At 39.0% G+C, this 105,936-nt stretch carries 109 protein-coding genes and 6 pseudogenes; 32 read left to right on the top strand and 83 right to left on the bottom strand.

What is annotated here, in order from left to right; genetic code table 11:
• Nucleotides 1–36: 36 nt before the first annotated feature.
• The 3 genes from EAL49_RS04480 to EAL49_RS08425 all read left to right on the top strand — a co-directional run bounded on the left by EAL49_RS04480 (nt 37) and on the right by EAL49_RS08425 (nt 2,857).
• The gene (locus EAL49_RS04480) at nt 37–1,413 is read left to right on the top strand and encodes a phosphomannomutase/phosphoglucomutase (protein WP_120829203.1); all 1,377 of its coding nucleotides are present in this window, start codon (nt 37–39) and stop codon (nt 1,411–1,413) included.
• Nucleotides 1,414–1,541: 128 nt separating this feature from the next.
• Nucleotides 1,542–1,988, top strand: a complete 447-nt coding sequence (locus tag EAL49_RS04475) for a Panacea domain-containing protein (RefSeq protein ID WP_000645305.1) — start codon at nt 1,542–1,544, stop codon at nt 1,986–1,988.
• Nucleotides 1,985–2,857, top strand: coding sequence for a hypothetical protein (locus EAL49_RS08425; RefSeq protein ID WP_240461646.1), 873 nt, complete (start codon nt 1,985–1,987; stop codon nt 2,855–2,857). The genes EAL49_RS04475 and EAL49_RS08425 overlap by 4 nt, the downstream gene beginning before the upstream one ends.
• 10 nt (nt 2,858–2,867) lie before the next feature.
• On the opposite strand, the pseudogene EAL49_RS04460 reads toward EAL49_RS08425, so the two are convergent.
• From EAL49_RS04460 to EAL49_RS04420, 9 genes and pseudogenes are all read right to left on the bottom strand, one after another.
• Nucleotides 2,868–3,107, bottom strand: a pseudogene (locus tag EAL49_RS04460) (hypothetical protein); the annotation flags it as partial.
• A gap of 278 nt (nt 3,108–3,385) precedes the next feature.
• Nucleotides 3,386–4,174, bottom strand: coding sequence for a tryptophan synthase subunit alpha (gene trpA / locus EAL49_RS04455; protein ID WP_120829199.1), 789 nt, complete (start codon nt 4,172–4,174; stop codon nt 3,386–3,388).
• On the bottom strand, nt 4,171–5,352 hold the full coding sequence (gene trpB, locus EAL49_RS04450; RefSeq protein ID WP_120829197.1) for a tryptophan synthase subunit beta: 1,182 nt from the start codon (nt 5,350–5,352) through the stop codon (nt 4,171–4,173). Before trpB ends, trpA begins: the two co-directional genes overlap by 4 nt.
• A gap of 1 nt (nt 5,353) precedes the next feature.
• On the bottom strand, nt 5,354–6,712 hold the full coding sequence (trpCF, locus tag EAL49_RS04445; RefSeq protein ID WP_120829195.1) for a bifunctional indole-3-glycerol-phosphate synthase TrpC/phosphoribosylanthranilate isomerase TrpF: 1,359 nt from the start codon (nt 6,710–6,712) through the stop codon (nt 5,354–5,356).
• Entirely contained in the window at nt 6,705–7,712 is a 1,008-nt protein-coding gene (gene trpD, locus EAL49_RS04440; RefSeq protein ID WP_120829193.1) for an anthranilate phosphoribosyltransferase, read from the bottom strand. Before trpD ends, trpCF begins: the two co-directional genes overlap by 8 nt.
• Nucleotides 7,709–8,296: an aminodeoxychorismate/anthranilate synthase component II gene (locus EAL49_RS04435; protein WP_120829191.1), complete on the bottom strand. Its 588-nt coding sequence runs from the start codon at nt 8,294–8,296 to the stop codon at nt 7,709–7,711. Before EAL49_RS04435 ends, trpD begins: the two co-directional genes overlap by 4 nt.
• On the bottom strand, nt 8,293–9,795 hold the full coding sequence (trpE, locus tag EAL49_RS04430; protein ID WP_120829190.1) for an anthranilate synthase component I: 1,503 nt from the start codon (nt 9,793–9,795) through the stop codon (nt 8,293–8,295). The genes EAL49_RS04435 and trpE overlap by 4 nt, the downstream gene beginning before the upstream one ends.
• A gap of 244 nt (nt 9,796–10,039) precedes the next feature.
• Nucleotides 10,040–11,098 (bottom strand): glycosyltransferase family 9 protein, encoded by a 1,059-nt coding sequence (locus EAL49_RS04425; protein ID WP_120829188.1) that lies wholly within the window; start codon nt 11,096–11,098, stop codon nt 10,040–10,042.
• Nucleotides 11,099–11,165: 67 nt separating this feature from the next.
• Nucleotides 11,166–11,903, bottom strand: a complete 738-nt coding sequence (locus EAL49_RS04420; RefSeq protein ID WP_078243422.1) for a 5'-nucleotidase, lipoprotein e(P4) family — start codon at nt 11,901–11,903, stop codon at nt 11,166–11,168.
• A gap of 124 nt (nt 11,904–12,027) precedes the next feature.
• Here EAL49_RS04420 and EAL49_RS04415 point away from each other — a divergent pair, with 124 nt between their 5' ends.
• On the top strand, nt 12,028–12,576 hold the full coding sequence (locus tag EAL49_RS04415; protein WP_120829186.1) for a YceI family protein: 549 nt from the start codon (nt 12,028–12,030) through the stop codon (nt 12,574–12,576).
• 63 nt (nt 12,577–12,639) lie between these two features.
• On the opposite strand, the gene tenA is transcribed toward EAL49_RS04415, so the two are convergent.
• Nucleotides 12,640–13,293, bottom strand: a complete 654-nt coding sequence (tenA, locus tag EAL49_RS04410; RefSeq protein ID WP_120829184.1) for a thiaminase II — start codon at nt 13,291–13,293, stop codon at nt 12,640–12,642.
• A gap of 729 nt (nt 13,294–14,022) precedes the next feature.
• Between tenA and EAL49_RS04405 the strand changes: the two are divergent.
• The 4 genes and pseudogenes from EAL49_RS04405 (at nt 14,023) to EAL49_RS04390 (ending at nt 16,301) form a co-directional block, all read left to right on the top strand.
• Nucleotides 14,023–14,362: pseudogene (locus tag EAL49_RS04405) on the top strand (pantothenate kinase).
• Between the two features lie 23 nt (nt 14,363–14,385).
• Nucleotides 14,386–14,850, top strand: coding sequence for a hypothetical protein (locus EAL49_RS04400; protein ID WP_120829181.1), 465 nt, complete (start codon nt 14,386–14,388; stop codon nt 14,848–14,850).
• 186 nt (nt 14,851–15,036) lie between these two features.
• Nucleotides 15,037–15,699, top strand: a complete 663-nt coding sequence (gene pnuC / locus EAL49_RS04395; protein ID WP_120829179.1) for a nicotinamide riboside transporter PnuC — start codon at nt 15,037–15,039, stop codon at nt 15,697–15,699.
• Nucleotides 15,687–16,301, top strand: coding sequence for a thiamine diphosphokinase (locus EAL49_RS04390; protein WP_120829177.1), 615 nt, complete (start codon nt 15,687–15,689; stop codon nt 16,299–16,301). The genes pnuC and EAL49_RS04390 overlap by 13 nt, the downstream gene beginning before the upstream one ends.
• A gap of 870 nt (nt 16,302–17,171) precedes the next feature.
• Here EAL49_RS04390 and rplQ read toward each other — a convergent pair.
• The 29 genes from rplQ to rpsJ form a co-directional block, all read right to left on the bottom strand.
• Nucleotides 17,172–17,522 (bottom strand): 50S ribosomal protein L17, encoded by a 351-nt coding sequence (rplQ, locus tag EAL49_RS04385; protein WP_001216119.1) that lies wholly within the window; start codon nt 17,520–17,522, stop codon nt 17,172–17,174.
• Nucleotides 17,522–18,556, bottom strand: coding sequence for a DNA-directed RNA polymerase subunit alpha (locus tag EAL49_RS04380; RefSeq protein WP_120829175.1), 1,035 nt, complete (start codon nt 18,554–18,556; stop codon nt 17,522–17,524). The genes rplQ and EAL49_RS04380 overlap by 1 nt, the downstream gene beginning before the upstream one ends.
• 11 nt (nt 18,557–18,567) lie before the next feature.
• Nucleotides 18,568–19,194, bottom strand: a complete 627-nt coding sequence (gene rpsD, locus EAL49_RS04375) for a 30S ribosomal protein S4 (protein WP_000135247.1) — start codon at nt 19,192–19,194, stop codon at nt 18,568–18,570.
• Between the two features lie 9 nt (nt 19,195–19,203).
• Entirely contained in the window at nt 19,204–19,599 is a 396-nt protein-coding gene (rpsK, locus tag EAL49_RS04370) for a 30S ribosomal protein S11 (protein ID WP_020972900.1), read from the bottom strand.
• A 22-nt stretch (nt 19,600–19,621) separates the two neighbouring features.
• Complete coding sequence (gene rpsM / locus EAL49_RS04365; protein ID WP_000090809.1) at nt 19,622–19,984, bottom strand: 30S ribosomal protein S13; 363 nt, start codon at nt 19,982–19,984, stop codon at nt 19,622–19,624.
• 3 nt (nt 19,985–19,987) lie between these two features.
• Nucleotides 19,988–20,101, bottom strand: a complete 114-nt coding sequence (rpmJ, locus tag EAL49_RS04360) for a 50S ribosomal protein L36 (RefSeq protein WP_000868340.1) — start codon at nt 20,099–20,101, stop codon at nt 19,988–19,990.
• 78 nt (nt 20,102–20,179) lie between these two features.
• Entirely contained in the window at nt 20,180–20,398 is a 219-nt protein-coding gene (infA, locus tag EAL49_RS04355) for a translation initiation factor IF-1 (RefSeq protein ID WP_000090248.1), read from the bottom strand.
• Complete coding sequence (map, locus tag EAL49_RS04350; RefSeq protein WP_120829173.1) at nt 20,398–21,159, bottom strand: type I methionyl aminopeptidase; 762 nt, start codon at nt 21,157–21,159, stop codon at nt 20,398–20,400. The genes infA and map overlap by 1 nt, the downstream gene beginning before the upstream one ends.
• Entirely contained in the window at nt 21,159–22,421 is a 1,263-nt protein-coding gene (gene secY, locus EAL49_RS04345) for a preprotein translocase subunit SecY (RefSeq protein WP_001030187.1), read from the bottom strand. Before secY ends, map begins: the two co-directional genes overlap by 1 nt.
• Nucleotides 22,422–22,463: 42 nt before the next feature.
• On the bottom strand, nt 22,464–22,865 hold the full coding sequence (rplO, locus tag EAL49_RS04340) for a 50S ribosomal protein L15 (RefSeq protein ID WP_000522167.1): 402 nt from the start codon (nt 22,863–22,865) through the stop codon (nt 22,464–22,466).
• Between the two features lie 19 nt (nt 22,866–22,884).
• Nucleotides 22,885–23,328 (bottom strand): 30S ribosomal protein S5, encoded by a 444-nt coding sequence (gene rpsE, locus EAL49_RS04335; protein WP_001860543.1) that lies wholly within the window; start codon nt 23,326–23,328, stop codon nt 22,885–22,887.
• 14 nt (nt 23,329–23,342) lie between these two features.
• The gene (gene rplR, locus EAL49_RS04330) at nt 23,343–23,699 is read right to left on the bottom strand and encodes a 50S ribosomal protein L18 (protein WP_000991865.1); all 357 of its coding nucleotides are present in this window, start codon (nt 23,697–23,699) and stop codon (nt 23,343–23,345) included.
• 13 nt (nt 23,700–23,712) lie between these two features.
• Nucleotides 23,713–24,249, bottom strand: coding sequence for a 50S ribosomal protein L6 (rplF, locus tag EAL49_RS04325; RefSeq protein WP_120829171.1), 537 nt, complete (start codon nt 24,247–24,249; stop codon nt 23,713–23,715).
• Between the two features lie 10 nt (nt 24,250–24,259).
• On the bottom strand, nt 24,260–24,655 hold the full coding sequence (gene rpsH, locus EAL49_RS04320; RefSeq protein ID WP_000245805.1) for a 30S ribosomal protein S8: 396 nt from the start codon (nt 24,653–24,655) through the stop codon (nt 24,260–24,262).
• Between the two features lie 9 nt (nt 24,656–24,664).
• Nucleotides 24,665–24,850: a type Z 30S ribosomal protein S14 gene (locus EAL49_RS04315; protein WP_001085694.1), complete on the bottom strand. Its 186-nt coding sequence runs from the start codon at nt 24,848–24,850 to the stop codon at nt 24,665–24,667.
• Nucleotides 24,851–24,859: 9 nt separating this feature from the next.
• The gene (gene rplE, locus EAL49_RS04310; protein ID WP_000467371.1) at nt 24,860–25,405 is read right to left on the bottom strand and encodes a 50S ribosomal protein L5; all 546 of its coding nucleotides are present in this window, start codon (nt 25,403–25,405) and stop codon (nt 24,860–24,862) included.
• A gap of 12 nt (nt 25,406–25,417) precedes the next feature.
• A complete protein-coding gene (gene rplX, locus EAL49_RS04305; RefSeq protein WP_029650502.1) occupies nt 25,418–25,639 on the bottom strand; it encodes a 50S ribosomal protein L24 in 222 nt (73 codons plus the stop codon).
• Nucleotides 25,639–26,007 carry a 50S ribosomal protein L14 gene (gene rplN, locus EAL49_RS04300; protein WP_000616110.1) on the bottom strand — a complete coding sequence of 123 codons (369 nt, stop codon included), beginning with the start codon at nt 26,005–26,007 and terminating at the stop codon, nt 25,639–25,641. The genes rplX and rplN overlap by 1 nt, the downstream gene beginning before the upstream one ends.
• A gap of 2 nt (nt 26,008–26,009) precedes the next feature.
• Nucleotides 26,010–26,270, bottom strand: coding sequence for a 30S ribosomal protein S17 (gene rpsQ, locus EAL49_RS04295; protein ID WP_001092746.1), 261 nt, complete (start codon nt 26,268–26,270; stop codon nt 26,010–26,012).
• A gap of 13 nt (nt 26,271–26,283) precedes the next feature.
• Complete coding sequence (rpmC, locus tag EAL49_RS04290; RefSeq protein ID WP_000877895.1) at nt 26,284–26,484, bottom strand: 50S ribosomal protein L29; 201 nt, start codon at nt 26,482–26,484, stop codon at nt 26,284–26,286.
• On the bottom strand, nt 26,471–26,896 hold the full coding sequence (rplP, locus tag EAL49_RS04285) for a 50S ribosomal protein L16 (RefSeq protein ID WP_000928961.1): 426 nt from the start codon (nt 26,894–26,896) through the stop codon (nt 26,471–26,473). The genes rpmC and rplP overlap by 14 nt, the downstream gene beginning before the upstream one ends.
• Before the next feature lie 2 nt (nt 26,897–26,898).
• Nucleotides 26,899–27,603 (bottom strand): 30S ribosomal protein S3, encoded by a 705-nt coding sequence (gene rpsC, locus EAL49_RS04280; protein ID WP_120829169.1) that lies wholly within the window; start codon nt 27,601–27,603, stop codon nt 26,899–26,901.
• A 3-nt stretch (nt 27,604–27,606) separates the two neighbouring features.
• A complete protein-coding gene (gene rplV, locus EAL49_RS04275; RefSeq protein WP_000030349.1) occupies nt 27,607–27,975 on the bottom strand; it encodes a 50S ribosomal protein L22 in 369 nt (122 codons plus the stop codon).
• A gap of 9 nt (nt 27,976–27,984) precedes the next feature.
• Nucleotides 27,985–28,266 carry a 30S ribosomal protein S19 gene (gene rpsS / locus EAL49_RS04270; RefSeq protein ID WP_033620656.1) on the bottom strand — a complete coding sequence of 94 codons (282 nt, stop codon included), beginning with the start codon at nt 28,264–28,266 and terminating at the stop codon, nt 27,985–27,987.
• Nucleotides 28,267–28,277: 11 nt separating this feature from the next.
• Nucleotides 28,278–29,108: a 50S ribosomal protein L2 gene (gene rplB, locus EAL49_RS04265; RefSeq protein ID WP_000985821.1), complete on the bottom strand. Its 831-nt coding sequence runs from the start codon at nt 29,106–29,108 to the stop codon at nt 28,278–28,280.
• A 15-nt stretch (nt 29,109–29,123) separates the two neighbouring features.
• On the bottom strand, nt 29,124–29,405 hold the full coding sequence (locus EAL49_RS04260; RefSeq protein WP_000763613.1) for a 50S ribosomal protein L23: 282 nt from the start codon (nt 29,403–29,405) through the stop codon (nt 29,124–29,126).
• Nucleotides 29,406–29,408: 3 nt separating this feature from the next.
• Nucleotides 29,409–30,056: a 50S ribosomal protein L4 gene (rplD, locus tag EAL49_RS04255; protein ID WP_120829167.1), complete on the bottom strand. Its 648-nt coding sequence runs from the start codon at nt 30,054–30,056 to the stop codon at nt 29,409–29,411.
• Nucleotides 30,057–30,090: 34 nt separating this feature from the next.
• Complete coding sequence (rplC, locus tag EAL49_RS04250; RefSeq protein ID WP_000395323.1) at nt 30,091–30,666, bottom strand: 50S ribosomal protein L3; 576 nt, start codon at nt 30,664–30,666, stop codon at nt 30,091–30,093.
• Nucleotides 30,667–30,702: 36 nt separating this feature from the next.
• Complete coding sequence (gene rpsJ / locus EAL49_RS04245) at nt 30,703–31,017, bottom strand: 30S ribosomal protein S10 (RefSeq protein ID WP_000411561.1); 315 nt, start codon at nt 31,015–31,017, stop codon at nt 30,703–30,705.
• A 208-nt stretch (nt 31,018–31,225) separates the two neighbouring features.
• Here rpsJ and EAL49_RS04240 point away from each other — a divergent pair, with 208 nt between their 5' ends.
• Entirely contained in the window at nt 31,226–32,314 is a 1,089-nt protein-coding gene (locus EAL49_RS04240) for an ATP-binding protein (protein WP_120829165.1), read from the top strand.
• Nucleotides 32,315–32,504: 190 nt separating this feature from the next.
• Complete coding sequence (locus tag EAL49_RS04235; protein ID WP_120829163.1) at nt 32,505–33,086, top strand: hypothetical protein; 582 nt, start codon at nt 32,505–32,507, stop codon at nt 33,084–33,086.
• On the opposite strand, the gene EAL49_RS04230 is transcribed toward EAL49_RS04235, so the two are convergent.
• Both EAL49_RS04230 and fumC read right to left on the bottom strand, forming a co-directional pair.
• Nucleotides 33,072–33,671: a ribonuclease HII gene (locus EAL49_RS04230; RefSeq protein ID WP_120829160.1), complete on the bottom strand. Its 600-nt coding sequence runs from the start codon at nt 33,669–33,671 to the stop codon at nt 33,072–33,074. The genes EAL49_RS04235 and EAL49_RS04230 overlap by 15 nt on opposite strands.
• A gap of 56 nt (nt 33,672–33,727) precedes the next feature.
• Nucleotides 33,728–35,119, bottom strand: a complete 1,392-nt coding sequence (fumC, locus tag EAL49_RS04225) for a class II fumarate hydratase (RefSeq protein ID WP_120829158.1) — start codon at nt 35,117–35,119, stop codon at nt 33,728–33,730.
• Between the two features lie 174 nt (nt 35,120–35,293).
• Here fumC and crdA point away from each other — a divergent pair, with 174 nt between their 5' ends.
• From crdA to EAL49_RS04200, 4 genes are read left to right on the top strand one after another with little or no spacing between them, the layout of a single operon-like run.
• Nucleotides 35,294–35,671 (top strand): copper resistance determinant CrdA, encoded by a 378-nt coding sequence (crdA, locus tag EAL49_RS04215; protein ID WP_000731575.1) that lies wholly within the window; start codon nt 35,294–35,296, stop codon nt 35,669–35,671.
• A 4-nt stretch (nt 35,672–35,675) separates the two neighbouring features.
• The gene (gene crdB, locus EAL49_RS04210) at nt 35,676–36,914 is read left to right on the top strand and encodes a copper resistance outer membrane protein CrdB (RefSeq protein WP_120829156.1); all 1,239 of its coding nucleotides are present in this window, start codon (nt 35,676–35,678) and stop codon (nt 36,912–36,914) included.
• Nucleotides 36,911–37,936, top strand: coding sequence for an efflux RND transporter periplasmic adaptor subunit (locus EAL49_RS04205; protein ID WP_120829154.1), 1,026 nt, complete (start codon nt 36,911–36,913; stop codon nt 37,934–37,936). The genes crdB and EAL49_RS04205 overlap by 4 nt, the downstream gene beginning before the upstream one ends.
• Nucleotides 37,937–41,050: an efflux RND transporter permease subunit gene (locus EAL49_RS04200; protein WP_120829152.1), complete on the top strand. Its 3,114-nt coding sequence runs from the start codon at nt 37,937–37,939 to the stop codon at nt 41,048–41,050.
• A 2-nt stretch (nt 41,051–41,052) separates the two neighbouring features.
• On the opposite strand, the gene EAL49_RS04195 is transcribed toward EAL49_RS04200, so the two are convergent.
• Genes EAL49_RS04195 through dnaJ form a run of 3 tightly spaced genes read right to left on the bottom strand, consistent with a single transcriptional unit; the run spans nt 41,053 to nt 43,200 of the window.
• Nucleotides 41,053–41,400, bottom strand: a complete 348-nt coding sequence (locus tag EAL49_RS04195) for a branched-chain amino acid transporter permease (protein ID WP_120829150.1) — start codon at nt 41,398–41,400, stop codon at nt 41,053–41,055.
• On the bottom strand, nt 41,394–42,080 hold the full coding sequence (gene azlC / locus EAL49_RS04190; protein WP_120829147.1) for an azaleucine resistance protein AzlC: 687 nt from the start codon (nt 42,078–42,080) through the stop codon (nt 41,394–41,396). The genes EAL49_RS04195 and azlC overlap by 7 nt, the downstream gene beginning before the upstream one ends.
• A gap of 10 nt (nt 42,081–42,090) precedes the next feature.
• Nucleotides 42,091–43,200 carry a molecular chaperone DnaJ gene (gene dnaJ, locus EAL49_RS04185; protein ID WP_120829145.1) on the bottom strand — a complete coding sequence of 370 codons (1,110 nt, stop codon included), beginning with the start codon at nt 43,198–43,200 and terminating at the stop codon, nt 42,091–42,093.
• Between the two features lie 124 nt (nt 43,201–43,324).
• Here dnaJ and EAL49_RS04180 point away from each other — a divergent pair, with 124 nt between their 5' ends.
• Nucleotides 43,325–44,461, top strand: a complete 1,137-nt coding sequence (locus EAL49_RS04180) for a hypothetical protein (RefSeq protein ID WP_120829144.1) — start codon at nt 43,325–43,327, stop codon at nt 44,459–44,461.
• 40 nt (nt 44,462–44,501) lie between these two features.
• Here the strand turns inward: EAL49_RS04180 and mnmA are convergent, their stop codons facing one another.
• A complete protein-coding gene (mnmA, locus tag EAL49_RS04175; protein ID WP_120829143.1) occupies nt 44,502–45,530 on the bottom strand; it encodes a tRNA 2-thiouridine(34) synthase MnmA in 1,029 nt (342 codons plus the stop codon).
• A 139-nt stretch (nt 45,531–45,669) separates the two neighbouring features.
• On the opposite strand from mnmA, the gene EAL49_RS04170 reads away from it, so the two are divergent.
• On the top strand, nt 45,670–46,431 hold the full coding sequence (locus EAL49_RS04170; protein WP_120829141.1) for a J domain-containing protein: 762 nt from the start codon (nt 45,670–45,672) through the stop codon (nt 46,429–46,431).
• Here EAL49_RS04170 and nadD read toward each other — a convergent pair.
• Nucleotides 46,428–46,943, bottom strand: coding sequence for a nicotinate (nicotinamide) nucleotide adenylyltransferase (gene nadD, locus EAL49_RS04165; protein WP_162973105.1), 516 nt, complete (start codon nt 46,941–46,943; stop codon nt 46,428–46,430). The two genes, EAL49_RS04170 and nadD, sit on opposite strands and share 4 nt — an antisense overlap.
• Entirely contained in the window at nt 46,936–47,382 is a 447-nt protein-coding gene (nikR, locus tag EAL49_RS04160; RefSeq protein ID WP_120829138.1) for a nickel-responsive transcriptional regulator NikR, read from the bottom strand. Before nikR ends, nadD begins: the two co-directional genes overlap by 8 nt.
• A 322-nt stretch (nt 47,383–47,704) precedes the next feature.
• Between nikR and exbB the strand changes: the two genes are divergently transcribed.
• From exbB to sabA, 4 genes are all read left to right on the top strand, one after another.
• The gene (gene exbB, locus EAL49_RS04155) at nt 47,705–48,142 is read left to right on the top strand and encodes a TonB-system energizer ExbB (RefSeq protein ID WP_000508548.1); all 438 of its coding nucleotides are present in this window, start codon (nt 47,705–47,707) and stop codon (nt 48,140–48,142) included.
• Nucleotides 48,139–48,528: a TonB system transport protein ExbD gene (exbD, locus tag EAL49_RS04150; protein WP_000836356.1), complete on the top strand. Its 390-nt coding sequence runs from the start codon at nt 48,139–48,141 to the stop codon at nt 48,526–48,528. Before exbB ends, exbD begins: the two co-directional genes overlap by 4 nt.
• Nucleotides 48,494–49,342, top strand: a complete 849-nt coding sequence (locus EAL49_RS04145) for an energy transducer TonB family protein (protein WP_120829134.1) — start codon at nt 48,494–48,496, stop codon at nt 49,340–49,342. The genes exbD and EAL49_RS04145 overlap by 35 nt, the downstream gene beginning before the upstream one ends.
• A gap of 172 nt (nt 49,343–49,514) precedes the next feature.
• The gene (gene sabA / locus EAL49_RS04135; RefSeq protein ID WP_205586094.1) at nt 49,515–51,602 is read left to right on the top strand and encodes a Hop family adhesin SabA/HopD; all 2,088 of its coding nucleotides are present in this window, start codon (nt 49,515–49,517) and stop codon (nt 51,600–51,602) included.
• Nucleotides 51,603–51,738: 136 nt separating this feature from the next.
• Here sabA and EAL49_RS04130 read toward each other — a convergent pair whose 3' ends face one another.
• The 9 genes from EAL49_RS04130 to EAL49_RS08250 form a co-directional block, all read right to left on the bottom strand.
• Nucleotides 51,739–52,467, bottom strand: coding sequence for a TerC family protein (locus EAL49_RS04130; protein ID WP_120829131.1), 729 nt, complete (start codon nt 52,465–52,467; stop codon nt 51,739–51,741).
• A 6-nt stretch (nt 52,468–52,473) separates the two neighbouring features.
• The gene (gene corA / locus EAL49_RS04125) at nt 52,474–53,430 is read right to left on the bottom strand and encodes a magnesium/cobalt transporter CorA (protein ID WP_000248511.1); all 957 of its coding nucleotides are present in this window, start codon (nt 53,428–53,430) and stop codon (nt 52,474–52,476) included.
• Between the two features lie 15 nt (nt 53,431–53,445).
• Nucleotides 53,446–54,654, bottom strand: a complete 1,209-nt coding sequence (locus tag EAL49_RS04120) for a phosphoglycerate kinase (RefSeq protein WP_120829129.1) — start codon at nt 54,652–54,654, stop codon at nt 53,446–53,448.
• Between the two features lie 15 nt (nt 54,655–54,669).
• Nucleotides 54,670–55,662 (bottom strand): type I glyceraldehyde-3-phosphate dehydrogenase, encoded by a 993-nt coding sequence (gene gap / locus EAL49_RS04115; RefSeq protein WP_120829127.1) that lies wholly within the window; start codon nt 55,660–55,662, stop codon nt 54,670–54,672.
• An 81-nt stretch (nt 55,663–55,743) separates the two neighbouring features.
• Nucleotides 55,744–56,445 (bottom strand): uracil-DNA glycosylase, encoded by a 702-nt coding sequence (gene ung / locus EAL49_RS04110; protein ID WP_120829125.1) that lies wholly within the window; start codon nt 56,443–56,445, stop codon nt 55,744–55,746.
• Entirely contained in the window at nt 56,442–57,155 is a 714-nt protein-coding gene (locus tag EAL49_RS04105; RefSeq protein WP_000841278.1) for a 1-acyl-sn-glycerol-3-phosphate acyltransferase, read from the bottom strand. Before EAL49_RS04105 ends, ung begins: the two co-directional genes overlap by 4 nt.
• Nucleotides 57,142–58,314, bottom strand: coding sequence for an SH3 domain-containing protein (locus tag EAL49_RS04100; protein ID WP_120829123.1), 1,173 nt, complete (start codon nt 58,312–58,314; stop codon nt 57,142–57,144). The genes EAL49_RS04105 and EAL49_RS04100 overlap by 14 nt, the downstream gene beginning before the upstream one ends.
• Before the next feature lie 6 nt (nt 58,315–58,320).
• Nucleotides 58,321–59,685 (bottom strand): S41 family peptidase, encoded by a 1,365-nt coding sequence (locus EAL49_RS04095; RefSeq protein ID WP_162973104.1) that lies wholly within the window; start codon nt 59,683–59,685, stop codon nt 58,321–58,323.
• Between the two features lie 110 nt (nt 59,686–59,795).
• Nucleotides 59,796–60,020, bottom strand: a complete 225-nt coding sequence (locus tag EAL49_RS08250) for a DNA methyltransferase (protein ID WP_162973103.1) — start codon at nt 60,018–60,020, stop codon at nt 59,796–59,798.
• Between the two features lie 63 nt (nt 60,021–60,083).
• Between EAL49_RS08250 and EAL49_RS04085 the strand changes: the two are divergent.
• Nucleotides 60,084–60,232, top strand: a pseudogene (locus EAL49_RS04085) (DNA methyltransferase); the annotation flags it as partial.
• A gap of 112 nt (nt 60,233–60,344) precedes the next feature.
• Nucleotides 60,345–60,587, top strand: coding sequence for a type II restriction endonuclease (locus tag EAL49_RS04080; RefSeq protein ID WP_000446581.1), 243 nt, complete (start codon nt 60,345–60,347; stop codon nt 60,585–60,587).
• 305 nt (nt 60,588–60,892) lie between these two features.
• Here EAL49_RS04080 and EAL49_RS04075 read toward each other — a convergent pair whose 3' ends face one another.
• Nucleotides 60,893–62,155: a glycosyltransferase family 9 protein gene (locus EAL49_RS04075; protein WP_120829207.1), complete on the bottom strand. Its 1,263-nt coding sequence runs from the start codon at nt 62,153–62,155 to the stop codon at nt 60,893–60,895.
• 156 nt (nt 62,156–62,311) lie between these two features.
• On the opposite strand from EAL49_RS04075, the pseudogene EAL49_RS04070 reads away from it, so the two are divergent.
• Together EAL49_RS04070 and EAL49_RS04065 are read left to right on the top strand one after the other, a co-directional pair.
• Nucleotides 62,312–62,644: pseudogene (locus tag EAL49_RS04070) on the top strand (glycosyltransferase family 9 protein); the annotation flags it as partial.
• A gap of 97 nt (nt 62,645–62,741) precedes the next feature.
• Complete coding sequence (locus EAL49_RS04065; RefSeq protein WP_120829119.1) at nt 62,742–64,187, top strand: glycosyltransferase family 9 protein; 1,446 nt, start codon at nt 62,742–62,744, stop codon at nt 64,185–64,187.
• Between the two features lie 426 nt (nt 64,188–64,613).
• Here the strand turns inward: EAL49_RS04065 and EAL49_RS04060 are convergent, their stop codons facing one another.
• The 15 genes from EAL49_RS04060 to EAL49_RS03990 form a co-directional block, all read right to left on the bottom strand.
• Nucleotides 64,614–67,994, bottom strand: a complete 3,381-nt coding sequence (locus EAL49_RS04060) for a type ISP restriction/modification enzyme (protein WP_120829117.1) — start codon at nt 67,992–67,994, stop codon at nt 64,614–64,616.
• Between the two features lie 24 nt (nt 67,995–68,018).
• The gene (nadC, locus tag EAL49_RS04055; RefSeq protein WP_120829116.1) at nt 68,019–68,840 is read right to left on the bottom strand and encodes a carboxylating nicotinate-nucleotide diphosphorylase; all 822 of its coding nucleotides are present in this window, start codon (nt 68,838–68,840) and stop codon (nt 68,019–68,021) included.
• On the bottom strand, nt 68,840–69,850 hold the full coding sequence (gene nadA, locus EAL49_RS04050) for a quinolinate synthase NadA (RefSeq protein WP_120829114.1): 1,011 nt from the start codon (nt 69,848–69,850) through the stop codon (nt 68,840–68,842). Before nadA ends, nadC begins: the two co-directional genes overlap by 1 nt.
• On the bottom strand, nt 69,840–70,643 hold the full coding sequence (locus tag EAL49_RS04045) for a phosphatidylserine decarboxylase (RefSeq protein ID WP_120829112.1): 804 nt from the start codon (nt 70,641–70,643) through the stop codon (nt 69,840–69,842). Before EAL49_RS04045 ends, nadA begins: the two co-directional genes overlap by 11 nt.
• Nucleotides 70,637–71,143 (bottom strand): DUF6115 domain-containing protein, encoded by a 507-nt coding sequence (locus tag EAL49_RS04040; RefSeq protein WP_000953107.1) that lies wholly within the window; start codon nt 71,141–71,143, stop codon nt 70,637–70,639. The genes EAL49_RS04045 and EAL49_RS04040 overlap by 7 nt, the downstream gene beginning before the upstream one ends.
• Nucleotides 71,144–71,155: 12 nt before the next feature.
• Nucleotides 71,156–71,650 (bottom strand): hypothetical protein, encoded by a 495-nt coding sequence (locus EAL49_RS04035; RefSeq protein ID WP_121289081.1) that lies wholly within the window; start codon nt 71,648–71,650, stop codon nt 71,156–71,158.
• Nucleotides 71,643–72,527 (bottom strand): menaquinone biosynthesis prenyltransferase MqnP, encoded by an 885-nt coding sequence (mqnP, locus tag EAL49_RS04030; protein WP_120829107.1) that lies wholly within the window; start codon nt 72,525–72,527, stop codon nt 71,643–71,645. The genes EAL49_RS04035 and mqnP overlap by 8 nt, the downstream gene beginning before the upstream one ends.
• Nucleotides 72,528–72,553: 26 nt before the next feature.
• The gene (locus EAL49_RS04025) at nt 72,554–73,867 is read right to left on the bottom strand and encodes a ComEC/Rec2 family competence protein (protein WP_162973102.1); all 1,314 of its coding nucleotides are present in this window, start codon (nt 73,865–73,867) and stop codon (nt 72,554–72,556) included.
• Entirely contained in the window at nt 73,864–75,330 is a 1,467-nt protein-coding gene (locus EAL49_RS04020) for a replicative DNA helicase (protein WP_120829106.1), read from the bottom strand. Before EAL49_RS04020 ends, EAL49_RS04025 begins: the two co-directional genes overlap by 4 nt.
• 10 nt (nt 75,331–75,340) lie before the next feature.
• Nucleotides 75,341–76,735, bottom strand: a complete 1,395-nt coding sequence (locus tag EAL49_RS04015; RefSeq protein WP_120829104.1) for an NAD(P)H-hydrate dehydratase — start codon at nt 76,733–76,735, stop codon at nt 75,341–75,343.
• A gap of 2 nt (nt 76,736–76,737) precedes the next feature.
• On the bottom strand, nt 76,738–77,925 hold the full coding sequence (gene crdS, locus EAL49_RS04010) for a copper-sensing histidine kinase CrdS (protein WP_120829102.1): 1,188 nt from the start codon (nt 77,923–77,925) through the stop codon (nt 76,738–76,740).
• Nucleotides 77,906–78,547: a copper response regulator transcription factor CrdR gene (gene crdR / locus EAL49_RS04005; protein WP_120829100.1), complete on the bottom strand. Its 642-nt coding sequence runs from the start codon at nt 78,545–78,547 to the stop codon at nt 77,906–77,908. Before crdR ends, crdS begins: the two co-directional genes overlap by 20 nt.
• Nucleotides 78,548–78,629: 82 nt before the next feature.
• Complete coding sequence (locus tag EAL49_RS04000) at nt 78,630–79,901, bottom strand: restriction endonuclease subunit R (protein ID WP_120829098.1); 1,272 nt, start codon at nt 79,899–79,901, stop codon at nt 78,630–78,632.
• Nucleotides 79,902–79,916: 15 nt separating this feature from the next.
• On the bottom strand, nt 79,917–80,693 hold the full coding sequence (locus tag EAL49_RS03995; protein ID WP_162973101.1) for a DNA methyltransferase: 777 nt from the start codon (nt 80,691–80,693) through the stop codon (nt 79,917–79,919).
• The gene (locus tag EAL49_RS03990) at nt 80,686–81,549 is read right to left on the bottom strand and encodes a DNA-methyltransferase (RefSeq protein ID WP_120829094.1); all 864 of its coding nucleotides are present in this window, start codon (nt 81,547–81,549) and stop codon (nt 80,686–80,688) included. The genes EAL49_RS03995 and EAL49_RS03990 overlap by 8 nt, the downstream gene beginning before the upstream one ends.
• A gap of 246 nt (nt 81,550–81,795) precedes the next feature.
• Between EAL49_RS03990 and EAL49_RS03985 the strand changes: the two genes are divergently transcribed.
• Nucleotides 81,796–84,222, top strand: a complete 2,427-nt coding sequence (locus tag EAL49_RS03985) for a site-specific DNA-methyltransferase (protein WP_120829092.1) — start codon at nt 81,796–81,798, stop codon at nt 84,220–84,222.
• Nucleotides 84,223–84,231: 9 nt separating this feature from the next.
• Nucleotides 84,232–87,141 (top strand): DEAD/DEAH box helicase family protein, encoded by a 2,910-nt coding sequence (locus EAL49_RS03980; protein ID WP_120829090.1) that lies wholly within the window; start codon nt 84,232–84,234, stop codon nt 87,139–87,141.
• Between the two features lie 267 nt (nt 87,142–87,408).
• Here the strand turns inward: EAL49_RS03980 and mreC are convergent, their stop codons facing one another.
• From mreC to fabZ, 5 genes are read right to left on the bottom strand one after another with little or no spacing between them, the layout of a single operon-like run.
• On the bottom strand, nt 87,409–88,155 hold the full coding sequence (gene mreC, locus EAL49_RS03970; protein ID WP_120829088.1) for a rod shape-determining protein MreC: 747 nt from the start codon (nt 88,153–88,155) through the stop codon (nt 87,409–87,411).
• Between the two features lie 3 nt (nt 88,156–88,158).
• The gene (locus tag EAL49_RS03965) at nt 88,159–89,202 is read right to left on the bottom strand and encodes a rod shape-determining protein (protein WP_000577760.1); all 1,044 of its coding nucleotides are present in this window, start codon (nt 89,200–89,202) and stop codon (nt 88,159–88,161) included.
• A gap of 42 nt (nt 89,203–89,244) precedes the next feature.
• Nucleotides 89,245–90,591: an ATP-dependent protease ATP-binding subunit ClpX gene (clpX, locus tag EAL49_RS03960; protein WP_120829086.1), complete on the bottom strand. Its 1,347-nt coding sequence runs from the start codon at nt 90,589–90,591 to the stop codon at nt 89,245–89,247.
• Nucleotide 90,592: 1 nt separating this feature from the next.
• Entirely contained in the window at nt 90,593–91,405 is an 813-nt protein-coding gene (gene lpxA / locus EAL49_RS03955) for an acyl-ACP--UDP-N-acetylglucosamine O-acyltransferase (protein ID WP_108379107.1), read from the bottom strand.
• Between the two features lie 2 nt (nt 91,406–91,407).
• Entirely contained in the window at nt 91,408–91,887 is a 480-nt protein-coding gene (gene fabZ, locus EAL49_RS03950) for a 3-hydroxyacyl-ACP dehydratase FabZ (RefSeq protein WP_120829084.1), read from the bottom strand.
• A 17-nt stretch (nt 91,888–91,904) separates the two neighbouring features.
• Here fabZ and EAL49_RS03945 point away from each other — a divergent pair, with 17 nt between their 5' ends.
• The gene (locus EAL49_RS03945) at nt 91,905–92,078 is read left to right on the top strand and encodes a flavoprotein oxidoreductase (RefSeq protein WP_240461645.1); all 174 of its coding nucleotides are present in this window, start codon (nt 91,905–91,907) and stop codon (nt 92,076–92,078) included.
• On the opposite strand, the gene fliW is transcribed toward EAL49_RS03945, so the two are convergent.
• Complete coding sequence (gene fliW, locus EAL49_RS03940; protein WP_001915750.1) at nt 92,058–92,447, bottom strand: flagellar assembly protein FliW; 390 nt, start codon at nt 92,445–92,447, stop codon at nt 92,058–92,060. The two genes, EAL49_RS03945 and fliW, sit on opposite strands and share 21 nt — an antisense overlap.
• 405 nt (nt 92,448–92,852) lie before the next feature.
• Between fliW and EAL49_RS03935 the strand changes: the two genes are divergently transcribed.
• From EAL49_RS03935 to EAL49_RS03925, 3 genes are read left to right on the top strand one after another with little or no spacing between them, the layout of a single operon-like run.
• Complete coding sequence (locus EAL49_RS03935; RefSeq protein ID WP_120829082.1) at nt 92,853–93,515, top strand: outer membrane protein assembly factor BamD; 663 nt, start codon at nt 92,853–92,855, stop codon at nt 93,513–93,515.
• Nucleotides 93,516–93,557: 42 nt separating this feature from the next.
• Nucleotides 93,558–96,062 (top strand): endopeptidase La, encoded by a 2,505-nt coding sequence (gene lon, locus EAL49_RS03930; protein ID WP_120829080.1) that lies wholly within the window; start codon nt 93,558–93,560, stop codon nt 96,060–96,062.
• Between the two features lie 8 nt (nt 96,063–96,070).
• A complete protein-coding gene (locus EAL49_RS03925; RefSeq protein ID WP_120829078.1) occupies nt 96,071–96,898 on the top strand; it encodes a prephenate dehydrogenase in 828 nt (275 codons plus the stop codon).
• Nucleotides 96,899–97,228: 330 nt separating this feature from the next.
• Here EAL49_RS03925 and EAL49_RS03915 read toward each other — a convergent pair.
• The 4 genes and pseudogenes from EAL49_RS03915 to EAL49_RS08420 form a co-directional block, all read right to left on the bottom strand.
• Nucleotides 97,229–98,092 (bottom strand): annotated as a pseudogene (locus EAL49_RS03915) (DNA/RNA non-specific endonuclease).
• 118 nt (nt 98,093–98,210) lie between these two features.
• Nucleotides 98,211–100,063, bottom strand: a pseudogene (locus tag EAL49_RS03910) (DNA methyltransferase).
• Nucleotides 100,057–102,567, bottom strand: coding sequence for a DEAD/DEAH box helicase family protein (locus EAL49_RS03905; protein WP_240461647.1), 2,511 nt, complete (start codon nt 102,565–102,567; stop codon nt 100,057–100,059). The pseudogene EAL49_RS03910 and the gene EAL49_RS03905 overlap by 7 nt, the downstream one beginning before the upstream one ends.
• Nucleotides 102,545–102,703: a type III restriction endonuclease subunit R gene (locus EAL49_RS08420; RefSeq protein WP_120829074.1), complete on the bottom strand. Its 159-nt coding sequence runs from the start codon at nt 102,701–102,703 to the stop codon at nt 102,545–102,547. Before EAL49_RS08420 ends, EAL49_RS03905 begins: the two co-directional genes overlap by 23 nt.
• A 116-nt stretch (nt 102,704–102,819) precedes the next feature.
• Between EAL49_RS08420 and EAL49_RS03895 the strand changes: the two genes are divergently transcribed.
• Both EAL49_RS03895 and EAL49_RS03890 read left to right on the top strand, forming a co-directional pair.
• On the top strand, nt 102,820–103,668 hold the full coding sequence (locus EAL49_RS03895; RefSeq protein ID WP_120829072.1) for a biotin synthase: 849 nt from the start codon (nt 102,820–102,822) through the stop codon (nt 103,666–103,668).
• A complete protein-coding gene (locus tag EAL49_RS03890) occupies nt 103,668–104,546 on the top strand; it encodes a YihY/virulence factor BrkB family protein (protein ID WP_120829070.1) in 879 nt (292 codons plus the stop codon). The genes EAL49_RS03895 and EAL49_RS03890 overlap by 1 nt, the downstream gene beginning before the upstream one ends.
• A 662-nt stretch (nt 104,547–105,208) precedes the next feature.
• Here EAL49_RS03890 and EAL49_RS03885 read toward each other — a convergent pair.
• On the bottom strand, nt 105,209–105,712 hold the full coding sequence (locus EAL49_RS03885) for a pyruvate kinase (protein ID WP_120829068.1): 504 nt from the start codon (nt 105,710–105,712) through the stop codon (nt 105,209–105,211).
• Nucleotides 105,713–105,936 lie beyond the last annotated feature (224 nt).

The raw sequence follows: 105,936 nt of genomic DNA, 5'->3' as shown, positions 1-105,936 counted from the left end.
AGGGTTTAAATTTATTCAAAAACAAGGAGTCATGACATGGACATTAGCATTTTTAGAGAATACGATATTAGAGGCATTTACCCCACCACTTTAGACGAAAATACGGCTTTTAGTATCGGCGTGGAATTAGGGAAAATCATGCGAGAATACGATAAAAGCGTGTTTGTAGGGCATGATGCGAGAACGCATGGGCGCTTTTTGTTTGAAGCTTTGAGCGCGGGGCTGCAATCAAGCGGCTTGAAAGTGTATGATTTAGGGCTAATCCCCACACCGGTAGCGTATTTTGCGGCCTTTAATGAAATCAATGGCATTCAATGCCCTAATTCCATCATGATCACTGGCTCTCACAACCCCAAAGAATACAACGGCTTTAAAATCACGCTCAACCAAAACCCGTTTTATGGCAAGGACATTCAGGCTTTAAAAGACACGCTTTTAAACGCCAAGCATGAAATAAAACCCTTAAAAGAAATACCAGAGAAAGTCAATGCCCTAGAAGCGTATCAGCGCTATTTGATCAAGGACTTTAAGCATTTAAAAAATCTTAAATACAAAATCGCCCTGGATTTTGGTAATGGCGTGGGAGCGTTAGGATTAGAACCTATTTTAAAGGCTTTAAACATTGATTTTAGCAGCCTTTATAGCGATCCTGATGGGAATTTCCCCAACCACCACCCAGACCCTAGCGAAGCGAAAAACTTAAAAGATCTAGAAAAGCACATGCAAGAAAACGCTATTTTAATAGGCTTTGCTTTTGATGGCGATGCGGATAGGATTGCGATGCTAAGCTCTCATCACATTTATGCGGGCGATGAATTAGCGATTTTATTCGCTAAACGCTTGCATTCTCAAGGCATCACCCCCTTTGTGATAGGCGAAGTCAAATGCTCTCAAGTGATGTATAACACGATTAATACTTTTGGTAAAACGCTCATGTATAAAACCGGGCATAGCAATTTAAAAATCAAGCTCAAAGAAACCAATGCGCATTTTGCGGCTGAAATGAGCGGGCATATCTTTTTTAAAGAGCGCTATTTTGGCTATGATGACGCTCTTTATGCATGCTTAAGGGCTTTAGAATTATTGCTCGAACAAAGTCCAAGCGATTTGGAAAACACCATTAAAAACCTCCCCTATTCCTACACCACGCCTGAAGAAAAAATCGCCGTGAGCGAAGAAGAAAAATTTGAAATCATTCATAACCTACAAAAAGCACTTAAAAACCCGCCAAGTCATTTCCCTAAAATCAAAGAAATCATCAGCATTGATGGCGTGAGAGTGGTTTTTGAACATGGTTTTGGGCTTATTCGCGCAAGCAACACCACCCCCTATTTAGTCAGCCGCTTTGAAGGCAAGGATGAAACAACAGCGTTAGAGTATAAAAGGGCGTTACTCAGTTTGTTAGAGAAGTAGTAGAATTCTCTTTTTGCATAGCCATTGCACAAAACAACAAAAATTCATGATGTTAGAGTCATTAACTAAAATTAGTTATATTTGTGGAATCAGTAGTTGCATGATAACCATATAAAGGGAGCAGAGCCATGAAAGCATTAGACGCAGCAAAAATTTTGATCAATTTAAGTTTAGATAATCAAAAACCTATAACTAACCTAAAATTGCAAAAAATGCTATATATTGCTCAGGCAGAAAGCGATTCTAAACTCATTAAAGAAGATTTTCAAGCTTGGGATTATGGGCCTGTTATTCCTGATGTTTATCGTAATTTTTGTATCAATGGATCAACCCCAATCACTAAAAGAGAGGAAATACCGAATAATATAGACAGAGAAAAAGAAAAAGAACTTGCTAAAATCTACAATCAGTATAAGGATGCAGATGCTTGGAATATGGTTAGAGCAACCCATCAAAAAGAAAGTGCATGGTCTAAGCATCATGTGAAAGGTATGAGAAAAGTTATAAAAAGGGATGATATTAAAGCAGATAAAGAATTATTACAAGAAGCATTACTTCCTAAGAATAAACCATGAAAGATAGCTTAGAAAAATTTCTCCGTGCTATTGGGGGGCTAATAGAAGATGATGCTAGCATAAAAGAAATATTAGGGCAGATCGCAGAACACTACAAAAATTCTACAGAATTAGAGCTAGATTTTGAAGATGTAGTGGTTAAAATAGACACAGAAATGAGTGCAGGTTATGCGAAAAAAGTCCCTTTTGTTGTGGCTTTAATTGAAAACTCTAAGGCTTTTTTAGAATCCCAAGGAGAAGATATCAGTGAGAATGAAAAACGAATTTTAAGAAGAGTTATTAGACTTTCTAGAATCGAAGATAGTAGTATAAGAATCCAGTATCTTGATAAAGAAGCAATAGATGTTGGAAAGAAAATGGAGCTTCAAATCAACAGAATGAAAAGCCAAGATGAAGTCATAAAAAACCTTAAAGAAGAAATTAATAGCATAACAAACCAAACCAACACCATAAAGGGTCAAATTGACAATACAAAAAGAGATTTTGTTGCTATTCTTGGGATCTTTGCTGCTATCTTTATGGCATTTGATAGTGGGCTTAAAATTAATTTGGCTATTTTTGATAAGAAAGGGCTAGATGGTTTAATTGCCTTATGCTTATTCATGTTCGCATCGTTTTTCACTCTCATTTTGTTACACTCTCTCTATCGTTTTGTAAAAGATATTGCAAACAGCAATCAAAATTTCAATAAAACTAACTCAAAAGAATATAAGGTCTCCATTGTTTTGCTTATCGTAATTTTTATTACGGTGGCAGTGGTTGTGGGTGTAAAGACTTATAAAGATTTTAGCACAAGTAATAATAGCTCCCAAACTAACCACAAGATCTCTTATTGTCATACAGCCATGCATTTGTTTGATCCTACCTAACAAAACCCGCTCATAAAAACTTTTGATACACCAACACCACCGATTTAGGTGTAGAGCTAAAGCTAAAAAAATTATCTGTAGCTTCATTGAGCGAGCCAGAAAAGAGCGTTTTTAAACGCAAGTTTTTTAAGGGGTATTTGAGGTTTTTAGAAGTGAATTGGGCTTTAAGATCCAGACTAAAAAGCGAGATTTGTTCCCCTTTAAAACTGGGCAAAATAAAAGGGGTTTCTAGCACCCTAAAAAGACCATAGTATATCAAAATCAGCCTTTTATTATCAAAATACCTGCGATTTTAGCCGCTATCAACCACACTACAAGGTTACTTTTATATTGTTGTTAGGCTTATGGCAGTATTTCCTACGCTACACATTTGGTGAATGGTATGCCTAGAATCGGAAAGCCCAATACAACAAGAACAGTGCCTTTCATAGATTTAGAAAAATACACCCAATAATAACGTGCATGCAATAAAGCTTGATGATTGTTAATCTGTGACTTTAATTCTTGACGCAACAAAGCCTAAAAGCCTTAAAAAATCATTCCTCCTATAAACCCTTTAATTTTTTCTAGCATGGCGTTTTCATTGTTTAAATTTTCTTCTATGATTTTGACTAACGCTGAGCCACAAATCACGCCATCAGCACCCATGCCTTTAGCGTTTGTGATGTGTTCTTTTTTGGAAATGCCAAAGCCTAGTAATGCGGGGGTAGAGCTAAAGGTTTTTAAGGTTTTAATAATAGCGCTTGCGTCATTTTTTAAAGTATGGCTCGCCCCTGTAACCCCACTCCTGGCTAAAGTGTAGATATAGCCTTGCGAATGCATAGCGGCTTGTTCTAAATCTTTAACGCTCGCATTAGGGCTGGCGATAAAGATTTGCTTGATTTGGTGTTTTTGAGCGGATTTGATGACTAATTCTTTTTCTATTAGGGGCATGTCCGCTATTAAAACGCTATCTATACCGCATTCTTTAGCTTGAGCGTAAAAGCCATCAACGCCGTAAGAAAAAATGAGATTCGCATACGCTAAAAGCCCTATGGGAATGTGGGGATTGTAATCTCTGAGCGCCCTTAAAAGCTGGAAATTTTTAGCCATGCTAGCGTGTTTTAACGCCCTTAAATGGCTCGCTTGTATGGTAACGCCATCCGCTACAGGGTCTGAGAAAGCAAAACCCAATTCTAAAGCGCTCACCCCACTAGCAATTAGGGTTTTAATGATTTCAAAACTCCATTCATAATTGGGATCGCCCAAGGTTACAAACGGGATAAACGCCATTTTTTCTTGTTTTTTTAAGGTTTCAAACATGTTTTGATACCTCATTTTAAACCTCCTTTTAAAGCGTTATAAACGGTGCTTAAATCCTTATCCCCTCTGCCGCTTAAATTCACTACAATAATGCTTTCTTCTTCGCATTTTTGAGCGAGTTTTAAGGCATACGCTAATGCATGCGAACTCTCTAATGCCGGGATAATGCCTTCTTTTTGGCACAACAACCTGAAGGCCTCTAGCGCTTCAGCATCGCTTGCGCTTTCATAAACCGCACGCCCACTTTTTTTTAAATAGCTGTGTTCTGGCCCCACCCCTGGATAATCAAGCCCGGCGCTAATGCTATGGCTTTCTGCAATCTGGCCTTCATCATCTTGTAAAAGATAGGTTTTATTCCCATGCAAAATCCCCACACGCCCCTTATTCAAAGTCGCCCCATGCTTATTGGTTTCTAGCCCTAAACCGGCTGGCTCTACGCCTATGAGTTTGACCTCTTTATCGTTTAAAAATGCGCTGAATATCCCTATAGCGTTAGACCCCCCTCCAACGCATGCGATCACATAATCAGGAAAGCGGTTTTCTTTTTCTAAAATCTGGCTTTTAACCTCATCGCCTATCATTTTTTGAAAGGTTTTAACCATTGTGGGGTAAGGGTGCGGTCCGGCGGCTGTGCCTAGCAAATAATGCGTGTCCTTGTAACTGCTCGCCCAATCTCTTAAGGCCTCATTCACGGCGTCTTTAAGCGTCGCGCTCCCTGAATTGACTTCTCTCACTTCAGCGCCTAATAAGTGCATTCTAAAAACATTCATTTCCTGGCGCTTGATGTCTTTGCCTCCCATAAAAATCACGCACTTTAAATCCAATAACGCGCAAGCAATAGCCGTTGCAACGCCATGCTGCCCAGCGCCTGTTTCAGCAATAATCCTTGTTTTACCCATTTTTTTCGCTAAAAGGGCTTGCCCTAAGGCTTGATTAGTCTTGTGCGCCCCGCCATGGATTAAATCCTCTCGTTTTAAATAAAGCTTGACTTTAGGGTTAGAAACGATGTTTTGACACAAGGTTAAGGGGCTAGGACGGCCCACAAAATCTTTTAAAAGATGGAAATATTCTTTTTGGAATTCCTCATCTTTCAAACACGCATCAAACGCCTGTTCTAATTCTCTTAATGCAGGCACTAACAATTCTGAAACAAAACTCCCTCCAAACTCCCCAAAATACGCTTTTTTATTCATTTTAATACTCTCTTAAAATTCGGGCTAAGCGCTTGATTTTATCCTTATTTTTAATCCCGGGGCTTATTTCTAAACCGGAATTGAAATCCAAACCCAACGCTTTAATTTTCAAGGCTTTTTGAATATTATCCAAATTAAGCCCACCAGCTAGCATGAAAGGCGTTTTGACATTTTCTAAAATTTCCCAATCAAAACTCACGCCATTGCCTCCCATTTTATCCCCCTTAGTGTCGTATAAGATTAGAGAGGCTTCTTGAATTTTAGGCGCTAAATCTTTAGCACTCCTCACATTCACTACTTGCCAAATCGTGCAAGTTTTAGGGAGCGATTTTTTTAATTGAGCGATTTTTTTAGGCGAATAGCCATAAAGCTGCACCGCTTTTAAATCAAGCTTTTTAACGATTTTTTGAATTTTTTTAATTTTATCTTTCACAAACACGCCCACAAAATCCAATTTTTTAACCGCTTTTGTGATTTTTAGGGCTTTTTTAGGCTTAATGTATCTGGGCGAAGATTTTTCAAAAATCAAACCTCCATAAATAAAATGGTTTTTATAGACGGCTTTAGCGTCTTTGATTCTTGTAAGGCCGCACACTTTATTTTCGCCTAAAATCAATTTTGCACACGCTTTTTTCAAATCCTTTTCTTTCATTAAAGAGCTTCCCACTAAAAAGCCATTCACATAAGGGGCTAGGGCTTTGATTTGCGCATGCGAATGGATACCGGACTCGCTGATGATGAGCGCATCTTTTGGCAAAAGGGGGCGTAATTCCAGCGTTTGGAGCGCATCGGTTTTTAAGGTGTGCAAATCCCTGTTATTGATGCCTATAATGTCGTATTGGAGTTTGAGCAAGCGCTCAATTTCTTGCTTGTTAGAAACTTCCGTTAACACGCTCATGTTTAAGGACTTGGCGAGTTCAAAAAGCTCTAAATAGTTTTTGTCATCTAGCGCGCTTAACATTAAAAGCACCGCATTAGCCCCCATAACCCTAGCGAGTTTGACCTGGAAACTATCAAGGATAAAGTCTTTGCACAAAATGGGCTTGGTGGAATGCTGTGAAACAATCTTAATGTTTTCATAAGAGCCTAAAAAATATTTAGAATCGGCTAAAACCGAAATGCAAGAGGCAAATTTTTCATAAACCTTCGCTATTTTTAGCAAATCAAAATCTTTTCTGATCAAGCCTTTAGAGGGCGATGCTTTTTTGCACTCTAAAATAAAGCCTGTTCTTTTTTCTGATAACGCTTTTTTAAAATCCCTATCGCTTGGGTTTATGCTTGCGGGCAAAGGATGGTTTTTTTTGAGTGCAGAAACTTCTAAAAGTTTGTCTTTAAGGATATTTTCTAACACGCTAGGCATGGCTTAATCTTATGATTTTTTGCAAATGCGTATAAGGCACTTTGGTTTTTAAATGCTCTAAAGTCATGCTCACGCCCTCTTTTAAATCTTTAGCCCTGTTGCTCAAATACAACAAACTCGCCACATTCGCCACAACCACCATCGTGTGCGAATCCTTTCCCTTATTTTCTAAAATATCCAAACACGCTTGAACGCTTTCTTGTGCGCTTCCAATCTGCAATTCTTTCAAATCATAGGGGGGCAAATCAAAATCTTTAGCATTCAAGTCATACTCTAAAATCTCGTTATTTTTCAATTCACACGCATGCGTAATGTCATGCAACACGATTTCATCTGTCCCTCCTCCATGAACCACCATCGCCCTTTTAACGCCTAAAGCCTTCAGTGCTAGCGCCATAGTCTTGCACAAGGATTTGTCATACACGCCTAAAAGCTGGATTTTTGGTCTTAAGGGGTTGATTAAAGGCCCTAAACAATTAAAAATCGTTTTAGTGAAAAGCTCTTTTCTTAAAGGGGCGGATTTTCTAAAACTTTGGTGGTATAAGGGCGCGAACAAAAACCCAAAATGCGACTCCTTGAGGCCATTTTCTAACTGGGTGCGATTCATTTCAATATTCACGCCTAGATTTTCTAACAAATCCGCGCTCCCGCTATGACTGGACACGCTTCTTGAACCATGTTTAGCCATAGGTAATCCCATAGAGCTGGCAATGAGTGCAGCAATGGTGCTAATATTAATCGTTTTTAGCCCATCGCCCCCTGTGCCGCAATTGTCTATTAAATCCAATCCGCTACTAAAAGGTTTAGGGGCATGCTCTAAAAGCGTGGCTGCAGCGGTGCTGATCTCGCTAAAACTCTCGCCCTTGATTTTCAAAGCGCACAAAATCGCCCCAAGTTGCACGGGGCTTACTTCTTCGTTAATAATGAGAGTGAATAGTCTTTTGACTTCTTTATCATCCAAGTCTTTTTGATGATACAAGGCGTTTAAAATCTCTTTCATGATGATAACCCTTTTAAAAACCCCACGCTTTGCTCTAGCAGCGCCCTCCCTTGCAAGGTCATGATGCTTTCAGGGTGGAATTGATAGGCTAAGATTTTATCCTTTTCATCAATAATAGCCATAGGGATATTTTCATGTTGTGCGATCACTTCTAAATTTTTAGGCAACTCGCTCGCCATTAAAGAATGGTAACGCCCCACCACCATGCTCTCCCCCAAGCCTTTAAAAACGGCATGCTTTTTGAGCGCGATGGTTGTGGCTTTGCCATGCACGATCTCTTGACTCCTTATGATTTTAGCCCCATAGCTTTGCGCTAAAGCTTGCAACCCCAAACAAACCCCTAAAATGGGGAATTTCTTTTTAGCCATTGCAATGATTTCTAAAAGATGACCCGAACTGCTAGGGTTACCAGGCCCGGGCGAAATAAACAATAAGGGCGTTGTTGATTCTTTAAGCATTAAATCCATAAGGTAATCAGGCTCAATATCGTTTTGATAAACAGCCACTTCATAGCCCAAGCACTCCAATTCATACACTAAGTTGTAAGAGAAAGAATCAAAATTGTCTATAAAAAAAATTTTCATAAGCTTGTTTTCCTGATCGCATCAATAAGGGCTTGCGCTTTAGCTCTTGTTTCATTCGCTTCGTTTTGTGGCACGCTATCTAAAACAATACCGGCTCCTGCTTGGATCACGGCTTGATTGTTTTTGACAAAACATGAACGGATAGTGATGCAAGAATCCATAGACCCTTCGCTATTTAAATATCCCACACTCCCCCCGTAAGAGCCTCTTCTTTGGTTTTCTAACTGGTAAATGAGCTTGATCGCAGAGATTTTAGGCGCCCCGCTGAGCGTGCCAGCGTTCATAAAGCTCCTGTAAGCATGCAAACTATCGCACCCTTTTTTCAATTCCCCCACAACCATTGAAACTAAATGCATGACATTGGAATATTTATCCACTTTTAAAAGCTTATCGCAATAGCGTTTTTTTGAAACTCTGGCCATGTCGTTTCTGGCTAAATCCACTAGCATGATGTGTTCAGCCCTTTCTTTATAGTCGTGTTGCAAATCAAATTCCATTTTACTATCCAAATCGTAATCAATGTTCCCTTGTTTGTCCTTACCCCTTAAACGAGTGCCAGCAATGGGATAAATTTCAGCCGTATTCGTTAAGGCGTTGTATTTTAAAGCGCTCTCAGGGCTTGCCCCAAAAAGGATAAAATCGCTGTCTTTGATATAGAACATATAAGGGCTAGGGTTAGAGAGTTTTAAATGATAATACGCGCTCAAACCCTCCAAGCACTCCATATAAAAGCTGCGCGACAACACCGCTTGAAAAATCTCGCCTTTTTTGATTTCTTCTTGTAAGGATAGCACCTTTTTTTCAAACTCGCTATCATCACAACTAACGCTAACTTCTCTACTTTGCTTGGATTTTTTAGGGATAAAATCGCTTTTAATGTTTTTAGCCAACTCTTTTAAGTTTTGTAACTCCTGGGCTATCTCTGTTTTAAAGCGTTCATCAAAACACGCCCCCAAAATTTCAGCGCTTTTTTCTTTATGGTCTATGATGATCAAATTTTGCGCGACATAAAAAATAAAGTCATGCGCGGTGTTGTCTTGTGCTTTTAAGTTAGGTAAATCTTCAAAAAAATTGAGCATTTCAAAAGAAAAAACGCCCGCGCTTAAAAGCATAAAAGGGTGTTTGGGTTTTGTTTTAACGCTTTTAAAAAGCCCCCTTAAAGCGTCAAAAGGGCTAGGTTCAAAGAGCTTTAAAAACTCATCTTGCGTTTTTTTATTTTTGGTGTAGGTTAAAGTTAGGGCGTTGTTTTGTATAGGCGTCTTAAAAAACGCGCTCAATGTTTGCAAAAACGCCCCACCATTAGGTGTTAGGCTAGTGATGGTTACGATATTGTGGTTGCAAATTAGCTTCAAACAGGCTTTAGCCATTAATAGGGATTTGGTGTGCGCTTTGCTCTCAATCTCAGCGCTTTCAAAAAGCAAGGTGTGTTCGCGCTCTAATTTTTCATAAAGAGCTAGGGGATAGGGAATGTAAGGGGCTTTTTCTATGAGACTAACCATCAATTTCTTTACGCTAAAAATAAACTCGTATTCTACAAGAAATAGATAAATGAGCGGTTAAATTAATGACCATTATAAAGCCTAGTTGGTGCGAAAACTAACAACTCAAGCTGTTATCAAATTGGATTTCTCAAGGCTCAATTTATGAGGAAATTAGAAATTTTAATTAGGAATGCGAAAAACCACTTTAATCAGATTAAGATTTTGAGCGTTGTTAAGGTTGCTTGTGTGGTGCTTGTTGCCGTTATCTTTCTTGTGTGCGGCAAGAAAGATTTGGTGCGATAAATTCAAGGATATTTTCACCCTCTTTTTTGATGTCAATCAAACCCATATCGTTTGAGCCATTAGGCGGGGTGATGCCCAAAAATCGTTCATTAAAAGGCCGCCATCTGGAAATAGAAGCGCTGAGTTCGTTAGGATAAAACCCGATAGATTGGTTGTCAAACAAAGCGTTCACATGCAAAGGGCCTGAAGCGTTCCCAATATAGACGCTTAAATTCGCACACAATTTGGCTAAATCCACTAAACTATGGCTCGTATCATAGAGGTGGGCGAAAGGGACTTTTTTAAGGAGTTCTTCTGTGGCTTTCCTCTCGCCTGGCCCGCAAATAAGAATGATCTCACAACTTAAATTGTTGTGTAAACAATCAATCAGTTTGATAAAGTGTGAAGCAGGCAATACGGGCGAACTGCCTCCGCTATGCATATGCACGCCAATCCACAATAGATCAATATTAGCGTTGAGTTTTGAAGCGATGATGGATCGCTCTTTGGATTTGTCTTTAAGCTTCCATGCGATTTTTTTAAGTTGGGCGTTAGGGAGGTTGTGATCTTTACAAAACGCATGGATTAAGTCCAAATTGTATTCGTATTCGGTTTTTAAACACAGCGATCGGCTTTGGCGCACGCTCTTTTTATAGAACCAAGAATAGATTTTAGTCTTTGGGGCTAGGATATAAGGAATGGATTTTCTCAAACTAAAAGCGAGTCTGGCGTTTTTAAAATTAGAAAATAAAAAGATAAGAGCGTCAATGGGTTTACTTTTGAGAGTGGCGCTCAAATGGTTATCTTCTATAATGACTTCATCAATGAAAGGGAATTCTAAGGCTATTGGGGTGGTATAGCTAGGCACAACCACGCCCAAATACACTTCCTTGCCTTTTTCTAAAAAAGCTTGCTTTAGAGCGATTAAAGCGGGTATGGCTAAAATAAAATCGCCTAACTTGTCGTTACGGATCACAAAAACTTTTTGAGAGTTTTCTTTATCTTTGCATTTTAAATCTTCAAACCCTACAAAATCCATAACTCCGCCTAAGAGATCAAATTTTTTGTCATGTTAGCAAAAATCGTTCTTATGCGATGGATAAATTTTATTTTTTATTCTGCCATGCTTTTATAGGCTCATCTTCCCATGTGCCATAGAGAGAATTGGGTAAAATGATCCACTCTGTGCCGAATTTTTGAGCGTTTTGCAAGACTTTAGCTCGTTGTTCTTGGCTGTTTTTAGCATCTTTAGCAAAAAGCGCGTCAAAATCATGCAAAGTATCGCCCACCTGTAAAACAATCTCATAATCCTTAGCGACTAACTCTCGCCTAACGGCTTTAGGCTTGCCTTTTTCTTTTAACAAAACGGATTCTTCACTCACTTGGGGGAGTTTGAAACTTTTGAGCGTCTTTAAAGTGAATGCCTTATTTTTTTGCGTGCGGTTAGAAATGTAAAAAATCTTAACGCCCTTAGAATTAGCGTATTCTAAAAAGTCTAGCGCTCCAGGAATGAGCGTGAGAGAGCCTTCTTTTTCAAATTTATCCCAAGTTTCTGGGGTGTATTTGATGCAATGTTTGGTCAAATAGCCCGCATAATCAAAAGTGTTTAAAACGGTTTCATCTAAATCCAAGATGACGGCTGGCTTTTTGTCTTTAACGAGCTTGAGATTATTGTCTAGCGCCATTTTCGCCATTTTGTAACTTTGCAATTGCAAGGCTCTAATTTCAGCGCTTTGCTGATGATACTTAACGCTTCTTGTTAGGGGCGAAACGCATTCTTTGGCATTTAACACACTCATCAAACTCAATCCTAATAAAACTGATGCAAGGGTCTTTTTTATCATAACAACACCTACCTAATGGGGATTTTTTGTATTATACCTTAAAACAGATGATTAGGAGTATTTTTACCATTAACCAATTTGTTGTATAGTTGGCGTTTTTAATTCAAAATGAAGTGAGGAAACAATGAAAAAAGCGTTAATGTTCACCCTTTTTGGTGTTAGTTTGGCGTTTGCAAAACCTTATACGATTGATAAGGCAAACTCTAGCGTGTGGTTTGAGGTTAAGCACTTCAAATTCAATGAAACAAGAGGCGTGTTTGATAATTTTGATGGTAAAATTGATGCCGATCCTAATACCAAGGCTCTCAATGTTTTTGAAGGTAAAATTGATATTAAAAGCATTAACACCAGGAACAAAAAAAGAGACGACCACTTAAGGACAGCAGAGTTTTTTGATGCCATGAAATACCCCAAAGGGAGCTTTAAAATGACCAAATACGAAGATGGTAAAATCTATGGGGATTTGACTCTTCATGGCGTAACCAAGCCTGTCGTATTGGAAGCCAAAATCCAAGCCCCCTTACAAAACCCCATGAATAAAAAAGAATTCATGGTGCTACAAGCTGAAGGCAAAATCAACCGCAAGGATTTTGGTATCGGCAAAACCTTTAGCGATGCTGTCGTTGGAGATGAGGTAAAGATTGAGCTCAAACTAGAAGCTTACGCTCAATAATCGTTTTGCAAGAGATAGATGTTTTCTTCTCTTGCGTTTTTCTAACAGCACAAAAACCTTTATTCAACTTTGATACGCCATATCCCAAAACAGATATTCGTATTCGCTTGTAGTGATAAAAATCTCCTTTAATTTTTCAATTTCTTGTTTTGAAGAAGCGAGGGTGAGGGAATCAAGCAAATTAATATTCCAATTTACGCACGCTTGAAATTCTTTGGAACTATAGCCCTTAATCCAATGCCCATAAAAGGCATGTTCTAAAGCGTTAGGGATTTGGCTTAAATTTTGCGCGATCACTAAATAGCTCCAACCACAGGATAGAACAGCCGCCGCAACTTCTTTGATAGAGCCCTTAAACCCTTCAGCGAGCATGTAGCTTGTATAGGATTTATTCGCTAGAGTGGGGTGCGCGTTTTGCAATTCTTTTGGAGTGATTTGAAGCTCTCTAATGTAATGGTTATGGATACTCATCTCGTTATTCAAAATGTCTTGTATAGCGTTAGAAAACTCTCTCATCACCGCTTCATCACAAGCCTTAACTACGCCCAAAGCAAACACCTTAGCGTATTCTAAAAGAAACAAATAATCCTGAATAATATAAAAACGGAATTTATCTCTTTCTAAAGTCCCACGCCCTATGCCTTGAACAAACGGATGGGAAATACAATCCCCCCAAATAGATTGCGCGTTTTGATACAGATATTGTGAAACTTGCATTTTTACACTCCTAAAATCAATTCAATACGCATTCTAACACGAAAGCTCGCAACATGGTATAAAAATTTGTTTTTAAAAAGGCTCGTGAGTAAGCTCTTGCTTTCAAAAATTGAACGCTGTATTAAAATATCTGTGATTTTGAATAGCGGTTAATGATATTATAAGGCTTGTATTGCCTTTATGTTGTTTAAGATTGGCTACCCTTTGCAATCGTAAAAGGTTAATTCCATCTCGCTCTGTAGGTTTTGATTTTTAGAAGTTTTTATTATGGGAACTTGTAGTATGGCACTTACAAGATAGGAGTCAATCTTAGATGCATGGTTTCAAACCTATTACAGAGCGAGATGGAATTAACCCTACTATTTATGATTGGTTTAACCTCTGTATGAAGTCATATCGGCTGAAACTTAAAATAGTTTAGCATAAAAATAAAAAAAGCGTCTAATATATTCAAAATAGGCGTTCAATTTTTAAGCGGTTGGTGTAAAAACGCAATTATAAGGCTTTAATGCTTGAAACTTAACGCTCTAAAACGCTTAAAAAATACTAAAACCATAAAACCAATGATTTACCTTAATATTGTAGTTTGTGTATAAACAAAACATTTATTGAGCTTCTTGTGATATTTTTCCGATCTATAACAATGCTTTTAATAGGGTTGTGGTATAAATATTCTTATCAAGGTGTGTCAAACATGCCTTGAATCTCAATTTTATGAAAGGATTTGTTATGAGTGGATTAAGAACATTCAGTTGTGTAGTTAGTGGTTTTATGCGGTGCAATGGCTAATGTGGCTATAGCTAGTCCTAAAATAGAGGCAAGGGGTGAATTAGGCAGATTTTTAGGAGGAGCTGTTGGGGGTGCAGTGGGTGGTGCAATGGGCGGAGCAATTGGGGCTCCTGGAGGTCCATTGGGTATTGGATTAGGGAGATTTGTTGGTGGTGGAGTAGGGAGAGAATTTGGTCGTGAAATAGGCGATAGGGTAGAAGATTATATCCGTGGCGTTGATAGAGAGCCACAAACCCCAAGAGAACCCACCTATGATCGTCATTTCGTGTATGATAGGTAGCTTTGGGCAAGAAAGGAGAGAGCATGAACATCAAAAAGCGTTTGAGCGACTGGGAATATCAATGGGCAGTGGCCATAGTCTATGCGGGATGTCTGTCTACATTTCCTTGGAGCCAAGGCGATATCCTTTTTAACCCTAAAGACAGCTATTACGCATGGCTAACGCTTTTAATAGCAACCCTATTGTCTAACCTTTTATTTGACCCACGAGGCAGGGATTGTTATAAATCTTTCCAAGTAAGATACCCTAGGTTTCTCAAAGCCATTTTTAAGGCTAGGTTTTTTGGCGCGTTTTATAACGCTGTGTTAGGATCAAGACTAAGGGATTTTTATGTGATGCTTTTAACGATGCCCTTTATTGCCGCTATCCATGAGATCTCGGCGTATTGTGGGCATCCTAGCACCTTCCTTATAGAGGGTTTGGTTATGCTTGGCTTTCTTGTGTGTTTTGGGATTTGTTCTAGGCTTTGCGCTAAATTAGGGTGGTGATTTAACCCAAATGGCATTAATATGGAGAGGGGAGTAAAAAATTAAAGAAACTTTAAAGCATGTTCTCACTGATTTGTGTTACAATAAGGAGCATTTAAGGGGTGCTTTTTAAAAACGCTCAAGTTTTTAAAAGGCTGAGATCAAACCCATAGAACTTGTCAAGGTAATTCTTGCGTAAGGAATAACATGTTAATAACCACCCAACTATCCAAACGATTTTACGCCACGATCATTCTTTCTTGCGTGTTTTTAACCATCACTAACATCCTTGTCAAAGGCTCGTTTATCAATCTTTTAGCGGGGCTTAGTGGGGTTTTGTATGCGTTTTTTGCCGGAGAAAGGCAAACTATTTGCTTTGTGTTTGGTCTTGTTTATAATTTGAGTTACGCTTATGTCGCTTATCAATGGAAATTAAACGCCGATGTGATTTTATGCCTTTTTTTGTATATGCCAGTAACGGTTTATGGGCTGTTCGCATGGAAAAAGACAGAGCGGCATGAGGGTGCTATTAAGGCTCAAAAACTTCCCAAAAATTGGCGTTTTATACTCATTTTAGGCATAGGGGTTTTAACTTGTGTGAGCGCTTTGTTTTTTAAAGAGATTAAAACGAATTTTTTATGGGCAGAGAGTTTTAATTTCGTCATCTTTATTATTGCTTTTATTTTACAGGTTTTGCGCTATATAGAAAATTATGCACTAGTAACTTTGGGGAATATCGTGTCTATTATCGTGTGGTTTTGTATTTTTCAAATTTCTACAGAAAGCTTAGTGCAACTCTTCACAACAATTCTATACCTTTTTATTGGTTTGTATTATTTTAACCGCTGGAATAAGTCATGCGAGCAGTGATTTTAGCGAATGGGGAGTTTCCTAAATCTCAAAAATGCTTAGACCTTTTAAAAAACGCTCCCTTTTTAATCGCATGCGATGGGGCTGTTATATCATTGCATGCACTTCAATTCAAGCCCAGCGTTGTTATAGGCGATCTGGATAGCATTGATTCGCATTTGAAAGCCTTGTATAACCCTATACGCGTGAGCGAGCAAAACAGCAACGATTTGTCCAAAGCCTTTTTTTATGCTTTGAATAGGGGCTTTGATGATTTTATTTTTTTAGGGTTGAATGGCAAGCGAGAAGATCACGCTTTAGCGAACACTTTTTTATTGTTGGAGTATTTTAAATTTTGCCAAAAAATCCAAGCCATGAGCGATTATGGTCTTTTTAGAGTTCTAGAAACCCCTTTTACTTTGCCTAGTTTTAAAGGGGAACAAATCTCGCTTTTTAGCCTGGATCTTAAAGCCCAATTCACTTCTAAAAACCTCAAATACCCCTTAAAAAACTTGCGTTTAAAAACGCTCTTTTCTGGCTCGCTCAATGAAGCTACAGATCATTTTTTTAGCCTTAGCTCTACACCTAAATCGGTGGTGTTAGTGTATCAAAAATTCTTATAAGCGGGTTTTGTTAGGCAAATTTTTGTCTGTATATTGCACCAGGTTAAGAAGCGTTTGAGTTAGCAAGTATAGAAAGATTGATTCAGTTTCGCTTTGTGTGGAAAAGGCGGTCGGATTTTGCGTTTCCATTATGCATTGTGTGGCGGACACAATAATAGGAGTTCATATTTTTTCAACAAAACCACTACAAAGCGAACAAATCAACCCATCACCTACATCGGCTAAAATCCAAAGCAGTTTAGTATAGAGGAATAGCCAATATCTAGCGTGTCTCAAAATACGCTTGAATCCATCTGGATCAATCTCCAGCAGTTGGATTTTTTAAAATCATCAAACCAATTAAAAATCTCAATAAAAATGCAAGAAATACCGCTCAATTAAAGGGTGGGATAGAAGCGAGTTTTGAGTTTATTTTAATTTTGTGAAGCACCCAAACGCTAAAGCGATTGGGCTTCCTAGACTGATGTTGGGGGAAAGTTTGGTTCTCACTCTGTGCCCCTAATCATAGGGATTTTACAGAGTTTGATCTCCAACGCATTCCCTACAGGTCTCACACATCATATCTATAAAGGCGTAACTTTGTGCACTTCCTACGCTAGATACAAATGTATGGGGGTATTATACTACAAAGATGTTTGGGATTTCTGCTTGGGTGGTTTTAAAATAGGGTTTTAGTTACTTTATTTTTGCCGTTTGGAGGTTATCGCTTAACTAAGCTCTTTTATATTTTGATCACAGAAAATGTTTTTTAGCATTTTTTAAATTTCATGATCAATAAAACAAAGTCAAAGCTTTTGAGTGCTTCTTTTAAAAAGATAAAATCAAAGCGATAACCACCAACCAAAATCTTGGCTAGCAGTTCATCAAATTTCATACAAATTCAATGGTAGCTAGAGTGGAAGCGTCCCCTCTTCTAAAAGTGGTGCGTTGGATCCTGGTGTATCCGCCATTCCTTTGCGCGTATTTGGGCGCGATTTCAGTTACAAGCTTGTGGGTGGCTTCTTTGTTTTGCAAATACGCAAAAACATGGCGGTGTGCGTTAAAATCGCCCACACGAGCTGCTGTCGTTAATTTCTCAATGTAACTGCGCAATTCCTTAGCCTTATAAATCCCTGTTTCAATTTTGTTATGCTCAATCAAAGCGATCGCTAAATTCTTTAATAACGCTTTCCTGTGCGAGCTGGTTCTCCCAAGCTTGCGGTATCCGTGTTTGTGTCTCATCAGTCGTTACCTCCTTTATCTTCTAATTTTTCTAATCTTTTCTTTAAACTCTCTCTTTGTTCATGGCTTAATTCTGTGCCTACCGGATAGCCCAAATCATTCAATTTTTCAGCGATTTCATCATAGGATTTTTTGCCCATGTTTTTCACGCCTTTAAGCTCTTCTTCGCTCATCAAAACCAATTCGCCCACATACTTGATGCCGATTTTATCCAAGCAATTAAAACACCTAGCGCTCAAATTCATGCTTTCAATCTTAGTGCTCAAGTCTTTAGCGTCATCTCTTTGGGCGTAATCGCCTGAATACTCCGTGTTAGCAATGGGTTTTTCACCAAAAACGCCTAGCTGCTTGCTCATCACTTTCACCGCTGATAAAAACGCTTTATAAGGATCAATTTGCCCGTCTGTTTCAATATCAAAGATGATTTTTTCATAGTTGGGATCGCCCTCAACCAAAACATTTTCAATCTCATAAACCACATTTTTAATCGGCGTGAAAGAGCCATCTAGTGGCATGTAACCTTCAGGCATCAATTCCCTTGTGTTTTCGCTTGGGACATACCCCATTCCCTTGTAAATGATGAGCGAAAAATTCAATTGAGCGTCTTCGTTGATCGTGGCTAGAGGCATTTCAGGATTGACGATTTCTATCTGCTCAGAATTCAAATCTCTAGCCCTAATCTCCATAGGCCCTTTAAAAGAATAATCCACCACAACCGATTGGTTTTCTAAAGAACTATCCTGCCCCACTAACGCCTTGGCTATAAAGCGGATATTCTTTAAATTCATGATAAAAAGCGACACATCTTCAGTAACTCCCCTTAATGAGTCAAACTCATGATGGACGCCTTCAATCTTTAAACCTACAGGAGCATACCCCACAGAGCTTAAAAGCAAAAGCCTTCTAATAGGATGAGCGAGCGTAACAGCGTAACCAAACTCAAATGGAGCCAGAGAAATCTTAACCCGATTGCCCTCTTTCTCTAGCACCTTAATTTCTGATGGGATCAAAGGTGCTGTTTTGATAACTTTCATGCTCTAACCCCTTACTTAGAATATAATTCTACAATGAGTCTTTCTTCAATAGGGACAACCACTTCTTCTCTTTCAGGGTAGCGGGTGAAGATGCCGTATTTTTTATCTTTTTCCACATCAATCCATGGCACAATCCCTGTTTGAGCTGTCAATTCCATCGCGCGCACCACTTGAGGGTTGCTCTTGGTTTTTTCTTTGATCTCAATTTTTTGCCCTGAACGCACGAAATAAGAGGGAATATCCAAACGCTTACCATCCACAAGCACATGCCCATGCGTTACTAATTGCCTAGCAGAGCTTCTAGTGGTCGCAAACCCCATGCGATAGACGACATTATCCAATCTTCTTTCAATCAAGCGGATAAGGTTTTCACCCGTATTGCCGTCCAAACGATTGGCTTCTACAAAAATACTCCTGAATTGCTTTTCAGAAATGCCATACATCATTTTAGCTTTTTGCTTTTCTTTCAATTGCAACCCGTAATCAGAAGTCTTAGCGCGTCTTTGCCCATGCTGGCCTGGCCCATAAGCCCTTTTATCTAGCGCGCTCTTCCCGCTCAATCGCCTTTCACCTTTTAAGGCTAAAGAAACCCCAAAACGCCTTTCTAGTCTTTCTACTGCGCCTCTATATCTTGCCATAAAGCCTCCTTACACTCTTCTTCTTTTAGGGGGTCTGCAACCATTATGAGGGAGCGGGGTGATGTCTTTAATCCAAAGCACTTTAACGCCCTCTGTCGCACCCACGCTCTTAATGGCGGTCTCACGCCCACTACCTGGTCCTTGAACCTTAATGCCCACTTCTTTAACGCCATGCTCTTTAGCCTTGCTTAAAGCGCTTTCTACGGCTTGTTGGGCTGCATAAGGGGTGGATTTTTTAGAGCCTTTAAACCCTAAACCGCCCGCCGTGCTCCAGCAAATCACATTGCCCATTTCATCAGTGATAGTGATGTTGGTGTTGTTGAAGGTCGCTGAAATATAAACAACCCCCCTAGCAATATTCTTTTTGACTACTTTCTTTTTAGTCGCTGCATTTCTCTTAGCCATTAAATCATCATCTCCTTATTCGCTACTTGCTACCCACGGTTTTTTTCTTACCCTTACGAGTCCTAGCGTTATTTTTAGTGGTTTGGCCTCTTACAGGAAGACCCTTACGATGCCTGATCCCACGATAATTCCCTAAGTCCATTAAGGATTTAATATCCATTTGAACTTTTTTACGCAAATCGCCCTCTACTAAGTAGCTTTGCTGGATTTTTTTAGCGATACTAGACACTTCATCTTCGCTCAATTCATGCACGCGCTTGTCAAAAGAAATGCCCACCGCTTCTAAAATCTCTCTAGAACTCTTAAGCCCAATCCCATAAATATAGGTAAGGGCATACTCTACTCTCTTCTTTTTTGGTAAATCCACACCAGCAATCCTTGCCATGCTTTATCCTTGTCTTTGTTTGTGTTTAGGGGTAGTGCAGATCACTCTAATAACGCCCCTTCTTTTAATAATCTTGCACTTATCGCACATCTTTTTCACTGATGGCCTGACTTTCATGATTTTTCTCCTTTGAAAAAATTAGGCACTACTAAAAACTTTTATACTAACATATTTTTATTGAAATAACCCTTAAATTCATTTGTATCTAAAAGTTATCCGACCTTTGTCTAAACTATAGGGCGTAAGCTCTAGCTTAACCCTATCGCCTAAAGCAATCCTAATGTAGTGCATGCGCATCTTTCCAGAAATGCGACACAACACCACATGCTTATTGTCTAACTCCACCTTAAAGGTAGCGTTAGGCAACGCCTCAATCACTTTCCCATCCACTTCTATAACATCATCTCTTGCCATTAACGCTCCGTAAGAATCACTGCTTTATTGCCAACTATGGCGATAGTATGCTCATGGTGGCTTGTGTTAAGCCCATCCACTGAAACCACGCTCCACTTATCCGCTAGTATTTTAGGCTCGCCTTGTTTTTGACACACCATAGGCTCTAAACAAAATACCATGCCCTCTTTGATTTTAGGGCCGCTATTAGCTTTGACGCCTTTTTCTAGATAGTTGGGGATTTCTGGTTCTTCATGGGGTTTTTTACCAATGCCATGCCCGCAAAATCCCTTCAAAGGCACAAAGCCCCTTTCTGTAATAGCACTCTCTAAAATCTGGCTCAATTCTTTAAAATGCATGCCCACTCTAATTGAATCAATAGCATGCATCAAACTCTCTTTAGAGCAAGCGAGCAATTTTTCATCTTGTGGGCTTATCGCGCCTATAGGGAGCGTGAGAGCCGAATCGCCATAATAGCCATCCGCCTCCACCCCCAAATCCAAGCCTATAATATCCCCCTCTTGCAAAACATAATCCGTAGGAATGCCATGAATGACCACTTCATTTAAGGACATGCACACAGAGTTGGGGAATCCATACAGCCCCTTAAAAGCAGGCTTGGCATGAGAGGATTTGATAAAATCTTCAGCCATTTTATCCAGCTCTAAAAGCGAAACCCCAGGCCTTACTTCTCGCTCTAAAAGGGCTAACGCTTGAGCGGTTAATTCCCCAGCTTTTCTTAGAGCTTTGATTTCTTTTGGGCTTTTAATAGAGATCGCCATTAAAAGCCTACCGCGCTTAAAGTTTTATACTTGCTCATATAAATTTGCGCTTCAATCTTTTTCATGGTGTCAATAGCGACTTGAACCACAATCAGCACCGCTGTGCCTCCAAAGTAAAAAGGCACGCCCATAGCCTTAACCAAAATCCAAGGCACGGTAGAAATGAGCGCTAAATACAATGAACCCCACAAAGTGAGCTTGCTCGCTACAGAATTTAAAAACGATGAAGTCCCCTCTCCAGGCCTAAGCCCTGGAATATACCCGCCATTACGCCTCAAATTATCGGCAATATCCTTAGAATTGAACACGATAGAAGAATAAAAGTAAGCAAAAAAGATGATGAGTAAGAACATCAAAATATTATACGCATACCCTTGCGGGCTTAAAAAATCCGCAACCGCTTGCAAGGTTTTGTTGCTTGTGGCTTGTTGTAAAATCGTAGAAGGGAACACGAGCAAAGCTGAAGCGAAAATAGGGGGGATCACCCCGCTTAAATTCAACTTAATAGGAATGTAATTCATGATGCGCTTGTTTTGGTTTTGCATCACCACTTTACGTGCATAAGAAATAGGGATCCTGCGCTCAGCTAATTCCACATAGATAATCGCAAAAATCGTCGCTAAAACAATCAGCACAATACCAATGAGCATTAAGATATTAATAACGCCTGTATTGACCAAGTTGAATGTGCCTGAAATAGCTGATGGGATCCCTGAAACAATCCCGGCAAAAATAATAAGGCTAATCCCATTCCCCACGCCCCTTTGCGTGATTTGCTCCCCTATCCACATGAGTAGCATCGTCCCTGTAAGCATAGAAAACGCTGAAACGATCATAAAGACTTGCATATCAATCATGATCGCTCCATTCGCTCCCCCGCTAATGCTCCTTAAGCCCACTGAAACGCTCACCGCTTGGATTAGGGTGATTAAAATGGTCAAATAGCGCACGATTTGCATGTATTTTTGCATGCCGTCTCGCTCTTTTTTCATTTTAGCCAGGTTGGGGAAAGTCGCACTCAAAAGCTCCATGATAATGGAAGAAGTGATATAGGGCATGATACCCAAAGAGATGATGCTCAAGCGAGAAACCGCATTCCCACTAAACATGTTAAACAACCCCAAAGCGTTGTTGGAGTTGCTGTCAAAAAAAGCCTTGATCGCTGCTAAATCTACGCCAGGAATGGGGATATAAGCTAAGACTCTGTAGAGAAATAAAAAACCCAAAGTGATGAGTATCTTACTAGCAATAGCTTTATTCATAATAACTTATTCCTCTTAAATCAAGCTGATACAATAGGGGCATTACTTCTGCCCGCTTGTTTTGATTCTCTCATCTTTAATTTTAGAAGCCAAGTTTTTAGCGTCCTTACCGATCAATTTCACGCCTTCAATATAAAGGGGGAAATGGTGTAAAGCGCGCAAGCTTGAAAAAGTGATTTCTTCTAAATTTTTAATCGCTTCATTCTTTTCCACATTGATAGAATAGATATGAGAATCTTTAGTCCTAAAACCTATTTTAGGCAAACGGCGTTGTAAGGGTTGTTGCCCTCCTTCAAAGCCTCTTTTAGCCTTATAGCCTGTCCTTGCGGTTTGACCTTTACCGCCTCTTGTGGCCGTTTTTCCCATGCCGCTTCCTTGACCACGGCCCACTCGTTTGATTTTTTTAACGCTACCTTTAGCCGGTTTTAAATTTTCTAATCCCATTATCATATCTCCTTTTTAACTACGCCTTGATTTTCGCTAAAGCGTCAAAAGTCGCGCGCACCACATTATAGGGGTTGTTGGAGCCTAAAGATTTGGTGAGAATATCCTTAATGCCTGCTAATTCCACGATAGGGCGCGTTGAACCCCCAGCAATCACTCCCGTTCCCTCACTTGCCGGTTTGAGTAAAATACGGCTCGCGTTGTATTTATGCTCAATATCATGAGCGATAGTCGTGCCTTTAATCGTTACATGAATCAGGTTTTTAAACGCATCATCTACCGCTTTTTTAATCGCATCAGGGACTTCTTTAGCCTTGCCCAAACCAAAGCCTACAAGCCCATTTTTATTGCCCACAACCACTAAAGCGTTAAAACGAAACCGTCTACCGCCCTTAACCACTTTGGTTACACGGCCAATATTCACAACGACTTCTTGAAACTCTTCTCTGTTAATCTCTTCCATACCTTTCCTTTCTGTCATAGAGCGATCCCGTTCTCTCTCAAGCTTTCAGCAAACGCTGCCACCACGCCATGATAGAGGTAACCATTCCTGTCATAAACCGCTCGCTCAATCCCTGCTTTTTTCAATTCTTCAGCAAAGAGAGCGCCTAATTTTTTAGCGTCTTCTTGCGTGTTTTTAAAGCCCATTTTCCTGCCGTCAATATGCGTTATGGTGCTTTGTTTAACATCATCAATCGCTTGTGCATAGAAATAGCGATTCGAACGAAAAACGCTCACCCTAGGCCTTAATTTATCGCCCAAGAGTTTGCTTTTAATCCTTAATTTTCGGCGATCCCTTAAGGCTTTCTTTTTATACAATGCTTTCGCGTTCATCACTCCACCTTATTTATTTTTTAGCTGTTTTACCAGCTTTTCTAATAATGACTTCATCGCTGTATTTCACGCCCTTGCCCTTGTATGGCTCTGGGGGTCTGAAGCTCCTGATTTCAGCGGCGACTTGCCCTACTTTTTGCTTATCGCTCCCTTTGATAGTGATCGTGTTTTTTTCCACCACCATTTCAATCCCTTCTGGAATGGGATATTTCACCGGGTGGCTAAAACCCAAACTCAAATCCAAAGTTTTATTGCCCAAAGCCACCTTATAGCCCACGCCATTGACTTCTAAAGTCTTACTAAAGCCAGTGCTTAAGCCTGTTACAATGTTGTTGGCTAACGCCCCATAAGTCCCCCAATAAGCCCTAGACTGCGCGTCTTCGCCCACAGGCTGGAAGCTCAATTGGTTGTTTTCAAGCGTGATTTTCACTCGGTTGTGAGTTTCTAACTCATGCTTTTCTTTGCTGTTTTTAAAAAGAAGCTTGCTCCCTTCAACGCTCGCTTGCACAGAGCTTGGAATTTCAATGATTCTTTTCCCAATTCTTGACATTTTCAATCCTTTACCAAATGCTACAAAGCACTTCGCCACCGACATTTTGTCTGTAAGCTTCTTCGTTGGTGATCACCCCTTTAGAAGTGCTTACCACAATCACGCCATAGCCATTTTTAAAGCGCTTCAACTCGTTTTTTTGCTTATACACACGACGACCGGGCTTGCTTAAGCGCTTCACTTCGCTGATTTTTGAATGCCCTTTTTCATCATAAGCCAATTGCACATAAACCGATTGTTTCTTGTCTTTATCTTTGACATTGAAATCTTTAATGAAACCTTTTTCTTTAAAAATCTCTAAAATAGAAACCACGATCTTTGCGTAATAAAGCTGTGTGAATTCTAAGCGGCGCATAGAAGCGTTTCTCAAACGAGTTAATGAATCTGCAATTATATCATTTACCATATCTTATCCTTACCAACTGGCTTTTCTCAAGCCTGGGATGAGTCCCTCACTGCCCATTTTTCTTAGGCACACCCTACAAAGTCCAAAATCCCTATAAACCGAATGAGGTCTCCCACAAATGCGGCATCTGGTATAAGCCCTTACTTGAAATTTTGGTTTCCTTTGAGCTTTTGCGATCATTGATTTTTTAGCCATATTAACCCCTTATCTCACTTTTGCAAAAGGCAATCCAAGCAATTCTAACAACTTGAACGCTTCTTTATCGTTGTCCGTAGAAGTTACCATAGTGATGTTCATGCCATGACTGACCATAATATCATCATAAACCACTTCCGGAAAAATCAACTGCTCATTGATCCCAAAGGTGTAATTCCCGCGCCCATCAAAACCATTTCGTGAAATCCCTCTAAAGTCTTTCACTCTGGGTAATGAAATCACAATCAGCTTTTCTAAGAAATTATACATGCGTTTATTCCTTAAGGTAACTTTCGCCCCTACCGCCATGCCTTCTCTGATCTTAAAGCCTGCAACGGATTTTTTCGCTTTAGTGATGACCGCCTTTTGCCCTGCAATCAAAGAAATCGTTTGCGCGATATTTTGCATGATTTTCATGTCTTTTGCATAAGCCCCAGCGCCCACGCTGATAACGATTTTTTCTAGCTTGGGTAAAAGCATGGGGTTTTTGATGTCTAATTCTTGAGCGAGTTTTGCCCTCACTTCATTTTGATAAAATTGTTTCAAACCAAACATGTATCCAACTCCTTAGGCTTTCTTCACATTGGAAATGTGTATGGGCTTTTCTTTATGGATAAAGCCCCCTTTAGGGTTATCATCAGTAGGTTTAATCGCTTTTTTCACCACTTTACACCCTTCAACAACCACTTGAGAAGTCTTAGGCAACACCGCTAAAACCTTAGCGACCTTACCCTTATCGTCTCCTGCAATGACTTTCACCATGTCATTTTTTTTGATTTCGCTTTTCATTATACAACCTCCGGCGCTAGAGAAATAATTTTCATGAAATTAGCGTAACGCACTTCTCGGCTCACTGGCCCAAAAATCCTTGTGCCAACAGGATCTTTTTTAGCGTCCAAAATCACCGCTGCATTGTCATCAAAACGCACCAAAGAACCATTTTTCCTTTGGATTTCTTTTTTCGTTCTCACCACAACGGCTTTGACCACTTGACCGCGTTTCACCTTACCATTAGGGATAGCTTTTTTCACGGAAGCCACGATCACGCTACCCACGCTCGCATAGCGTTTATGGCTACCCCCTAACACCTTAATGCACATGATTTCTTTAGCGCCGCTATTGTCAGCGACATTCAATCTTGTAAAACTCTGTATCATGCTCATACTCCCACTACTAAAATTTCTTTAAGCGTGAAGGACTTGGTTTTAGAAAGCGGTCTGCACTCAATCGCGCTCACAAAATCCCCTACTTTCACCTGATTGTTTTCATCATGGATAGTGTATTTTTTGAACTTTTTAACAATCTTGCGGTATTTTTCATGCACCACTTTTCTTTCCACAAGAATCACAGCGCTTTTTTCAGCAAACTTGCTGATAACCTTGCCTTGCACCAGCCTTTTATGCGGCTCTTTTGTATTCATTGCTTGCCCTTTTTTACTCAACGCTAGAAGAATAATACGCGTTAATAGCTGTGTTAATGCGAGCGATATTTCTTCTGGCTTTCTTAATCTCGTTAGGATTACTCAATTGCATGGTCTTTAACTTAACGCGCAACTCAAAAAGCTCCGCCTTTTTAGCATGCAACAACTCTTCTAATTCCTTGATACTTTTATCTTTCAATTCAGTATATTTCATTTTCGCTCTCACAAGTTACAATTTTGGTTTTAAAAGGAAGTTTGCTCTGAGCTAACGCTAAAGCTTCTCTCGCTAATCCTTCTTCAATGCCTAGCATTTCATAAACGATTCTGCCCGGCTTGATATTCATCACCCATTTTTCCACAGAGCCTTTACCTTTACCCATCCTCGTTTCTAAAGGTTTGGCGGTCAAAGGCTTATCAGGAAACACTCTAATCCACACCTTACCCGCTCTTTTAATGTGCCTTGTCATAGCCACCCTTGCGGATTCAATCTGGCGTGAATCAATCCTCCCATGCTCTATGGCTTTAATCGCAATATCCCCAAACGCAATAGAGTTACCACGATGGGCTTTCCCACGATTGCGCCCTTTCATTTGCTTTCTGTATTTTGTTCTTTTTGGCATTAACATGATTATTGCCTCCCTCTTCTGCTTCTTCTAGGCTCTCTTTCTTCTTTAGCCTCTTCTTTTTTCTCAAATTGGATGCCTTTTTGCAAAACTTCCCCTTTGAAAATCCACACTTTCACGCCAATAATACCATATACCGTCATCGCTTCAGCAAAGCCGTAATCAATCTTAGCCCTTAAGGTGTGTAAAGGTACGCACCCTTCCATATACCATTCGGTGCGAGCGATTTCAGCCCCTGCTAAACGGCCAGAAACGCGCACCTTAATCCCTTTAGCGCCGGATTTTAACGCCGCTTGCATGACTTTTTTCATCGCACGGCGGAAAGCGACCCTTTTTTCTAGTTGGGTGGCTACATTTTCTGCGGCTAATTGGGCGTCAGCTTGGGGGCGTTTGACTTCTTTAATATTAATGGAGACTTCTTTTTTGATGAGCGTTTTTAAGCCTTCTTTGACCTTTTCAATATCCACGCCTTTTTTACCAATAATAAGACCCGGGCGAGCTGCTACGACCGTAACGCGCAGTTTTTTAGCCGCTCTTTCAATCACAATCTCGCTCACGCCAGCATAATAAAGCTCTTTTTTAAGGAATTTCCTAATCTTATTGTCTTCATCAATATTGCTTGGAGCGGTGCGAGCGCTAGGGAACCATCTGGAAGTCCAATTCCTATTAATGCCTAATCTTAAACCTACCGGATTAACTTTTTGTCCCATGCCCTACTTACCTTCTGCTTGATTTTTTTTATGGCTTTTAGAAGATTTCATTTCTTTCCCTTCTGCTACTTCTACGAATACATGAGATGTTGGCTTTCTAATGGCTGTGGCTCTGCCTTTAGCCCTTGGAATGGAGCGCCTAAGCACAGGGCCAGCATCCACTCTGCAAGAAACAATTAAAGCGCTCTTGGCGTCTAAAGAGCCGTTAGCGACCGCAGAAGCTACCACTTTTGAAAGCACTCTAGCCGCTTTATTGGGCGTAAATTCTAAACTAGCGATCGCTAATTCAGCGTTCATGCCTTGAATCTGTCTTGCAATCAATCTGGCTTTAGTAGGAGATAACCGCACAAATTTTAATAACGCTTTGCTCATTCTACCCCCTTACTTGCCAATCTTTTTTTGGACACTGCCTTTGTGCCCTTTAAAAGTTCTTGTAGGAGCGAATTCCCCTAACTTATAACCCACATGGTTTTCTGTGATATACACAGGGACAAAAACCCTTCCGTTATGCACATTATAAGTAAAACCAATCATTTCAGGCAAAATGGTGCTTCTTCTAGACCATGTTTTAATTGGGCGGTTATCCTTACCCTCTTTTGCCTTGAGCGTTTTTTTTATCAAGTGGTCGTCTATAAAAGGACCCTTTTTAATTGACCTAGACATTCTTTAACCCTTTATTTATGTTTCTTTCTGGAAATGATGAGCTTGTCGCTAGCTTTTTTCTTTCTAGTTTTATAGCCCTTAGCTGGAGTGCCCCAAGGCGATACAGGATGACCGCTTGTCCCTGTTTTACCCTCACCCCCACCATGCGGGTGATCCACGGGGTTCATCGCGCTACCACGAGTTTGTGGGCGAATCCCTCTGTGGCGGTTACGCCCTGCCTTACCGATAGAGACATTGATAAAATCTTCATTCCCTACCACGCCAACACTCGCCATGCATTCGCTTAGAATATAGCGCATTTCAGAGCTTGGCATTCTAAGGATAGTGTATTTATTTTCCCTACCCATGATTTGAGCGCTCATTCCTGCGCTTCTGGCTAATTGCCCGCCAGCCCCTGGATGCATTTCAATATTATGCACCACCGTTCCTATAGGGATATTTTTCAACTTCATCGCAAAGCCCACTTTAATATCCAAACCGCCTTCAGCAGCGATAACGCTATCGCCCACTTTCAAACCGCTTGGCTGTAAAATATAGCGTTTGTCCCCATCAGGATAGACTACAAGAGCGATGCGCGCGTTTCTGTAAGGATCATACTCAATCGCAACCACTTTCCCTTCAATGTTGTATTTGTTGCGCTTGAAATCAATAATGCGATAGAGTTTTTTAGCCCCTCTTTCTTTGTGGCGGCTGGTGATGCGCCCATTATTGTTCCTCCCTGCTGTCGCTTTAAGCTTAGTGAGTAAGCCTTTGACACTGCTTTTTGCGGTAATGTCTTTAGAGTCCAACACCGACATGAAGCGTCTGCTTGGGGTGTAGGGCTTATAAGTTTTAATCGCCATAACGCTTTCTCCTTTCTACGCACCAAGGGCGGCAATGCTAGCGCCCTCTGGAACTTTCACATAAAATTTCTTAAACGACTTTCTTTGTCCAAGCTTCCCTCTAAAGCGTTTCACCTTACCTTCTTGTTTCAAAGAATTGATTTTCAAAGGCTCAAAGCCAAAGTAAGTTTTAAACACTTCTTTGAGCTGGTTTTTGGTTACATTTTGAGCCGTTTGAACCACTAAAACACCTTTTTCTTGCAATCCTAATGACTTTTCAGTGTAAAGAATTGACTTTATATCCATGATGTCTGCCATTTTTTACTCCTCTGTCTTATCTTGCACCGCATGCTGAAACGCCGCTTCTTCCATCACCACAGAGCTAAACGCCGCCAAAAGATAAGCGTTTAACTCGCTCACATCAACAATAAGGCATTTTTTAAGGTTGCTAAAGGCTAACTCGGTGTATTCGTCCATGTTCATGCACACAAACAAAGTGTCTCGTTGCTCTAAAGCCTGAAACATTTGGTTGGCTTCTTTAGTCAAATGCTTTCTTTTATTGTCTTCAACCACGCCTTGTATAGCGATTTTTTCCACCACAAAAAGCTTGTTCGCTTGCGCTTTTTCTTCTAAAGCGTATTCTAAAGCCAAGCGCTTTTGTTTTTTGTTGATTTTAAGGTTGTAATTGCGGTTATTTGTAGCCCCATGAGAGACACCCCCACCGACAAACACAGGCGAAGTGATACTCCCTGCTCTGGCTCTCCCGCCCCCTTTTTGTGCCCAAGGCTTCCTACCGCCCCCGCTCACTTCAGCGCGGTTTTTACTTTTAGCGGTATTAGCGCGCGCAGAAGATAAATAATGTTTCACGTAAAGATAGAGGTTATGGCTGTTAATACTCTCATATCTTTTAGGTAACTCCACGCTACCCTTTTCTTTCAAATGGCTGTCTAAAACGATGGCCTTACTCATATCAAACCCTTTATATTATATTCAATGTATGGTTTTATACCGCTCTAATGCGTCCATAAGCCCCAGAAAAGCCGGCCACTGAACCCTTTAGCACTAACACCATACTTTCTTTATCAAAAGAGAGCACCTCGTTTTGGCAAGTAACTAGCTCATTGCCATAATGCCCTGCCATTTTCCTACCCTTTTGCACTCTTCCTGGCCATTCTCTATTACCAATAGAACCAGGGCGGCGGTGGAATCGGCTCCCATGCGCTGCAGGCCCACCTTGGAAATTCCAACGCTTCATCACCCCCGCAAAGCCTCTTCCTTTCGTTTTAAAGCTCGCTTTAACCCTTTTAAGCGTTTCTAAAGCGCTCAAATCCAAATCGCCCAACTCTTGTTGTTGGGAAGCTTTTAAGGTAGCGAAATGGTTGAACTCTTTGCTGAGTTGGTATTTCTTTTGCTGGCCTTCAATCGCCTTATTGTGTTTTTTATGCATCGCATAGGCCACTAAAGCTTTCCCGTTTTCTAGCTGGCACACCTTCGCTTGCAAAACTTTAAGCAAGGTTACAGGCGTGCTGTTAGCATCAATGGTGCGGCTCATGCCTATCTTTTGAACTAAAAATTCCATATCTAACCCTTATTTTATTATCTCAATGCGTTAGGACTACTTCGTTTCCATAGAAGTTACTTCTACATCCACTTCAGGAGCTAAATCCAACTTCATCAAGCTATCCACGGTTTCTGGGGTGGCCGAGATAATATCAATCAACCGGCTATAAACCCTAATCTCAAACTGCTCTCTTGAATCCTTATTGACATGCGGGGAGCGTAAAACGGTGTAACGCTTATTCTTAGTCGGTAAAGGGATAGGCCCTCTAATTTCAGAACCTGAACGCTTTACGGCCTCCACGATAGCCACAACAGATCGATCCAACACTCTATGGTCATAAGCTTTGAGCTTCAACCTGATTTTTTCCATAAACTCTCCTAAAAGAACTCGTTTCATTCATTGCTAAAACAGAATAAAACAATAAAATAAAAACTGAAATACTACTCAAAATGCACCCTTTAGTCAATAGATTTTACCCTTTTTAGGCGCTTTTTAAGGATTTTTACTTCCTTTTTATAAGGAAATATAAAGAAAATGCGCTATGCTTATCCCATTCCATTCCCTTAAAAGGAAGTTCATGCCCCTTTCTTGCTTGCACCCTTTTGGGCCTTTTGAAACCCCTAAAGAGCCGGCTTTAAGCAACCCGCTTTCAAGCCCACCTTCAAGCGATAAAATCTGTCTTTTAGGGCCGATGAAATCCGGTAAAACCACTTTCGCGCTCAAACTAGCGAAAAATTTTAAAAACCCTGTGTATATCAATTACAACGACATGCGTTTGAATAAAAATATCTTAAGCTCTTGGCTTTTAAAATGGCATTTAGAAAAGAAAATGGACTCACTCATTTTAGACAATATGGATCGCTTGGATTTTAGCCTGCCAAAGCTTTCTCAAATCATTCTTATCCCTAGCCTTTTAAGCCCTATCATACCGCCCGATTTTAGCCTGCGCTATGCGTTGGGGTTGAGTTTTAAAGAATACAGCCGCTTTTTCAAGCCCAACACCCCTAAAAGCGCTCTGTTTAACCGCTTTTTAAAAGAGGGCAACGCTTTAGATGCACTTTTTATAGGGAATGAACCAGAAAAAATCCTAAAAAAACAAGAAAATATTAAATCAATCTTTCAAGCTCACGCCCCCTTAATGGCTAAAATCTGCTCGTATCAATCCAAGTTTATGAGCGTTTTTTACCTTTATACGCAACTCAAAAAAGAGCTTAAAATCTCTAAAGACACCCTCTATAAACTTTTACACACGCTAGAACAACAACGAGTCCTTTTTTTAGTCCCTAATTTTGAAAGCCATAAAACCAAATTGTATTTGTGCGATTTTGCCTTGCCTTATAGCCTGACTCCTAACCCCTCGCTTTTAAGCGTTTTTGAAAACATGGTTTTTTTAGAGCTTTACAAGCAATTCCCAAATTACGAGCTTTACTCCCATGACAATGGGATTTTTATCTTGCGCGAAAATTCCACCAACAAGCTCGCCCTCATCGCCCACGCTTTCCCCACGCCCCATTTTTTAGAAAAACAGCTTTTGTGGTGCAATGAGCATGGGTTTTTTAACATTATTGTCGTTTCCGTCAACGCCCCCGCTTTAGCGGATAATCCTTCTTACAAACACCTTAATTTCATTGATTTTTCTTTGGATATTCAATCTATTTTGGTATAATAGTTATTATATACTTATATACTTATATACTTATATACTTATTATTACTCATTTTTACGAATTATTATTATATTTTTTATGTTTTCTTAAGCTAACCCACTATAAGCTATCCTAGTATTTCGCTTTTTTGAGAAATACCAACCTACCCTAAAAGCGTAGGGAATTTTAAATATTTAGAAAGGAAGCTATAATGAAAACATTGACAAAATTAAGTCTTTGCACCTTTTTGTCCCTAAGCCTTTTCACTCAAGCAGTGCATGCTGAGAGTTTGCAAAACATCGCAGACTATCCTAGTTGGCTTAAAGTCAATCTTTTTAACGGAAAGAACCCGCCCAATCAATATGTCGGATCGGCTTCTATTTCCGGTAAAAGAAACGATTTTTATTCCAACTATATTCCCTATGATGACAAATTATCCCCTGAAGGGAACGCTGAAAAAGTGGCTTTTTTAAGGGCTAGAATGAACGCTTACAGCACTTTAGAAAGCGTTTTAATCACTACAAAAATGCGCAATCGCATTGTTAAAGCGCTTCAAGTTAAAAATAACGTTATCAGCCATTTATTTGGGCTTGTTGATTTTTTAACATCTAAATCCATTTTGGCTAAAAGGTATGTGGATACCATCAGCCATCGTGTGTATGTTATGGTGCAATTCCCTTTCATTCAGCCTGAAGATCTCATCGCTTACTTTAAAGCCAAACGCATCAGTCTTTCTTCAGCGAGCGCTACCAACCTCAGCGCCATTCTAAACAAGGCGTTATTCCATATCTAATGGTTTAAAAAGCGAGCGGTTTTTAAGCGTGAAGCTATGCCTGTGAAAGGGCGTAGCCCCTAGTTTGTTAATCGCTTCTATATGTTTTTTAGTCCCATACCCGCAATTCTTATCCCAGCCGTATTCTTTAAACAAAGCGTGCAATCCTAGCATTTCCCTATCTTTGGAAGTTTTTGCCAAAACAGACGCCATAGCGATTTGAGCGATTTTCTCATCGCCCTTGATGATCGTTTGCAAATTAGGATAGCGTTTATTGAAGCCAAACGCCGTGTTGCCATCTATCTTTATTTCGTTGGCTAAAGAGCAAGCATTTTTTAAAATTTCTTGAATAGCGAATTTCAAACACGCCCCTAAGCCTAAGCTATCAATTTCATTCGCGCTTTTTTTAACCACAAAAAAACCCACCTCATCATGCGATTTGATTTTCTCTTCTAAGAAAAAGCGCTTTTTTTGGCTGAGCTTCTTGCTGTCTTTTAAGCCCATGCCTAAAAACTCTACCGCTGTTTGGTTATCGCACACCACCCCAGCCACAAAAAGCGACCCGGCCAAACACCCCCTACCCGCTTCATCAATGCCTAGAGTCATTGATACCCAACCAAATGAGTGGTTTTTTCAGGTTTCATCTCGCACGCCTAAGACTTTCAAGCCTTAGGCCCGATCATCTTTTCAGGCACCACGAATTGATCAAAATCTTCAGCGCTCAAGAGTTTCAATTCCACCGCGCTTTCTTTTAAAGAAATGCCTTTTTTGTGGGCGTTTTTAGCGATTTTAGCGGCGTTTTCATAGCCTACATGCGGGTTAAGGGCGGTTACTAGCATTAAAGAATGGTGCAAGTAATAATCAATTTTTTCTTTATTAGGCTCAATACCGCTTGCGCAATGGATATTGAAACTTTCCATGCTGTCGCTCAATAGCCTTAAACTTTGCAAGAAGTTATAAATGATCACCGGTTTGAACACGTTCAATTCAAAATTGCCCTGACTGGCCGCAATGCCAATAGCGGTATCATTCCCCATCACTTGCACGGCCACCATTGTCATCGCTTCGCATTGCGTGGGATTGACTTTACCGGGCATAATAGAACTGCCCGGCTCGTTTTCAGGGATATTAAGCTCGCCCAAACCACAGCGCGGCCCGCTCGCAAGCCATCTAATATCGTTAGCGATTTTCATTAAATTCGCCGCTAAAGCCTTAAAAGCCCCATGCGCATAAGCGATAGCGTCATGGCTAGTGAGCGCGTGGAATTTATTGGGCGCAGAGATGAATTTCACGCCGCTAAACTGGCTCAATTCTTCAGCCACTTTTTCGCTCAATTCCTTATGAGCGTTTAGCCCTGTGCCTACGGCAGTCCCGCCTATGGCTAATTCCCTTAAATGCTCCAAACTCTCTAAAATTTGTTGTTTAGAATGCTCTAACATGCTCGCATACCCGCTAAATTCTTGCCCCAAAGTTAAAGGCGTAGCGTCTTGTAAATGCGTACGCCCGATTTTGACAATCTCTTTAAATTGCTGGCTTTTGTCTTTAAAGGTTTTTAACAGATTTTCTAAACTAGGCAGTAGTTTGCGCGTGATTTCTAGCACGCTCACAACGTGCATTGCGGTAGGGAAAGTGTCATTGGAGCTTTGAGACATGTTCACATCATCGTTAGGGTGGATGAGTTTTTTCTCCCTAAAATTACCCCCTAAAATTTCGGTAGCCTTATTGGCAATGACTTCATTGAGGTTCATGTTCGTTTGAGTCCCGCTCCCTGTTTGCCATATCGCCAACGGGAATTCGCCGCACAACTCGCCTTTTAAAATACAATCGCATGCCTTGATAATGGCTTGCGATTTTTCCAAGCTCAATTTCCCCAACTTGTGGTTAACTACCGCCAAACTCCTTTTGAGTTTGGCAAACGCGCCAATGAGTTCTTTAGGCATTTTTTCAGTGCCGATCTTAAAGTTTTCAAGACTGCGTTGCGTTTGAGCCCCCCAGTATTGGTTATCATTTACTTTGATTTCGCCCATCGTGTCATGTTCGATTCTAAATTGCATGCTAATCCTTTGAAATTTGATTTTAAAACCTTAAAAAAATAGCATAAACTTTTATACCTTCTACTTAAAAACCTTAATTTTTTAAAAACCATTTCCACAATTTTTACACAAAAGAGGGTTATCATTCGTCCGCAACAAGGACTTCCTTGTTATCTTATTTTAAAGGTCAAAACGATGAAAAAGTTAGCCGCTTTATTTTTAATAAGCGCGTTGGGGGTTATGAGCTTAAACGCATGGGAGCAAACCCTAAAAGCTAATGACTTGGAAGTAAAAATCAAATCCGTGGGCAACCCCATTAAAGGCGATAACACTTTTGTGCTTAGCCCCACTTTAAAAGGTAAGGCTTTAGAAAAAGCTATCGTTAGGGTGCAGTTTATGATGCCTGAAATGCCTGGCATGCCAGCGATGAAAGAAATGGCGCAAGTGAGTGAAAAAAACGGCCTTTATGAAGCTAAAACCAATCTTTCTATGAATGGGACATGGCAAGTTAGGGTGGATATTAAATCCAAAGAAGGTAAAGTTTATCGCGCTAAAACAAGCTTGGATTTATAAGCGCATGCTATCTTTTATAAGCGCGTTTGATAAAAGAGGCGTTTCAATACGCCTTCTAACAGCTTTGTTACTGCTTTTTAGTTTGGGTTTGGCTAAAGATTTAGAGATCCAAACTTTTGTGGCTAAATACCTTTCTAAAAATCAAAAAATACAAGCTTTGCAAGAGCAAATTGACGCTTTAAATTCTCAAGCTAAAGTTATCAGCAAATGGGATAACCCTATTTTGTATTTAGGCTATAACAACGCTAATGTGAGCGACTTTTTCAGACTAGATAGCACCTTAATGCAAAACATGAGCTTGGGCTTGTCTCAAAAAGTGGATTTAAATGGTAAAAGACTCACGCAATCTAGAATGATTGACTTAGAAAAACAAAAAAAGATCTTAGAGCTTAAAAAAACCAAGCAACAATTAGCGATCAATTTAATGATAAGCGGCATTGAAAATTATAAAAATCAAAAAGAAATAGAACTTTTAAACACAGCGATTAAAAATTTAGAAAATACCCTCTATCAAGCCAACCATTCCAGTTCGCCCGATTTAATAGCGATCGCCAAGTTAGAAATTTTAAAATCACAATTAGAAATCAAAAAAAACAATTTAGAAGAAGCGCTCTCTAGCAGCCATTATTCCATGGGTGAATTGACTTTTAAGGAAGATGAGATTTTAAGCATCGCCCCTAAAAATTTTGAATTTAATAATGAACAAGAGCTGTATAACATTAGCGCCACTAATTACGATATTGCGATCGCTAGGATTGATGAAGAAAAAGCGCAAAAAGACATCACTTTGGCTAAAAAAAGCTTTTTAGAAGACATAAACGTTACTGGGGTGTATTATTTCCGCTCCAAACAATACTATAACTACGACATGTTTAGCGTCGCTTTGTCTATCCCTTTGCCCCTTTATGGCAAGCAGGCTAAATTGGTGGAGCAAAAGAAAAAAGAAAGCTTGGTGTTTAAAAGCGAAGTGGAAAACACCAAAAACAAAACGCGCCACCTAGCCCTAAAACTCCTTAAAAAATTAGAAACCTTGCAAAAAAACCTAGAATCGATCAATAAAATTGTAAAACAGAATGAAAAAATCGCGCAAATTTATGCGCTTGATTTGAAAACTAATGGCGATTACAACGCTTATTACAACGCCTTGAATGACAAAATCACTATTCAAATCACCCAGCTTGAAACCTTAAGCGCTCTAAATAGCGCTTATTTGTCCTTACAAAACCTCAAAGGATTAGAATGAAACGGCTTTTATTGTTAGCCTTGGCCCTCTTTTTTAGCCTCTCATGCGCTAACGCTCAAGAAATTAAAGAGACTCAAGAGACTAAAAAAACTAAAGAAACTAAAAGCCAAACGCATTTTAATTTTTCCACCACTAAGGTCATAGAAAAAGAATTCGCCCAAAGCCGGCGCTATTACGCGATTTTAGAGCCTAATGAAGCGCTGATTTTTTCTCAAACCCTGCGTTTTGATGGCTATGTGGAAAAACTTTATGCGAATAAAACCTATACCCCCATTAAAAAGGGCGATAGGTTATTGAGCGTGTATTCCCCTGAATTAGCGGGCGTTCAAAGCGAGCTGTTATCGTCATTGAAATTCAACCAGCAAGTGGGAGCGATTAAAGAAAAATTAAAACTACTAGGGCTAGAAAACTTTAGCATTGAAAAAATCATCAGCAGCCACAAGGTTCAAAATGAAATCACTATTTACTCTCGTTTCAACGGCGTTATTTTTAAAAAAAGCCCGGATCTCAATGAGGGGGGTTTTATTAAAAAAGGGCAGGAGCTGTTTCAGATCATAGATTTAAGCCGATTGTGGGCGCTTGTTAAAGTCAATCAAGAGGATTTAGAGTTTTTAAAAAACACGCATCAAGCGATCTTGTTCGTAGAGGGGGTTAAAGGCAAGCAAGCAATCACGCTTGAAAACATCAACCCTATCATAAACCCCCAAGACAAAATGCTAGAAGCGCGCTTCAATGTGCCTAACGCCCAACAGCTTTATTACCCTAACATGTTCGCTCAAGTAGAAATCTTTCAAAAACCCCAAAAAATGAAGATTTTGCCTAAAGAAGCGGTTTTGATTAAGGGGGGGAAAGCTATCGTGTTTAAAAAAGATGATTTTGGCTTAAGTCCGTTAGAAATCAAAGCCGTTCGCTTGAGCGATGGGAGTTATGAAATTTTAGAGGGTTTAAAAGCGGGCGAAGAAGTCGCTAATAACGCTTTATTCGTGCTAGACGCTGACGCTCAAAACAATGGGGATTATTGAATGATAGAAAAAATCATTGATTTAAGCGTTAAAAACAAACTCCTTACCACTTTAGTCACTTTACTCATTTTTTTAGCCTCTTTGTGGGCGATAAAGAGCGTCCGTTTAGACGCTTTGCCGGATTTAAGCCCCGCTCAAGTGGTCGTGCAAATCACTTACCCCAATCAAAGCCCTAAAATCGTGCAAGAGCAGGTTACTTACCCGTTAGTTTCTACTTTCATGAGTATCGCTAACATCGACACGGTTAGGGGGATTTCTAGCTACGAAAGCGGCCTGATTTACATCATTTTTAAAGACGGCGTCAATTTGTATTGGGCTAGAGATAGGGTTTTAGAGCAATTAAACCGAGTGGGCAATCTGCCCAAGGACGCTAAAGTAGAAATAGGGAGCGATTCCACTTCTATTGGCTGGGCGTATCAATACGCTTTATCTAGCGATAGCAAGAATTTAAGCGATTTGAAAGTCTTGCAAGATTTTTATTACCGCTATGCGCTTTTGGGGGTTGATGGGGTGAGTGAGGTCGCAAGCGTGGGGGGCTTTGTGAAAGATTATGAAATAACGCTTCAAAACGATTCTTTGATCCGTTATAACTTGAGTTTAGAGCAAGTCGCTAACGCGATTAAAAATTCCAATAACGATACCGGTGGGGGCGTTATTTTAGAAAACGGGTTTGAAAAAATTATAAGATCGCATGGCTATATCCACTCTTTGAAGGATTTAGAAGAAATTGTGGTTAAAAAAGAGGGGGCTATCCCTTTAAAAATCAAAGATATAGCCAGCGTCAGGCTAGTGCCAAAACCACGCCGAGGGGCTGCCAATCTCAATGGCGATAAGGAAGTGGTGGGCGGGATTGTCATGGTGCGCTATCACGCTGACACTTACAAGGTGCTTAAAGCCATTAAAGAAAAAATCGCCACCTTACAAGCGAGTAACCCTGATGTGAAAATCACCAGCGTGTATGACAGGAGCGAATTGATTGAAAAAGGCATTGACAATTTAATCCACACGCTCATAGAAGAAAGCGTCATTGTGCTAGTCATTATTGCGATTTTCTTACTGCATTTCAGGAGTGCTTTAGTGGTGATCATCACTCTGCCTTTAAGCGTGTGCATCAGTTTCTTGCTCATGCGTTATTTCAATATTGAAGCGAGTATCATGAGTTTAGGGGGCATTGCGATCGCTATAGGGGCAATGGTGGATGCGGCTATTGTGATGGTAGAAAACGCTCACAAGCATCTGCAACACATTGATATGAAAGACAACGCTCAAAGGGTTAATGGCATTATGCAAGGGGTTAAGCATGTGGGGGGGGCGATATTTTTTGCTTTAATGATTATTGTGGTTTCTTTCTTGCCAATTTTTGCGCTCACCGGTCAAGAAGAAAAGCTTTTTGCCCCTTTAGCTTACACCAAAACCTTTGCCATGCTAGCAGGAGCGCTGCTTTCTATCACCATGGTCCCTATTTTAATGGTATGGCTCATTAAAGGGCGGATTTTAGAAGAGTCTAAAAACCCCATTAACGCTTTTTTCATGAAAATTTATGGCGTGAGTTTGAAGGTTGTGCTTAAATTCAGATACGCTTTTTTAATAGCGAGCGTCTTAGGTTTAGGGGGCTTGTATGTAGCGTATAAAAAACTTAATTGGGAATTTATCCCCCAAATCAATGAAGGGGTAGTGATGTATATGCCTGTAACCATTAACGGCGTGGGCATTGATACCGCTTTAGAATACTTGAAAAAAAGTAATGCCGCTATCAAGCGGTTGGATTTTGTCAAACAAGTTTTTGGTAAAGTGGGGCGCGCTAACACCAGCACCGATGCTGCCGGTTTATCCATGATAGAAACCTACATTGAATTAAAACCGCAAAACGAATGGAAAGAAAAGCTCAGTTATAAAGAAGTTAGGGATAAATTAGAAAAAACCCTGCAATTAAAAGGCTTGACCAATTCATGGACTTACCCCATTCGTGGGAGAACGGACATGCTCTTAACCGGGATTAGAACGCCCCTAGGCATCAAGCTCTATGGTAACGATACGGACAAATTACAAGAATTAGCGATCCTTATGGAGCAACAGCTCAAAACCCTAAAAGAGAGTTTATCCGTCTTTGCCGAGCGATCCAATAACGGCTACTACATCACGCTGGATTTGAACGATGAAAATCTGGCTCGTTATGGCATCAATAAAAACGCCGTATTGGACACGATTAAATTCGCTTTGGGCGGAGCCACGCTCACGACCATGATTAAAGGCGTAGAAAGCTACCCTATTTCTTTACGCTTAGAAGACACTGAAAGAAACACCATTGAAAAATTAAAAAACCTCTACATCAAAACCGCTTACAATTACATGCCCTTAAGGGAATTAGCCCATGTGTATTACGACAACTCGCCGGCGGTGTTAAAGAGCGAAAAGGGCTTGAACGTGAATTTTATTTATATTGTGCCGCAAAATGGTATCAGCTCTGATACCTACAGACAACTGGCTCAAAAAGCGCTAGAAAAAATCCAATTGCCTAACGGGTATTATTATGAATTCAGCGGCGAAAGCCAGTATTTAGAAGAAGCGTTTAAAACCTTACAATACATCGTGCCGGTGAGCGTGTTTATCATTTTTATTTTAATTGTCTTTGCTTTAAAGAATCTCATTAATTCCTTATTATGCTTTTTCACTCTGCCTTTTGCGTTTTTGGGGGGGTTAATTTTTATGAATCTCATGGGCTTTAACATGAGCGTGGCGGCGTTAGTGGGCTTTTTAGCCCTTTTAGGGGTAGCGAGCGAAACGGCTATTGTGATGATTATTTATTTAGAAGACGCGTTTCAAAAATTCATCAAAACCCCTTTAAAAGAGCAAAACAGCGCCGCTTTAAAAGAGGCCATCATGCATGGGGCGGTGCTTAGGGTAAGGCCCAAGCTGATGACCTTTTTTAGCATTTTGGCTTCACTCATTCCAATCATGTATAGCCATGGCACGGGTAGTGAGATCATGAAATCCATTGCTGCGCCCATGCTAGGGGGCATGATAAGCAGCGTTGTTTTAACGCTTTTTATTATCCCTACGGCGTATTTTGTGATTAAAAACGCTAGGGTTAAAAGCGCTAGGAATAAAATATAATTTTAGGGATTAAAAAAAACTTTTTCTAACGCATGGCTTTGGACTAAAACCATATAAAGAATGGTAGGGAGCGTGATGCTTAAAACAAACACCTTAAAAATGCGGTGCAAAAGGATAACGGACAAAAAAGCGGTGATCTCATTGATCCCATAAGGGGGTTTTAAAACATGAATGTCTTTAAAACAATAAACCACGAGCATGCCTATCACTGAGCATGATAAAGCCCTGCCTAAATAGCGCACAAAGTCGTTAGGCGGGTTTTTAGAATTAAACACCATAAAAGGCCAGATGCGCGTGAAATAAGTCGTTATTATGATGACTAAAAGAATGAGTATAGAATGCATTAACATTCTAACTGCTTTCTAAACAAAATGAGGGCGAGCACCATTAAAACCAAAGCGATGAGCAAAAAATATTCAGTCCCAAAGAGTGCTAAACAAACAACCGCAATAATAATCCCAAGCCATGCGTTTTTGTGATTCGTGGTGCGTTTGTATTGCTCCATAAACAGCACGATAAAAATCGCTGTCATCACAAATTCCATGCCTTGAGTGTCAAAAGAAAAATGCGAACCCACCAACGAACCCACCAACGAACCAAAAATCCAATAAGAGTGGTTGAGTAAGGAAATGCTAAAAATAAAGTCTTTTTCACTAACCCCCTCTTTAGGAGCGTATAAATTCAATAAAGCAAAGGTTTCATCTGTGAGTGCATGCGCTAAATAGGGCAAACGCCATTTAGTGTTTTTAAATCGATCTAACATAGAAAGCGCATAACAAATCTGTCTCGCATTCACTAGCAAGCTCACAATAACGACATTCATCAAGCTCGCTTGCGCGCTTAAAAGCGTGATCGCTACAAATTGCACCGCCCCAGCGTAGATGAATAACGACATGAACAAGGCGACTTTATAATCATAGCCATGCTGGACTAAAAGCATTCCAAAAGTCATTCCCATAAGCAAATACCCTAAAAAGATAGAAATGGTGTGAGGGAAAGCGTCTCTAAAGGCTTTTAGAAAATCATGCATCAACAACCTTTTATTTAAACCAGTCTTTAATTTTAGAAATACAGGTTTCTAAAACGCTTTTATGCGGTTCGCCCTCATAGCCAAAACTCGCATGCAATTTTTCCAACAATTCTTGCTGTTCTTTATTCAAACTTTTAGGGTAAATCACTTGCAATTCCACGATCAAACTCCCTCTATAAGAGCTTTCAGGGTGTTTCACGCCCTCGTTTCTAAACACAAAAGTCTGCCTGTCTCTGGCGTTTCTAGGGATTTTTAATTCCAATTCGTCCCCTTTTAAAGACGGCACTTTAATCGTATGCCCTAAAGCGATAGTGGTGAAAAATACCGGCGCTTTAATGAATAAATCGCAACCTTCGCGCTTGAAATGCTCATCTTCTTTGACTCGCGCTTCTAAATACAAATCCCCTCTTTTTCCCTTCTCGTATTCATTGCCTTTATTTTTAAGCACCATGCGGTTTTGATCATCAATGCCCTCAGGGATTATCGCATCAATTTCTTCATCTTTAAGAATGTAGGTTTTACCCTTACACGCTTGGCATGGGGTTTTAACGATCTTGCCCTTGCCTTTACACGCCCCGCAAGTTTGCGCAAAACTCATAAAACCTTGACGCATAAACACCTGCCCCTGCCCATTGCATTGCTTGCAAGTCTCTAGGGCTTTGTCTTTAGCGCCTGTGCCCTCGCAACTTCCACAAACGCTCTGGTATTGGACCTTAATGGTTTTTTTACAGCCAAAAACCGCTTCTTTGAAACTCAATTCAATAATTTGCAAATAATCCGGCGTAATAGAGCTTTTTTGCCTTCTACTCCCCCTAGCGCCAAACCCAAAAGCGTCCTCAAAAAACGAGCCTAAATCTTCAAAAAAATCAGAAAAATCGCCTTGGCTTGCGCCGGCTTGGTTTAAGCCTTTTTTACCATACCTGTCGTATAAGGCCCGTTTCTTTTCATCGCTTAACACCCCATAGGCTTCATTGATGAGCTTGAATTTTTCTTCGGCTTCTTTATCGCCGGCGTTTCTGTCTGGGTGGTATTTTAAAGCCAGCTTTCTGTAAGACTTTTTAATGGTCTCTTGGTTGCTGTGTTTTTCCACTTCTAAAATTTCATAATAACTCAATTCCACGATCGCTCCAAAAATGGCATCAAAACGCTTATTTTATCTTAAAAGCGATGGGTTTGCACGATTTTGTGCATGCCAAAACTTAGATAAAATAACACGATGAAACTATAGTAATAAAGATAACCCCATGAGATTTTTTTGCCTTTTCTTATTTTTTCTAACCTTTTCAAACGCACAGATAATGATGACTTTTGATTCTCAAACTAACGCCAAGCTCTCGCGCTCTAACGAACAGCTTTCAGACATGCTTTACAAACTCAATGAAAGTTTAAGGATCTATCAAAATGTGCTTTCCAATAACCAGGATCAACTTAAAGAAATTAAAAAGGCTAACAGCACCCTAACTAGCCAAAGGCGTTTTTTTAACGCTAGCCAAATCCGCCTTATGGACACTGATGCGCTATTGAAACAAAGCGCTTTAGAATTAGAAAAATTACAAGCTTTAGAAAAACGCTTAAAAGAGAGCATGGAACAAGAACGCTTAATCAAAGAATCCCAAACGCTTTTCTTGCAAGAGCATTGCCCTTATTTGAGCGGCGTTAAGAATTTAGAAGAGGCGTCAAACGCTTTAGAAGTTCAAGAGCAAAACAACGCCCTTTTCTTGCTCAAAGAGCCTAAACTCGCCCATTTGCTCTCGCAATTGGATTTGATGAGCGCTTTAAACGCCTTATGCGATCAAGTTTTAGAAAACCAAGCCCATAACCAACAATCCCATAACAAAACCCTAGAATACAACGCTCTTATAAACCATGATTTTCAAGCCTATAAAGCCATGCGTTTGAAAAAAATTAAAAACAAGCTTCAAAGCCAAATCCAAGCTAAAGAAGACGCCCTAAAAACCTTTTTACCCCTAGAAAAACGCCTAGAAACTTTAAAATCGCGCTTTTTATGCGATAAAGAAAATCTAAAATCATGCGCTAAAGAATTGCACCAACGCTACCAAAACGCCCTTATAGAGCGAGATAAGGAATTAAAAAACGCTAAAAACAACAAAGAAAAGCATGCTCTAATCCTAGCCAATTACGAACACACTTTAAAAACCTTGAATATAGAATTTTTAAGCGAATTGAGTGAGCAAATGGCGTTTTTGAATGAAACCATGGCGTTAAACGCCCAAGTTTTAGCCCTTTTAGCCAAACAGCATGCCAAAACGCCAAAGCCTTCCAATTTGAATGGCGATTTGAGCGATAAAAAGGCTTCCATTAAAAATATCCGCCTAGATCCGCATGGATTCCCTAGCTTTGAAAATTTTAAGCAAGAGTGAGTTAAAAAAGCGATCAACTAGGATACAAACACAAAAAGCCTTAAACGATCACGCCCCCGCCCAGCAAGATGTCATCTTTATAAACCACTAAAGCTTGCCCTTTAGCCACGCCATAAAAAGGCTCTTTAAACTCCACTTCAATCACCTCATCTTCCAAGCTCACAAACGCTTTAGCAGGCACGCTCCTGTAACGAGCCTTGATGAAATATTCGCCATTTTTAAAATCTTTCATCAAAGATTTGTTTTTAGCCTTGAGGAAACGCGTGGCTAAATCTTCTTTTTTACCCACGACTAGCTCATTCTTTTTAGCGTCAATCCCCACCACAAAATGCGGTTCTAACGCCCCCTTAATGCTGAAGCCTTTGCGTTTGCCAATCGTGTATTGCATATAGCCCTTATGCGTGCCAATGATTTCGCCTTGTAAGTTTTTCACCACGCCCTCTTTTTCCACTTCAACATGCTTTTTTAAAGTGTCAATGTAGCTTTTTTCCACAAAGCAAATTTCTTGAGATTCCTTATAAGTCTCTAAAGTGCCTAAAAAAGGCATCGCATTCAAGGCTAAAGGCTTAATATCCTTTTTTAACAAATCCCCTAAAGGGAACACCAATTTAGCGATGACTTCATGCTCTAAAGCGTATAAAAAATAGCTCTGATCTTTAGTTTTATCCACAGCCTCTTGGATATAACTTATTTTGTCAATTTCTTTGACTCTCGCATAATGCCCGGTAGCGATCTTTTCACACCCTAATTTTAAAGCGTGATCTAAAGCTAGCCCAAACTTCATTAAAGGGTTGCACAACGCGCATGGGTTAGGGGTTTGCCCTTCTTCATAAGCGTTGATAAATTCATCATAAACCGCGCTTTTAAAATCCTTTTGAAAATCCAACACCTCTAAAGGAATGCCTAAAAACTCGCACGCTTTTTGAGCGTTTTTGATGTATAAATCATGCTTTTTTTCACTCGCATGGAGTTTCAAATAAATCCCCACTAATTCATGCCCTTGCTCTTTTAAGCTATAAGCGCTATAAGAGCTATCCACCCCCCCACTGAGTAATACCGCTATTTTCATTTTTGTATCTTTCATTATGAGTTATGGCTCGTAGTCTAGCGCAAAAACCATTCATAACCACCTTTTTTTAACCATTGGCATGCTAAAATACCCAAAGATTTTTTAAGATCGCATCAAAACGCATGGAGAAATGAGGGTAATGGCCAAAATTGAATTGTTAGCCAGATTCACGCAAATCGCGCTCCCTAACAACCACCCTTTATTGAAAAAAGTTTTACACTACGCTAAAAAGCATTTCAGCCAATGCCACATGCTCTCTTCATCGTTACTCATTTTAAACGATACGGAATGTTTTAAAAAAAATTACTTGCTTAACTGGGTTTATCATGCCCTTGAATGCGCGCATGAGAAAGATATTAGCGTGCATTCTTTAGAAGAAATTTTGCAAAAAAGCCACTTGCCCATACGCATTAAAATCATGGCTCAAAACACGCTTTTAGAAAAGATAGAGGTGAAAGTTTTAACCTTTGGGGCAGAATACGCGCTCTTTATCACCAAGCACCCTATCGCTAAGCGCTTTTTACGCCAAAAATTTAGCGGCTATGTGTTTTTAGAAACCCAAGATGAATTGCATATAAGAGGCGATTCAGAGCGTTTTTGGGAACTCATTGTAACGCTCAATGAAAATAGAATCGTCCATAACGCATGCTTAGATTTCATCTACCCTAATGGCTTTGGCAAGGACAGCTACACCACCTTGGCTGAACGCAAATTAAAAGAATGCTATAAAACGTTAGGTTTCATCAAGCATGAAAATTTCAGCGAAGTCAAAAAGCGCTATTTAGAATTGGCTAAAACCTACCACCCTGATTTGTGCGATCTTAAAGAAAAAAAGGCTCTTTATGCCAAACGCTTCGCTATCATTCAAGAAGCCTATAGCCACATTAAAAAACACGCTTAAACCCCTAAACTAGCCCTAATCGCGCTAGAAGAAATCGGTGCATCAATACCTTTTAAAGGGAAATAACGCCCCTTAAATTGGATCTCTTCATAGCCAATCCTTTCAAAAACCACTAATTCCACCCTTTTTAAAAGCTCTTTAGCGTTAGTCCAAGAAGAAAGATGCCTCAAGCAATCCGCTCCTATGACTAAATACAGCGTTTTAGAGCCATAGAGTTTTTGAAAATGCAAAACGCTTTCTATCGTAGGCACAGCCCTTTTTTGCTTGATTTCAAAATCGCTCAACAACACCCTAGGCATGCCTTTTAAGGCTAATTCTAATTCTTTAAAACGGGTTTGTGCGTCCAAAAAACATGGCTTTTTGAAAGGGTTTTGATAAGCGGGTAAGACAACGAGCTTAGCAAATGGCAATAATTCTAAAGTTTGATCAATAATGGCTAAATGAGCCTTGTGCAGGGGATCAAAACTCCCTCCATAGAGCGCTAATTCTTTGTATTTTAAGACGCTATTCATTGTATTCAAAGCTAGACGCCTTAGTCAATTTAGCGAATTTAACCCCCCTAAGCCCCCCAATTTCTAATTGCAAGCGTTGGATTTCATGCGAATTGCCTTGTAAAATAATCGTCTCTAAACAATTATGTGTATCCATGTGAATGTGCGTGGTGCATAAAACATGCGTCCCGCTGGCATGCTGAATGTCTATCATGCGCTGGTTCAATTCCCTTTGGTGGTGATCATAAATCACCACAAGCACGGCGATTTTACTCCCATCATTAGGATTGTCTTCTGCCCAGTTGTCTTCTACTAATTTTTCTCTGATCATGTCGCGCACTAATTCTGAGCGAGAAGAATAGCCGTTTTTAATGATGCGGTTGTCTAATTCGTCTAATAAATTTTGTTGTAAAGAAACCGAAAAGCGGATGATTGAATCGTCTTTGTTGGGTGTTTCCATTGAGAAAAATCCTTTTTTGGCATGAGTTGTTAAAAGCCGCTCATGCTAGTATGATTGAATTAATTTAAAATAAACAATTATAATACAGATTGGATTTAAATGGTTGGTCATAAGAGCGTTTGAATTTGATTGTAATTATTAGCTTAATCATTATTGACTTGTTATTATTAAAACAATATAATCAACAAACCAACATTCCTTTATCATTTTGGAGCATTTATGCGAACGAATGCTTCTTAAAGAGTGCATGCTCTTTAGAATGGCTGTGTTGCATGTTGCTTTAATCTTAAGGGGATTATTTTATCATAGACAAGGAGTTTTTATGGGCGGTTTTTCAATGGCAATGTTGAAAGATTATGTGGATGTGTTTATTTTTGCGGTGCTTGGCGTGGCGAGTTTTTTAGCTTTGTGGTTTGTGATTGAAAGGATTATTTTTTATTCCAAAGTCAATTTGAAGGCTTATGATGATATAGACGCCCTGAATTTGGATTTAACCAAGAATCTAACCATTCTCTATGTGATTTTTTCTAACGCGCCTTATGTGGGCTTGTTAGGGACGGTTTTAGGGATCATGGTGATTTTCTATGACATGGGCATGAGCGGCGGGATGGACGCTAAAACGATCATGGTAGGCTTGTCTTTAGCTTTAAAAGCGACCGCTCTTGGGCTTGCTGTGGCGATCCCCACTTTGATCGCTTATAATAGCTTATTGAGAAAATCCGATGTATTGAGTGAAAAATTCAGGATCATGAAAAAATGAAAAGCATCAGAAGAGGCGATGGGCTGAATGTTGTCCCTTTCATTGATATTATGCTCGTTTTGTTAGCGATTGTGTTAAGCATTTCTACTTTTATCGCGCAGGGTAAGATTAAAGTCAGTCTCCCTAACGCTAAAAATGCGGAAAAATCCCAGCCAAACGATCAAAAAGTGGTGGTCATCTCTGTGGATGAGCATGACAATATTTTCGTAGATGACAAACCGACGAATTTAGAAGCTTTGAGCGCTGTAGTCAAACAAACAGACCCTAAAACCCTTATAGACTTAAAAAGCGACAAAAGCTCTCGTTTTGAAACTTTTATCAGCATTATGGATATTTTAAAAGAGCATAATCATGAAAATTTCTCCATCTCCACGCAAGCTCAGTAAAGTTTCAACGAGTGTTAGCTTTTTAATTTCTTTTGCCCTATACGCTATAGGGTTTGGCTATTTTTTACTGCGCGAAGACGCCCCAGAGCCTTTAGCGCAAGCGGGGACCACTAAGGTTACCATGAGTTTAGCCAGCATTAACACCAATTCTAAAGTGAAGACGAATGCCGAATCCGCTAAACCCAAAGAAGAGCCTAAAGAAGAACCCAAGAAAGAAGAGCCAAAAAAAGAAGTAACAAAGCCTAAGCCTAAGCCAAAACCCAAACCCAAGCCTAAGCCTAAACCAAAGCCAAAACCTAAGCCTGAACCCAAACCAGAGCCTAAGCCAAAACCTGAACCTAAAGTTGAAGAACCTAAGAAAGAAGAGCCTAAAGAAGAACCCAAAAAAGAAGAAGCCAAGGAAGAAGCTAAAGAAAAAAGCGCTCCTAAACAAGTAACGACTAAAGACATCGTCAAAGAAAAAGACAAACAAGAAGAGTCTAACAAGACTTCTGATGGGGCCACTTCTGAAGCGCAAGCTTATAACCCAGGGGTGAGTAACGAATTTTTAATGAAGATCCAAACCGCTATTTCTTCTAAAAACCGCTACCCCAAAATGGCACAGATTAGAGGCATTGAGGGCGAAGTGTTGGTGAGTTTTGTCATCAATCCTGACGGGAGCGTTACAGACATTAAGGTTGTCAAAAGCAACACGACGGATATTTTAAACCATGCGGCTTTAGAAGCCATTAAAAGCGCAGCGCATTTATTCCCTAAACCAGAAGAAACCGTGCATTTGAAAATCCCTATCGCTTATAGCTTGAAAGAAGACTAATCAGTCTTTCTTTTAAAGGCGATTAGCCTTAGAACCCCCCATTTTCCGCAATTTACAAAAAAAAAAACAAAATCTCTCAAATTTAGAGCTAAAATTAGTCATAAATTTCCATTTATTGCTTACAATACGAAGTTTCTTTTTTTAAAGAAAAATCTATGTAAAAGGAGAAAACATGAAAATCAAAAAGGCTCTCTTACTCTCCCTTTCTCTCATAGCTTCGCTATCAAGGGCTGAAGACGATGGCTTTTATACGAGCGTGGGCTATCAAATCGGTGAAGCCGCTCAAATGGTTAAAAATACCGGAGCGATACAAAACCTTGAGAATAGGGTTGAACAACTCAACAACCTTCTAAACCAATACAACTACTTAAATTCGCTAGTCAATCTAGCCAGCACGCCTAGCGCGATCACCGGTGCGATCAATAATTTAAGCTCAAGCGCGATCAATCTCACTAGCGGCACCACCACTTCCCCGGCCTATCAAGCTGTGGCTTTAGCGCTCAATGCCGCTGTGGGCATGTGGCAAGTCATAGCCTTTGGCATTAGCTGTGGCCCTGGCCCTAATCTTGGCCCAGAACATTTAGAGAATGGAGGCGTTAGAACATTTGATAACACGCCAAACTACAGCTACAACACCGGTAGCGGAACGACCACCACCAATTGCAATGGAGCGAGCAATGTAGGGCCTAATGGCATTCTATCTAGTAGTGAATACCAAGTTCTCAACACCGCTTATCAAACTATCCAAACCGCTCTAAACCAAAGTCAAGGGGGCGGTATGCCTGCCTTGAATGGATCCAAAAAAATGGTAGTCAGCATCAATCAAACTTTCACAAGAAACCCTACAACAGAATACACTTATCAAGATGGAAGCGGCAATTATTATTCAGGCGGATCTTCAATCCCAATTCAGCTAAAAATTAGCAGCGTCAATGACGCTGAAAACCTTTTGCAACAAGCCGCTACTATCATCAATGTCCTTACCACTCAAAACCCGCATGTGAATGGTGGCGGTGGGGCATGGGGGTTTGGCGGTAAGACTGGGACTGTGATGGATATTTTTGGCGATAGTTTTAACGCTATTAATGAGATGATTAAAAATGCTCAAACCGCCCTAGAAAAAACCAAACAACTCAACGCTAATGAAAACACCCAAATCACGCAGCCAGACAATTTCAACCCCTACACTTCTAAAGACACACAATTCGCTCAAGAAATGCTCAACAGAGCTAACGCTCAAGCAGAGATTTTAAGCCTAGCCCAACAAGTAGCGAACAATTTCCACAGCATTCAAGGGCCTATCCAACAAGATCTAGAAGAATGCACCGCAGGATCGGCTGGCGTGATTAATGACAACACTTACGGTTCAGGTTGCGCATTTGTGAAAGAAACTTTAAACTCTTTGGTGCAACACACCGCTTATTACGGCAATCAGGTCAATCAAGAGAAAGCTTTGGCTCAAACCATTTTGAATTTTAAAGAAGCCCTTAATACCCTGAATAAAGACTCTACAGCGATTAATAATGGTATCTCTCACTTGCCTAATGCTAAGCCACTTCAAAATATGACGCATTCCACTCAAAACCCTAATTCCCCAGAAGGTTTGCTCACTTATTCTTTGGATACCAACAAATACAACCAGCTCCAAACCATCACGCAAGAACTAGGCAAAAACCCTTTCAGGCGCTTTGGCATGATCAGTTCTCAAACCAATAACGGCGCGATGAATGGGATCGGTATTCAGGTGGGTTACAAACAATTCTTTGGCCAAAAAAGAAGGTGCGGGTTAAGGTATTACGGCTTTTTTGACTACAACCATGCGTTTATTAAATCCAGCTTCTTCAACTCCGCCTCTGATGTGTGGACTTATGGCGTGGGCATGGACGCTCTTTATAACTTCATCAACGATAAAAACACCAATTTCTTAGGCAAGAACAACAAGCTTTCTGTAGGGCTTTTTGGAGGCTTTGCGTTAGCGGGGACTTCGTGGCTTAATTCCCAACAAGTGAATTTGACCATGATGAATGGCATTTATAACGCTAAAGTCAGCACCTCTAACTTCCAATTTTTATTCAACTTAGGCTTGAGAATGAATCTCGCCAGACCTAAGAAAAAAGACAGCGATCATGCCGCTCAGCATGGCATGGAATTGGGCGTGAAGATCCCTACCATTAACACCAACTATTATTCTTTCATGGGCGCTAAACTAGAATACAGAAGGCTCTATAGCGTGTATCTCAATTATGTTTTTGCTTACTAGGTAGCACAAACCCTCTTTTTAAGGGGGTTTCGTTGCGAAATGCCCTTATGCACTTATGAATTTTGATTAAAATTAGTTGTTCACGCTCAAAAAAACGCAAAACCTTTTATAAACCATTCATTCAATCTTAAAAAACCTAGCTTTTTTTCATTTTCTTTTCTATGAAGATATTCAAGCATTCTATAAGTAAGGCAAAACCAATACCCGCATACAAATAATTTTTATCAACATGCAAATGCAAGCCTTCTAAAAACAAAAACACGCCCACAACGAGCAAAAAAACAAAGGCTAAAGTTTTGATGCGGTAGTGCTTTTCAATAAAATTGCCAACGATTTTGGAAAAAAACATCATCACGATTACGGATAAAATAATAGCAAGCGCCATGACTTCTAGGTGTTTAGCGATCCCAATAGCCGTGATCACGGAGTCTAAAGAAAAGACAATGTCTAAAAACATGATTTCTATTAAAGTGATGGAAAAGCCAAATGCTTTTTCTTGGCGTTTTTCTTTAGGGTAGATCTGCTCTTTTAGTTCCACTAACGCTTTAAAAGCCAAAAACACCCCCCCTACAAACAACACCACATCACGCCATGAAAAGCTCATGCCCGCTATAGTGAATAAAGGCTTTTGCAAATGGCTGATGAAAAACAAGCTCCCTAAAAGCCCTATACGAGCGATCATCGCTAAGCCCAAGCCTAAAATCATGGCCTTATTTTGCTGGTGTTTGGGGAGTTTATAGACCATCACCGTGATAAAAATGATATTATCAATCCCTAGAACGATCTCTAAAAGCGTGAGCGTAGCCAAGGAGACTATGCCATGCGGTGTAGAAAGAGCGTCTAATAGTGAGGATAAAAATTCCATGAAAGGCTACAACCAGCCTTTCTTTTTAAAATAGAGCACAGGCAAAATCGTAGAAATCGCCATGACAATCAGCGCAAAAAGATACCCGTATTGCCATTCTAACTCCGGCATGAATTTAAAATTCATGCCATAAATCGTGCCGATCAATGTGGGGGGCATCATCGCCATGGTCGCCACCGTGAAGAGTTTGATGATTTTATTTTGCTCCACATTGACTTGAGAAGCGAACAGGTTTTGAATGTTATCAAGCGAGTTGAGATTGACCGTTGTAGACTCCACCAAAGAGCTAAAATCGGTTAAAATGATATTTAAATTATTTTTAGTATCGCTATCCACTTTATTGCTCCTTAATAAAGCGGTGATAATGCGCCGTTTGTCAAAAAAAGAATCCCTTAAAGCCACATTAAATTCTTGCAAATTGGACAAGCGCACTAAAATATCATCATGCGTAGAAGTTTCTTTGAAAATGATGTTTTTGCGCAACAGGCTCGTTTGTTTGTTGATCCACTCTAAACATTCCACCCCTTTTTCAAAATACACTTCAAAGATTTTAGTTAGAATATCAAACCCGTCTTCAAATTTTTTAGGGCTAGCCAAAACCTTTTTTTGGATAGAATCAAAGATTTCTAAAGTCCCGTAATAAATCGTGAAAAGAATGTTATTAGACAAAATAAAGGTCGCCATTTCCGTGTGGAAAGTCTCATTTTCATCCTGGTTGGTGAAAAAAGCGTTGATCGTAACGCTGGAGCTGTCTTCCCAGTATTTGGTAACTGATGAGACTCGTTGGGAATGATCCGTGTTGTAGTGGATAGCGTATTCTTGGCTTAGAGTGGCTAATTCATTGGGCGTAGGGTTGATTAATTCAAACCATAAAACTTCATTTTCTTCTATATCAAAGCCATTAAAATCATTAAAGCGTTTTTTAATGACGAATTTTTGCTGTTTGAAAAACACATTCACCATAAGCGATCCTTAGAGTTAATGGCGTTTATCCAAAACCTCAAAACAAGGTAAAATTTTGCCCTCCAATAATTCCAAACTCGCTCCCCCACCGGTGGAAATGAAACTCATGTTATCCTTTTCGCCCGCGCGGTTGATCGCATCAATGGTATCGCCCCCACCAATGAGCGAAAAAGCGTAAGTGTCAGCGATTTTGTGGGCTAAAAAGGTTGTGCCTCTGGCGAATTCTTGCTTTTCATGCACGCCTAAGGGGCCATTCCATATGATCGTGGGCGCGCTCTCTATGACTTCAGAAAACAATTTCACGCTCGCAGGCCCTATATCAGCGATCTTGTGTTTAGGTTCAATGTCTTGGACGGGTGAAATTTTGATGTGTTTGGGGTCAAGAATGTCGTCAGTGGTTACAGCGTCTATGGGTAAATAGACTTTGACTTTTTTTTCTTTCGCGCTTTGCAATAACTCTAAGGCGTCTTTTATCAAAGCGTCTTCTACAGGAGAATCTTGCACATCATAGCCTAAGGCTTTTAAAAAGGTGTTGCTCATCGCTCCAGCAATGATGAGCTTGTCAATGAGATCTAAAATGTTTTTTAACAGGGTGAGTTTGGAGCTGACCTTAGCCCCCCCTACAATCAACAATAAAGGGCGTAAGGGGTGGTTAAACGCTTGATAAAACGAATCAATTTCTTTTTTGAGTAAGAACCCGCTCACTTTAATAGGGGCGAATTGTGCGGTGCCATAAGTGCTGGCATGCTTTCTGTGGCTCGTGCCAAAAGCGTCATTCACAAACACATCGCACAAACTCGCTAAATCTTTAGCCAGATTTTCATCATTTTCTTCTTCGCCTTTTAAAAAACGGATGTTTTCTAAAAGAAAAATCCTTGTGGGCGCGTTTTCGTTTAGGGCTTGTTTGAGTTGCGTGATATTTTGAGAAAAAACCACTTCATGATTTAAAAGTCTTTCAAGGCGTTTTAAAAAGGGCTTTAAGCTCAATTTTTCTTCAACCCCTTTAGGGCGGCCCAAATGGCTTACTAAAATAATATCTTTAGCCTTATTGTCAATACAAAATTGGATGGTAGGCAAGCTCTCTCTAATGCGCGTATCATCAGTGATATTCAAATTTTCATCTAAAGGCACATTAAAATCCACTCTAATAAGCACCCTTTTATGGCTCACTTCCACTTCTTGAATGTTTTTAACGTTTTGCATAAACGACATTTTAGCTAACATGAAAAATCCTTTCTTTTAATTTTGTGCTATATATTGCGCCATGTCTATCAAGCGCTCGCTATAACCCATCTCATTATCATACCATGCCAATACTTTAGCATTTTTTTCGCCTATTGTCATGATTTGATCATCAATCACGATCGCGCTAAAAGGCGAAGAAATAAAATCGCTTGAAACAAGCCTTTCTTCATCAATACCCACAACCCCTTTAAAGGCATGCTTACAAGCGTCTTTAAGCGCATGCTGAACGCTTGCTTTACTCACAACTTTTTTAAAATTTAAAGACAGATCCACCAAGCTCACATTAGGGGTAGGCACTCTAATCGCAAGGCCTGTAACTTTAGGGCCTAAATGCGGTAAGACTAGCGAAATGGCTTTGCTCACGCCGGTGCTTGTGGGGATAAGGTTTAAACCAGCCGCTCTAGCGCGGCGGATATCTTTGTGCTTGGTGTCTAAGAGGTTTTGATCGTTAGTGTAGCTGTGGATGGTGGTTAAAAGCGCGTTTTCTACTTTAAAGGCTTCATCTAGGATTTTTAATAAAGGAGCGCTAGCGTTAGTCGTGCAAGAAGCGTTAGAAATCACGCTTTCGTTATGGTAATTCTTGTGATTCACCCCATAGACAAAGGTGGGCGTATTTTGCGCGGGAGCGGAGATGATGACTTTTTTCACGCTGTTTTTAAGATGAGCGCTTGAAGCTTCTAAGGAATTGAATTTACCGGTGCATTCTATGATGATTTCTGCGTTAGCGACAGAAAAATCAAGCTTGTTAATGTCTCGCTCGCTCAACACTAAAATGTTTTTACTATGCCCGATATTTAGGGTTCTATTGGCGTTTAATTGGGCTTCAAAATGCCCATGCACGCTGTCATGGCGGATCAAATGCAAAAGAGTTTCTAATTCAGCGGTAGAATTGATGGCTACGATTTCTATATCTTTTCTTTGACTAGCGACTCTTATAGCGCACAAACCAATGCGCCCAGTCCCATTGATAGCGATTCTAATTGGCATGTTTTCCCTTTATTTAAAAATTGCTATTTTATCACAAATGCTTTTAAATAAAGGCATTCTTAAGGGGTTCTATCTCATTAATCACAAGCTGAAATCAAAATCCTTGCGATAAACCTCTCTATAAGCTTTTTGAACGCTCGTAAAAACCCCACTCCCTAAAAACCCCCTAGATAAGGGGCTTGGGTGAGGGGCTGTGATGATGATGTGCTTATTAGGGGGAATTAAAGCGATCTTTTTTTGGGCGACTTTCCCTAATAACACCACGATTAAAGGGGAAATCGTTTTAAAAAGGCGCATCAATATTTGATCGCTAAAAGCTTCCCAGCCAATATATTGGTGCGAAGCGGCCTTATTTTTTTCCACGCTTAAAATGGCGTTCAATAAGAGCATGCCCCTTTTAGCCCATGCGCTCAAATCCCCACAATAAGGCACAGGCACGCCTAAATTCGCATGCAATTCTTTAAAAATATTTTTTAAACTTGGGGGGATGGGGGCGTTTTTTTCCACGCTAAAGCTTAAGCCCATCGCCACCGGCAATTCTTGCTCATTTTCTAGGTAGGTGGAATGGTAGGGGTCTTGCCCTAAAAGGATGATTTTAACCGCGCTAGGGGGCGTTAAATTGAGCGCATAAAACAGATTAGAGCTTCTAGGGAAAATGGTTTTAGGGCTTTTTAGGGCTTCTAAATAGCGTTTTTCTATTTCTAAAAAATAAGGCTTTTTAAATTCGCTTTGCAAAAACTCCCGCCAAGCCAAACTCAAAGGAGCGTAGTCAAAAAGCCTCATGCGTTTAGTTCGTGGTAGTGTTTTAAATACTCTTTTTGCATGCGTTCTTGTAATTCTTCATACCAGGTGGGCGAGTTAAAATCAGGCGTATAGCTTTCTAGCATGACTAAACGGGTGCGGGCTTTATAGGCTTCTAGGGGCTTGGAATTAAAGATTTTAATGGAATTGATTAACACCATGGGTTGGATTTTGAGCTGGAATTTTTCGGCGATGATTTTAGCCCCCTGCTTGAAAGGGAGGAATTTTTCTCCTCCTTTGCCTCTAGTGCCTTCAGGGAAAATCACTAAAGGGCGGTTTTGATCTAGCTTTTCCTTACACGCTTTCAAAAGGCTCACAATCCCCTTTTTATCCTCTCTGTCAATTAAAATCATTCCGGTATCCGTTAGAGCATGCCCATAAAAGGGGATTTCGCCTAGCTCTTTTTTAGCGATCCAGCAAATATTACTGGGGTGGTAGGCTTCTAAATAAATGATGTCTAGTAAGCTTTGGTGGTTTAAGACAATGAGTTTAGCGTCCGTATCAAAAGCGCCTATTTTTTCTAAATTAACCCCGGTAAGGGAAAAAAAGCACGAACAAGCCCTACGGCTAGAGCGCGCGTTATTGTTTTTGCGGTTAAAATAATTGAAAACAATGATAACAGCTAGTCCTATAGCGATCACTAAAGCCCTATAAATCGCTCTTAAACGATTGGATTTTTTATTTGACTTCATCTTTTTTGACCCATCCTATTTGTTCATGCGGCGTTAGAATTTTATAATAATCATCATGCGAACCTAAGATTTTAATCGGCATTTCATCTTTAGAAAGCCCTAAAATGGTGGAATTTTGCGTGGGCAGAATGCGGATTTTTTTATGAGCGAGCAATAGGGCTGATTTTTGCGTGAATAAAAGGTGATACAAAACAAACCCTAAGCACAAAATCCCAAGCCCTAAAAAAATGAGTTTGCGCCCAAAAATGAAAAACAACACCAAGAAAAACACGCACAAAGCGAGCAGCGCCACAAGCGCCACATTAGAAAAGACTAAAAAATTGTTTTTAGGGATGAGATCGCTTTGAATACCGGTAGTGTCTTGAGTGGGAATGGCTGAAAAAGATAAGGTTTTAAACTGCCTATTTGAAAGCGAAAAATAATCAAAAGAAAGGTTTTGAAGGGTTTTAGGCAACACGCAATAATAAAAAACGCTCCCTTCTTTAGCCTTGATCTGGTTTAAAGAGGCGTTATCAAACCCTTGCTTGATCGCTTCTTTAATAGTAAAATCTTCCCAATTAGCCTCTTTGAACGCTAATTCCATCACCAAAATATTGTTTTTATCGTCATAATCTTTGGTTTTGTATTGCACAACTTGTAAATCTTTGGCCATGACATTCGCATAACGAGGGTTTTTGGACAAATCCGTTACTTGCAAAGCAACTTTTGGGGCTATGGAATGATCGATGTATTTGTCTTTATTGGAAAATGCGCTCACTTCTAAAGGCGGAATGCTCGCTTTTATGCCTTTAATCTTATAATAATAAGTCGCTCTGAAAAGCTCTTTTTCCACCTTTTTCCATTTAGGCATTTTGCTTAAAAGCTCAATTTGGGTTTTATCCAACTCATCTTTGATTTTGGCTTCCAAAAACTCAGCGTCAAACAGCAATAAATCATAAGTTACGCCTATAGTTTGACCGATATAAACCGGGTTGTTTTCCAAATCTTCTAATTGGGGGATTTTCACATAAGCCACTTTAGCCTTGATTTCTTCTGGCCCATGAGCGTCTTCAGCAACCAAAAAGGTTACCAAAAAGCTTAAAATCAAACTGAAGGTTTTAACGATTTTGATTGAATGAGTGCAAAAACCCATCAACGATTTTTCAAATAAAAACCCCATGAGTTTTTATTTCTTCTTAGGCGCTTTTTCATCCATTTTCTCATCCACGATAGACCAGGTTTTCAAGCTGTCAATAGCGGTTTTTAGCTGAATATCATCGTTGATCATTTTAGGAGTAACCTCTTTTTCCTCTTCGTTTTTCTTGTCTTTATCCGCCTCTTTGGAATTAGGGGTTTTATCATCAAGTTTTTTAAGCTCTTGCTCTAAATGGTGTTTTAGATCCGCTTCTTTCAAGCTGAACTTATTTTCATTTTCTGGCACTTTACCCGGATAAATCACAATATCAGGCGTGATCCCCTTAGCTTGAATGGTGCGCCCGCTCGGCAAATAGTAGCGTGCGGTCGTGATTTTAATGGCTTCGTCTTTATTGACAGGGAGCAACATCTGCACGCTTCCCTTACCAAAGGTTTTTTCACCGATAATCACGGCCCGTTTGTAATCTTGCAGTGCCCCTGCGACGATCTCGCTCGCGCTCGCTGAACCGCCATTGACTAACACCGCAATAGGTAAATTGGTATAAGGGGCTCTGCCGTTAGCCTTGTATTCTAAATTTTCTTCTTTATTTTTGCCTTTTTGAGAGACTAAAACCCCCTCTTTAATAAAGAGGTTAGACAAGCCCACCGCTTGGTTTAACAACCCTCCAGGATTCCCCCTTAAATCCAACACGATCCCCTTAGCCTTAGGGTTAGCTTTTAAGCCGTCTAGAACCGATTTGGTAACATTCTTGTCAAAACCACTCACTCTCACATACAGATAAGGGGTTTCTTTAATCTTTTTCACATAGACAGAGGGGAGTTTAATGATGTCTCTAACAATGTTAAACACCAAGGGTTTTGGCTCGTTTTTCCTAACAACGGTGATCTGAATAGGGGTCTTTGGCTTGCCGTGCATGAGATTGATCGCATCATCAATGCTCATGCTCAGCGTGCTTTCGTTATTGATTTTTAGAATGTTATCGCCTGATTTAACCCCAGCCTTGTAAGCTGGAGTGCCTTCTAAAGGAGCAATAACGGTTAAAACGCCATCGCGCATGCCCACCGTGATCCCAAGCCCCCCAAATTCGCCCTCGGTTTGGGCTTGAAATTCCTTAAACTTCTTTTCATTCAAATACGCTGAATGCGCGTCCAAATTGGAGAGCAAGCCTTCAATCGCTTTAGTCATGATCTCAGAAATACTGATTTTATCCACATACTTTTTTTCAATTTCTGAAACCACATTAGAGAAACGACTGAACGCTTCCACCCTTTTAGCCGCTAATTCTTGCGGATCTTCTTTAACCGGCTTGACCGGCTTTTTTTCCTTAACTTCACCACCATGCAAACTCACAGCAAGAGAAATCGCTAACAACCCTTTAAAAAGTCGTTTTGTCATTGTTAATAGCACCACCCATTTTTGAGATTAGAAAGAATCACCTTTAAGGTTTTATTCAATTTTTTGCGTTTATTCTATCTAAAATTTAGATAACATGCCCATTCATTCACTCATTTTGAGCCTAAACGATACAACAAAAACGCATAACTCCCCGATCCATTCACATGCAAATCGCAAAGCATGTTCGTTACAAAAACATTAGAAATGGGGCTTACTTTAGAGCCTCTATCGCAAATGAGAGCGAGATTAGGCAATACAGAATAAGGGGAAAGCCAATCCTCCGCCTCTGCGGTAGATATTGTTGTCGCTCGCTTCTTTGCTGATGAATGCGGCATCAAAGTTAAAATCTCCGATGGCTTTGGCTTGGCGCGATAAGATAAGGGCGGTATTGGTATTAAATGGGGGAGCATTTTGAGAGCGTGATTTTGTCTCGTCTTAAAAAGGTTATTGGCGGTTTTAAAAGCGGTGCGGCTAAAGAATTTATAGAGGTGGGGTAATAAAAGTTTATGCATTAGAAAGCTGTGAAGAGATTTTAAAAGCCTTAAAAGAAGCGCTCATTTGGTAAGGAGAAGCAAATTTTTACAACACTAAAAGCGATAATTTTCGTGTTATAATCAGTTGGATATATTTGGTGGCAATTGAGTGTTTGGAAGGTAGTTATGGAATCAGTCAAACAAAATTTTATTGAAAAACTTAAGGTTTTTGCAACAGAATTGACTGGCCATGTTACAACTCAGTTGGGAGATTGGAAAATTAAAGGATTTATTAATATAGATAAAAATATTTATACAATTTCACCAGATACTAAAATTATTTCAAAAATTCTTGAAATCCAACTTTTCCCTAAGTTTAAAACATTTGCTAAGAAAAATGGTTATGAAATCATTATTGCTGAAAAATAAAATTGGTATCCTGATCTATCTTTTGTGTGCGAGAAAAATCCAAACATAAAGTTTGCTTGATGCACAGATTAGAGATTAGTGCTCTATAACATGCATGCTAAACTTCTAATAAGGTAATCATCGTTATAATCTTTCTCATGTTTTTTAAGGAGCGTTATAATGAAAACGAACGAAGTGCAATTTTATTTGTAACAGACCTAATCGCATAATTACAACCTCTATTTACACCCCTTATCTAGTCAGACACCCTAAAAGCAAGGATGGAAAACGGCGTTATAATAATAGATGGCGTTATTTGGACTGCTTCACACTTCTTCTATGAAGTAATCTTTATCAATATCATCAGGAGTGTTCTCTTTTAATAAATGCGGGGCGTGCTCTTTGATGCTTGCTATCACGGCACTAGGTTTTATCGTATTCACATCTCGTTGTTCCCAAATTTTCTTTGATTCTCTAAGATTTGCAAATTCAGTGGGATAAATAATATGATAGGTAGCGCAAAGCGTTTTAGGATAAGGGTGAAAGGTTGCATAAGAACTGCCATTGCTTAAAATAAAGATGTAAGGCACTTTAAGAGCCGCTGCAAAATGAGCGATACTTGATTCATTCCCTAATGCAAATTCAGCACCCTTAATGATATAGGCGTATTCCAATAAGCTAGTTTTCCCTACTAACGATATGGCATTTTTATGAGCTTTTACCAATTTAGCAGCTTCTTTTGCTTCTGTGGGCGTCGTCCCGCAAATCACTAGCTGAATGTGTTCATTCAAATAACGCACAATCCTATTAAAATACCTATAACACCTAAAAAAATCGCTTGATCCCAAATTCAACACGCCATAGCGAGAACTCAAACCATTGAGTAAATTTTGCGAACTTTCTTTAAGAACAGAAGATGGTGGCAATTCCATGCCAAAAGGCACAGGAGCTAAATCCACTCCTTTAAAAGTTTTGAAAAAAGCAGAAAATAAATCCTGATGGAATTCAAATAAGAATTTGCTCACCTTAGGGATATTGAAAAGATGGGTGTAAAAATGGCTGATTTTCCCATCGCTAACATAGACATCATGATGACCCCTATCCACAAAAGGTTCATGCCTTACGCTAACCTTAAAAGAAGCGTCTAAATGTTTCATCACTATATCATCTCTTAAAATGTCACCCCAAGGTAAAATGGGGTTAATGGCAATCTCATAATGCGTTTTTTTAAGCATCAACAATTCATTGTAGCGCTTGATGAAAAATTTGAGCAAATAACGCAGAAATTTAAAAGCATGCTGCCTGCTGTGAATGTATCCATTATATTGATTCCAAATGGAATGATCTAAGAAAATAAATTCATCAACATAAGGGCTATCGGCAACCACACTCAAATCTTTGATGACTGAATTGCCAATAAAAACAATTTTATAATCTTTGTAATGCTCTTTGAAGGGAGCAAAAAAATTGCGCGTTAAAATATAATCCCCCACCACATCCAATCTCACAATACACAAGGCTTTTTCTGTGGTGTTTTGGCGTTTAATGGGGGTGATAGAAAGCAGCTTGTCAATCAGGCGTTGTGCTATCCTAAAGAGACTATAGGAGCAATTAAAAACCTTTTTATTTATATAAAAGTAAAATAGTGGAATAGAAAATAGTAGTATTACAAGCAATAGTGGTATCAAAATACTCATAAGATCCCCAAATCTAAAATTTTATCTTCTATTATAGCAGATTAAATCCAAAGAGCGATATTAGAAGAACTCCTTAAAAAAGTCCCTTTCGCTCGCCTCTATGATACGAGCCATAGTTTAGTGGATTTAGCCAAATTGTGCGCGAATCTGTCTGTTTATATCGGGAACGCTTCAGGCCCTTTGCATGTGAACGCTTTATTTGACAACCACTCTATCGGGTTTTATCCTAACGAACTCAGCGCCTCTATTGCCAGATGGCGGCCTTTCAATGAGCGTTTTTTAGGCATCACCCCGCCTAATGGCTCAAACGATATGGGTTTGATTGACATTGAAAAAGAGGGTGAAAAGATTGTGGGTTTTATCAATTACCGCAAGATGTAGCTTTGATAAGAGACTTTTTGCTATAATCGTATCTTTGTTTATTCTTAATGTTTGCGTGAATTTTACACTATTGAACGCTAAAAAATAGGAGCTATTTTTGAAGTCTTTACTCTCTTTGTTTTTAAAATCAAAATTATCTTATCTTTATTATTACCCTTATGTAGCTTTCGTTTTGATGGTTGCAACCACTACAAGACTTTCTTTTATTAGAGATCTCTTTCTGCATCGTTATTCTTTTCAAGAACAAGTCCTTGATAACATCCAAAACCAACTAGACAGATTGCTCACCCTCACAAAGCCTACTCCTCCACCCATTCGTAAAAAAACCTTATGTTTTATCCGCTTGGACATTATTGGAGATTATATACTCTATCGCAATTTTTTACCTCTTTTTAAAAAATATTTTGAAGATTATGAAACCACCTTTATTGGAAACACCGTTATTAAGGACATAGCGACCCATTGCGATTCCCAATATAAATATATAGATAAGTTTATCTTTTTAGATAACATTTACTGGGAAAAATACTTGCGGATTGGCGCTAATGGCTCACGCCTTTCAAAATTAAAAGGATTGTTATTTTTTCTCCCAAAGTTCATGAGAAAACGCTACGAAGATGTTTCTAATTTAAGAAAAGAAAGCTACGAGATATGCATTAATAGTTCTATGTTTTATTTTTCAACTAAAGAAGACGCTATTATAAAGCACTTGATTGCCGAAAATAAAGTGGGGGTTTTTTGCACCCACCCAATAGAATCGCTTCATAGAATCCGCTTAAGAGAACAAACAGAAATTAGAAAAAGCTTTTACACGCATTTGTTCTATCCTAAAGAAGTGCCGCAATTCCTCTATGATTCAAATCAAGATTTTTTTCAGTCTTTTTTTAAGCATTTTAAAGGCGTGGATATAGGGTTTGTTGGACTTGAATTAAAACTCCCCATCGCTTTTGAATATGAAAAGTTTAAGAATATTCTAAAACCACCTTATGGCGTGTTGAATCTCGGAGCTAGCGATGATTTTAGAGTGTATAAGCGCTTTGATGAGATGATCTATTTTTTAAATCCTGACTACCAACTCGTTCTTTGCGGAAACTCTAAAGAAGATGAAAAGCTTGCCAATTCCATTCTAAAACGCCACAAAAATGCCATTTCTTTAGTCAATCAAACTGATTTGGCAGAATACATCCATCTTTTAAAGAACGCTAGTTTTGCAATAGGTAATGAATCTTCTATCATGCATTTGAGTGCTTGTTTGAAAATCCCTTATGCGTTCATAGTCTCTTCGGGTCTCTCAAGCCCAAGATTCCACCCCTACCCAAAGAAAGTTGGCCCTAATATCCACATGATCTATCCAAGGGATTTTCAAAAAATAATTTCTAGGTCTAGCAACTGGATGTTCAAAGCCATGACTATGCCACACCCGCCAACGGATTTTGTGAATCCGCAAGATATTATTAACGCCATTAAACATTTTGCCCCTCATCTCTTGAAAGAAGATGTGCCATCTAATACCAACGAAACAACCTATTTTGAACGAGTTTGATTGCGTTACAAGTTTTTAGAGAATAACTTTCAGTTTTAGATTGTAAAAAACATAGAAATCTGCTTTTTACTGAGCAATGATATAAACTCTTTTCAAATTCACGCTCTTAAAAAGGCTTTATTTTTCAACGAAGACGCTTGGACTTTTGACTTTAATAGATAAATCAGGCAAATATGGACAATCATAACCCTACCACTTTCTAATATCCATTCCCATAAACCTGATACAAGTTTTCCTTATACCTAAACTCACACTCTTTTAAATGGAGTAAATGGTTGATTTATGAGTGGTTTTTGCTATGTTAAACGATACAACAAAAACGCATAACTCCCCGATCCATTCACATGCAAATCGCAAAGCATGTTCGTTACAAAAACATTAGAAATGGGGCTTACTTTAGAGCCTCTATCGCAAATGAGAGCGAGATTAGGCAATACAGAATAAGGGGAAAGCCAATCCTCCGCCTCTGCGGTAGATATTGTTGTCGCTCGCTTCTTTGCTGATGAATGCGGCATCAAAGTTAAAATCTCCGATGGCTTTGGCTTGGCGCGATAAGATAAGGGCGGTATTGGTATTAAATGGGGGGGGGGGTGGATTTTGCAAGATTTCTTGCATTAACGCTTCGCTGTCATCCCCTTTTAAATGAGGCAAATCGCTCGTCAAAAATCCAAGCGTTTTTTGGATTTCAATCGTGCACGCGATGACTTTAATGATATTGCTTACATGATCAAAGTCGCAAGGCTCGTTTTTATGGCTTTTTAAATATTTGTCTAAAACGCAATACCCCCCTATCCTGTAATCATAAATTTCTTCACTCACCCCCCTAAAATAAGCGCTATGGTTGATATAAAGGCGTTGTTCTGGCTCGTTATGAGAGGGCTTTTTGATGATGGGGTTACGCTCATGCCCTTCTTCTTTATAGCAAGATTCGCCTATGGTGGCGTCTTTTAGTTTTTCAAAACTGTAATTCAAGCTTTCTTTATTTAAAACATGCAAGCCGATCAACTCAATCCCTAAAAGGCTTAAGGCTCTAAATAAATCTTTATTTTCTGTGAAAAGGATTTTAGGGTAATCGGCTTTGAGAAAGTCTTCATAACGCTTGCGGTAATTTGGGGAATACAATAACGCATAGATATAGCCTAAAATCTCTAGCGGCTCAAAAGGGTGGTTGTAATGCTTGTCTATAAAGCTTCTAAACTCTGGCGTAAAATTCTCGGTGTAGTTGGGGTGTTTGAATTGATAGAGGGGGTAATTATATCCTACCCCCATGCTTCCTGCCGAAGCTATTAGATTTATATCAACTAATTCTTTATGCGCCATCACATAACGCCATTCGCCATACATTTTGCTTTGTCGTGCAATATTTAGCGCGACATTTTTGCACGTTTGATTGGGTGTTTTAGGATCTGTTGGGGGGGGGGGGGGTAACATGTGCTTGAATGTATTCTCTCTCGCTCTTTCTAATTTTTTGGTATCGTAATAAACTTTACGAATATCAAAAGGACGATAGTGAATGTCCTTAACGCATTGTTCGTTAAACTCGTTATAATATTTTAAGACTTGCTCTTTTAAATTTTCAGTGTTGTTGGCAATAAAAATTTTATCTTTTCCCGTAACAATTCCTACACTTGAGATTTGAAACATATCCTGAACGCTAAACCCTTGCTCGTATTCATCTAAAAAGCGCGTTTCTTGGGGTATAAGCAAGCAAAAAGGCTCTCTTGGGGTAAGCTCAAGCCATTCAATACTATCCAAATCATGTTGGGCTAAAAAGGCGTATTTTTCAGCCCTTTCGCCATACACATCATAATAGTGGATTTTTTTCTTGGTGGCTTGCGGGCTTTTGACAAAAAGGTTAATAGAGACGCCTTGCATGATATTGAAAACGTTTTCATCTTTCGCACCTTGTGGGGTTTTCTCCTTTTTCTTAGCGTTTCCATGCAAGTTTAGGATATAAAGCTCATCGTAGCATTTTAAAAGAGAACGCCTTAACCCCCTAAAAGTCGGGTTATCTAAAAAGCCGTTGTTAGAAATGAAGCCAAAAAGGCCATGCCCTAATGATTCGATCTTGTTTTGAGCGAAACGCATGAATTTCACGTAATCATCTAAAAGCCATTTAGGGTTTTTTTCCTTTTGCTGTTTGTATTTAGAATAGAGGCTTTTAAGTTCCTTTAGGGCTTTTTTGCTGTCGCCTTGTTTTTGGGCTTGAATGTTCTTTAAAAGCGTTTGGATTTCATCGGTGAGTTTTATATTTTTCTTGGTTTCTATAGTTTGAAATTCAGGCTCTATGCCGTAAGTGGCTTTCACTTCCCATTCAAACAAGCCCTCATTGCTGCTCGCCCCGCTATAAGGGGGATTACCGGTGATGATAAGGATCTTTTCATCTTTCTTGATCTCTTGAGCGCTTAAAAGTTCTTTTTCAAAAATTGGGTTTAGCCCCCGATAAGCAGCGATCTCACTAGGCTGTATGAGGGTGTTGGTCAAAACGATTTGAAGCGCATCGTTTTCTTTGAGAGGTCTTTTAAATTCCTCCTTAAAGGCTTGGCTGAGATTCAAATGAGCGATCGCATAAGGAGCGATCAAGTATTCAAACCCATAAAATTGCTTTAAGAGGTTTTGGTATTTGTCTTCTTTAGTGGAGATGCCTCCATCGCTTGTTTTTCTCGTTTCTAGCGCTTTTCTAAACGCTTCCAATAAAAAAGTGCCTGTGCCGGTAGCAAAATCTAAGAGCTTGATGTTTTCATTGTCTAAAGCGCTTTTTAAACCTAAGGGAGCGTCCTTAAAATGCGTTTTAAGCAAACTATCTAAAGCGTTAATGATGAATTTCACCACAGAATCAGGGGTGTAATACACGCCCTTTTTCTCTCGCAATTTAGGGTCATAAGCGCTTAAAAAGGTTTCATAAAAGTGCAAATAAGGGTCTTTATCCTCGTTCAAATCTTTAAGGATAGAGTCCATATCAACATGATTGATCAAGCTTAAAATTTCATCTAAAAGCCATTGGATTTCTTTGATCCCATCAAGTTTCTTTAAAAAATCCGCCATCTCTCTGATCACAGCGAAATTTTTAGGAATGGATTTTCTCACATTGTCCCAATTTATTTTTTCAAAGGGGTGGTTGAGCTTGGCTATAAAAAGGCTGTAGGTGAGCGTTTGAGCGAACGCATCGCTAAAGTCTTCAAAACTCAATTCTTCATAAAGATATTCTTTAAAATTCTTAAAAATGCTAGAAACTTGCTCGTCTTTTTGGTATGTGATTAAAGCGTCTTTTAGATACTTGGTGGGCGTGCTTAAATGCGTTGCAAAATCTTTAGCGTTAGTGATAGGGGCTGCTTCGTAATTGAAAAAGCCTTTAAAAAATTCAATCAGATCGCGCTCGGTTTGCGGGTTGGGTTTTAGGGGTTTAGAGAGTTCATCAGGGCTAGCGACAGAAATTTCTTTTTTGATTAAAGGCTCATTATTTTCATCTTTCCCTACCCACACGAACTTAAGGTAATTCGTGAGCATGAGGTTAGGGTTTAATTCTAAATATTTAAGGATTTGAGCGCTTTTTTCGCTTTCTACAATCTTTCTAAGATCAGTCCCTACCCTTTTATTTTCTATATAACCAATGTTCAGCCCTTGAAAAGAAACGCGAAAATCAGGCTGACCCCCTTGTTTGTCTCTGTTAGGCTCATGTTCAATCTTAAATTCTTTATTGAAATGGTCTTTTAAGCGATTAAGCAAGTTGTGTAAAAAAGGGCGGTGCGTGAGTTCGTTCTTTTCAGGCGTCAGATCTTTAATGCCTTCTAAATATTCTTTTAGCATGCCAATAACCCCTTTTTAAAGTCTTTAAGCCATTTTCATGTGCATGTCAATAAAAGTGGCTTGATGGATTAACGCCCCTACGCTAATGGCATCCACGCCGCTTTTGGCGTAAGCGTTGATGTTCTCTAGTGAAATGTTCCCGCTCGCTTCCAATAAAACAAAGGGATAATGCGCATCTCTATAAGCGGCAATTTCTTTCGTTTCTCCAACGCTCAAATTATCGCACATCACAATATCCGCTCCCGCGTTCATGGCGTTTTTGGCCTCTTCAAAGCTCTCGCATTCAATTTCAATTTTAGCCGTGAAAGGCAAGTTTTTTCTGGCATGCGTTAAAAAGCTTTTGATATCTTTTACATGCTTTAAATGCGTGTCTTTAAGCATTAAAGCGTCATCTAGCCCTAAGCGGTGGTTGCTCGCTCCCCCATTAAGCACGGAATATTTTTCAAAGATCCTTAAAAGGGGTCTGGTTTTTCGTGTGTCCAACAAACGCACTTTATGAGAATTTAAAGCTTCTACAAAACGACTCGTTAAAGTAGCGATCCCGCTGCTGTGTTGCAAAAGGTTTAAAAGGGTGCGCTCAATCTTTAAAAGCATGCTAAAATCCCCCTTAATCTCCATTAAAGTGTCTTTAGGCTTGAAGCGTTCTTTATCTTTAATGGTTTGAGTGCATTCAATGCCGGTCATTTGAAGCAACTCTAAAGCGTATTTTTCGCCTGAAAACACGCCCTCTTGTTTAGCCCTAACAAAAGCCGTGGCTTTAAAATCTTTTTCTAACACCCTTTCAAACAAATCCCCATGCCCTAAATCTTCTTTTAAAGCGCGTTCTAAAAAGGTTTTTATCTCCATTAAGACAACTCCATCATTTTAGTTAAAGCGAGTTTGGCTAAGTGCGCCACCTCATCTTTTAATTCAATCGTATTGTAAGCCCTGTGGTTTTTATAGGCTTTTAAGACTTCAAACAAATCTTTTAAAGTCGTTTCGTTCATGGTAGGGCAAAGGGCGAGCGTGCTAGAAAGAATGAAAGTGTTTTGATGGTTGCGCTTGGCTTTCAAGCGGTTGACTAAATGGCTTTCAGTGCCTATGGCGACTTTTTGATCGGGGCTTAGCTTTTCTACAAATTCTATGATTTGACTCGTTGATCCGCTAAAATCAGCGTTAGAAACCACGCTAGGCTCGCACTCTGGATGGACAGCGATTAAAATATCCGGGTATTTTTGGCGGTAAAATTCAATGTCTTCTAATTTGAAAAGCTGATGCACCGAACAAAAGCCGTTATAACAAACCACATCAGCGTTTTTGATTTCTTCTTGGCTATTTACGCCTAAAATCGCGCTTTTTAAGCCATTTTCTAGGGCCAGATTTTCCCCCAAGCATTTATCCGGTAAAAAAAAGATTTTTTTATTTTGTTTTAAAGCGTGATTAAAGATCTTAGAAGCGTTGCGGCTCGTGCAAACCACGCCGTCATCTTTAGCGACTTTGGCTTTCACTTCAGCGTTAGAATTGATATAAGTGATAGGGTAAAATTCTTTAACGCCGTATTCTTTCAATAAATGAACGCTTCTATCGTAGTAATGGCTGTCTATCATTCTTGCCATAGAGCAGCATGAGAGTTTGGGCATGATCACTTGCTTGTCAAAGGCTAGGGCTTTCACGCTCTCACCCATGAAATGCACCCCACAAAACACGATGAGGTTTTTATCGCTTTGGCTTGCGATTTTAGCCAACTCCAAGCTATCGCCTGTATAATGGGCTAACTCTACAATCTCATCTTTTTGGTAAAAATGAGCCACTAAAAGCGCGTCTAAATCGTTCAACAATTCTAAAATAGAAGTTTTTAAATCGTTATCAGTTGGCATGAAATTCCCCTATACTTTCCCCAAACTTCACGCTTTTTTCTTTCAAATCTTTAAAAGCGGTGTTTTGAATGAATAAAACGATAGTAGAGCCCATTTCAAAATTCCCTAAATTATCCCCTTTTTTCACCTTAATCGGCGGGTTGTAAAAGTAGGTTTGCGTGAAACGGGCTTTAGCGTTAGTTTGGATATTCTTATCAAAATTAAAACGCATTTTACCCACATTTAACGCTCCCACCGCTACAAAATACAATCGATTGCCTTGAATGTCTTTTGCAACAAGCACTACCCTTTCATTGCCCACAAACAGATTGTTATTTTTGTGTAATGAGGGCTTATTGACTGGCAGTAATTTCCCCGCAAAATAACGAGCTTCTAAAATTTCTAAATCGCAAGGGGCGTGGTAGTGGTGGTAATCTTTGGGCGAAAGGTAAAAATTCGCATAGAAAAAAGAAGGGCTTAAGGGGTTGATTTCGCCCACTAATTCATGCGCTTTATAGGGCATGCCTTTAATCTGTAAGGCGCTATTATTGTCTAAAAAAGCGCATTCCGTGATCAAAGCGTCGCACGGCGCAATGCAAATATTAGGGGCTTTGTCAAAGGGGCGCTCTTTTTTTAAAGAGCGCGTGAAAAGGGCGTTCAAACTCTTATAATTTTCTAAAGGCTCAAACTCGCTCAAATCAATTTTGAAGATCTTAACATAAAGAGCGTTGATGCCTTTTTGGATAAAAGAAGGGAATTTATAGCCAGCCACAGAGCCAAAAACCCTTGAAAGAGCGTTGCTTAAAGCTACCATTTTAACCCTGCCATGTTCAATATAAATTCCACCTCGCCCTTACTCACTTTAAACTCTTTTGAAATAGAATCCACGCTATAACCCTCTTGATACATTTTCAAAACCTGTTTTTCATTGATTTCATCGCTAGCGGCATAATGCCCCATGTCTTTGAATTTGTTTTCTAAAGTAATGATTTTTTCTTCTAAATAATCGCGCTCTTTGTCCATGGATTTTTGGATTTCTTGCAATTGGTTATAAAGGTGTGAAAGGGTTGTTCTTAATGAGCTATCCTCTTTAGCGCTCTTTTCTAAAGAAAGGCCTTCCAAACGCCCCTCTAATTCTTTCAAACGCTTAGAATAAATATAATTTTCTTGATAGGATTCGTCTAAGGTTTTTTCTAAACGCCTCATTTTATGGTAAAACTCTTTTTCTTTAAGATACAAATACCCCACCAAGCACACCAACACCAATAAAATCGCCCCTAAAACGACCATAAACAAATCATTAGAAGATAACATGATTGCTCCCGTTCATAATTTTAAGCCTTTTCTTTCGCTATCAACAATGAAAGAATCATAACGCTTAATATCTAAGGCGTGCATGCGAGTGATTTCTAAAAAATCTTTATCCCTTGCCACGCCAAAAAAGGCTAGGATTTTCCCTTCTAACACGCAACGCCCATAGTAAGTTTGAGGCGCTATCAGGCTTTGTTTTTTTAGGCAAACTAGCCCATGCCCTAAAGCGATGATGCGGTTATTTTGCTCCAATTCAAGCAGGTTTTCTTTTAAAAGCAGGCTCTCTAATTTTTCTAATTTAAAATACAGCGCTTTGAGCAATTCCAGAGTGTCATTTTCAACATTCAAGCGTGAAAAATCAAAGCCAGAATTTAACCAATCAAATTCTTCTAACACCGCTAAAGAGCGTTTAGTTTTAGAGATAAACCTTTCATAAGAGAACGATAAATCGCATTGGACTAAGCGCGTTTCAAACCCTAAAGCTTGGGATCTTAAAACCAACTCATGCATGCTTAAACCCCACATCAAGGACAATAAAAATAAAAAACACCACCCCCAAATAGCCATTACTCACAAAAAAGGCTTTAGGAATGTTTTTATAATCTCTGGCCACTAAGATCTGCTCATAGAGTAAGATCAAGGCTGAAACCCCTAAGCCTAAATACGCAAAAAGCCCCCCATGGTAGCATTTCACAAAAAAAAACCAGCAGATCAGTGCTACAAGGTGTGAGAGCCTTGAAAGATTCAAGCACCATTTTTCCCCTAATTGACTAGGAATGGAAAACAAGCCCCTTTCTTTATCAAACTCCATATCCTGTAAAGAATAGAGCAAATCAAACCCAGCCACCCATAACATCACCCCTAAAGCCAAAAAGACATTCCATAAAGGAATATCCCCTAAAACCGCCACGCTTCCCGCAATGGGGGCCAAACCCAAAGCCAAACCCACGACAAAATGCGCCAAAGAAGAAAAGCGCTTGAAATACGAATACCCCCCTAAAATGATTAAAAAAGGCAGTGAGAGCTTGAAAGCTAAAGGGTTAATGAAATAGCTCACCACCACGAACAAAAGAGCGTTTGAAACGCTAAAAATGACCATGCCTTTAACGCTGATTCGACCATCCACGCTCGGGCGGTTTTTGGTCCTTGGGTTGTCTTTATCAATATCCCTATCCACTAAGCGGTTAAACCCCATAGCGAAGTTTCTTGCCCCTAATAAGGCTAAAAAACAAAGAATTAGGGTTTCTAACCCAAAAAAGAGCGTTTGATTTTTTTGATAGGAGCTTATGACCATAGCCATGAGTAAAAACATGCTAGAAAATATCGTATGCTCCAAAGCGACCAACTCGCTTAAAGCTTTGATTTTGTGCGTGATTTTTTTAAGCAATTATTTGATCCCTAAAAATGACTTTTCTAACCTACAATTAAGCTAGGCATTATAATATATTGATAGCAACAATACAAGAAAAAGCCCGCGCTTAAAACATTCATGCTTAAATAAACTTTAAAAAAACGCGCGCTCACAATCGTTAAAAACAAATGCACCCCTAAAAGCCATAAGGGTGAAGGAACCGAAATCGTAGGGATTGTTAAAGGCATGCTTAAAATATGATCCAATAAAGACCCTAAACCCACCGCATGCAAGAACAAACTCAAAGGGAAAAACACGATAAAAATCAAGCCTAAAGGAATGCTAAAGAGCTGGTAGGGCGAAAACATAGGGAAAAAGGCATGCGCAACAATGAGCATGTTCAAAAACACCAGCGCGCTTAAGCTTATGACCTGAAAAGATCGCATCAAAAAAGAAGAGGTTTTAAAAAAGGCTTGAGTGTGTTTTAAGAATAAAAAGATATACCACACCCCACAAACAGAAAGCAAAAACCCCACGCTAAAAAGCAATTTAGGGAGTAACGCTATGGCGATACAGCACGCTAAAATCAAAAGTTTAAAACTCAAAAGCCTTACCCCAAAAAAGCATGCCAAAAACCCTAATAAGCCCATTAAAAACGCCCTAAAAAAAGAGGGTAAAAAATCTAATAGCAATAAATACCCCAGCAAAAAAACCCACACCAAAACCCCTATATCATAAAAAGCGTTCCTATAAGGGAAATAGCGTTTTTGTAAGGGGGTATAAAAAAGAGAGAAAAGAAAATACACGCTCGCGCTCAAAATCCCTAAATGAAACCCGCTAATGGCTAATAAGTGGTTGATCCCTAGCGCGTTAGCCCTGTCTCTCAAATCTTTATTCAAGCTATCCCCTATAAATAACGCTCGATACAAATTGCCCACTAAAGCGCTTAAATGAACGCTGTCAATGAAATGGCGCCAATGCGATTTGAAATCCTGTTTTCGCGTTAAAGAAAAAGAATAAGTTTGAAAAAAGCATGATTTTAGAGACTCTAAAAACGAGCAGGGCTTGAACTTGCCAAAAAATTGTGCGTGGCGGTATTGGAGGTTTTTTAAAGGCTCTTTAATGGTGGAATAAAAGATCATGCCCTTTGATTGGAGCTTTAAAACAAAATAGGTTTTTTGATCTTTAGTTTTAGGGTATTGCAACAGGATTTGAGCGTTCAGGCTTGTCGGTTTTGAAAAATCAAGCTTTTGGTAATTCAAGTATTCTAAATAAAGATTGATCGCCAACAAAAGGCTTAAAATAACCCCACACAACAAGTATTCTTTGGGGGTTGTAAGAAGTTCAAACGCCCCCTGAAAGGTTTTGTCTTTCAAGGTGTAACTATATCGTAATCCACTTTAGTTTCTTGTCTCTCTTCTAAATGGGAATCTATGGGCATGTCTTCATAGCGCGTGAAAGGAGCGTTAAAGCGCGTATAAACCGTTCCTGTAGCCCCATTCCTGTTTTTAGCCACAATGATTTCAGCCTCTTCAATACTGCCATTTTGCTTGTGGATACGCCTTTCTTCATTAACTTTTAGGTGCAACTCTTGCGCCTCTTCAATTTTGCCTTCTTTTTTGAGTTTGTCTATTTTATTGTCTTCAGCCCTCATTTGATAGATATAGCCTCTATACAAAAATAAAACAATATCAGCGTCCTGTTCAATCCCTCCGCTGTCTTTAATATCCGAAAGAATGGGCCGTTTATCGTCTCGGTTTTCCAGGCTGCGGTTGAGTTGGACTAGCGCTATGATAGGGATTTCTAATTCTCTGGCTAAAGTTTTAAGCTCTCTTGAAATTTCAGCGATCTGTTCATGGCGCTCTTTAGTGGCTTTACTCCCTGACATGAGTTGCAAATAGTCAATAAAAGCGATACCCAATTCCTTGTGTTGGGATTTAAGCTTTCGCAGTTGCAAGCGGATTTGCTCTATCCTCACATAGCTTTTATCATAAAAGAAGAGTTTTTTTTGCGAAAGGTGATCGTAGCATTTGGCTAAATTTTCCCATTGATCATCATCAAGCCTCCCGCTTTCTAAATCATGCATGTTAATAGAAGTGAGATCCGATAACGCTCTTAAAGCGAGTTGCTCCGCAGACATTTCTAAACTAAAAACCGCTACCCCTCTATCGTCATTGAGTGCAGCTAAGACCATGTTCATCATCAAACTGGTTTTACCCATAGACGGCCTTGCCCCTATAATGACTAAACTCCCCTTATTAAAACCGCTCGTATAATTATCCAATTGGACAAAGCCAGTCGGTATGCCAGTAACTTCCAAACTCCCTTTTCTTTGGTTTTCTGTGATGAGATCCATTGCGCTTTCAAGCACTTCTTTAATGCTCCTAAAGCCCTCTATGGTGCTGCCATTCAATAACGCATAGACTTCTCGCTCCACAGCGCCTAAAATATCGCTGGATTTTTGCGCGCTTTCTAGGGCTTGCTCTCTAATGGTGTTAGCCAAGCCAAAAAGTTTTCGTTTAATGGAAGCGTTTTTAATCTCTTCCACATAGGCTTCAATATTATCTATGGGGCTTGCCGCAAAAATAGCGACCAGATCTTCTTCTTTGATTTGCTTGTCTTTAGGCATTTTTTGGCGGATAAAGTTCTCATCAATGGGGCAATCTTCTTCATGCAGTTTTAAAGCGATTTCAAAAAACAAGCCGTTAGGCGGGTAGTAAAAATCGCTAGGCTCTAAAACGCTATGGACCTCTTCAATCTTATGATTGGCCAACACAATGCCTGAAAGCACGATCCTTTCAATGTTTTGCAATTGCTGCAAATGCTTTAAATGATCCATTTTTATCCTTTTATAATCGTTTGATCTTTTCTATCAAATCTAGGGGCGTTAAAGCGTAATTATTCTTAAAATCTAAACCCGCTAGAGCGTGCGCTAGGCTTGCGTTAATAGCGGCGTCTAAAGGCGTGTAGTTTTGAGAAAGCAAGCTTAAAATAAGCCCCGCTAACACATCGCCACTGCCTGCTTTGGCTAAAGCCACGCTCCCTAAATTGTTGATAAAAGTTCGCCCTTGATGAGCGATTAGGGTATTAGCCCCTTTTAAAAGCAAAACCACTTTGGGGTATTTTTGAGAAAAATCCCTTGCGATTTCTAGTTTATTATCTAACAATTCTAGCATGCTTATATGGATCCCCACTAATTTTAACAACGATAAAAACTCTTTAGGGTGAGGGGTTAAAATCACTTCTTTTTCTAAGGCTTGCAAGACCTCTTTGTGATAAAAAACGCCCGCATCTAAAACGCATGGGGCTAATTCAAGCCACTTGTTAAAATCTTTTGGGATATTTTCTAACCCCATGCCAAGAGCGAACGCGCTGAGCTTTTTAGGGAAATTTTCACAAAAGACCAATTCTAAAGGCTTGTTATTAGAAGTTATCTCGCATTCTAACGCTTGAACGCTCACCACCCCAGATCCAAAACTTAACGCGCTTAATGCGCTCAATAACCCCGCCCCACTATGCTTGCCTAAAAGAACATGCACATGCCCGTAATCGCCTTTATGAGCGTTTTTTTTATCCCTTAGGGGCAGTTTCAAATCGCTTTTTTCTAGTAAAAAAGTGTCCGTTGGGATTTCATAAACTTGATGAAAAACCCCCAAATGCCCCACTTTCAATTCCCCTATATAATCTTTAGCCCTATCGCTCAATAAGCATGACTTGATAGCGCCCATGCTGATAGTCGTATCCGCTCTAAACGCTCCCTTATCCACTCTGCCTTTAGAATCTATCCCGCTAGGAATATCGCAAGCGATTTTAAAGCGCGCTTTTTGAGAAAAGCTTTCAAAGTCTAAAAACGGCTCTAATTCGCCCTTAAAAGCGCTCCCTACCACGCAATCTATTAACACATCGCATTCTAAATCTTCATTCTTTTCTCCCCATGTTTTGATGACCACCCCTGCTTTTTTAGCCCTTTCTTTTTGCAATTGGCACATGGGGCTTTTGGCTAATTTCATTTCAAAGACTAGCACTCTAAAACGCCCCACTAAACGCCTGGCTAGAGCATAACCATCGCCTCCGTTATCCCCACTCCCACAAAGGATAATGACTTTAGCGCCTAAAGAAGCGTTTTGTAAAACCGCCCTTTCTAAAGCCATAGCGGCGTTTTCCATTAAAATGTCTTCGCTTAAAAACAATTCTTCAATCGCCCTTTTGTCTAGGGCATTCACTTTTTCATACACTGAAAGCATTTTTATCCTTGAAAATGAATACAAAACGAATTTTCGTAAAACGATCCTTTTAAAGAGGGTTCGCTATGGATTTCTAAACGCATTTTATACTTTTCGCACACTTTTTTCACTAAATCTAATCCTATACCATAGCCCAACACGCCAGAATTGAAACGCGCGTAACGAACGCTTAATTCTTTAATCTTGTCTTTAGGGATTTCATACCCTAAATTTTTCACTTTCAAAAACGCATGCGTTAGTTCTATGTGGATATACCCATGCATGACGCTGTATTTGATCGCATTCATGAGCAAATTGCTATAAAGCGAAAGGAAATCCTGCTCTTTAGCCTTAAACGCCACTCCCGCTAAATCGCTTTTAAATTCCAGCTTGTGGTAGTCTATCATCTCGCTAAAAAGCGTGTTTTCTTTAATAATCAGGGCTTTTAAATCTAAAAGCATAGGGGTTTCGCGCTCAATATCTTGCATCACTAAATACGAGAGCGAGCGGTATAAAAAACTCATGCGCTGGATAGCGATTTTAATGCGGCGGTGTTGTTGGTTGTCTTCTAAGGTTTTTAAAGACAAGACTAAAGCGCTCATGGGGGTGTTTAATTCATGCGTGGTGTTTTTTAAAAAGTGATCAATGCGGGTGATTTCATTCCTAATGGGCTTTAAAAACAAACGCCCCAAAAACACAGAAACCCCTATCACGCATAAAAACGCTATAACAAACACTAAAACAATGTTACGATACAAAGAAGAAAAATGAAGGGGTTTAGGATTTTTAAAAAGCATTTTAGCCACGCCTAAATGAGCGAAAGTTTCATCAGTCATAAGGTAATACTCCCCCTTAAAACTAAAAAAGCCCACTTCTTTATGGTTTTTAATCAAATCCGCGCTTTCAGGGATATTGGAATACAAAACACGCTTTTTGCTATCAAAAAGGGCTATGGAATTATCTTTATAGCGTGAAATGAGGGCGTTTAAAGCGTGGTGGTAATTTGCATGCGTTTGCATGTGCAATTGGATCACTTCGCTAGCGATTTTAGAAGCCATTTTGTCCATATCCATGCGTATCATTTTGATTTTTTCGTTTTTTTCATAGTTGAACGCTAAGATACTAATCACTAGCATTAACACAAACGAAGAGCCTAAATAAGTCCCTAAAAAGAGTTTGAGGGATTTTTTTTCATAGTGGGTTAAAGCGATAGCCCACCCCCTTGTGCGTTTCTATGCAATTTTTACCCAAAAGCTTGCGCAACACTTTAATATAAGTGCGTAAGGTGGAGTCATCAATCGCTTGATCCCATAAATTATTTTCTAACACTTGAGAGCTGATGATTTGCCCCTTATGCTCTAAAAAATACTCTAAAAGTTGAGCGGTTTTAGGCGCTAGGATTTCCTTTTTCCCCTTAATATTCAAAGAGTGTTGGGAATAAAAAACATCAGGTGCAATTTCTATAGGATCATCATTGAAAAATCTTTTAATGCGCGCTTCTAATTCGTCCAAATCAAAAGGCTTTTTCAAATAATCGCTCGCCCCTAAATTAAAAGCGTTTTTTAAGGTAGCGTTATCCTGTAAGGCGGTGATAAAAATCACAGGCGTAGAGATTAAAAAATCGTTTTTGATGCGCTTAAACAATTCCAAGCTATTCATTTCAGGCACTTGCACGTCTAAAAGCAAGAGGTTAAAACGCTCAACAGAGAGCCTTTCATAAGCCTCTTTCCCGTTAAAAGCACAAAACACTTCATAGCCCAAATGCTCCAAAAACTCCTTGATACTCTCGCTTAAAAGGTAATCGTCTTCTAGTAAAAAAATCTTTTTTTGCATGGGGGTATTGTAGCGCTAATTGCCTTTATACTAAAAGCGGTTATGAAAAACGCCCTCTTTAAAAAGACACCGCTTTATTTTATCAGCCGTTTTTAGAATGCAATAAATCTTTATTGTATTCCAACATGGCATTTTGTAAATTAGGTTTATATAACACATTTTCAATATAAGTAAAATAAAGGCTTTCTTGTTCTTCTTTTAAGCCTTTAGATAAAATCACATCGCAATTTTCAAAATACAAACAAATATGTTTATTTTGCGTTTGAGATATTTTCGCATGGTTAAAAGCGTCAATATAGATTAAGTTTTCCCATTTATCCAAAAGATCAAATTCTTCTATAGAGCGAGCCAAGCATAAAGGCACAATGTGGTGCAATTCAAAACCCTTTTCTTTTTTAACGCCATGTTTTTCAAAATAAAGGGCTTTTTCTTTAATGGAGCGTTTGAGCTTTTTATCGTTTTGTTTGTTTTCTTCATTGAGCGTTTTTAAAATAAGCCTCTCTTTATTGGTTTCAAAAAACACGCTTTGTTCTAGCAAGCTAAAAATCTGTTGGGCTTGATTTTTCCAATTATGATAATCTCTCTTTTCTAGCTTATTCCCATTAAAATGGTTAGGATTGCAATAATCTTGCGCTAACTCTTTTAATTTTTCTTTTTGGATACGGCTTAAACTCCTATATTCTCTAACATATTCTATAATTTCGCTTCTAGTAAAATTTTCAATATTTAAAAATGTAACAAAAAACATCATTTCTTCAATGTCTAAATAATGATTTTCAAGCTCTATCATCACCTCTCTGCATTCTGCCCCAAAACCTTGCAAAAGATTTTCTAAAGCTTGCGTGTAACAAAAATTTTTTCTTGACAAATCTTGTGCATTTAAAAATTCTATAGCTAAGGGAGTTAAACTGATATATTTAATATTGCTTTGAATGTAGGGGTTTGTAGGTTCCTTATTTTTATTGTAGCGTTCAATCAGCCCCATTCTATGCATATCTACAAAAAGATTTTTTCTCAAGCTGTCTTGGGTTACTTGATTCTTTTTTCCTAAATTATCTTGAGGCATTTCAGACTTGCAGATATTATCAACCACTTTCGCATAAACTTCTTCGCCTATGATATTGCTAGGGCGTTTGCTCATATCGGTGGTGCGAATTTGTAAAAAATCTTCTCCCACTTCATTAAAAATAGCTTGAATAATAATTTTAATTTTATTTTGATCGTAACGATTGTGTTGGGATAAGTGTAAGCCCCTATAATCAGAGCTTTTTATGCGATTAGCTAAGAATTTCAAACACTCTTTGCTAGGATCAAGCTGTGTGATTTCTAGTAAAATTTTTTCTAATTTTGGCATGTTAAATATCCTTTTTTATTTGCATTCATTATACTTAAACATTTCCAAACTCTCATGCACATATTCAGCATGGGTTTCACACCCTATAAAATTACGCTCCAAACTTTTAGCCACTAAGCTAGTCATGCCACTGCCACTAAACAAATCTAAAATCAAATCGTTTTTGTGAGAGCTAGCCTTTATCATGCGTTCAATGAGCGCTTTAGGTTTAATGCTAGGGTGTTTTGGCTTAAGGATTTTACCCTTCTCTTTTTCAACATGCCTTTGTGAAGTGATTTCCCACACATCAAGGCATAATTTGCCCTTAGGGTTAGGGAACCAGCGTTTGTTGTTTTTTAAAATCCCCTTACTTTGAGCATGTTTGATGCGTTCGGTGGATTCATAAGCGATGCGAACCTCATCGGCATTAAAGGTGTAGTTTTTCTTGTGCATGCTATAAAATAAAATGCTTTCTTGCGCGTGGTTATAACGCTTTTTGGCGTTGGCAAACCCATCTTTTTTAACCCAAGTGATAAAATTTAAAAAATGCGCTTTTTTATGGCGCAAATACGCTAAAAATAAAGCGCAATTAAAAGGGGTATTAAAGATATAAAAACTCCCTGTGTCTTTAAGTTTGGGCAGCATTTTATCAATCCAAGCGTAAGAAAATGTTAAAAACTCTTCATCATTTTTAAAACTATCCCATGAAGCAATTTTAAGATTGTAAGGAGGATCAATAATGGCTAAATCAACGCTTTTATCTTCTAATTTGTCTAAAAATGTGAAAACATCTTCTATATAAATCTTATTCAAAATCAAACAAGTTTCCTAATTTTTGCTCAATCAAGGGCTTATAATTTTCATAGAGTTCATAACCTATAAAATTTCTTTTTAAAAGCTTTGCTTCTCTTAAGGTTGTCCCGCTCCCGCTAAATGGATCCAGCACCACATCGCCCACGCAACTATACAACCTAATCAAACGCCTTGCTAATTCAGCCGGCATTAAAGCCGCATGCTTACCAAAAGCAATATCGTTTTTATTAGGGATTGGGATTTCCCAAATTTGTTTGGTAAATTCCACCCATTCCTCTTGAGTCAATTGGCTTTGTTCTTTTTGCTCTTCTGTGGGTTGTTTGGGCTTGCCGTCTTTGACAAACACGCCGATAAATTCTATAGTATTTTGCGCATAAAAATTTCTGGGATAAGGGTAGCTCCCAAACATCAATCTTTTAGTAGGATTTATGCGTTTCCAAATATAGACATCTAGTAAGAACATTTTAGGCTTGTTTTCTAGCGTGTTGTTTAAATCATGCAAAATAGAGTGTTGGATATCAGCATGCAAATCAAAGATATGGCGGTTATAATGCGTGTTTAAAACCTTTTTAAGCATGGGCATTAAAGGCACATTAATGCATAGCTTACCATTTGGTTTTAGCACTCTATAGCACTCAAGCCAAACTTTTAAAAGACCTAAAAGATAATCTTCATATTTTTCTAACGCTCCTAAATCTTCAACATGTTGGGTTGAATGCTGTAAATCTTGTGTGCCATTTTTCGTGTAATCTTTAATGTTGAAATAAGGCGGGCTTGTGATGATCAAATCCACGCTATTATCTGGCACTTCATTCATGTTGGTGCTGCTGTGATAAAACACTTTATTGATATTCAATCTTATTTTTACCTTTTATTAAACTTCAATGGGTTTTGCATGAAAGAATTTTACAATGAAATAGGGGTATTTTAAAAAAATGAGTCAGTCAAGGCAATCTAAAATTTCAATAAGCCAATCCCCCTAACGCTCTCGCTCAAAAGGTAATCGTCTTCTAGTAAAAAAATCTTTTTTTGCATGGGGTATTGTAGCGCTTAATGGGTGGGCTTTGTTATAATACTTTCCATATTTTTAAGGAGCGTTATAATGAAAACGAACGAAGCGCAATTTTATGAAGTTTTAGAAAACCTTTTCATAGGCGTTAAGATTGAAGATAAGCAAGAAAGCCTTTTAGATCCTACCCCTAGAGCGCTGAAAAATGGCATGATCAATCTCATGAAGGCTAAAAGCCAGTATTACCACCATAAAAAACAAGAATTAAAAAAACTCATTGATTTGAAATGCCAAAACAACAACGATCTCAAAGAAGAATTGTTTGACAAACTCTATAGCTTTTTCAAGCGTTATTTGAGCGCTAATGGAGGGATTTATTTCAACGACACGCCCCTTTATGACAGCCTTTATACCAAAAGCGATTATGAAAAATGCTCTCTTAAAAAAGACACCGCTTTATTTTATAAAACTAAAGATCTTTACTATGTGAAAAGCGAAACGAACTATAAGGATTTTTGCTTTGAATTAGAAAACATTCTTTTTAACTTTGACACTTCTTTATTAGAAAGCAAAAAGTATAATGAAAAAGTGGATTTAGTCTTTGATTTAAAAAATATAGTAAAAGATACAGACACAAAAACTAACACCCTGAATTTTAGCGTTACTCTTAGCAGCAAGGGGACTCAAACAAAAATAAGTGAAATCATAAAAAAATGTTTCAATCAAGGCGTCAAACTTGATGAAGAGATTTTAAAAAAAGCGTTTGTCAAATTCAAAAAGCAAGGCAGTATGGATTATTTTATTCATAAAAACGCGCTAGGGTTTTTAAAAGAGCAATTGGATTTGTATTTGTTTGAATACCTTTTTAAAGAAATGACTGATTTTGATCACAAACGCCTTAATGGGATCAACATTATTAAAGAAGTGGCTTTAGAAGTGATTGTGTTAGTGAGCGAATTTGAAAACGAACTCTGTAAGATTTGGAACAAACCCCGCTTTGTATTGAACTCGCATTTCATTGTAAGCCTAGACAAATTGAAAGCTAAAAACTACGATTTGGATAAAATCACAAACCACCCAAACTACCTCAAACAAGTTAAAGAATGGCAAGACTTGAATTTAAAAATTACAGAAAACGAGTTTTTGCCTCTAGACACTCTCTATTTTAAAGATTTAGAAGAAGAGGTTAAAAGCTTATTTAGTGGAAATGAAATCAACGGCACGCTCATTAAAAGCGAAAACTACCAAGCCCTAAACTCCCTTAAAAACCGCTATAAAGAAGCCATTGATTGCATTTATATTGATCCGCCTTATAACACGCAAAACAATGAATTTGTTTATGCGGATAATTTCAAGCGCTCCAGTTGGCTTTCTATGATGGAAAACCGCTTGGAGCTTGCGCGCAAGCTTTTAAACGATAAGGGCGTAATGTTTGTGAGCATTGATGACAACGAACAGGCTTATTGTAAAACACTCATGGACGAAGTCTTTAATGGGGGGGGTGATAACTTTGTAGCGAGTATTATTTGGAAACAATTTCATTCAGTTAAAAATGATGCTACTAATTTTTCAAAAAATATTGAATACATACTATGTTATTGCAAAAATTTTTCTAAAAACCTTATTAGTAATGAGCCGTTTGATAAATCAAATTTATATAAATTAAAAGATGAAAATGGTTTTTACAAATTAGACCCTGTGTGGGCAAAAAGCGGTAATAATTTTAGCCCTTATACTTTTCTAAATGGTAAAACTTGGTCTCCCCCTAGCGGAACTTTTTGGCGTTATTCAATAGACACATTAAAAGATATGGAACAAAATAATAGAATAGTTTTTAATGGTAAAAATCCTATGGCTAAACGCTATCTTTCAGAAGTAGCCGAAGGTAGAAAATCTTCAACTTTTTGGGACGGATCAGAAGTTGGTTACAATCTTAATGGAGACGCTGAAATAAAGCAACTATTTAATGGAAATAAAGTTTTTAATAACCCCAAACCCGAAGCCCTAATTTCAAGAATTTTAGAAATTTCCACCAAAGAAAACGATCTCGTTTTAGATTTTTTCGCCGGGAGCGGGACGGCTTGTGCGGTGGCGCACAAGCTTAAGAGAAAGTATATCGGTATTGAAATGGGGGAGCATTTTGAGAGCGTGATTTTGCCACGCCTTAAAAAGGTTATAAGCGGTTTTAAAAGCGGTGCGGCTAAAGAATTTAATGGAGGTGGGGCAATCAAAGTTTATGCGTTAGAAAGCTATGAAGAGATTTTAAGAAAAATCAAGTATGAAGACAACGACAAACCCTTAGCTTATGATGAACAATACAGCGATTTAGTGGGATGCAAAAACGAGTCTTACACGATCAATTTAGATGCGCTAGAAAAAATGGGCGTGGATATTAAAGAGACTTTAGAAAATTTATGGGGGGTTGGAGTGGAGTTTTTCAATGAAAAAGTGGTGAAATTTAAAGGGAATGATAAAGAAGTAGAGATCTTAAAAGCCTTAAAAGAAGCGCTCATCTGGTAAGGAAAAATCATGGCAAAGAAAAAAGATTTAACCACCGATAATGAAATTTTTGTCGCTCAAAAACTCGCTGAAGAGGAATTGAACACTAACGAGATTAACGAGCCATTAGAAATGTTAGACTTTAAAAGCTTTGATAATAATAAGGAGCTTTTAGATTACCAACAGCAAGCTTTAATCAACGCTTTTAGAATGCTTGTCGCTTATTTTAAAGATTTCAAAGGGAGTAAAAAAGAATTTTACGCATTTTACCAGAAGCATTATTCGTTCGCTAATTGCGATTTCGCTAAAAAGAAACTCCATCCTTTGTTAAAGAATCATTTTAAGGTGGAAAATCATTGCGTGAGTTTTGAAAATTTCATCAACCGCTTAGCCTTTTACATGGCCACAGGGAGCGGTAAAACGATTGTCATTATCAAACTGGTAGAGCTTTTAAGCGTGGCTATAAGAATGGGTTTAATCCCTAAGAAAAATATCATGTTTTTTAGCGCGAATGAGCATTTGATCAAGCAATTTGAAAAAGAAATTGAAAAATACAACCGGGGTAAGGACTATTTTAAGCAAATTGATTTCAAAAGTCTTAAAAGCGTTAAGAATAAGGATTTTTACCACGCTCCAAAAGATTTTTTCATAGAAAAAATCGCTCTTTTTTATTACCGCGCGGATTTAATGAATGATGAAGAAAGCAAGGAAAACCTTTTAAATTATAAAGATTATTGGGATAATGGGGAAAACTATGTGATTTTAGATGAAGCGCATAAGGGGAACAAGTCTGAGAGCAAAAGACAGGCGATTTTTAGTCTGCTGTCTTTAAAAGGGTTTTTATTCAATTTCAGCGCCACTTTCACCGAAGAAAGCGATCTCATCACTGCGGTGTATAATTTAAGCGTGGGCGAGTGGGTGAAGCTTGGCTATGGCAAAGAGTCTGTTTTATTGAAGAAAAATAATTTAATCGCTTTTAAGGAATTAAAAGATTTAAACGATAGGGAAAAAGAAATCGCTCTTTTAAAAGCGTTATTGCTTTTGGGCATGCAAAAACGCTATCAAACAGAAGGCTATTTTTACGACCCTTTAATGCTCGTGTTCACGCATTCTGTGAATGTTGAAAACAGCGATGCGGAAATCTTTTTTAAAACTTTAGCGCGCGTGATTGAAAATGACGATGAGGGCGATTTTTTAAAAGCTAAAGAAGATTTATTAGAGGAATTAAAGAATCCGGAATTTCTTTTTAGCGATGATAAAGAACAAGACTACAAGGTTAAGGTTTTTAAAGAGGGTTTAAAAAGCATGGATTTTAAAGGCTTAAAAGAAGCAGTTTTTTATGCCAGTAACGGGCATATTGAAGTCATTATTAACCCTAAAAACAACCAAGAAATCGCTTTCAAGCTCAACACAAGCGATAAAGTCTTTTGCTTGATTAAAATAGGCGATATTACCGAATGGATTTATGAAAAATTAAAGAGCGTGAAGGTGGTGAGCAAGAATTTAAGCTTTAAAGAAGAGAGCTATTTCAGCCAGATTGATAAGAGCAGTATCAATATCTTAGTGGGATCTCGCACTTTTGAAACCGGGTGGGACAGCACAAGGCCTAGCGTGATTTTATTTCTCAATATAGGGCTTGATGATGACGCTAAAAAGCTGGTGAAACAATCTTTTGGCAGAGGCGTAAGGATTGAAAGCGTCAAAAACCAACGCCAAAGGTTAGCGTATTTAGACATAGATCCTTCCATTAAAAAAGCCTTGAAACCAAACGCTGCAATGTTAGAAACGCTTTTTGTGATACCCACCAACCATGCAAGCCTTGAAGCGATTTTAAAGTTCCAAAAAGAGAGCGAAAATAAGGGTGAGAATAGAGGTTCTTGGCGTGAAATCAAATTAGAAAAAACGCCTATAAAACACGCATTATTCGTGCCTTGCTACCGAAAAGAACAAACCAACGCTCTTAAAATTTCTCCAAGCGCTTCGTTTAAAATGAGTGAAAAAAATTTTAAGGATTTAAAAGAGTATTTTCATTTAATGAGTGAAAAGCATTTTATTTTAAAGCATGAAATTTATGACCCTAAAGATTACACGCTGTTAAAAGAAATGATACAAACAGCGCATTTTAAAAAAGTATCAACTTGGCATTATAAAGATTTAGATTACATGATTTCTGAAATCAAAGGCAAGCTATACCCTAATCAAAAAGTGCCTAAAGACGAGTTTAACGCCCTAGATAATGAGAAAATCGTGCATTTTAAAAGGATTCAAGTTAGGGCGGATAAAAAAGAAAAATTGATTCAAACCATCCAAGAAGTGAAAGAGTATGCGCCTTTGGATAAAGAAACTTTAAGAACAAAAATCGCGCAAGGCGAGATCGATCCTTATGATACAGAAAAACACAAACAAGACAAAACCTTTGAAGTTGATGGTGCCGAGCTGTTAAAACTCAAAGAGCATTACTACACCCCTTTAATTAAAGCCAAAAACTGCGATTGGCTTAAGCATGTGGTTAAAGTAAAGAGCGAGATTGATTTCTTAAAAGAGTTGCAAGAAACTGAAACCATAAAAGCGCTGCAAGAAAACTATGATTTTTGGGCGTTCAGCAAGATTGATGAGCATTTAGACAATTTGTTTATCCCTTATATAGACAACGCTACAGAAAGGAAATTTTTCCCTGATTTTATCTTTTGGCTGCAAAAGGGCGACACGCAGATCATTTGTTTCATTGACCCTAAAGGGACCGAACACACTAGTGGCCTACGCAAGGCAGATCCATATAAAAACCTTTTTAAAGATAAGGTTTTTAGATCTAAAGACGATCTAAATTTCAAAATCAGAGTGGTTTTAAAATTTTATGGAAATAAGGATAGAGTGCCGGAGCTTTATAGAGATGATTGGATCAAAAAAGGGAAACTAGAAGATTTTTTTCTGACCTTATAGCCTAAATTTTATCCCACTAGCGCGAAAAACTCCGTCCTTTAGGGCGCAAGATGTAAGCGTTTAGCCGTTAGGCTATATTCACAGCTAAAATAGGTTAAAATATATCCAGTCTTTTTGGGGTAGGAAATATCCATGCAGACTTTAAAGAACAAAGCCTTTCGTGTTAGCATTCAATGGAATGCTTTGGTTAGGAAGCTCCTTGTTTAGCAAGGGGTGGTTTCACTGAAAGGGGCTAAAAATGCGCTTGAATTAGCCTTGAATAGAGCGCTAGTTTTTCACATCGCTTAAAAACACATGCCTTAAAAGTTTGGCTTCGCTTAAAAAAGCGTTTTTTAATACCGCGCTTTTATAAGTGTAATGATCTTCAATGCTTGAAACTTCGCCCACAAACACCCCCGCTCCAAAAATCCCATCCAGCCCGCTCGTTAGCACTTGATCGCCTATGTTAATTTCAGCGCTTGGGACAATAAAATCCACGACTAATTCTTGCTTGAAATTAGATCCTATAAAGCCTAGCACTTGATTTTTGCCTATCATCACGCTATAAGCGCACCGCTTGTGAGCGTTCAAAAACCCGTTCAAGCGCCCTTTTTCTAGCACGGCAATGCCTATGGCTTGATTGTGAGAGACAAGGCCATAAATCTTATTTTCTTCTAAATTTACAATAGGGTTGAGAGAGACGCTGCGCGTGTCTTCTAAACTGATGAATGAAGTCATAAAAGTAGGGGTATAAGTCATTTTTGGATTTTCTAAAGGATAAACGCTATTCAAACGCTCTTTCAAATCGGCGTTTTCTAGTTTTAAAGCTTCTAAAATCAAGCGTTCTTTTTGAAATTCCTTAATGTTTTGGGCTTGAAAAAAATACGCTTGAATGTTGTCTAATAAGCTGTTTTTAGCGCTCATCAAGGCGTTTTTAATCCGGTCGCTGATATAAGAAGAACTGCCTTTAAAGTCTAAAAAATAAAAAATAAGAAAAATCCCTAAAAGCCAAAGGAATTTAAAATAAAAACGCATGCATTATTCACTAAAACCCACACGGCTGAGTAAATCCAAATCTTGTATGGCTTCCCCTGTGCCTTTGGCTACCGCCAATAAAGGCTCATCGCCCACATACACAGGGAGTTTAACCATATCGCTTAAATACTTGTCTAAGCCTTTAATCAAAGCCCCACCGCCGGTAAGCACCACGCCATTTTGCACAATGTCTTTAGCCAAATCCGGCTTCACTTCTTCAAGCACGCTCCTTAAAGCGCTAGAGATTTCCCTCACCTGATCTTTAATGGCTTCAAACACATCATCAGAACTCAATTCAATCGTGTGCAACAACCCGCTCACTTGATCCCTCCCTGACACTTCCATCGTTAGGGGCGGATCCAATTTGATCGCGCAACCGATTTCAATCTTGATCTCTTCGCCGGTGCGCTCCCCTATCAACAGATTGAATTTCTTGCGGATATATTCCACGATGCTTTGATCCAATTTATCACCGGCCACTCTAATGCTTTTAGAGATGACTAACCCCCCAAGGCTGATCACGCCAATTTCAGTCGTGCCTCCGCCAATATCCACGATCAAACTCCCTTGAGGCTCTTTCACGGGTAAGCCTGCCCCGATCGCGGCCGCCATAGGCTCTTCAATCAAAAAGACTTCTCTAGCCCCCGCGCTCAAAGTGCTCTCTTTAACCGCATTCCTTTCCACGCTTGTCAACCCATAAGGCACGCACACCATGATGCGCGGGCGAATCCATGTCTTTCGTTTGTGCGCTTTTTCAATAAAGTAGCGGATCATTTTAGCGGTAATGTCATAATCGGCAATCACGCCATCTTTCATGGGGCGAATCGCTCTGATGCTGTTAGGGGTTTTGCCTAGCATTTCCTTAGCCTCGCTCCCCACTGCCAAAATATCATAAGCTTTAGAATCAAACAATCCCATGCGCACCGCCACAATAGAAGGCTCATTGATAATAATGCCCTGCCCTTTGACTAACACAATCGTGTTAGCCGTGCCTAAATCTATGGCAATATCATGCGAAAACAAACCGATTAATTTGCTAAAAATCATGCCCTTTCTAATCCTTTATCATTAAATTTATAAGCGTATTTTTTAAGGAAGCATTTTAGAATGCGTTTTAGCAATGATCAAAGGTTCAGCTTGTTTTAAAACACAATCTTTGGTGATACGCACTTCCGATCCTTTAAGCTTGGGTAAATCAAACATAATATCCAAACAAAAATCTTCAATGATCGCCCTTAGGCCCCTAGCCCCGGTTTTTCGCTCTAAAGCGAGTCTAGCGATTTCTTTGATCGCTTCTTCTTCAAAGATCAAATCCACCTCATCCATTTTGAAAAGTTGCTGGTATTGCTTGATTAGGGCGTTTTTAGGTTTTTGTAAAATATCCACCATCGCTTCTAAACTGATGCTATCTAGCGTGCTTAAAACCGGCAAACGGCCAATAAGCTCAGGGATAAGCCCGTAAGTAACCAGGTCATGGGTTTGGACTAAATGCAAGATCGCTTCTTGCTCTTTTTTGCTCATCTTTTCTTGAGTGAAACCCAACACATTTTGCGTGGTGCGTTTTTTAATGATTTCAGCTAACCCGTCAAACGCTCCAGCGCAAATGAATAAAATATCGCTCGTGTCAATTTGAATGAAATTGCCCTCAGGGTGCTTTCTGCCGCCTTTAGGGGGGATATTCACTAAAGAGCCTTCAACGATTTTCAACAACGCTTGCTGAACGCCCTCGCCAGAAACGTCTCTAGTGATGGAGCGGTTTTCTGACAAACGGCTGATTTTATCAATCTCATCAATAAACACAATGCCTTTTTGGGCTTTTTGGACATTCCAATCGCTCGCTTGCAACAATCTTGTAAGGATATTTTCCACATCTTCGCCCACATAACCCGCTTCAGTCAAGCTAGTCGCATCGCTAATGGCGATAGGAATATCCAAATGCTTGGCGAGAGTTTGCGCCATTAAAGTCTTGCCTGAACCTGTAGGGCCGATCAATAAAATATTAGACTTGCTCAACTCCACTTCTTCTAAATGCTCCAACTCCACATTGCTGTCTTGGTTGTCTTGTTTTTTGAGTTTTTCTTTAAAAGATAAGCGTTTGTAATGGTTATACACGGCTACGGAAAAAACCTTTTTAGCCTGCTCTTGGCCTATCACATAATTGTCTAAAACCGCCTTAAGCTCTTTAGGGGCTGGAATGCGAGAGAGCAAAAACTCTTCTTCATAAGCATTAGATTCCATTCGCCTCAATCGGTCTCTTTTGAGCGTTAATAAAGAATCCATTCTGTCGTATTTGTGCAATTCCCCATGCATCACATCTATACAATATTCGCACACGCACACATCTTTATTGAGATTGCTCGCAAAAATAATGCGGCGTTTTTTGGGATCTCTGGATTCTGGTTTTTTGCAAAAACTGCAATAAAGCGTTTCGTTCATGTTATTCCTCTTGTTTTTCTTCGCTAGAATATTCGCTTGACTTATACGCCACGCCCCTAGAACTCTCTAAAATAAAAGAGCAAATCTCTTTTACAAAAGGGTTATTGGCATGCTCTTCTAACTCTAATTTAGCGCTCTCTCTTAAAGAGGGAATAGGGCGAAACAACCTCTTATAAAGCGCATGGATGAAATCAATATCCTTACTCTCTAATAATTGGCGCATCCTGTGGCGGTTTAACCCCCTAATAAAAGCGCGATTGCCCTCTACGGTGCAATAAGGCGGCACATCTTTGCCTAAAGCGCTCTTACCGGCTATCATGCACCCTTTAGCGATACGCACAAACTGATGGATTGCGGTAAGACCGCCAATATTGACATAATCGCCTATTTCAATATGCCCTGCTAAAGTTACACCATTAGCCAAAATGCAATGACTGCCAATCACGCAATCATGGGCGACATGCACATAAGCCATGAGCAGGTTTTTATCCCCAATAATGGTTTTTTTAATCCCCCCTTCAGTGCCGGGATTTATCATGCAAAATTCACGAATAAGGTTGTCTTCTCCAATAATCAGTTCGCTGTATTCGCCCTTATATTTTAAATCTTGAGGCTGTGTGCCTAGCACGGCAAAAGGAAAAATTTCGGTGTTTTTCCCAATGAAAGTATGCCCTTGTAAGGTTACATTGTTATGGAGTTTCACGCCTTCATCTAGTTTGACGCCATCTCCAATCACGCAAAATTCTCCAATCTCTACGCCCTTATTAATCTCTGCTTTAGGAGAGATGATGGCTGTTTTTGCAATCTTACTCATTTTTATTCTCTCTCTGCGATCATGGCTTTTAATTCGGCTTCAGCGACCACTTTGCCATCCACTTGAGCCGTGCCGCCCACTTGCCAAATCATGCCTTTATGCTTTAAGACTTCTAAATGGTATTCTAATCTGTCGCCTGGGGTTACAGGAATGCGGAATTTAACCTTATCAATCGTCATGAAATACACGATTTTTGTTTTGGCTATTTCAGGGTCAAACCCCCACAAGCTAGTGAAGGCTAAAAACCCTCCCGTTTGCGCCATGCCCTCTACGATTAAAACGCCCGGGAAAATGGGCTTATTAGGGAAATGCCCGTTAAACACATCTTCATTAAAAGTGATATTCTTATAAGCGACAATTTTTTGATTGGCTTGTAACTCTATAATTCTATCCACTAAGAGCATGGGATAGCGGTGAGGTAAAATCTGTAAGATATGCTCTATAAAAAATGGGGATTGTAAGTTTTGATGGCTTTGTTCCATAAAATAAACTCCTTGTTTTGGATTCAATTAAAGCGCTGTTTTTAGCGTTGGTTATTCTAAAAAATAACCGCTATTATACCATAAGAAAACCGCTCGCTTGTATTTGCAAAAACACCGATGCATTGCACCATAAGCTTAAAGAAACGCTTTATTCAAACACCACTCATGCATCATTCATGCGTGTGGCTTAGAATATTCTCTCTTAAATGGTAGTGTGGGTATTTGTTAGAATCCAAAACCACTTGCCCCATGAGCTGCTTGTCCAAATTGAAAATTAAAGGGGCTAAATAATTCACGGTGGAAAGCTCAATGGGGGTTTGAACGACCATGATATTAGCGACTAGAACGCTCTTTGCTCCCTCTAATTCTAAAAGGATTTTTAAGGGGGTAGGCACTTCAAATTCGTATTTTCTTAAAGCAAAGGGATTGACCAGCGTGAAAGACACGACAGAATTGTCTTCTGCACTATTCAAACGCAAAAAGATTTCATCAACCTTTTGCAAGTGCATTTTATGAATGGTTTCAAACCCTAATATAGGCGCTTTCACATCAAAAAGCATAGGCGATTGCATTCCCTTTAAAAAAGCACAAAATCTTCTCCTTAAAGAATAAAAGACCGCCTTAAAACCAGCGCTCAATGATTTCTAAACTAAACTCTGTATTATATCAAACAATTTTGGTAAAATCAATTTTTGCTAGTTTTGGGTATAATCCCAATAACTTAACCATGATGGAAGTTTAACTGAATCATTATAAAATATAATAAGGAGTAAGAAATGAGCAAAATAAAACTACAAATCAAGAAAAATAATCCCAGCAAATCTCATTTTAGCGATGGGTGGAATGTTTTTGGTGCGGCTGGGTTTGATTTGGAGAAATGGTGCTGACATTATTCGGTGGGAATAAGAAAGATAAGAAAAAATAACCATGATTATTCAAAAATTCAATTTTATAAGACAGGTGGCATGCGTTTAAAACACTTTAAAACTTTCCTTTTGATCGCAATGGCGATTATTGTGATAGGTACCGGTTGCGCGAACAAAAAGAAAAAAAAAGATGAATACAACAAACCGGCGATCTTTTGGTATCAAGGGATTTTGAGAGAAATCCTTTTTGCTAATTTAGAAACAGCGGACAATTACTATTCTTCTTTACAGAGCGAACACATCAATTCCCCCCTTGTCCCAGAGGCGATGCTAGCTTTAGGGCAAGCGCACATGAAAAAGAAAGAGTATGTTTTAGCGTCTTTTTACTTTGATGAATACATCAAGCGCTTTGGGACTAAGGACAATGTGGATTATTTGACCTTTTTAAAATTGCAATCGCATTATTACGCTTTCAAAAACCATTCTAAAGACCAGGAATTTATTTCTAACGCTATTGTGAGTTTAGGCGAATTTATAGAAAAATACCCTAACAGCCGTTACCGCCCCTATGTAGAATACATGCAAATCAAATTCATTTTAGGGCAAAATGAGCTCAATCGCGCGATCGCGAATGTCTATAAAAAACGCCACAAGCCCGAGGGCGTGAAACGCTATTTAGAAAGGATAGATGAGACTTTAGAAAAAGAGACTAAACCCAAACCATCGCACATGCCTTGGTATGTGTTAATTTTTGATTGGTAGGATATTTCAAAACCATACAAATTTATAACAGAGAGATGAAAAATGACTGAAGATTTTCCTAAAATTCTGCCTTTATTGGTAGAAGAAGACACTTTTTTATACCCCTTTATGATAGCTCCTATTTTTTTGCAAAATAACGCGAGCATTAAGGCGGTGGCTTACGCTAAAAACAATAAATCATTAGTCTTTATTGCATGCCAAAAAGACAAATTGAACGATAATGAAGCCCCTTATTATGATGTGGGGGTGATAGGCTCAGTGATGCGTGAAGCCAACATGCCTAATGGGCGCGTGAAATTGCTCTTTAATGGCATCGCTAAGGGGCGTATTTTAGAGCCTGCTAAAGAAAACGAGCAAGGCTTTTTAGAAGCTCAAATAAGCCCTATTGAGTATTTAGAATACGATAAAGAAAACATTCAAGCGATCGTGGAAGTGTTAAAAGAAAAAGTGATCACTCTAGCCAATGTCAGCTCACTCTTCCCTCCGGATTTGATCAAGGCTTTAGAAGACAATGACGATCCTAACCGCATCGCTGATTTAATCGCAGCGGCCTTGCATTTAAAAAAAGATCAAGCGTATTCTCTTTTTGCGAACAACAACACCGAACAGCGTTTGTTGGATTTGATTGATATTGTGATAGAAGAGACTAAAACCCAAAAGCTCCAAAAAGAAATCAAATCCAAAGTCCATCAAAAAATGGAGCAAACCAATAAGGAATATTTCTTAAAAGAGCAGCTCAAACAAATCCAAAAAGAGCTTGGCACAGACAAACAGCGAGATGAAGATTTAAACCAATACTACCAAAAATTAGAAAGCATCAAGCCTTTCTTGAAAGAAGAAGCGTTTAAGGAGATTAAAAAGCAAATTGACCGACTGAGCCGAACCCATGCGGATAGTTCAGATAGCGCGACTTTACAAAATTACATTGAAACCATGTTAGATGTGCCTTTTGGGCAATATGAAAAAAAAGCGCTTGACATTAAGCATGTCAAAGAGCAATTGGATAGCGATCATTATTCCTTAAAAAGGCCTAAAGAGCGTATTGTAGAATACTTTGCCACCATGCAGCTCTTAGAAATGCGCCACAAGAAAAAACCAGAAAAAAAAGACAAGGCTAAAGGCACGATTTTATGCTTTTATGGGCCTCCTGGCGTGGGTAAAACGAGTTTGGCTAATTCTATCGCTAAAGCGATAGAGCGCCCTTTAGTTCGAATCGCTTTAGGGGGATTAGAAGATGTGAATGAATTAAGAGGGCACAGACGCACTTACATAGGCTCAATGCCCGGGCGTATTGTCCAAGGGCTCATTGAAGCCAAAAAGATGAATCCGGTCATGGTTTTAGATGAAATTGATAAGGTGGATCGAAGCGTTAGGGGCGATCCAGCGAGCGCTTTATTAGAGATCTTAGACCCTGAGCAAAATATCGCTTTTAGGGATCATTACGCGAATTTTAGCATTGATTTGTCGCAAGTGATTTTTATCGCTACCGCTAATAATATTGACAGAATCCCGGCGCCTTTAAGGGATAGAATGGAATTTATCAGCGTGTCCAGCTACACGCCTAATGAAAAAGAAGAAATCGCTAAAAACTATCTCATCCCCCAAGAATTAGAAAAGCACGCCTTAAAGCCTAGCGAAGTGGATATTAGCCATGAGTGTTTGAAACTCATTATTGAAAAATACACCAGAGAAGCGGGCGTTAGGGATTTACGAAGACAGATCGCAACGATTATGCGTAAAGTGGCTTTAAAATACCTAGAAGATAACCCGCACAAAAAAGGGCGAACCAAAAAAGGTGAGGATCAAAAAAGCGGAGATAAAAAAGGCGAAAATGAAGAAAACGAAAAAAGAGGTGGAAACAAAGATTTCTGCGTCTCTGTCACGCCCAGCAACCTTAAAGAGTATTTAGAACGCATGGTGTTTGAAATTGACCCCATAGATGAGGAAAATAAAATCGGTATCGTCAATGGTTTGGCATGGACTCCAGTGGGCGGCGATGTGCTTAAAATTGAAGCGCTTAAGATTAGAGGCAAGGGGGAATTGAAACTCACCGGGAGCTTAGGCGATGTGATGAAAGAATCCGCCATTATCGCTTTTTCTGTTGTCAAAGCCTTATTGGATAACGAAACCTTAAAAGCGCCTAAAATCCCTAGTGAAACCGATGCAGAGAATAAGAAAAAGAAAAAAGCGCTGAAAGTTTATAACGCTTATGATTTGCATTTGCATGTCCCTGAGGGGGCTACGCCAAAAGATGGCCCAAGCGCTGGGATCGCTATGGCGAGCGTGATGGCGAGCATTTTGTGCGATAGGGCTACAAGAAGCGAAGTGGCAATGACGGGCGAATTGACTTTGAGCGGAGAAGTTTTACCCATAGGAGGGTTGAAAGAAAAATTGATCGCCGCTTTTAAAGCCGGCATTAAAATCGCTCTTGTTCCTGTCAAAAATTACGAAAGGGATTTAGATGAGATCCCTGCTGAAGTGCGAGAGAATTTAAACATCGTTGCGGTGAAAAACATCGCCGAAGTGTTAGAAAAAACTTTGCTTTAGAATCTGGCATGAAAGCAGGCATTATTGGTTTAGGGCTTATGGGGGGGAGTTTAGGGTTGGCCTTGCAAGAATGGGGGCGTTTTAAAAGCGTTATAGGCTATGATCATAACGCCTTGCATGCTAAATTGGCTTTGACTTTGGGGCTTGTAGATGAATGCGTGGAATTTGAAAAGATTTTAGAATGCGATGTGATTTTTTTAGCTATTCCAGTTGAGGGCATCATTGAATGTTTGAAAAAAATGACTCCCGTTAAAAAAAGTGCAACGATTATTGATTTAGGGGGGGCAAAAGCGCAAATCATTCACAATATCCCTAAAAGCATCCGTCAAAATTTCATCGCCGCGCACCCCATGTGTGGGACAGAGTTTTATGGCCCTAAAGCGAGCGTTAAGGGGCTGTATGAAAACGCTTTGGTGATATTGTGCGATTTAGAAGATTCAGGGGCTGAGCAAGTAGAGATCGCTAAAGAAATCTTTTTAGGCGTTAAAGCGCGCTTGATTAAAATGAAATCTAGCGAGCATGACACCCATGTGGCTTATATCAGCCATTTACCCCATGTTTTGAGCTACGCTCTAGCTAATAGCGTTTTAAAGCAAAATGACCCAGAAATGATTTTATCCTTAGCGGGTGGGGGTTTTAGGGATATGAGCCGTTTGTCTAAAAGCTCGCCTTTAATGTGGAAAGATATTTTCAAACAAAACCGAGACAATGTCTTAGAAGCGATTAAAAAATGCGAAAAAGAAATTGCACAAGCTAAGGTCTGGATAGAAAATAACGATTATGAAAGCCTTGCAGAATGGATGGCGCAAGCGAACAAACTCCAGGAGTTCATGTAAAAAATAATTTAAAATTTTGTATATTGTTGTTTTTAGGGGTGCGAGGAGCGAAATGGGGTATTTGGATTGTTTTTATGGATTATAGGCTGTTTCATATGGATAGTATGGATTTACCCAGCAACCAGCAAACAACCATAAGAGATTATCTTAAACCCGGATTCATTGTTGTGTTTGCCATAATTGTAATAATAATTCTTGTCTCATTCCTCCAACGCCCATAAAACCCTTATCGCTTCTAATAAAAAACCAGTTTTAAGCCGTTTAGAAATTTGTTTTCTTAAACCTTTTTATCCAAAATACCGGTGTTTTACGGGCATTTTAAGAGCGGTTTTAATATTTCTTAGCGTTGTTAAGATACTTAGGCAATTCATTCAACTCAGTGTTTTTATTGTTTTTAAAAACCACTTGCTTTTCAACCCGCTCGTATTCTTTACAATCTCTTCTCATTTCTTGTAAGGGATAGTTTTGGTTGTCATTAGGGATATAAAAGCATTCGCTTTTAGCGTTTTCATAGCTATCCGTTAGGCTTATATCATAGTGGTACCAAAATCCGCTAGGGATAGCGATATTTTTAGAGCTAGAGGTTCTATAACCCTATTTGATGATGGTGAGCTCTTCTACTAAAACTTGATGGTATTTCCTGGCCAAATTACGGCCCTCTTTTTCCACTAATAAAACAGAATGCCTGTTGGTGTTTTTGGCTTCAGGGGTGATATTAGTCGTTCTGTAAGTCTCTCTTAAAGGGTTAGAGGCAAAATCAAAAGAAGCGTCATTCGCCACAAAATGCCCCCTATCAAAACCGCTTCTGGTGTAATCTTGTGTCGTGGCTTGTTGGTATTTGGCTAATCGTGTGTCCGTCTTAAACTCATAGCGTTTTTCAATATTATTTTTATCCACTAAATCCCCAAACAACACGCTCACGCCATAAATAGGGTTTTTTAACTCGCTAGAATAACACACCGAATAGAAGTTATTTTTTAAGACTTTACAATCAATGTTAATGAGCATGCCATTAGCGTTATGAGTGGTATTGTGGTTTTTAGTAGGATTAGCGCTATTGACTTGATCCTTGATTTCATTAAGCTTTTTAGTGGTGTAGCTGTTAATGGCCTTAGTGAAATTATCCAGCATGTCCGCTTGGAGCCAACTCATAGCGATCAGGATAAAACAGAGCCAGTTTTTAAAGGTTTTCATGTTTTGCTCCTTGTTGGTTGGCTTGAATACTACAATAATATTTTTAATCGTTTATTTTTGCCCACTAAATAGGCGTAGCGTTTTGATGCGTTAAGTGGCGCGCGTTGAATGATCAAACTTAAGAATAAAAAATTTCATTGTATTTTTTAGTGCTTTCATCTATCCCCCATGCGTCTTCGTCAATATCGCCCAAGTTCAAATAGTCTTCGTTAGAGTCTAAAAGATCGTAACAAATCCTTTTTTGCTCGTTTAAATCTAAATTGTGGAACTCTTCGCTATGGATTTCATCCATCTTACAATCGGCGCGTTTTAAAAAACGCTCATTAAGAGCGTTAAAGATTTTTAGGCATTCGCTCGCGCTGTTAGCGTTAAGGATTTGTTTTTTAATTTCTAAATTCACTTCTTTCAATTCAGCATAAACAAAACTCCCGCCCCCTTTAAAATTATATTTTTTAGAAATGCCCCCTTGCTCGCCCTCTATGACTTTTTTTAACCTTTCTTTGGTGATCGTTTCTATGTAGTCCATTTGCTCGATGCCAATGTAGCGGCGTTTCATCTTGTGCGCCACCGCGCAAGTCGTCCCGCTCCCAGCAAAAAAGTCTAACACGAGATCGTTTTCGTTGGTAGAAATTTCTAAAATGCGTTGGAGTAGGGCTTCGGGTTTGGGGGTTGAAAATAAATCGGTATTTGAATTTGCAAAAAGGACTTTTATTTCACTTGTAGCTTTTATATTTGTGGTAACCCCACATTCTGCATTAAAAACATTGCTTGCCTTTACTTCCCTATCGCCTTTTCTAATATATCTCATAGAAAACTCATCGCTTTTTATCACAAAAGTTGTGCCTTCTTTCACTTCGTCATCCAACTTGTCTTGTGTCCATTTAAAAATTTGGCGTTAATTCTTACCATGTTTGAATTTGTTTTATTTACTATTCTTAAATCATCAATTAATTCCATTTTATTAAATTTTGTAGGCTTAATCACTCCCTTAAAGGTTTTAAAATATATGGAATTTGGTGGAAATTGTAAAGTTCTCTTTACATTTACTTCATTTAAAATAGGAAAATCTTGTCCTTCTTCAGCCATATCCCCATTGAAAATAAGCCCAAATTTAGTTTTTTCATAGCACAAAATATACTCTGTTTTTATGCGTATTCTTGATAAGCTATTACTTGTCTTTTCCCACACAAAACAAGCAATAAAATTCTCTCTCCCAAAAATCTCATCCATTAAAACTTTTAAATAAGCTTGTTCGTTGTCATCGCATTGCACAAAAATCACGCCATCATCGCTTAAAAATTCCCTAGCCGCTTCAAGCCTGTTTTTCATAAACACTAGCCATGAGCTGTGGTTGAAATTATCGTTGTAATTAAAGCTGTCATTACCCGTATTATAAGGAGGGTCAATGTAGATGCATTTCACTTTTTTAGCGAATTTCTTTTTTAAAGAATGAAGGGCGATCAAATTATTGCCTTTGATAAGGTAGTTCGTGTTTTCATCTTTTAAAGCGTTTTCTAGATCGCCCTGTCCATGCATTTCAAAACGGCACAACACTTTTTTTTGTAAAAGCGTGTCAATTTTGCTTTTATGCAGTATTTCATGGTAAAAAAGCTCGTTAGATTTGGTGTTGTTATCTTTAGCGTTGCCGAGTAAAACATTGTCTTTAAAAGGGAAATTCAAAACGACTAGTTCGCTGGATTTGATAGGGCGTCCTTGTGAATATAAGCCTATTTGATTTTTAAATCGTGTATAAGAATTTTCTAATTCTCTTGTTTCTAAACATTCTAATAACGCCTTTTCATTAAACACGAGCGAGTTGGCGATAGTTTTAAAAAAGTGTTTTTTATAGCCGTTAGCGTTTTCATTCTCAAGCATGAAAATTAAAAGCCTTTCATCATGCTCTATGATTAGAGTTTCTAAGCGTTCTTTAGTGAAATGATTGATTAAAGTGTCTAGTAGGTTTTTTAGCATTCTTGGTCCTTAAAAATTTGATTGAAGGCGGTTGTAAATTTTTCTTTTACTACGCCATTATGGAGCGTGAAAAAGGGTAAGCCTTTTAAATGGAGCTTTTTGTTGTGGCTTTTGAGCGTGGCGTTTTCTAGCATTTCTAAAAATCCTTCTTTCCAAGCGTTAGAATGCTCTAAATGCTCGCCCTTAACTTCCATGTAACAAGTGAATCCTAAAAATTCATCTTCATGCGTTTGAGCGAAAAGGATAAAATCCGGCTCAAAACCTTGCGGGTACCGAGAACCTTTTATGTTGCAAAAAACTTTTAATTCAGCGAAATGATCGTTCCTTAAAACGCACCACTCTTTGAATTTCTTGTCTAAAACCTCTTTATGGTCGTTGATAAAACCTAAAAACTCCCTTTCTAAATCGCTGTCTAATTTTCGCATGTCTTTAAAAAGCAGCCATTCATAAGTGTCTTTTTCCAATTCGCTAACGCTAAGGCTTCTTTCATGCGTTTCAAATTCTTTTAATTCTAGTGCGCTCACATCGTATTTATCTTGCTCTTTAAAAAGCGTGTCTTTTAGGTTTTCAATGAGATACACAGCGAGTTTTAAAAGGATTTTGTTGTCATCAAACTTTTGGTTTTTATGGAAGTTTGTTTCTAATGGAAAGATATATCGCTTTATAAATTCCACTTTATTGTTGAAAGCATGCTTTTTAAAAGCCTTTTTAAGCCTTTTAAAATCCAGTTTTTTTAAATTCAGGGCTTTTAAAAAATAATTTATAGGGATTTTATCTAGGGTATGGGGTATAAAATAAGTTTTATCGCCTTTATCTTCTTCTTTAAAATCCACCTTTTTTTCACGCACGCCAGAACCAAATAAGGGAATATGCAAACTTGTGAGTTTGACTTCAATAGGGTCTGTATAGTCTTTATTAAATAAGTTTTTATTTTTTTCTCTTTTGTTGCTCGCATAGTAGCATTTGAAACGCTTGGTGGGTTTTAAAGGGATAGTCTGTTTTTCATTTTCAAATCCTAAACCTAAATCTCGTAACTCTTTTTTTAATTGAGCGATAAACTCGCTGTCATAAATGGCATGGTAGTCTAGTCTCTCTAACGCGCTTAAGGGGTTAGAGAGGTCAAATTTGCGTTGGTAAAACTCTATGCGATTTGGTTTAAAATCCTTGTAACTAAAGGGGTAATATCTCGCTCCTCGCCCTATGAGTTGGGCGTCTTTAATGGTGTCTTTTTGATTGGCTTTATTTTTAAGCCTGACAATGTCAAACAAATTCAACACATCCCAACCCTCATTGAGCTTGTCCACGCTAAAAACCACTCTTTTAGGGTTATCCCTGTCTTCTAAGGAGTTCAATAAAAGCATGCTCTTTTCTAATTCTTTTTCGTTATTGGTGTTGATCTGAACGCTTTCTTTGAATTTCGTTTGCAAGAATGCGGCAAGGTTGGGGGTGTGGTTTTTTCCATCAAAAAAGTTTTTAGCGTCTTTAAAAAAAGCGTTGTGGCTGTATTTGAAAAAATTTTCTAAATCTAAAGGGCTTAGATTTTCCAAAAAGGCGTTGAAACGCTTTTGATTGTCTTTACTCTCTTCAATCCTTTCGCTTTTAAACAAAATGCATGGTTTAAAATGTTCAATGTTATGGTGTTGGGCTAGTAATTCTTTGTATAAACTTGAAACGCATGCCCCTAAAAAGCGCGTTTCTAAGGCTTTATTTTCATAAGAAAGGGAGTAGATGTTTTTGCAAAATCTGTCTTCGCTAAATTTTTTTAAGGTGTAAGTGATCGCCTTTAAATTTTCATATTTTTCTTCAACGCTTTTTTCTTTAGGGATAGTGGCGCTAAATTCCAGCAATAAATTGTCTTTGTTTTGTTCTAGGGCTAATTTCACGACGCTTTCCCAATTGCGTTTTTCACTAGCCTCGCTATCATTCAATTTCTTTTTGGTTTCTGTGTTTAAATGGTGCGCTTCATCCGCTAAAAAAACTAATTTTTGATCTTTTAAATCCTCTATGGTGATAGCGTTTTCTTTAGCTTTAGTGAATAACGAAAACAAGCCTTGAATGGTGCTGAAATAGATATTGATAGCGTTGTTATGGCTCTCGTTTAAATTGTTGATGCTTTTAATTTCTATGTTTTCACTTTCTGTGTTTTCATCATTGATATTGATATTGATGTTTTCACTAAAAAGGTATTTTGATGAGGCGCTGTCTGTAAAATTCAATTTCGTTTTTTCTAAAATGCTGGTGCTGTTTACAAAAAAGATAAAGTTTTGATAGCCTTGTTTGTAGCATTCTAAAATCAAACCCGCCATCACTAAAGTCTTACCGCTACCGGTCGCCATTTCAAACATGAAATGTTTTTGAGTTGGGTTAAATTTTCGTCTTTCTAAATAATTGTGTATCGCTTGCTTTTGATAATCTCTAAGCTCTTGTTTTAAATTGCTTGTGATGTGGGTGGGTAGCTCTATGCTTTCATTATTGGGCGCGTTACTTAGCGCGTGATCTTTTATGGCTGATTGGGGGGGGGGGGGTAACTTTAAACGAATAGTCTTGCATAAAATCCCTTAATGAAAAAGTGGGGAAATTATAGCGTAAAGTTTTAAAATTAGTTTTAGGGGGCGAGCTTGCACTTAAATTTAAAATCAAATAAAGTTTTAGTTTTATATTTAATGAAAATAGAGCCTTTAGATTTCAAAGCGCTTCTTTTTCTTTGCTATAATCAATCTCAAAAAAACCAACTTTTTTAAAACAAAGGAATGATTATGCAAGAGATTTTTTTATGCTCCATTTCCAATGTGCGCAGTGGGGATTGCAAAGAAGATTGCGCTTATTGCACGCAAAGTTCGCACCACCAAGGAGCGATCAAGCGCTATAAATTTAAAGATGAAAAAGTGGTTTTGCAAGAGGCTAGAGCGTTAAGGGAGCTAGGGGCTTTAGGGTTTTGTTTGGTTACTTCAGGGCGCGAATTAGACGATGAAAAATGCGAATACATCGCTAAATTAGCCAAAGCGATCAATCAAGAAGAATTAGGCTTGCATTTAATCGCATGCTGTGGGCGTGCGGATTTAGACCAATTAGAGTTTTTAAGAGGTGCAGGCATTCATAGTTATAACCATAATTTAGAAACTTCGCAAAATTTCTTCCCCAAAATCTGCTCCACGCACACATGGGAAGAAAGGTTTATCACATGCGAAAACGCTTTAAGAGCGGGGTTAGGGCTATGCAGTGGGGGGATTTTTGGGCTTAATGAGAGCTGGGAAGATCGGATTGAAATGCTTAGGGCGTTAGCTTCGCTCTCCCCGCACACCACGCCGATTAATTTTTTCATTAAAAACCCGGTTTTACCCGTTGATGCAGAGACTTTAAGCGCAGATGAAGCCCTAGAATGCGTGCTTTTAGCCAAAGAGTTTTTGCCTAACGCTAGGCTTATGGTGGCTGGAGGGCGTGAAGTGGTATTTAAAGATAACGACAAACAAGAAGCCAAGCTTTTTGAATACGGCATCAATGCGGTGGTGTTAGGGGACTATTTGACCACCAAAGGCAAAGCCCCTAAAAAAGATATAGAAAAACTGCTCTCTTATGGCTTGAAAATGGCGACAAGCTGTCATTAATGAGAGAACTTTTTAAAAGCGTTAGAGGGATTTTTTTCCTTTTTAAGATGATTTTCCCCATGCGCTTACAAAACGCCTTTTTGGGGTTAAGCGAGTTGTTTTACTACGCTTCAAGCTTGAGTTTTTATACGATTTTGTCTTTATCACCCATTTTGTTGTTTGTGTTTAGTCTTTTTGTGTCTAACTATATGCAAGCGCACAGCGGTGAAATGGAAGCCTTGATTTTCCCTAACGCCCCCAAACTCATTGGCGCGATCAAGGATTTTTTGGAAAACTTTAAAAAAACGGACATGACCTTAGGCACGCTTGAAGAGGTGTCTATTGTGGTGGCGTTGGTGTTGTTTTGTGAAAACTACCGCTCCATTGCATCAAAAATTTTTCAAGCAAAGCCCAGAGATTATGCGCATTTTAAGGGTAAGGAAATCTTTTTGTTTTGGGGGTTTGGCACGACCTTAGCGTTTTTATTCGCTTTGCCTTTGGTGGTGTTTTTTGACATTAAGATCCAAATCTTTTTTGAAGATAAAGATTCAAGCCTGTTGCATGTTTTACGATGGATAGGCACTTATGCGTTTTTTTTAATCCTTTTTACCATTCCTACGAATAAGGTGTTTAAGCATTATTTTTGGGTGTTTTTGTGGGTGTTTTTTACGAGCATTTCTTGGCATGTGTTAAAGTGGGCTTTCACTTATTATGTGTTGTATAACCGCACTTACCATGAGCTTTATGGGAGCGTTTCTATTTTGTGGTTTTTGATGAGCTGGGTGTATGTGAGCTGGCTTGTGATTTTGATTGGCATGTATGGGTGCAAGGTGTGTGATGCATTCGATCCCAAAGAAGTGTTTAAGAAATTTTTAGGCTTTTTTAAAAAAGAAACTTGATGAAAAAAGTTTTCTTTTAGATCGGTTCTAAAAATCTAAACGCAAACCCCACAACACCCCAAACTAGAACAACTTAAAAACAAAAGAAATAAAAAAGCAACACTAACGGAATAAAGAATAAAAATCTAAAAAGCTAGAAGCGTTTTTTACAATCAAACCAAAGAGATTAGTTGTAAGCGATAACTTTTTTAAAGAATAAAACTTTCTAAAAATATTTTCTTGGTGCTCTTTAGAATTTAAGTGCAGTTTAGGGATTTTAAAAAAACTTCATAAACTTCCTTTTAAAAGAAGCTTAGATAAGAGTTCTATAAATAATTACATTCTCTAAAGATTAAAACTTTTTTCTTAAATCCATGTTTAATTGATGCGGACTCTTTTCTCACCAAAGGTATTAAACTTTCTAAAAAATTGGATTTTAGATCTTATGTTATGATTTTAAGTTTTATTTTATCGCTTCAGATTTTATTTTGTTTTCAAACTCGTTTTCTTAACCCTAAAACCTTTGAATAAAATAATAAAACAACCAAACCCCTAAAAACCCCTAAACAAACAAAACAATGAGTCAATAATGAAATAAGATAAAAAGCAAGACTAAAAAACATTTCCCTAATCCCTGCACCGACCTACATTCCCACCCTTGCAAAGGGTAACATGTGAGATTTTTAAACTAAGACAACTCTTTCACCTTTGGCTTTTAAGGCTTCTTGCACCTTTTCATACCACCCCATAATGATTTGCGAGGTTTCTGTCCCCGGACTTACGCACTTATTTAAAGTGCCTCTACCCTGTGGGATCGTCTGCCCCTCTTTTGCCCAATCTAAAATCTTAACGGGTCGCCTGTAATGTATCCAATCCACTAAAGGGTCTTCTTCTTCGCTAACACATAATGCCCGATCTTTGTGAATGTTATACGCCCCGCCGATGACTTGTGCGAGCGCTACAAATTGTTGTCCATGCTTGATGGCTACAATGTCATTCACCCGCATCACTTCTAAAAAATCTCTAATTTGTCCTTTGCTCTCTTCCCAATCCGCTAAACCAATGAAGTGGTATTCTTCTAAAATTTGGTGCACATCATGCACATCCCATCTTACTTGCAGATGTTGCTGATGGATTTGCATGTGCCAAAATCCTTGAAAAGGAATGCTTGAAACATTTACGACCATAAAAACCTCCTAATTGTTGGTATTCTCTACCCATTTTCTTAATTGCCCATACCTCTCATCTCCAGAAACTGAGAAACTTTAGCGTAAAAAACTAAATAACCCCTAAACAAACAAAACAATGAGTCAATAATGAAATCAAATAAAAAGCAAGACTAAAAAAACATTTCCCTATCCCTGCACCGACCTACATTCCCACTCTTGAAAAGAGCAGTATTATCAGCGAT

The organism is Helicobacter pylori, from assembly GCF_003637665.1.
Taxonomy (GTDB): Bacteria; Campylobacterota; Campylobacteria; order Campylobacterales; family Helicobacteraceae; genus Helicobacter; species Helicobacter pylori_CK.
The sequence above is the reverse complement of the archived record's forward strand: the minus strand, read 5'-3'. Positions and strand labels throughout refer to the sequence as shown.

Bases quoted from the DNA above. Each gene is read 5' to 3' on its own strand.
- EAL49_RS03925 (WP_120829078.1), top strand. From the start codon at position 96,071: ATGAAAGCAGGCATTATTGGTTTAGGGCTTATGGGGGGGAGTTTAGGG.
- lpxA (WP_108379107.1), bottom strand. From the start codon at position 91,405: ATGAGTAAGATTGCAAAAACAGCCATCATCTCTCCTAAAGCAGAGATT.
- EAL49_RS04035 (WP_121289081.1), bottom strand. From the start codon at position 71,650: ATGCATGAGTTGGTTTTAAGATCCCAAGCTTTAGGGTTTGAAACGCGC.
- fabZ (WP_120829084.1), bottom strand. From the start codon at position 91,887: ATGGAACAAAGCCATCAAAACTTACAATCCCCATTTTTTATAGAGCAT.
- EAL49_RS04415 (WP_120829186.1), top strand. From the start codon at position 12,028: ATGAAAAAAGCGTTAATGTTCACCCTTTTTGGTGTTAGTTTGGCGTTT.
- rpsC (WP_120829169.1), bottom strand. From the start codon at position 27,603: ATGGGACAAAAAGTTAATCCGGTAGGTTTAAGATTAGGCATTAATAGG.
- EAL49_RS04100 (WP_120829123.1), bottom strand. From the start codon at position 58,314: ATGGGGTTTTTATTTGAAAAATCGTTGATGGGTTTTTGCACTCATTCA.
- trpB (WP_120829197.1), bottom strand. From the start codon at position 5,352: ATGAATAAAAAAGCGTATTTTGGGGAGTTTGGAGGGAGTTTTGTTTCA.
- crdA (WP_000731575.1), top strand. From the start codon at position 35,294: ATGAAAAAGTTAGCCGCTTTATTTTTAATAAGCGCGTTGGGGGTTATG.
- rpsQ (WP_001092746.1), bottom strand. From the start codon at position 26,270: ATGAATACAAAAGAGCCGCATAAAAGGCTGGTGCAAGGCAAGGTTATC.
- rpmJ (WP_000868340.1), bottom strand. From the start codon at position 20,101: ATGAAAGTCAGGCCATCAGTGAAAAAGATGTGCGATAAGTGCAAGATT.
- EAL49_RS04145 (WP_120829134.1), top strand. From the start codon at position 48,494: ATGAAAATTTCTCCATCTCCACGCAAGCTCAGTAAAGTTTCAACGAGT.
- rplX (WP_029650502.1), bottom strand. From the start codon at position 25,639: ATGAAAAGCGAAATCAAAAAAAATGACATGGTGAAAGTCATTGCAGGA.
- EAL49_RS03965 (WP_000577760.1), bottom strand. From the start codon at position 89,202: ATGATTTTTAGCAAATTAATCGGTTTGTTTTCGCATGATATTGCCATA.
- EAL49_RS04230 (WP_120829160.1), bottom strand. From the start codon at position 33,671: ATGACTCTAGGCATTGATGAAGCGGGTAGGGGGTGTTTGGCCGGGTCG.
- EAL49_RS04420 (WP_078243422.1), bottom strand. From the start codon at position 11,903: ATGATAAAAAAGACCCTTGCATCAGTTTTATTAGGATTGAGTTTGATG.
- mnmA (WP_120829143.1), bottom strand. From the start codon at position 45,530: ATGAAAATAGCGGTATTACTCAGTGGGGGGGTGGATAGCTCTTATAGC.
- rplF (WP_120829171.1), bottom strand. From the start codon at position 24,249: ATGTCAAGAATTGGGAAAAGAATCATTGAAATTCCAAGCTCTGTGCAA.
- EAL49_RS04060 (WP_120829117.1), bottom strand. From the start codon at position 67,994: ATGCTAAAAGAATATTTAGAAGGCATTAAAGATCTGACGCCTGAAAAG.
- crdR (WP_120829100.1), bottom strand. From the start codon at position 78,547: ATGCAAAAAAAGATTTTTTTACTAGAAGACGATTACCTTTTAAGCGAG.
- nadC (WP_120829116.1), bottom strand. From the start codon at position 68,840: ATGGAGATAAAAACCTTTTTAGAACGCGCTTTAAAAGAAGATTTAGGG.
- EAL49_RS04095 (WP_162973104.1), bottom strand. From the start codon at position 59,685: ATGACAAAACGACTTTTTAAAGGGTTGTTAGCGATTTCTCTTGCTGTG.
- map (WP_120829173.1), bottom strand. From the start codon at position 21,159: ATGGCGATCTCTATTAAAAGCCCAAAAGAAATCAAAGCTCTAAGAAAA.
- trpE (WP_120829190.1), bottom strand. From the start codon at position 9,795: ATGGTTAGTCTCATAGAAAAAGCCCCTTACATTCCCTATCCCCTAGCT.
- secY (WP_001030187.1), bottom strand. From the start codon at position 22,421: ATGAATAAAGCTATTGCTAGTAAGATACTCATCACTTTGGGTTTTTTA.
- EAL49_RS04200 (WP_120829152.1), top strand. From the start codon at position 37,937: ATGATAGAAAAAATCATTGATTTAAGCGTTAAAAACAAACTCCTTACC.
- exbD (WP_000836356.1), top strand. From the start codon at position 48,139: ATGAAAAGCATCAGAAGAGGCGATGGGCTGAATGTTGTCCCTTTCATT.
- EAL49_RS04380 (WP_120829175.1), bottom strand. From the start codon at position 18,556: ATGAAAGTTATCAAAACAGCACCTTTGATCCCATCAGAAATTAAGGTG.
- EAL49_RS04435 (WP_120829191.1), bottom strand. From the start codon at position 8,296: ATGAAAATTTTTTTTATAGACAATTTTGATTCTTTCTCTTACAACTTA.
- EAL49_RS04480 (WP_120829203.1), top strand. From the start codon at position 37: ATGGACATTAGCATTTTTAGAGAATACGATATTAGAGGCATTTACCCC.
- EAL49_RS03980 (WP_120829090.1), top strand. From the start codon at position 84,232: ATGGCAAAGAAAAAAGATTTAACCACCGATAATGAAATTTTTGTCGCT.
- rpmC (WP_000877895.1), bottom strand. From the start codon at position 26,484: ATGAAATATACTGAATTGAAAGATAAAAGTATCAAGGAATTAGAAGAG.
- EAL49_RS04260 (WP_000763613.1), bottom strand. From the start codon at position 29,405: ATGGCAGACATCATGGATATAAAGTCAATTCTTTACACTGAAAAGTCA.
- gap (WP_120829127.1), bottom strand. From the start codon at position 55,662: ATGCCAATTAGAATCGCTATCAATGGGACTGGGCGCATTGGTTTGTGC.
- rplP (WP_000928961.1), bottom strand. From the start codon at position 26,896: ATGTTAATGCCAAAAAGAACAAAATACAGAAAGCAAATGAAAGGGCGC.
- rplC (WP_000395323.1), bottom strand. From the start codon at position 30,666: ATGGAATTTTTAGTTCAAAAGATAGGCATGAGCCGCACCATTGATGCT.
- EAL49_RS04195 (WP_120829150.1), bottom strand. From the start codon at position 41,400: ATGTTAATGCATTCTATACTCATTCTTTTAGTCATCATAATAACGACT.
- rpsM (WP_000090809.1), bottom strand. From the start codon at position 19,984: ATGGCAAGGATTGCTGGTGTGGATTTACCAAAAAAGAAGAGAGTAGAG.
- rplD (WP_120829167.1), bottom strand. From the start codon at position 30,056: ATGAGTAAGGCCATCGTTTTAGACAGCCATTTGAAAGAAAAGGGTAGC.
- EAL49_RS04130 (WP_120829131.1), bottom strand. From the start codon at position 52,467: ATGGAATTTTTATCCTCACTATTAGACGCTCTTTCTACACCGCATGGC.
- EAL49_RS04000 (WP_120829098.1), bottom strand. From the start codon at position 79,901: ATGCCAAAATTAGAAAAAATTTTACTAGAAATCACACAGCTTGATCCT.
- trpD (WP_120829193.1), bottom strand. From the start codon at position 7,712: ATGAAAGAGATTTTAAACGCCTTGTATCATCAAAAAGACTTGGATGAT.
- rplE (WP_000467371.1), bottom strand. From the start codon at position 25,405: ATGTTTGGTTTGAAACAATTTTATCAAAATGAAGTGAGGGCAAAACTC.
- rplR (WP_000991865.1), bottom strand. From the start codon at position 23,699: ATGAACGCGAAAGCATTGTATAAAAAGAAAGCCTTAAGGGATCGCCGA.
- pnuC (WP_120829179.1), top strand. From the start codon at position 15,037: ATGTTAATAACCACCCAACTATCCAAACGATTTTACGCCACGATCATT.
- crdB (WP_120829156.1), top strand. From the start codon at position 35,676: ATGCTATCTTTTATAAGCGCGTTTGATAAAAGAGGCGTTTCAATACGC.
- EAL49_RS04170 (WP_120829141.1), top strand. From the start codon at position 45,670: ATGGCCAAAATTGAATTGTTAGCCAGATTCACGCAAATCGCGCTCCCT.
- rpsE (WP_001860543.1), bottom strand. From the start codon at position 23,328: ATGGAAGAGATTAACAGAGAAGAGTTTCAAGAAGTCGTTGTGAATATT.
- rplV (WP_000030349.1), bottom strand. From the start codon at position 27,975: ATGAGCAAAGCGTTATTAAAATTTGTGCGGTTATCTCCTACTAAAGCC.
- EAL49_RS03985 (WP_120829092.1), top strand. From the start codon at position 81,796: ATGAAAACGAACGAAGCGCAATTTTATGAAGTTTTAGAAAACCTTTTC.
- nikR (WP_120829138.1), bottom strand. From the start codon at position 47,382: ATGGAAACACCCAACAAAGACGATTCAATCATCCGCTTTTCGGTTTCT.
- EAL49_RS04240 (WP_120829165.1), top strand. From the start codon at position 31,226: ATGCCCCTTTCTTGCTTGCACCCTTTTGGGCCTTTTGAAACCCCTAAA.
- EAL49_RS04205 (WP_120829154.1), top strand. From the start codon at position 36,911: ATGAAACGGCTTTTATTGTTAGCCTTGGCCCTCTTTTTTAGCCTCTCA.
- rpsH (WP_000245805.1), bottom strand. From the start codon at position 24,655: ATGGTAAATGATATAATTGCAGATTCATTAACTCGTTTGAGAAACGCT.
- EAL49_RS08425 (WP_240461646.1), top strand. From the start codon at position 1,985: ATGAAAGATAGCTTAGAAAAATTTCTCCGTGCTATTGGGGGGCTAATA.
- EAL49_RS04235 (WP_120829163.1), top strand. From the start codon at position 32,505: ATGAAAACATTGACAAAATTAAGTCTTTGCACCTTTTTGTCCCTAAGC.
- exbB (WP_000508548.1), top strand. From the start codon at position 47,705: ATGGGCGGTTTTTCAATGGCAATGTTGAAAGATTATGTGGATGTGTTT.
- EAL49_RS08250 (WP_162973103.1), bottom strand. From the start codon at position 60,020: ATGCCGCATTCATCAGCAAAGAAGCGAGCGACAACAATATCTACCGCA.
- fliW (WP_001915750.1), bottom strand. From the start codon at position 92,447: ATGCTTTTTGATGTGAAAGCGCCTATATTAGGGTTTGAAACCATTCAT.
- lon (WP_120829080.1), top strand. From the start codon at position 93,558: ATGACTGAAGATTTTCCTAAAATTCTGCCTTTATTGGTAGAAGAAGAC.
- rplN (WP_000616110.1), bottom strand. From the start codon at position 26,007: ATGATACAGAGTTTTACAAGATTGAATGTCGCTGACAATAGCGGCGCT.
- infA (WP_000090248.1), bottom strand. From the start codon at position 20,398: ATGGCAAGAGATGATGTTATAGAAGTGGATGGGAAAGTGATTGAGGCG.
- rplO (WP_000522167.1), bottom strand. From the start codon at position 22,865: ATGGGATTAGAAAATTTAAAACCGGCTAAAGGTAGCGTTAAAAAAATC.
- rplB (WP_000985821.1), bottom strand. From the start codon at position 29,108: ATGGCGATTAAAACTTATAAGCCCTACACCCCAAGCAGACGCTTCATG.
- EAL49_RS03885 (WP_120829068.1), bottom strand. From the start codon at position 105,712: ATGGTCGTAAATGTTTCAAGCATTCCTTTTCAAGGATTTTGGCACATG.
- EAL49_RS03890 (WP_120829070.1), top strand. From the start codon at position 103,668: ATGAGAGAACTTTTTAAAAGCGTTAGAGGGATTTTTTTCCTTTTTAAG.
- EAL49_RS04180 (WP_120829144.1), top strand. From the start codon at position 43,325: ATGAGATTTTTTTGCCTTTTCTTATTTTTTCTAACCTTTTCAAACGCA.
- EAL49_RS04105 (WP_000841278.1), bottom strand. From the start codon at position 57,155: ATGAAGTCAAATAAAAAATCCAATCGTTTAAGAGCGATTTATAGGGCT.
- EAL49_RS04080 (WP_000446581.1), top strand. From the start codon at position 60,345: ATGGAATCAGTCAAACAAAATTTTATTGAAAAACTTAAGGTTTTTGCA.
- clpX (WP_120829086.1), bottom strand. From the start codon at position 90,591: ATGAACGAAACGCTTTATTGCAGTTTTTGCAAAAAACCAGAATCCAGA.
- EAL49_RS04475 (WP_000645305.1), top strand. From the start codon at position 1,542: ATGAAAGCATTAGACGCAGCAAAAATTTTGATCAATTTAAGTTTAGAT.
- tenA (WP_120829184.1), bottom strand. From the start codon at position 13,293: ATGCAAGTTTCACAATATCTGTATCAAAACGCGCAATCTATTTGGGGG.
- azlC (WP_120829147.1), bottom strand. From the start codon at position 42,080: ATGCATGATTTTCTAAAAGCCTTTAGAGACGCTTTCCCTCACACCATT.
- EAL49_RS04015 (WP_120829104.1), bottom strand. From the start codon at position 76,735: ATGCTTTCAGTGTATGAAAAAGTGAATGCCCTAGACAAAAGGGCGATT.
- EAL49_RS04390 (WP_120829177.1), top strand. From the start codon at position 15,687: ATGCGAGCAGTGATTTTAGCGAATGGGGAGTTTCCTAAATCTCAAAAA.
- EAL49_RS04040 (WP_000953107.1), bottom strand. From the start codon at position 71,143: ATGTTATCTTCTAATGATTTGTTTATGGTCGTTTTAGGGGCGATTTTA.
- ung (WP_120829125.1), bottom strand. From the start codon at position 56,445: ATGAGGCTTTTTGACTACGCTCCTTTGAGTTTGGCTTGGCGGGAGTTT.
- EAL49_RS03895 (WP_120829072.1), top strand. From the start codon at position 102,820: ATGCAAGAGATTTTTTTATGCTCCATTTCCAATGTGCGCAGTGGGGAT.
- EAL49_RS04020 (WP_120829106.1), bottom strand. From the start codon at position 75,330: ATGGATCATTTAAAGCATTTGCAGCAATTGCAAAACATTGAAAGGATC.
- EAL49_RS04315 (WP_001085694.1), bottom strand. From the start codon at position 24,850: ATGGCTAAAAAATCAATGATCGCAAAAGCTCAAAGGAAACCAAAATTT.
- rpsK (WP_020972900.1), bottom strand. From the start codon at position 19,599: ATGGCTAAGAGAAATGCAGCGACTAAAAAGAAAGTAGTCAAAAAGAAT.
- sabA (WP_205586094.1), top strand. From the start codon at position 49,515: ATGAAAATCAAAAAGGCTCTCTTACTCTCCCTTTCTCTCATAGCTTCG.
- rplQ (WP_001216119.1), bottom strand. From the start codon at position 17,522: ATGAGACACAAACACGGATACCGCAAGCTTGGGAGAACCAGCTCGCAC.
- EAL49_RS03935 (WP_120829082.1), top strand. From the start codon at position 92,853: ATGCGTTTAAAACACTTTAAAACTTTCCTTTTGATCGCAATGGCGATT.
- trpCF (WP_120829195.1), bottom strand. From the start codon at position 6,712: ATGCCTAGCGTGTTAGAAAATATCCTTAAAGACAAACTTTTAGAAGTT.
- EAL49_RS04425 (WP_120829188.1), bottom strand. From the start codon at position 11,098: ATGGATTTTGTAGGGTTTGAAGATTTAAAATGCAAAGATAAAGAAAAC.
- nadA (WP_120829114.1), bottom strand. From the start codon at position 69,850: ATGCCAACTGATAACGATTTAAAAACTTCTATTTTAGAATTGTTGAAC.
- fumC (WP_120829158.1), bottom strand. From the start codon at position 35,119: ATGCAATTTAGAATCGAACATGACACGATGGGCGAAATCAAAGTAAAT.
- rpsS (WP_033620656.1), bottom strand. From the start codon at position 28,266: ATGTCTAGGTCAATTAAAAAGGGTCCTTTTATAGACGACCACTTGATA.
- EAL49_RS04120 (WP_120829129.1), bottom strand. From the start codon at position 54,654: ATGTTAGCTAAAATGTCGTTTATGCAAAACGTTAAAAACATTCAAGAA.
- EAL49_RS04400 (WP_120829181.1), top strand. From the start codon at position 14,386: ATGAACATCAAAAAGCGTTTGAGCGACTGGGAATATCAATGGGCAGTG.
- mreC (WP_120829088.1), bottom strand. From the start codon at position 88,155: ATGCGTTTTTATTTTAAATTCCTTTGGCTTTTAGGGATTTTTCTTATT.
- rpsD (WP_000135247.1), bottom strand. From the start codon at position 19,194: ATGGCAAGATATAGAGGCGCAGTAGAAAGACTAGAAAGGCGTTTTGGG.
- nadD (WP_162973105.1), bottom strand. From the start codon at position 46,943: ATGAATAGCGTCTTAAAATACAAAGAATTAGCGCTCTATGGAGGGAGT.
- rpsJ (WP_000411561.1), bottom strand. From the start codon at position 31,017: ATGGAAAAAATCAGGTTGAAGCTCAAAGCTTATGACCATAGAGTGTTG.
- EAL49_RS04045 (WP_120829112.1), bottom strand. From the start codon at position 70,643: ATGGTAGCTTTAAGCAACGCTCTTTCAAGGGTTTTTGGCTCTGTGGCT.
- trpA (WP_120829199.1), bottom strand. From the start codon at position 4,174: ATGAGGTATCAAAACATGTTTGAAACCTTAAAAAAACAAGAAAAAATG.
- corA (WP_000248511.1), bottom strand. From the start codon at position 53,430: ATGGTGAATGTGTTTTTCAAACAGCAAAAATTCGTCATTAAAAAACGC.